Below are 115,343 nucleotides of genomic sequence, written 5' to 3' on the forward strand. Positions count from 1 at the left end.
TCGAGAACGCCCGTCAGCCTCTCGGTGCTGAAGCCTTTCGCTTGCTCCGCCGTCACTTTCGCCGCATAAGGATGCAGGCCGAGCTGCCCGGCCATCTGCTGCGGGGTATAGCCCTGCTTGCCCAACTCCTTGACGAACAGCATGTTGCGGAATTGCCGAACGAGCAAGGCAATCAGCTTGATCGGCTCCTCGCGCTGCTTCAGCAGGTCGTAATAAAGCGCCAAGGCGCGATCGGTGCGAAGCGCCGCGATCTCTTCGGTCAGCTTGAAGACGCTTTGCTCCGTGCTGACGGGCACGAGCGAGGCGACGGCGTCCGGCGTGATCGTCCCCGCTTCGCCCGCGTGCAGAATCAGCTTGTCCATCTCGGAGGCGAGCGTCCCCATCTCGCTGCCGACCCGCTTGAGCAGTTCCTCGACGGCTTGCGGTTCGATCCGGCGCTTCCGGCTTTCCGCCCGGCGGACGAGCCAGTGCGCGAGCTCCTCCGCCGGCAGTGCCGTAAAGCCGACGACGGCGTCTTTGTCTTTGGCGTATTTGACGAGTTTCTTGCGCTCGTCCAGCTTCTCGTGCGGCACGACGAATACGAGCACGGTGCTGTCCAGCGGCCCGCTCATATATTCCAGCAGCCGTTCGGGCCGGTGCTCGATCTTCGCCGAATCCCGTCCGGCGGCGAACAGCACGCTGTCGCGCACGAGAACGAGCTTGCTGGGCACGAGGAAGGGCATCGTTTGCGCCTCGTCCACGATCTCGTCCGTCGTATGCTCGGACGTGCTGAAGCGGACGACGGCCATCTCCCGATGCTCCGGTTCGACCAAGGCGTCGGTCAGCCTCTCGATAAATTCGTTCAATAAATACGTTTCCGTCCCGAAGCAAATATAGAACGGTTTAATGCGCCCCTCGCGCACTTCGCGCAGTGCTTTGCGGTATTCCATAACGAGCCCCCGTTTTCCCCGATGCGGAACATGATCCGATATTCAAAGTCTAACAGAAATGCACCCGTTTGTCCTTCTTCCGCCGTCCAGGGTGGCCGCAGGGCCTTCCAAGCGCGGCAAAGGGATCACGCCTTCGCAGGTCGTGATCCCTTCGTCCTTGGACATCTATGTCAACGTCCGCCGGCCGGCCCATGGAACCGTGCGCGAACGACCGTGACCATCGTCCGTATCGTCCCTCCGAGGGGACAAATCAATTTCATCCCTACACTATACGCAGCGGGGGACCAAAACGTGCCAACACTTCTTCGGTTTATGGTCCCGTGTTCTCGTCGGCCACCTCTGTCTCTTGCCCCGTTGCGGCATCCCATTGAAGACGGACCGTCTTGCCGTCCGCATCCGTCCACGCGTACTGGAGGATGGCGGATTGATCGTCCCAACGGACGCCCCCGATCGTGCTGCCGGCATGAACGTCCGATTGGAACACAAGCACAAGCTCGCCGTCCTTCAACTCGTACACCTTCATCCGTTCGTCTTCCACCGTCGCCTTGTACTTTCCGTCCGGCGAAACCCAGACGAACGCAGGCGCGATCGACGTAAACGCATGGCTCTTATCGTTTCCTTCCGGCTCCGGCGACAACGGCGCAATTGCGGAAGGAGTTGCGGCGGGCGCCGCTTCGTCGCCCGTCTGCCGGGCGATGTCGAACGTCGTCTCGGGCTCGCTCGATTCCGGCGGCTCCGTCTCTTGGGCGGCGGAACGATTGTCGGCCAGACCCTTGTCATCCTTCTTTTCGCTGTCCTTGGACGCAAGCCCCCGATCCGCGGGCTTGGCCGTCGTGAAGGAAGGAGCTTTCGACTCGGGAGCCGCCGGCGCTTCCGGACTCGGGGAAGCTTCCGCGGAGCCGGGAGCATCGTTCTTTAAAGCCTTCTCGTCCGATTGGGCGAACAGCTGCGCTTCGGCCGACGACTGCGCAGGCTCGGACGATGAAGCGGCCGAACCGGCGGAGGATGTGCCGGCCGTCTCCGGCATGGACATGGCGTCGTTGTCTTGCCCGGAGTGAGACAGCCAGGAGAACGGATTAACCGCGATGAGCAAGCCGACCACAATGCCGGCGGCAATCGCGCCGGTCAGGCGGCGATAAGACCTCCGGCCGGGCCGGGCGGATCTTGGCGGCAGCGGCTCGGCGGCGTCCTCGGCGCCGTTCTCGCTCACGGCCTCGGACGATTTCTCCGAAGAGGCAATTGGAATGAGCTCCAGCTGCGGCAAAATCGAATCGACGATGCTGAAGCGCGGCTCGACTCGCGGAAGCTGCGCCAAATTGTTGGACAGAAGCGTTAAACGGTCCAGCATAGCGGCGCAATCCGGGCATGATCGGATATGTTCCATCATGCGCGACGTTTCCCGCGAATCCAAGTCGCCGTCAAGCGAACGCTGCATGAGTTCCATCACCTCTTGGCAATTCATCCCCGGACACCACCTTTCTGATAATCGTGAAGCAGCGTTTGCAGTTGCTGCCGGGCTCGAAACAAATAAGACTTGACCGTATTCAGCGGCAAGTTCAGCGATTCGGCAATCTCGTTGTAGGAGAAATCCTGCAGATAGCGAAGAACGACGACCGTCCGGTGATGCTCGGGCAGCTTGCCGATCGCTTCGCGGATTTCCTCCGATGCGTAAGCCGACATCACTTCCGCCTCCACGTTGTCCCCCGCATGGAACACCAGCTCGTGTTCGTCGATCGACAAGGACGGACGGCTGCGGCGAAACTTGTCGATGCAGATGTTCGTGACGATACGCTGCACCCACGTTCTGAATTGGGCTTTCTCTTCATAAGTATGGATCTTCGTATAAATGCGTAGAAGCGCTTCCTGGGAAGCATCGAGCGCATCCTGCTCGTTGCCGAGCAAATAGTACGCCGTACGGTAAACCTGGTTCTCTATCGCGCGGAGCAGCTCGACAAGGGCGTCGCGATCGCCGGTTTGTGCGGCTTTGATCAAATCCGGCTCCACCACAGAAGATCCTCCTCTCCTGCACCCCCTCTGACGCATTCGTTCGCCAAAAGGTTGCATCAACGTCCTTTTAACATCGAAGGGTTTTTCACCCATTCCGTTACTTATCGCTTATTTTTGTGCCAAGGCCATTCCCAGTCTAACAAAAATCGTTCCGTTTGTCGTTGCTTTGCCGATCCTTCGGCGATTTCCAGAGCGTCCATCTCTTGATACGCAGCGTAGGCCGGAATGTTCCGTTCGCTCGGCTAACCGGATTAGACGATTCGCGGTCCGGTCGGGTTTAAAAGGTAGCGATCTTATACGCTACCAGCATGGTTTTTCAAGCTCTGAAAGACGCCCTAGGTCAATGTGATCGTTGAAAATATTCTTTGCTCCAGCCGTGGTATTTGACCGATTGCATGGCAAAGTTTTGCATGGTGTTTCGGAACGGTTTCTTGCAGGCTCGCCGGAAGTAAACGAACCTTCGTTTACCGCTTTTTCTGGTAACCGGAGCCGTACCGGCCTCGCATTGCAAGGCATTGGCATGGAGTTCATCGAAATGGACGAAACGTATTTCTTGTTCTCCGAAAAAGGCAAAAAGAATATCACCGAACGAAAGCCACGTAAACGCGGTGGCAAAGCCAAGTATCGTGGCAGTAGTAATGACCAGGTTTGCGTTCTGGTCGCACGTGACCGTCAGAAGATGACTTTCTCTGGCGTTCTTGGGCGTGGTCGAATTCGAACGACTAAGTTGGATGAGGCGATTGGCGGAAAGTTATCCGATTCGAACGTACTATGCACCGATTCGTGGAGAGCATTCAGTTCTTATGCGAATACGAAAGGCTTGCCGCATTACAGTTTTAAATCCGATGGGAAACAGCGGGTTAAAGGCGTTTACTATATACAAAACGTGAACAGCTACCATAGTCGTCTGAAAAAATGGATGGACCGTTTTAACGGTGTAGCAACGAAGTATCTACAACATTATCTTGCGTGGTTTCGCTATTTAGACAGCAAGGAATATGAGAATACGGTGTCAAATAAGAAACACATGTTGGTCAATTCATGCCTGTTTACAGTGACGGATACGAATACAAAGATTCGACTTGCAGTCTTCTCTTGCTGAAATGACGGGTAGAACAACGCAACTGCTACAATTTTTCAACGTATTATAATTACATAAAATTTCCAAGTTAAGGAGGGAAGCAATGGTTAACAAAAACAAACTGTCTGTTGCTATACTTTTGGGAATTGTAACATTTGGACTGTTATTGTTATTTTTATACAACCGCGAAAAGCCGATTGAAGGACCTGCAATTCTTAATAAAGAAATAGCAAGTAACGAAGTGGTAAAGGTAAACATGACAAAGTGGATTCTTGATGGTGTAACATGGAAACAAGAGGATGTGAATTTAAGCCAAGAAGAAATTAATCAAATTCGTTCTTGGATTAATTCAGTGCCAACAAACAGGATTAGAGAAGTACAAGTCGTCAATCCAAACATCAGTGCGGGGATTGTGTTTGAATTAAAATCTAACGCTGAAATACGAATTCAGTATGACAAAAAGGATATATACATCACAAGAAATGATTTAAACTCAGACTACAAACAAACGAAGTATGTAGTTGAGGGGACGCAATTAAATGATTTCTTTGAAAACAAAATGAATCGTAGCTTTTAAGCGTTTGTTAAGTAACCGCCCCTTTTCAGTGGGCGGTTTTCCTTTGGTCAAAATCCTGCTGCTAGACTGAATAGAAGACACAGATTACACTGATGAAATCAAGCTGAATCGGAGGACTGTGTCGAAATGAAAAAGCCCTTGTATGATGAGACGTACAAGAGAAAGACGGTTCAATACGTCAAGGAAAGCGGAAAGGCGGTGGCGGAAGTCGCCCGCGAACTGAAGATCAAGGACAACACGCTATACGGCTGGATGAAGAAGTATAGGTGGTGAGCCGGAGATCGTTGCGGCGCAAGCGTTTAAGTCCGAAGACCATCAGCTCAGGGAGTTGCAAAAGCAAATACGAGATCTGCAAGAGGAGAACGAAATCTTAAAAAAAGCAATGCACTTCTTCGCGAAAGACCGTCGGTGAAATATACGTTCATCCACGAACACCGCTCCGAGTACCGACTGGAGAAGATGTGCAGCGTATTGAAAGTATCTCGCAGCGGCTACTACAAATGGAAGGAGCGCCCGGAAAGCGAACGGGAGCGTCAGCACAAGGAATGGACCGAGCAGGTCAAAGAAATCTACGATCAGTCCCGCAAGCTTTACGGCAGTCCGAAGATCACCCGTAAACTCCTGCAGCAAGGAGTGACGATCTCCGAGCGAACGGTGACGCGGATCATGAACGAGCAGCAGTGGCGGTCCCGGACAGTCAAGAAGTACAAAGCGACCACCAACTCCAAACTGTACCTCTGTCAATAGAATGGACAAGAAGAATCGAGAAAATTAAGTCATGGAACAGCACATACGTTCGTATTGATTGGGCGACTGAAACCCCAGCGTAGAGTGGAGTCGAACGCCGTTGTAAAAGCAAACGATATATTCGAAAATCCGTTTCCGTGCCTGTTCACGCGTCTTGAATTTCTCTTGGTAGATAAGCTCCTTCTTCAAGACGCTGTGGAATGCCTCAATGCATGCGTTGTCGTAGCAGTTTCCTTTGCGACTCATGCTGCCTAGCATCTGGTATTGCTTCAGCCGCTCTTGGTAGTCATGGGAAGCATACTGACTGCCGCGGTCGGAATGATGGATCAAGCCTGGCTCCGGCCGGCGCTGGTTGTAGGCCTTCCTTTGGTCATCCGCTCTCCCATCTGGAAGCCCACGACCTTGCGGCTACACAAATCCATGACGCTGGCCAGATACAACCAGCCCTCGTCCGTAGGACAATACGTGATGTCGGTCACCCAAGCTTTATTGAGCGATTGCGGTCGGAACTGTCGGTTCAGCAGGTTCTCGTGAACGGGCAGGCTATGCTTGGAGTTGGTCGTCGCTTTGGTTTTCTTCACCGTGCGAGAGCGAAGTCCCATTTCCTTCATCCGCCGTGCAACCGTCTTTTCCGATACCTGAACGCCTTCTTGCTTGAGTGCCGCTGTGATCTTCGGGCTTCCATAGAGACGGCGCGAGTGGATGAAGATCCGGTTGATTTGCTGCTTCAGCTTCTCGCGCTTCTGGACTCGCATCTTACGTTGTTCTTTATTTTTCAGCCATGCGTAATAACCGCTTCGGGCAACCTTAAATACTTGGCACATCTTCGCGACACGGAGCTTGAAGCGGTGATTGTGGATAAAAGCAAAGATCAGCGCCGGTCTTTTGCGAAGTAGTGCATCGCCTTTTTTAGGATTTCGTTCTCCTCTTTCAGATCCCGTATTTGCTTTTGCAAATCCCGCAGCATCTTGTCATCCGCTTTTAACTGGCCGCTGCCGGGAAAGGCCTGAGCACCGTCCTGTTTGAATTCCGAGATCCACCGATAGAGGGTATTCTCGTGGAGCCCGAGTTCCCGGGCCGCCTGCGCTACCGTTTTCCCCTCCTCCTGGATCATCTGGGCCGTATTCAGCTTAAACTCCCTGTCGTACTTGGGCTTCATGTTCGGACACCTCGAATGGAAATGATTTTATTCTCGCATTCTCGGTTCACTCTGTCCACTTTCTAGTCTAGACGCATTCAACCTCTCAATTCATAAGCGACTTCTTCACCCGTCTGCTCAATGCCCCGTCCGGGGATACCCGGTACTGGATTTCGCCGTCCAGATCGGTCCGGAACACGTCGACGCCCATCGATGCCAGCCGTTCCAGCACGTCCCGATGCGGGTGTCCGTATAGATTGTTCCGTCCCGCGGAGATGACGGCGTCGTGCGGCTCCCAGCGCCGCAGCCATTCGGCCGTCGTGGACGAACGGCTGCCGTGATGGCCCGCCTTCAGAACGTCGACGGGGCCATGCGTCTGCAGCCGGCTCATCAGTTCATTCTCGCCCCGCGCCTCCAAATCGCCCGGCAGCAGGAACGTTCTGCCGTACAGCCGAAGCAGCAGCACGACGCTGCGGTCGTTCTGTTCCTCGACGATCGGAATGTCTCCGGAACGTTCCCCTTCCGGATACAAAATCCGCAGGGAGGCGGAACGGTCCCATATCCAGTCCATCCCTTCATACGCAGCGTAGATCGGAATGTTCCGCCGCTCGGCTAATCGGAATAGACGATCCACGGTCCGGTCGGGTTTAATCGATCCGTTGAAAACGAGCCTGCGCACGGGAAAAGCCTCGAGCACGGCCTCCGCTCCCCCGATGTGATCCTGGTCCAGATGCGTCAGCACGAGCACGTCGAGCGAACGCACGCCCCGCTGCTTGAGCAGCGGAACGATCGTTTTTTTGCCGACTTCGTACGGATCCCGCCGGGTCCGCCAAGCTTCGTCCGCTTTGCGGAACGACACCGTCCCGCCCGCGTCCACCAGACCGTACTTGCCTCCGCCGGTGCGAATGAGGATGCTGTCGCCCTGTCCGACGTCGAGGAACATCACCTTGGCGTCCGGGTCGGACCAGGACGGCTGCAGCCCCCACAGCCACCAGACGATCCAGCATACGGAGATCGAGGCAGCAGCGGCTAGGCGAAGCCGCCTCCCCTCTTGCGCGTACGGAACGTCGGCCGGCTCCTCCTCGTGCAGCGGTCGGGTCTCGTCCCCGCTCGGCTGCGACCGGACCGACACGCTTCCTTCGGCAATCGGCGCGACGTCGCTTCCGGCCCGCTCGGCCAGGCGCTCCCGCTCCTTGCGGGATTGAAGCCGCCGCTTCTGCCAGCCGATCGTAGCGCCAAGCAGCGCATAAGCGGCCAGCACCCATCCGAGGGAAGGCTGGGGCCAATACGTTTGCATGCCGGGTACGGAACCCAAGACATCCGTTGCCGCGTCCGTAAGCCGGTTGCACCAGGAGGCCGCCTCCGCCGCGAACATCCCGAGCGGACGCCAGAGCGCGCCTAGCGCCAGCGACGCCATGCCGAGCGGCATGACAACGAAGCTGATGAACGGCACGAGCACGAGATTGGCGGGCAAGGACAGCAGATGAAACTGGTGAAAATAATAAGCCGACACCGGAAACGAGACGGCTTGCGCGGTAATGGCGACGGCGACCGCCCCGCGCAGCCCGCGGCGGCGGATCGGCAGCGACTCCGTCACGGTCGGCACGAACAGAATGAGCCCCGCCGTCACTGCGAACGAGAGCTGGAAGCTGACATTCTCAATGACGAGCGGGTCCCACGCCATCATGACGAGCGCGGACGCCGCCAGAAGATGAAGGCCGTCCTTCAGCCTGTCGATCCGCGCCAAATAAAGCGCGATCATGGTCATGAGGCACGCCCGGACCGCCGAGGGCGAAGCGCCGGTGAGGAGCATGTAGACGGGCATCGCGGCGATCGTCAGCTCGATGGAACGCTCCCGCGTCAAGCGAAGCAGCGCCCCGAGACGGAGCAGGATGAACACGACGACGCCGACATGCAATCCGGAGATCGCCAGCACATGGGTAAGCCCGAGCTTGGAGAAGGCGTCGTATTGCTGCGGATCGAGATCGTCCTCGATGCCGGCGACCAGCCCTTTCATAAACCCGGCGTCCGTTCCGTCGTAGAGGCTGTCCGTCAGGGCGCCGATCCGGGCTCTGGCCTCGTCTACCCAACGCATGGGCCGCTCGCGCCACGGCAGCTCGCTCGCTTCCCTCTCGACCGCCTTCGCCCCTTTGGCGCTAATGACCCAATGAATGTGCTGGCGCTGCAAGTAAGCACGGTAATCGAAACCGCCGAAATTGCCCGCGGTGGCGGGCCGTTCCAGCTCGCCGGCGATGCGGACGGCGTCGCCCCGTTGCCAGGCCTTAGCCGTCGCCTGCTCTTCCTCGGCCGCCAGGCGAAGCCGAACCCAGAACCGTTCGTGCAGTTTTTGCCCTTCGGAGCCGGTCCCGCCCTCTTCGGAGCCCTCCTCGACCAGGCGGGTCGCCTTCAGCTCGAACGTGACGGTATCCCCGTCCACCGTAACCGGCGAAGCCAGCCGGCCGTACGCTTCGACTCGCTTGCCTTCCGGATCGGCGATCCCCGCCTCCACCTCCGATACGTTGCGGGAGTCGGTCCATGCCCGCTCGCCCGCGGCAAGCGCCAGCGCCAGCGCGCACGCGGCTGCCGCTGCCGGGGAAGCCCGCGAGACCAGCGCATAGGCGGCGATGACGAGCAGGGCGCCGGCGAACGCCAGCAGCGCTGCGCGGCCTTGCCACAGGCCGCAAATCGAATCTCCCGCCGCCCAGCATGCGACGAAGGCTACCAGCGGTCTACGTTGCACGATTGCGCCCCCTCTCGGAAAATAAAAAAGAACCTCCCCGCGATCGCGCGTTGAGGTTCTTCCTCCGCTAAACCGGTTATTTGTCGTCCTGCACTTCCGTATCCGCCGGAGGCGCGTAGCCTTCGAGGCGGCGGAACAGAATGCCCCTCTGCTCCATCAGCGAGACGACTTTCTCGTAATCCTTCGGGTAGTTGCGATGGTAGACGATCTCCGATATGCCGCTGTTCGCGAGCATGTTCGCGCACGTCCAGCAGGGCTGGTCGGTCACGTACACGGTTGAGCCTTCCCGGTCGATGCGGTCGGTGAACAGCAGCAAGTTCTGCTCGGCATGAATCGTCCGGATGCATCGCTGCTTCTTTACCACCGAAGACGGATCGCCCGCGGCGGGCTCGTATTCCTCCACGATCATGCAGCCCGCCTCCGAGCAGTCCGGCACGCCCATGGGCGCCCCGTTGTAGGCCGTACCCAGCAGTTTCTTGCCCTGCACAAGAACGGCGCCGACATGACGTCTCGGACAACGGGAGCGGGTCGATACCATGAAGGCGATGTCCATAAAATAAGTGTCCCAGTCTTTGCGCAGGGCCTGTGTCATCTTGTATCGCTACCTCCGTATGCCATATCGGACGGCCGCCGGCGAGAGGCCGCCCATTTCGTATTACGCCTGGCTTGCGGCCAGGGCTTGCTCCAAATCGTAAAAGATGTCGCCTACGCCTTCGGTGCCGATCGACAGCCGGATCATGCCCGGCTGGACGCCTGCCGAAGCCTGCTCTTCCTCGCTAAGCTGCCGGTGCGTCGTGCTCGCGGGATGAATAAGGAGCGACTGGAAATCGCCGACGTTCGCCGGATGCGAGAACAGCTTGACCGCGTGGATGACCTTCTTGCCGGCTTCGACGCCGCCCTTGATGCCGAAGGTCGGGGTCGCGCCCTGGCCTTTGGCCAAATAGGTTTTCGCAAGCTCGTAAGAAGGGGGGGCTCGAGACCCGGGTAGTTAACCCCTCGACGGCTGCTCGGTGTCGCGGAATCCGTAGGAGCTGATCTGATAAAAATCGGCACCGCTCGCGACAGCGTAGTCGCCCGGCGTGAACGGCAAGCGTCTCCAGCAAGCGCGCGCGTTCGTTGGAATCGGTAAATTCCTCCCGTTTCCGGATGAAAGGTCAATTCTTCCTTATTGTCGCATATTTTCCGAACGGAAGAAAGACTGGACGTCAGACCGTTACCGCGTCCCGGATGCCGTCCAGCAGCTTCTCGCCGATGCCCTTGACGTTAAGAAGGTCGTCGACGCTTCGGAAAGGTCCGTGAAGCTCCCGGTACTCGACGATCGCCTTGGCTTTCGACGGGCCGATCCCCTTCAGCTCGTCCAACTGCTCCGCCGTTGCGGCGTTCAAGTTCAGCCGTCCCGAACCGGCCGAATCGGCCGCAGCGGGCGCGGAATCGGGAGAGGGCGACGCCGGAACCGGAGCGTCCGGCTCGGACTCGCCTGCGGGCGACGTTGCCTGACCGGAGCCGGGGGCCGCTGCCAGCCCGCTTGCCGTTCCCGCTGCCGCTTCGCCCGCCGCAGGCTTTCCGGCCGATCCCGCGCTTTGCCCGTCGGCTCCTTTCGCAGCTTGCCCGTCGGCTTCGCCCGCACCATGCCCGCCTTCCGCTCCCGCACCCATCCCGGCGCCGGGCGGGGCCGCGGCCGCTGCCGGCTGTGCGGACGGCTTCGGCGCGGCTTCGTCCAGCGCTTCCATCACCTGCGAATTGACCGGCTCCCAGCCGGGAACTTCAGCCTGTCCCGCCGGCTGCATCGCGACATATCCGAGAAGAGCCGCCCCCGCGAGCGCCAGCACGCCCGCCGCCTTCCCCCTCGTTCCCGCAGCCCGGATTTTCTCTTTAACCATCGCTATCCGCTCCTTCATTCGCACATTTTTAGTCCATATTGTCATGTCGGCGAGCCGCCGCTCATATGATGGGGTGTGACAATAGCGTCAAAGGGGGGACGGTAATGAAGGTCGGATTGATCGGCGTCGGCAGTATGGGCGGCTTGCTCGCGGGATCGTTCCTTCGCGCCGGAGCACTGTCGCCCGCGGAGGTGACGATTGCGAGCCGTACCCTATCCAAAGCGGAAGCGCTGGCTGGCCGCTATCCCGGACTTGCCGTCGCCCCGTCCAACGCGGTTGCGGCCCAAAATGCCGATCTGGTCTTTCTGTGCGTCAAACCTCTCGACTTCCGGGCGGTGCTTGACGATATCCTGCCGGTGCTTACGCCGGAGCAGATCGTCGTCTCCATTACCAGTCCCGTGAAAATAGCGTTGCTGGAAGAGCTCGTCCCCAGCAAAGTGGCGAAAATCATTCCGAGCGTCGTCAACGAGGCGGGCATCGGCGCCACCTTGTTCATGTTCGGCACCCGACTGGACGAGCGGGACCGCGAACGGCTGCTCCGCTTGTTCTCCGCCATCAGCCGTCCGGTCGAAATTCCCGAAGAGGACATCCGCGTCGCTTCCGACCTGTCCAGTTGCGGTCCGGCCTTCTTTGCCTACCTGCTGGAGCAGTTCATCGAAGCGGCCGTCGATACGACGGGCATCGCCCGGGAGCTTGCCACCGTCCTCGCTTGCGAGATGCTCGCCGGCACTTCCCGGCTGCTCCGGGAAGGCGGCTGTTCGCCCGCTGAGCTGCAGCGGCGCGTAAGCGTACCCGGCGGAATTACCGCCATCGCGCTCGAGGAGCTGGGCAAAGCGACGGAAGGGGCGTTCAGCCGCGTCCTGCAGAAAACCCACGAGAAATTCGCGGAGGATTTGAGCAAGGTCGAAGCGTCCCTGCGACGATCCTGATTCCCTCGCCTTCCGGCACGAACGGTAAAGGGGCGGCCTCTCCCTGGAGAGAGGCCGCCCCTTCTTCGTTAGTTGGCTACAATGTTGACGAGCTTGCCCTTGACTGCGATCACTTTGCGAATCGTCTTGCCTTCGATCAGCGCCTTGACCTTCTCGAGGCCGAGCGCCTTCTCCTGCATGCCGGCTTCGTCGAGGTCGGACGCCACCGACACGCGGTCGGCGATTTTGCCGTTCACCTGAACGACGATCTCGACTTCGGCGTCAACCGTCAGCGCCGGATCGTATTCCGGCCACGGCACGTACGTAATGGAGCCTTCGTGCCCGAGCCGCTCCCACAGCTCTTCGGCGATATGCGGCGCGGACGGCGACAGCATTTGCACGAAATGCTCCATCGCCTGCTTCGGCAGCACTTCGGCCTTGTACGCTTCGTTGACGAAAATCATCATCTGGCTGATCGCCGTGTTGAAGCGCAGCGCCTCGTAATCTTCCGTAACCTTCTTGATCGTCCGGTGCCAGGTGCGGCGGAACGCGTCGTCGCCCGGCACGTCCCGGATCTTCTCGTTCAAACGGCCGTTCTCGTCGACGAACAGCCGCCAGACGCGGCCGAGGAAGCGGTACATGCCTTCGACGCCGTTCGTGTTCCACGGCTTCGTCGCCTCCAGCGGCCCCATGAACATCTCGTACAGCCGCAGCGTATCGGCGCCGAATTCGTTCACGATGTCATCCGGGTTGATGACGTTGCCGCGGGACTTGGACATCTTCTCGTTGTTCGTGCCAAGAATCATCCCCTGGTTGACCAGCTTCTGGAACGGCTCCTTCGTCGACACTACGCCGATGTCGTACAGCACCTTGTGCCAGAACCGCGCGTACAGCAAGTGAAGCACCGCGTGCTCCGCCCCGCCGATGTACAGGTCGACGGGCAGCCACTCCTTCTGCTTCTCGAAGGAGACGAGCTCCTTGTCGTTGTGCGGATCGATGAACCGCAGGAAATACCAGGAGCTGCCGGCCCATTGCGGCATCGTGTTCGTCTCGCGGCGGGCTTTGCGGCCTTGCTTGTCGACGACGTTCACCCATTCCGTCGCGTTCGCAAGCGGCGATTCGCCCGTTCCGGACGGCTTGATCTCTTCCATCTCCGGCAGCAGGAGCGGCAGCTCGTCTTCCGGCACCGTCTCCATCGTGCCGTCCTCGTAGTGCAGCACCGGAATCGGCTCGCCCCAGTAGCGCTGGCGGCTGAACAGCCAGTCGCGCAGCCGGTACGTGACTTTGCCCGCGCCTTTGCCGTTCTCCTCGAGCCACGCGATCATGCGGGCGATCGCGTCCTTCATCAACAGGCCGTTCAGGAAGCCCGAGTTGACGTGCTCGCCGTCGCCGGTGTAAGCCGCTTCCTGCACGTTGCCCCCGCTGACCACTTCCACGATCGGGAGGCCGAACTTCGTCGCGAACTCCCAGTCGCGCTCGTCGTGGGCCGGGACGGCCATGATCGCGCCCGTGCCGTAACCGCCCAGCACGTAGTCGGCGATCCAGATCGGCACCTTCACCCCGTTCACCGGATTGATCGCGTACGCACCCGTGAACACGCCCGTCTTCTCCTTCGCCAGCTCGGTCCGCTCCATATCGCTCTTGCGGGCCGCCTGCTCGACGTATGCTTCGACGGCCGCTCGCTGCTCTGCGGTCGTAATCTTCTTCACCAGCTCATGCTCGGGTGCGAGCACGCAGTACGTGGCGCCGAACAGCGTGTCGGGACGAGTCGTAAACACGGTCAGCGTCGCGTCGTGGCCGTCGACGGCGAACGTCACTTCCGCGCCCGTCGACTTGCCGATCCAGTTGCGCTGCATCTCCTTGATGCTCTCCGGCCAGTCGAGCTCCTCCAGGTCTTCGAGCAGACGCTCGGCGTAAGCCGTAATTTTCAGCATCCATTGGCGCATCGGCATGCGGATGACCGGGTGGCCGCCCCGTTCGCTCACGCCGTTTATCACTTCTTCGTTCGCCAGCGTCGTGCCGAGCGCGGGACACCAGTTCACGGGCACTTCGGCGACATAAGCGAGACCCCTCTTGTACAGCTGGATGAAAATCCACTGCGTCCATTTGTAATACGCCGGATCCGTCGTGCTGATCTCGCGGTCCCAATCGTACGAGAAGCCGAGCGACTTGATCTGCCGGCGGAAGTTGTCGATGTTGAGCTGCGTGAAGTCTCGCGGGTGCTTGCCCGTCTGGATCGCGTACTGCTCGGCCGGCAGGCCGAACGCGTCCCAGCCCATCGGGTGGAGCACGTTATAACCGCGCATCCGCTTGTAGCGGCTGACGATGTCCGTCGCCGTATACCCTTCGGGGTGGCCGACGTGCAGCCCCGCCCCGGACGGGTAAGGGAACATGTCGAGCGCGTAAAATTTGGGCTTGCCTTCGTCGTCTCTCGTGCGGAACGTCTTGTTCTCTTCCCAGTACTTTTGCCATTTCGGCTCCAGTGTCTGCGGCTTGTAGCCATGTTCGTTGTCTTGCGCCATATTCGTCGAAAGCTCCTCTCTTCTAAGGAGGAACCGCGCCGGGCGCGGCCCTCGCTGCAACCAAAAAACCTCCCGCCCGAGCGCCGATTCACGCTAGGGACGAGAGGATTGTTCCCGTGGTACCACCCTAGTTGACGATAGCCCTGCTTGGGCTTACGTCCACTCTTCTCCTTAACGCGGAGGCGACGCCGCGCTTGCCGTATCCCGATGCAGAAGGGCGGGAATGGATTATGCGCGAAGGCTCCAAGGCGAGTTCGAGGCTAACGTCGACCGGCTCGCACCTTCCGCCGGTTCTCTGAGCGACGCCGAGCGTCTACTGCTCCTTTTCACAGCCGATAAATATGCCCTGATTATAGCGGGACGCGGCGAGCCGTGTCAAGGGCTGCCGAAGAACGCGCGTTCTCCCGCCCGTTCGGTCGCTGTAACCCGACATTAGCGGCTTGCAGCGCCCCCAGGCGCCCGCGTCTCTGCCGCTTACTCGGCCTTCGGCGGCCTCCGGTCGATGACGTGGAACGTCGCCGTCCCGAACGCGCTAAGCTCGCCGTTGTCCTTGTAAATGCGCCCCTGCATCGTGATCAGCTTGCGGGAGGAGTGAACCAGCTCCGCTTCGACCTTCACTTCCCCATCCTTCACCTGCGACAGAAAATGCATGTTCAGATTCGTCGTCACGACCGTGTCGTCCGGCCGGGCCGCCGCCGCCAGCACCCCCATGGCCGAATCGAGCAGCGTCGCGCTGACGCCGCCGTGGAGAATGCCGATCAAATTCATGTGGTGCGGCTTCACCTGCAGCGTGAGGACGACCCGGTCGTCCGCAAACGATGCGAGCTCGGCTCCGATGTGCTCCCAGAACGTGCCCCGGGCCGCACGCGCCAGCTGCGCTTTAAACTCGGCAAGTTGTTGCTCGTTCATCGGCTTCTCTCCCTCCATCCATGCCGCTGTCGGAACCGCCAGTCGCCGGAATCGCGGAACCGCGCCTCCGAGGCCGCCTTAACGAGCCCGAACCGGCCCGGAGCGAACGAGCCCCGAACAAAATTCAGCCTGCACGGGTCCGTTACGGGAGTCCGGGCGAAAAGGCGCGCCCCGGCTATTCCGCCTCCTCCTCGAGAAGCTTGCGGCGCAGCACCTTGCCGACGATCGTCTTCGGCAGACTGTCGCGGAATTCGTAGATTTTCGGAACTTTGTACGCCGCCAGCCGTTCCTTGCACCAGGATTTGATCGCCTCCGCGTCGGCCGCAGATCCCGGCCTCAGCACGATGAAGGCTTTGACCGTCTCGCCCCGGTACGGATCGGCGACGCCCGCGACAACCGCCTCCGCCACGTCGGGGTGCTCGAACAGCACCTCTTCCACTTCCCGCGGGTAAATGTTGTAGCCTCCGGCGATGATCAGATCCTTGCGGCGGTCCAAAATATAAAAATATCCTTCTTCGTCCATTTTACCCATATCGCCGGTGTATAGCCAGCCGTCCTTCAGCGCCTTCCCGGTTTCCTCCGGCCGGTTCCAATACCCTTTCATCACTTGCGGACCGCGCACCGCCAACTCGCCGACCGAGCCCGGGGGCAGCTCCTCGCCCGTCTCGGCGTCGACGATCTTGCATTCCGTGTCCGGAAACGGGATGCCGATCGATCCGTTCTTGCGCTTCTCCCAAATGTTGTTCGCATGCGTGACGGGCGACGCCTCGGTCAAGCCGTAGCCCTCGATCAGCTTGCCGCCGGTCAGCCTTTCAAACTCCTCCTGCACTTCGAGCGGCAGCGGCGCCGCCCCGCTGATGCAGAAGTCGATCGAAGACAAGTCGTAGCGCTTGACGTCCGGATGATGGATGAGGGCAATATACATCGTCGGAGCGCCCGGGAAAACGTTCGGCTTCAGCTTGTGGATCATCTTCAGCACCTGGCCGGCTTCGAAGCGGGGCAGCAGCAGGAGCGTTCCTCCCAGGTACACCGATTGGTTCATCAGCACGGTCATCCCGAAGACGTGGAAAAAAGGCAGCGCGGCCAAGTACTTGACCTTGCTGCGCTCGCATCGGTACGCCCACAGCCGCGCCTGGATCGTGTTGGCGATCAAATTGGCGTGCGTCAGCATGACGCCTTTGGCGACGCCGGTCGTGCCGCCCGTATATTGAAGGAGGGCGAGATCGTTGTCGGCGTCGATCGGCGTATCGCAAGGCGAAGCGGAAGAGGAACGGAGCAGCTGGCGGAGCGGGACGACGCCGTCGCCGAACGCGACGGCGCGCTTCACCCCGTCTTTCTTGGCTTTGAGCGGGTACAGAAGATTTTTCGGAAACGGCAGGTCATCCTGGATCGAAGCGACCAGCACATGCCGGAGGCCGGTGCGCGGCGCGACTTGCCGGACGCGCCCCATCAGCAGGTCGAGCGCGACGAGAATGCGCGCCCCGGAATCGTTCAGCTGGTATTCCAGCTCCCGGGGCGTATACATCGGATTGGTCATGACGGCGACGCCGCCCGCCAGCAGCGTGCCGTAATAAGCGACGACGGCGCTCGGGCAGTTCGGCAGCATGACCGCCACCCGGTCTCCTTTGACCAGGCCCAGTCCGGCGAGCGCGTTCGCAAACCGGTAAGCCCCGTCCAGCAGCTCGCGGTACGTCGTCTTTTTCCCCTGAAAATGCAGGGCGGTATGATTCGGATACGATTCCGAAGATTGCACGAGGAAATGGGCCAAATTCTGCTTCGGGTATTCGTAGGTCGGGGGGACTTCGGCCGGATAGCTGCCTAACCAAGGTTTCGTTGACCTCAAGTCGATCACCCTCACTGAAAGGAAGTCAAATCACGTAGCGCTCGGCCTGAATGACGCGGGAAGCGATGCGGCGCTTCAGCTCCACGGCGTTGACGGACGTTCTGCGGGTCAGCTTCTTGAGAACGGACAGCTGGGCGCGGAGCATGTCGCCCGTCTCCAATGCGGCAAGCGACTCCTTCGCCGCGGCCTCGATGCCGGCGAACGCGTCATGCACGAACGCGACGGTCATGTCCACGGCGCCCTTCGACTTCTCTTCCCCGGAGCGCGCGATCATCTTCTTCGTCCGCAGCAGCGCGCTTTCCATCGCGTACACCAGGATCATCATGTCCGCCAGATGGCTCAGCAGCTCCTGCTCCTCCTCCAGCTTCGTCTGATACTTCTGCGCCGCTTGCGCGCCGACCATCAGGGCGATTTTTTTGGCCATCGACACGAGATGCGTTTCTTCCTCCAGCGTTCCGTCGAACGTCTGCCCCGGCACAAGCGACAGCAGCTCGGATTGCAGGGCCATCGCCTTCTGCATGAGCGGCAGCTCGCCTTTGAGCGCCCGCTTGAACAGCGTTCCCGGAATGAGCAGCCGGTTAATCTCATTCGTTCCTTCGAAAATCCGGTTGATCCGCGAATCGCGGTAGATGCGTTCGATCGGATATTCCTGAATGAAGCCGTAGCCGCCGTGAATTTGCACGCCTTCGTCCGACGTGAAATCGAGCGTCTCCGAGCCGAACACCTTGTTGATCGAGCATTCGAGCGCATATTCGGCAATCGCCTTCGCCGAAGCGTAGCCGACGTTGCCGCTGCCCGGATCGACCTCCGCCAACCCTTCGTCGAACAGCCCCGCCGTCCGGTACACCATGCTCTCCAGCGCGAACGTGCGGATGTTCATGTCCGCCAGCTTGCGGCCGACGAGCGGGAAGGACGAGATGCGACGACCGAACTGCGAGCGTTCGTTCGCATACTTGGAAGCGTATTCAATCGCAATCTTGGATGCTCCCAGACAGCCCGCGGCCAGCTTGAACCGTCCGATGTTCAGGATGTTGAAGGCGATCAGATGCCCTTTGCCGGCTTCCCAGAGCAAGTTTTCCGCCGGCACCTTCACATCTTCCAAAATAAGCGGGCAAGTGGACGAGCCTTTGATGCCCATCTTCTTCTCTTCCGGCCCGACGCTTACGCCTTCCATCGTCCGCTCGACGATAAACGTGCTGAAGGCGGTGCCGTTCACTTTGGCGTAGACGATGAACAGATCGGCGAACCCGGCATTCGTTATGAACTGCTTCGTTCCGTTCAGCACGTAATGCGTGCCGTCTTCCGACAACACCGCCGTCGTCTTGGCTCCGAGCGCGTCCGAGCCGGAGGACGGCTCGGTCAGGCAATAGGCCGCGACCTTCTCCCCCGTCGCCAGCAGCGGCAAGTATTTGCGCTTCTGCGCTTCGTTGCCGAAGTAGACGATCGGCAGCGTCCCGATGCCGACGTGCGCTCCGAGCGTCAGCGCGAAGGAGGACGCTCCGGCCAGCTTCTCGCTGATCAGCGTCGAGCTGATCTTGTCGAGGCCGAGGCCGCCGTACGCTTCCGGAATGTCCGCGCCGAGGAGGCCGAGCTCGCCCGCTTTGCGCAGCAGGCTGACGGACAGTCCGTAGTTCAGCTTCTCGATCTCCTCGTCGCGGGGGGCGACTTCCCCGGCGACGAAATCCTCCGTCGTCTGGCCGATCAGGCGATGCTCCTCGGTGAAATCCTCCGGCGTCACCACACGATTGTAATCCGCTTCGTCGATGATGAAGCTCCCTCCGACCGTTTTGCCCATGAATCCATCGCTCCCTCTTCCATAATAGGTGATCGCTCCGATTCCGGTTACGCTCCGTATACCTCGAACACGCCCGCCGCGCCCATCCCGCCGCCGATGCACATCGACACGACGCCGATGCCGCCGCCGCGGCGGCGCAGCTCGTGCAGCAGCGTCGCGGTCAGCTTCGTGCCGGTGCAGCCGAGCGGATGGCCGAGCGCGATCGCTCCCCCGTTCACGTTCACTTTCTCCTCGTCCAGCCCGAGCTGCCGGATGACGTGCACGCATTGCGAGGCGAACGCTTCGTTGATCTCGAACAGATCGACGTCGGCTATCGACATTCCCGCCATCTTCAGCGCCTTCGGGATCGCCTCCACCGGTCCGACCCCCATAATCTCCGGCTCCACGCCGGCGAGGGCGAACGAGCGGAACGCCGCCAGCGGCTTCAGGCCCAGCGCCTCGGCCCGCTCCCGGCTCATGACGACCGCAGCCGCGGCGCCGTCGTTCATCTGCGACGAATTGCCCGCCGTCACCGTGCCGCCCAGCTTGAACGCCGGCCGCAAGGCGGCGAGCGCTTCCATCGACGTCTCCGGCCGGACGCCTTCGTCCTGGTCGAACACATACGAAGACGTCTTCACGCTGCCGCTGTCGTCCACCGTCTTCCACTGCGTCTCAACCGGGACGATCTCCTCCCGGAATTTCCCTTCGCGAATGGCGGCCGCCGCCTTGCGGTGGGAGCGGACGGCGAAGCGGTCCTGCTCCTCGCGGCTGACGCCGAACCGTTCGGCCACCCGCTCTGCCGTATGCCCCATGCTGATGTAAACTTGCGGCATCTCGGCCACGATTCCCGGATGGGGCGACACTTTGAACCCGGTCATCGGCACATGGCTCATGCTCTCCACGCCGCCCGCGATCAGAACGTCCGCTCCTCCGGCCCGGATGCGCTCGGCGGCGAGCGCGATCGACTGCAGGCCGGACGAGCAGAACCGGTTGATCGTCATGGCCGGCACCGTCACCGAGAACCCCGCATACAGCGATATAATCCGGGCGACGTTGAGTCCCTGCTCGCCTTCCGGCATGGCGCAGCCGAGAATGATATCTTCGACGTCGCCCTTCTCCAGCCCCGGCGCCCGCTCCAGGGCGGCTCCAAGAGCCGCCCGGCCCAGGTCTTCGGCCCGCGTCTGGGCGAGGCGCCCTTTCTTCGCCTTGCCGACGGCGGTGCGGGCGATCGATACGATAACCGCTTCTCTCATTTGGCTTTCTCCTCCCGCATCGGTTAATTGCGCAGCGCTTTGCCTTTGGCCAGCATATGCTGCATCCGGGCCTGCGTCTTCGGCTCTCCGCACAGGCTGAGGAACGCTTCGCGCTCCAGATCGAGCAAATACCGCTCCGTCACGAGCGAGCCGGCCGGCACGTCGCCTCCTGAGAGCACATGCGCCAGCTTGCCCGCGATCAAGTAATCGTGGTCGCTGATATGCCCCCCTTCCTTCATGCCGTAAGCCGCGAGCTTCAGCGCCGCCTTGCCTTCGGCTCCCGCGACGCGGATCCGGGCCTCGGGAACCGGCTCGTAGCCGCCTTGCGCGAGGCCTAGCGCGGTCTTCTTCGCTTCGTGAATCAGGTAGTCCTGATTCACGACCACGCGGTCGCCCGGGCGGAACAGCCCCAGCTTGAAGGCGTCGTGCGCGCTGGAAGACACCTTCGCCATGCCGATCGTCTCGAACGCCTGCGCCAGGTAAGGCAGCAAGTCCGCTTCCGGGTGGTCCGCCAGCTTGCTTGCGCGCAGCGCCATCTCCTTGCACCCGCCTCCCGCCGGAATGAGGCCGACGCCGACCTCGACGAGCCCGAAATACGTCTCCGCCGAAGCGACGATCCGGTCCGCCGGCAGGCAGGCCTCGACGCCGCCGCCCAGCGTCATCCGGTGCGGCGCGGCCACGACCGGCTTCTCGAACCGCTTCAGCCGGTACATCGTGTCCTGGAACAGCCGGATGATGCCGTCGATTTCGTCCCACTCCTCGTCCTGCGCTTCCATGAGCAGAATCATGAGATTGGCGCCGACGCAGAAGTTGCGCGCCTGGTTGGCGATGACGAGGCCGTCGTAGTTGCGCCGGACCTCTTCAAGACTTTGCCCGATCATCGTCAGAATGTCGGCTCCGATGGCGTTGTTCGGCGAATGGAACTCGAGGCAGGCAATGCCGTCGCCGATGTCGACCAGGCTGGCGCCCGCATTGGACCTCACGGTCTTGCCTTCCTCCTTGAGCGCCGCGAGAGAGATCGCCTCGGGGAGCGCCTCAAGCCGCTTGTAGTCTCCTTGGCTCGCGTAGAACAAAGCGCCGTCCCGCTTCCGGTAGAACGACGTATGCCCGGCGGCGATCCACGCCTTCACCCATTCGGGGACGGCCGTCCCCTCGGCTTCCATCCGCTGCACGGACGGGACGAGGCCGATCGCGTCCCACGTCTCGAACGGGCCGAGCTCCCAGTTGAAGCCCCAGCGCATCGCATCGTCGATCTCCCGGATCGAATCCGCAATTTCGCCCAGTTTCTCGGCCGAGTACACGAGCACCTGCTTGAGCAGCCGCCACGTGAAGGCGGAATAGCGGTCGCCCGCGCCGAGCAGCGCCTTCGTCTTCTCCCGCGCCCCTTTGGCCAGCTTCGCCGCCTCGAGCGCGCCCGAAGCCGGTTTCTTCTGCGGACGGTACTCCAGCGACGCCAAATCGAGCGACCAAATCTCGCTGCCGGTTGCCCCTTTGATTTTCCGATAAAAGCCCTGCCCGGCCTTCTCGCCGATCCATCCCCTCTCCACCATCGTCCGCACGAGCTCGGGGACGTCGAAAACCGCTTTCTCCGCTTCGTCCGTCACGCGGTCGTAAACGTTGCGCGCCACGTGCGCGAACGTGTCGAGCCCGACGAGATCGAGCGTGCGGAACGTGGCGCTCTTCGGCCTCCCCAGCGCGGGGCCGGTCACCGCGTCGACTTCCTCGACGGTGAAGCCGTGCTCCTGCATCTCGCGAAGCGTGACGAGCAGCCCGTACGTGCCGATCCGGTTGGCGATGAAGTTCGGCGTATCCTTCGCCAGCACGACGCCTTTGCCGAGGCGGTTCTCGCCGAACCGCTTCAGACTGCGGACGATGTCCGGGTCCGTATCCGCACCGGGCACGATCTCCAGCAGCTTCATATAGCGGGGCGGGTTGAAAAAATGGGTGCCGAGAAAATGCTTCCTGAACTCCGGCCCGCAGTCCGCCGCCATGGCGTCGATCGAGATGCCCGACGTATTCGAGCTGACGACGGCGTCCGGCTTGCGGAACGGCTCGATCCGGGCGAACAGCGCTTTCTTCGCCTCGAGATTTTCCACGACCGCTTCGACGATCCAGTCCGCTTCCGCAAGCTGCGGCAAGTGGTCCTCCAGGTTGCCCGGCCGAATCCGGGCGGCGAACGCTTCGTCGTAAAGCGGCGGCGGATTCGTCCGCTTCAGCCGCTCCACCGCCTGGACGGCCAGCCGGTTGCGGAAGGCGGGATGGTCCGTCCCGAGCCCCCGGGCGGCCTCTTCCTCGGTAAGCCGGGCCGGAACGAGGTCGAGCAGCAAGCACTCGATGCCGGCGTTCGCCAGATGGGCGGCGATGGCGGAACCCATGACGCCCGAACCGATGACGGCCGCTTTGCGAATGTCCTTGATCATGACTTCAATGACCTCCATTTATGAAATGATTGCGGAAAACCAACGTTACAGGGCGGCGGGCGGCACGCTCAGGGCTCGCCGAATATTGACTGCGCCAGCAGCTCCGCGACGTCCCTGGCCTTGACGCGGGAATCGGACTCCGTCAGCTTCGTCCCGTCCTCCATCATCGTCAGACAATACGGACACGCGCTGCCGATGACCGTCGGATTCGTCCGCAGCGCCTGCGCCACCCGGGCTTCGTTCACCCGTTTGCCGGCCGTCTCCTCCATCCACATCCGGCCGCCGCCGGCGCCGCAGCACATCCCGTTCGCCCGCGTCCGCTCCATCTCGACGAGCTCGACGCCCGGAATCGCCCTCAGCACGTCGCGCGGCGGATCGTAAACGCCGTTGTAGCGGCCGAGATAGCACGAATCGTGGAACGTCACCCGCTCCTTCACTTCACGCGCCGGCTTCAGCCTGCCGCTTCGGACGAGCCGAGCCAGCAGCTCCGTATGGTGAAGCACTTCCACGCCTTCCAGCCCGAAGTCCGGATATTCGTTCTTGAGCGTGTTGTACGTGTGCGGACAAGCGGTGACGATTTTGCGGACGCCGTACTTCCGGAACGTAGCGATGTTGTCGGAGCATAGCTGCTGGAACAGCATTTCGTTCCCGAGCCGCCGCGGCGTGTCGCCCGAATTCTTCTCCTCGTTGCCGAGAATGGCGAAGCTGACGCCCGCTTCGTGCAGCAGCCGGACGAAGGCGCGCGACACTTTGCGGCTGCGCAAGTCGTAGGAGCCCATGGAGCCGACGAAAAACAAATATTCGAAGCCGGGATTGTCCTTGACGGTGGGCACCGCGATGCCCTCGATTTCGCCCGTCCACGCGGCGCGGTCGTTGCGGCTCAGTCCCCACGGATTGCCCTGGCGCTCGATGTTCTGCATCGCCCGCTGGCCTTCGTACGGCATGCTCCCTTCCATCAGGACGAGGTGGCGGCGCAGATCGACGATTTTGTCCACGTGCTCGTTGCCGACCGGGCATTGATCCTCGCAATTGCGGCACGTCGTGCACGCCCATATTTCCTCTTCGGTGATGACGTCGCCGATCAGGTTCAGGTCCGCGGCGGGAAGCTTCTGCTGCGCGGTCCAGGACGACTTCTGCCAATCGAGCGTCGGGCGAATGTCGGTGACGGCTGCGGACGCCGGTTCGCTCCAGTCCGGCCCCGCGCTCCCGGGCGCCATCCTGAGGGCCGAAGGCGGCCGGCCGGCGAAGGCGAATTCCGGCACCCAGGGCGATTTGGACGTGACGGCCGCGCCTTTCTCCATCAGATGGTCGCGCAGCTTCGTAATGAGATGCATCGGCGAGAGCGCTTTGCCGGTGTTCGACGCCGGACAGACGTTCGTGCACCGTCCGCACTCGACGCAGGCGTAGAAATCGAGCATTTGCTTGCGCGTGAAATCTTCGATGCGGCCGGCGCCGAACGACTCCGCCGTCTCGTCTTCGAGATCGAGCTTGCGCAGGCGGCCGGCCGGCTCCCGCCGGCGGAACCAGAGGTTGACGGGCGCGGCGAGAATGTGAAAGTGCTTCGATTGGGGCACATAGACGAGGAAAGCGAGCAAAATGAACAGATGCGCCCACCAGCAAACGTAAAAAGCCGCATGAGCCGCTCCGGCGGGCATCCCCGCGAAGGCGGAGGCGATTAGCGAGGAGATTGGGGCGGAAGCGCTTGCAGCTTGTTCGTGCCATAAGCGCTCGAAGGCAAGCGACAGCAAGACGGACAGCATGAGGAAGAAAATGAAGAAGATGACGAGGCTCGGCTTCCAGCCCCGCTTCAGCCGGGGCAGCCGCTCGACGTAGCGGCGGAACGCGGCGTAGCCCATGGCGATCAGGACGAGCGCGGCCGTCGTCTCCTGGATCAGCCCGAACGCGTCGTAGCCGGGAATCGGAAGCGGCACGCCCCCGCTGAGCCCCTTGAAGATCAGGTCCAGCGCGCCGAACTGCAGCACGATGAAGCCGTAGAAGACGACCAGGTGCATGACGCCGCTTTTCCAATCCTTCAGCAGCTTGCGCTGTCCGAACACCTCCGCCAGGAAAACGCCGAGCCGGTCCCGGCTTTGCCGCTTGAAGTCGAACGGCTGCCCGAGCCGCAAATACGAATATCTGCGGTAGACGGCTTTGCCGAACTGAAGAATGCCGTATCCGGCGACGGCAATGAACAAGAGGGCGTTGACGAATTGCCAGGCCATTTCGCTTCGTCCTTTCCTTGTCGTGGGATGGACTTCATTCGCTTTGTTTCTTCCGGCGGTGCAAGCGCTCGCGAGTCGGATACATCAAAAGCATATGAGCGAAATACGTTGACAATAAGCGTTGTTTCCCCTAAGATGAAGAAAAATGAATGAGTATTCATTCAGTTACCTTGAATATTAGCACCGAGGTGATCGGATGGCAAGTAGGAAAAAAGAAAAATTCGACGCGATTCTGGACGCCGCGCAGAAGGTCATCGCCGAGAGCGGGTACCACAACGCGCAGGTGTCGCGGATCGCCAAGGAAGCCGGTGTCGCCGACGGAACGATCTATTTATATTTTAAAAATAAAGAAGACATTCTGATTTCGCTGTTCCGGGAACGGCTCGGCGATCTGGTCGAGCGGTTCCACGCCAGCGTGCGGGAGACCGGCTCTGCGGGCGAAGCGCTGCGCGCCATCTGCGAAATCCACTTTACGGCACTGGAGAACAACGTGGAGCTGGCGTACGTCACCCAGATCGAGCTGCGGCAGAGCTCCCTCGAGCTGCGCAAGGCGATCGGCGAAGTGGTCAAAACCTACATCAAGCTGATTGAAGACGTGCTCGCGCAGGGCATCGCGGCGGGCGAATTCCGGGCCGATCTCGACGTCAAGCTGACGCGCTTGCTCGTGTTCGGAGCGATGGACGAAGTGGTGACCTCCTGGTTGATCGCGGGACGCAAATATTCGCTGGCAGCCCAGGTCGAGAAAATCGTGGAGTTTTTCCTAAAAGGGTTGAAGGCTTAATCCTTAATCCGCTCGAAAAGCGAAGGAGGATGGTTGGGCATGAACCTGTTCGTATTGATGAAGCAAACGTTCGACACCGAGGAGAAAATCGTCGTCCAAGGCGGAGCCGTCGCCGAGGACGGGGTCAAGTTCGTCGTCAATCCGTACGACGAATACGCGGTGGAGGAAGCGATCCGCCAGAAGGAACGCCACGGCGGCACGGTGACGGTCGTCTCGGTCGGCCCGGAACGCGCGGCGGAAGCGCTGCGCACCGCCCTGGCGATGGGCGCCGACGAGGCCGTGCTCATCGCGGACGACCGGATCGCCGACGAATACGGCGTCTCCCGGGCCTTGGCCGCGTACTTGGGCGCGCAGGCGTGCGATGTCGTTCTCGGCGGCAACTTCTCCGTCGATAGCGGCGCGGGGCAGGTAGCGGTCCGGGTGGCGCATTTGCTCGGCTTGCCGCACGTCGCCTCCGTCACCAAGCTGGAGATCCAGGGCGGCCGGGCGGTCGCGGAACGCGACGCCGAAGGGGACACCGAGACGCTCGAGGTGGCGCTGCCGGCTTTGTTTACCGCGCAGCAGGGATTGAACGAGCCGCGCTATCCTTCGCTTCCGGGCATCATGAAGGCGAAGAAGAAGCCGTTCCGGCAGCTCGGGCTGGACGATCTCGGCCTGACCGAGGACGACGTTGCCGCGAGGACGGCGCGCGACTCGCTGTCGCTGCCGCCGGAGCGCAAGGCGGGACGGCTGCTGGCGGGCGATCCGGCCGGGCAGGCGGCGGAGTTGGTGCGGCTGCTTCGGGACGAGGCGAAAGCGCTTTAATTTAGGGCGGGGAGGAATCGGACCTATGGGAGACACGTTTCTTGTGGTAGCGGAAGGGCGGGACGGCAAGCTCCGCCAGGTGTCGTTCGAGACGATCCGGGCGGCGAAGCAGGCGATGCGGGACGGCGACCGGATCGCGGCGGCGCTGATCGGCGACGGGGTGTCGGCTTTCGCCGGGGAGATCGGCCGTTGCGGCGTCGACCGGGTGTATGTCGTCGATCATGCGGAGCTGTCCCGCTACAATCCGGAAGCTTATTTTCCGGCGCTGGCCGCTATCGTCGACCGGGCGTCGCCGGACGCGATCTTCTTCGGCCATACCGCGGTCGGCCGCGATCTCGCGCCGAAGCTGGCCGCGCAGCTGGGCGCCGGGCAAATCTCCGACGTCGTCTCGCTGGAGAAGGACGGCGGCGGAGAATGGCTGCTGACGCGACCGCTGTACGCCGGCAAAGCGTTCGAGACGAGGCGGTTTGCGCAGCGGCCGGCGGTCGTGACCGTACGGCCGAACAACTTTGCGGCGGCGGAAGTCGCGGAAGGCGCCGCGGCGGAGGTTGAAGCGGTTCCTTATGCGCCGCCGGCGTCTCCCGGTTTGCGCACGATTGTGAAGGAGGTCGTCCGCAAAGCTTCGGGCAAGATCGATCTGACCGAAGCGAAAATCGTCGTCTCCGGCGGCCGGGGCGTGAAGAGCGCGGAAGGCTTCCAGGTGCTGGAGCGGCTCGCCGACGTGCTCGGCGCCGCCGTCGGCGCTTCCCGCGGCGCCTGCGACGCCGGCTATTGCGACTACGCGCTGCAGATCGGCCAGACCGGCAAAGTCGTCACGCCGGAAATTTATATCGCCTGCGGCATTAGCGGCGCGATCCAGCATCTGGCCGGCATGAGCCGCTCGCGCATCATCATCGCCATTAACAAGGACCCGGAGGCGCCGATTTTCAAAGTGGCCGACTATGGCATCGTCGGCGATCTGTTCGAGGTCGTGCCGCTGCTGACCGAGGAGTTCAAGAAGGCGCTCGCGTAGCGGGCGTGTGCGCAAGGCAACAAAAATCGGGCCCTCCGCTTCCTCTCGGAAGCCGAAAGGGCCCGATTTTTGCTGCGGCTGCAAGGCGCTGCGCCCTTTCGCCTGCTGTAAGCCGCTTTCGTCGGCTTACAGCGGGCCTCAAACTCAAGCCGGCTTGCGCGCGACGAAAAACAGCCGTTCGGAATCCTCGTCCGGCTCCGTCCACGCAAAATCCGCGCAGCGATGGAGCAATTCGAAGCCGGCCGCCCGCAGCTGCTCGGCAAGCCAATCCGGCTCGTAAGCCCGCTGCGTGTGGAATTCCTCGAAGCGGCGGTACAAGCCGGAGCCGCCTCCGCCGCTTTCCCCGTCCGCGTCCTCCCGCACGAAAAACGTCAGGTCGTGCCCGATCTCCCGGCGCACCGGGTCGTATTCGCACGTCCACAAATAGGCAACGTCCTTCTCGTCGAGCACGAACGGCTGCTCCTCCGCGTACCTCTCCAATTGCCTCGGCGCATGGACGTCGAACACGAACAGCCCTCCGGGCGCAAGACCCTCGAACGTCCGGCGGAATGCGGCCGTCACGTCCTCATGCTCCGTCAAGTAATTCAAGCTGTCGCAGAAGCAGATCGCCGCGTCCACCGCTTCCGGCAGCTCCCAATCGCGCATGTCCTGCTGAAGCCAGCGAATAGAGCCGGGCTCGCCGGCATTGCGGGCGCTTCGTCCCCCGGCTTCCCACTTGCTGCGTGCGATGGCCAGCATGTCCGCCGACAAGTCGATGCCGAACACGGTGAAGCCGGCTTTGGCGAGCGGAATGGCGACATTGCCGGTGCCGCAGCCGAGATCGACGACCGACCGGGGCATTCCGTAACGCTCCCAGCAGCGCCGGGCAAAGTTCATCCATTCCGCGTACGGCATCTCTTCCATCAGCCGGTCGTATACCGACGCGAATTGCCGGTAAGAACGCATCCGTCTCCCCCTCTCGCACATCGTTGATGTTCAAAAAACGAGCCGCCCGGAGGACGACCCGTTCATACGTCCTTATCCTGTTCAATCTTTCGACCCGTGCACTGCGAGGCGTTGCCGCAACCAAGCTCACGCGTTCCGCGTGCTCCGTTCACGTGCCTTCCTCAACCTGCCCGAGCACTCGACGAGGCCCCGAGACTTCGACTGCGAGGCTCAACAGCAACGGCTCACCCGTATTCCGCCTGCTCGGTTCAGGCCTCTCTCCCCGTCCTAGCGCCCCTCTGCCCGCCCGGCGCCGGGCTTCGCGGCTTCGGCGGCGGGCGCATCTGCAGCCGAGCCCGCTGCCGTCAGCTTCGTCCAGTTGCCCTCCTGCGTCACGAGGCCATCCTTCATCAGCTTGCCGATCGCCCGCTTGAACGCCGACTTGCTCAAGTTGAAGCGGCGCTGAATGACGTCGGCGGGCGTCTCGTCGCTGTACGGCATCGCCCCGCCCGGGCGCTCGCGCAAAAAGGCGAGCAGCCGGTCCGCGTCCTCCAGCCGCCCCTTCTCCTTCGCCGGACGCATGGACAGCGTCACGCGCCCGTCCTCGCGCACCTGCGTCACGCGGGCCCGCACCTTCTCGCCCAGCCGGAGCGGACGGGTCATCGAAGCGTTCGGGATGTAGCCGAGCGCGCCGATGCCGAGAATGCCGCCGTCCACGAGCACGAAGACGCCGTCGCGGAACGTATCCGTCACCCACGCCTCCTTCTCCTCGTGATGCCAGGAGCTCGGCGCGCGGAAGACGGCCCGCTCGAAATCCTCAATCCCTGCGAGACGCGCCAGCATCCGCCCTTCCTTGTCGTGCTTCATGACGACGTGAAGCTCGTCGCCCGGCTGCGGCCACAGTTCCCGGCGCGGGCCCAGCTCCTTGATCGGCAGCAGCAATTGGCGGCCGATGCCGATCTCGAGGAAGCAGCCGAAACGGGGGTGGAAATCGGCCATGCGCAGCCGTCCCAGCTGTCCCAGCGTGAGAAGCGGCTTCCGCATCGTGGCTGTCAGCCGCCCTTTGTCGTCATGGAACAGAAACACCTCGACGTCTTGCCCGATGTCGGGACGCGCGTCCCTCGACGTCTCGCCATACGGCAGCAGCACCTCAGGCCCTTCCTCTTCTCCGGCCATGCCGAGAAACCACCCGTAAGGGGCCTTCTCTCTGCGCACCCGCAGCTTCCCGATCGTTCCGGCTTCGAGCGTCATGCGAACGTCACGGCCTTCGCGTCGGACCACAGCCGCTCCAGTTGATAATACTCCCGCTCATCGCGGTGGAACACATGCGCGACGACGTCGCCCATGTCGATCAGCACCCAGCGGGCCGTATCCATGCCTTCCAGGCGCACCCGGTAACCGAGCTCTTCCGCGCGCTTGCGGATTTCCGTGGCGATCGCCTGCACCTGCGTGTCCGAATTCCCGTGGCAAATGAGGAAATAATCGGCCACGAGCGAGATGCCCTGCAGGTTGAGCGCGACAAGCTCGTGCGCTTTTTTCTCTTCCGCCGCGTCTACGACGGCATGCAGCAACGTTTCGGATGTTTTGGCCATATCCCAGCCTCCCCTGATTTTCAAATGGATTTGTTCTCCCGGATGATCCGAAGCAAATCATTGCGGGCCAGCACCGTCAACGGAAAAATCGTCTTCCCCTTCTCCACCAGAAATTGAATCGTCGAATCGAATCCGGCGAGCAGGGCTTCATCCAAATTATGTTGGGCCCGTTCGCGGATCTTATTCACGCCTGGAAAATCCCGGCCCGGCTCCATATAATCCGCCAGGCAGACGATTTTGTCCAGCAGCGTCATCCGTTCCCGCCCGGAGGTGTGGTAGCGGATCGCGTCCAGCACCTCTTCGTCGTCGATGCCGTGCTCCTGGCGGACGACCCAGGCGCCGACGTGGGCGTGCCACAGCTCTTTGTCGTGCTCGAGCAGCTCTTGGGGAAGATGCTGCTCGCGAATGATCGTCTCCATCTTGTCCGTGGGCCAAGCTTTCGTATAATCGTGCAGCAAAGCCGCCAGCCACGCCTTGTCGCGGTCGCCGCCGAACCGGTCGGCCAGCTCCACCGCCGTCTCCACGACCCCGAGCACGTGCCGCCACCGTTTGTCCGGCATTTGGCTCCGGGTCGCTTCCATCAACGCTTCACGATTCATATAAGCCATTCCCTTCGATAAATTCGCGGACGGCTTCCGGCACCTGATAGCGGATCGAACGTCCCTCCCTGCGGCGGGCGCGGATGTCGGTCGACGATATCCCGATCGGCGGCATCGAAGCGTGGAGAAGGCGTCCGCGCAGGAATACCGGCAGCGAGTCCTCCTCGCTCTCCTCCCCTTCGCGGCGCAGGCAGACGAAGAGCACCCGCTCCGCCAATTCCTCGATCCGGCGCCAGTTCGGCAGGTCGTTCATCATATCCGTTCCGACGATCCAGTAGAAGCTTCGATCGGGATAGCGCTCCCGCAGCAGGTTGACCGTATCGATCGTATAGGAGACGCCGCCCCGCTCCAGCTCCAAATCTTCCACCCGGAAGCAAGGATGGCCGGCAACCGCGCGTTCGACCATCGTTCGCCTGGCCGCACCGTCCGCGCCGGGTTGGGGTTTGTGGGGCGGCACCGCCGTCGGAATGAACCAGACCTCGTCCAAATCCGCCGCCTCCCGCGCCGCCTCCGCGGCCAGCAGGTGGCCCAGATGAATCGGGTCGAACGTGCCGCCCATCAGTCCCGTTCGTATCATGACCATCGTCCTCTCCGTCGCAAGGACGGCCGGCCGGCAACCGCCGCCGGCCGTCCCCGAATCCCGTCAGCGGGGAAGCTCGATCTGCTTATGGTCGGTCGATTCCTTGTACAGCACGATCGTCTTCCCGATCACCTGCACGAGCTCGCAGCCGGACTTCGCCGCGATCTCTTCCGCGATCTCGTAGCGGTCGTCGTCGTTGTTGTTCAGAATGTTGACCTTGATCAGCTCGCGCACCTCGATCGCCTCTTCGATGTGGCGGATGAGCTGGTCGTTCACGCCCCCTTTGCCGACCTGGAAGATCGGATCGAGATGGTGGGCGAGCGAACGAAGATACCTTTTTTGTTTGCCGGTTAGCATGGGGTTTGACCTGCTTTCATCGCTGTAATGGGGACGGCTCGGCCGCGCCGAACGATTCGAGCACCGCTTGCCGCATCGCCTCGGCCGGAGCCGGCCGTCCCGTCCAATATTCGAAGGCGTAAGCGCCTTGGTAAACGAACATGCCGAGGCCGCCGTGAATGCGGCAGCCGCGTTCCGCGGCTCCCTTCAGGAAGGCGGTCGTCAGCGGATTGTAGATCAAGTCGCTGGCGACGGCTCCGGGCCGCAGCCAGGCGGGATCGAGCGGCGTCGCGTCCACGTTCGGCGACATTCCGACGGACGTCGTGTTGATGACGACGTCGGCGTCCCCGCACGCTTCCCGCAGGCTCTCCCACGGCACGGCGGACACTTCCGCGGACGCGAACGACGCGGCCAGCTCACGGGCCCGCTCGGCCGTCCGGTTCGCAAGGACGATCGCCCCGGGATTCTCGCGCGTCAGCGCCCAGACGATCCCCCTCGCCGCGCCGCCGCAGCCGACGACGACGATTTTTTTGCCGGCCAGTTCCGGCTCCGCTTCTTCCTTCAAGGAACGGACGTAACCGATTCCGTCGGTGTTGTAGCCGACAAGGCGGCCGTCCTCGTTCACGATCGTGTTCACCGCCCCGATCGCCCGCGCGCTCTCGTCGATGTCGTCCAGATGCGCCATCACTTCGATCTTGTGCGGAATCGTAACGTTCAGCCCGCGGAAGCCGAGCGCGCGAATGCCCGCGATCGCCTCCCCGAGCCGCTTCGGTTCGACGTGGAAGGCGCCGTACGCGCCGTTGATTCCCGACTCCCGGAACGCGCGGTTGAGCATGACCGGCGATTTGGAATGGCGGATCGGATCGCCGATGACGCCGTAAAGCACCGTATGACTGTCCATGTGCGAATGTTCCCCTCTCCCGTCGCAGACTCGCGTTACAGCATCGCGTCGCGAAGCAACACCTTCACGCCTTTAGGGGCATAGACGTCCAGCAACGCGCCGGACTTCCCGTTCACCTGGATCCAGCCGAGACCGGAGACGAACACGTCCAGGTTGTCCCCCGGCCGCACCCGCAAGCTGTGGCGGGTCCACGGCGGAACTTCGTCCAGCTGGTCCCGCGACGGCGGCGACAGCATCTCGCCCTTATGCTTCTCGTACAGCTCATCCGCCCGCTCCAGCTTCGTCCGGTGGATCGGAAGCGCGCTCGACACATAGGCCGTAAACGACTGATGCTCGCCTTCGACAAAGTCGAAACGGACGAGACCGCCGAAGAAGAGCGTCTGTCTCGCGTTCAACTGATACGTCGCCGGCTTGAGCGGTTTATCCGGAAGCACGGCCTGCAGGCTGCTGCGCGGGATCACTTCGGTCAGCCGGAACGGGTAGACGATTCCCGGCGTGTCGATGATGCTTCGGCCGTCCTCCAGCGGAATATGGACGGCGTCGAGCGTCGTACCCGGATACCGGGAGACGGTGAGCTCCCGATGAAGATCGCTATAATCGGAAATAAGCCGGTTGACGAGCGTGCTCTTCCCTACGTTCGTCGCGCCGACGACGTAAACGTCCCGGTCGCCGCGCAGCTCGGCGATCGTGCCGACGACGCGGTCGAACCCGATGTTGCGCCTTGCGCTGCAGAGGACGACATCCGCCGCCTTCAGGCCGTTCGCGCGGGCTTGCTTCTGCACCCAATTGCGAAGGCGGTTCCAGTTGGTGACGCGCGGCAGCAGATCGATCTTGTTGACGACGAGCAGCACCGGATTGCTGCCCACGAAGCGTTGCAAGCCGGAGATCAGACTGCCTTCGAAGTCGAACAGGTCGACGATATGCACGACGAGACTGTTCGTCGAAGCGATGCCGCCCAGCAAACGCAAGAAATCGTCTTGGTCGATGGCGACCGAAGACGCGTCGTTGTAATTTTTAATTCGGAAGCACCGCTGGCAAATGACCGGGTCGCGCCCGAGGGCGTTCTCCGGGACGAAGCCCGGCCGGGTCTTGTCGCTCGTCTGCAGGGCGATGCCGCAGCCGGCGCAGCGGTTAATCGTCGCTTGTGCATCAGGCAAGTTCAGCGTTCCTCCTTCTGCGGCCACAAGCCTTGCTTGCGAAGCCGCGACAGGGCGATTTTCTCGATTCGGCGGTTGATTTGCGTTCCCAAGCCTTCCTCGCCGGGCGCGATCGGCGTCACCAGAATCGTATGCAGCCCCATTCGGCGTCCTCCGAGCATATCGGTCAGCAGTTGGTCGCCTACGACGACGACCTCGGGCGCCTCCAGCTTCAGCAAGCCGAGCGCCCGGCGGAACGCGCCGCCCAACGGCTTGCGGGCTGCCGGTATGAACGGAATGCCAAGCGGAACGGCGAATCTGGATACGCGGGTCTCGCTGTTGTTGGAGAGAATGACGACCTGGAAGTCCTCGTGCTTCACCTTCTCCAGCCACGCCTTCAGCTCCGGCGTCGCGACCGGCGTCTTGACGCTCACGAGCGTATTGTCCAGATCGGTGATGATCCCACGGACGCCGCGGGCTCTCAGAGCGTTCAAATCAATATCAAAAACGGTGTTCACGATTTGATCCGGCAGCAACCGTTGGAACATTTCCCGGCTAATCCCCTGTCTCTAACGAAATGATGAACAAAATATACCACACCCCGCGATTCCATGCAAAAAGCGGGAAAGCTCGGCCAGCCGCGAGCTTTCCCGCCTGATCGTCGTTCGCGGAGCGGGCGGGGCCGCCCGAACGGGCTTTAGAAGACCGGTGAAAAACAGGCGCTTGGAGAGCGGATCGTTCTTCCGATCCCTGTTGTCCCCGGATTTCTCGGATTGGATAACGCGCTTGTTATTCACCACGCCTTTACAGCGCTTTGCGGATTCGCTCCGCCGTCTGAGAGAACCGCCGGTACGCCTCCTCGTCCACGTTCCCGCCCCCGTAACGCGCCGCTTCGAACTGCTTAAGCGCCCCTTCCAGATCGGGCTTCAGCGTTTGGGCGCGTCCGCCCCAGCTCTCCACCGTCTCCCGCAGCGTCTCGTGCGGATGGCGCTTGAAGCCTTTGCGCTGCATGAAGCGGACGAGGCTCTCCATCTCGCGGACGATCCGTTGATTGGGCGTATCGCCGCGATGCCTGAACGTTCTCCAGGAGGCAAGCAGCTTCCGGCGCTTCAAGACGGCGAACGCGGAGAGCGCGAGCAGAGCGATCGCGCCCGCTGAGGCGGCCGCGATCGCCGCCGTCTTCCGCCAGTCGCCTGCCGCCGCTCGCGGAGCCTCTTCCTCCGGCGTCTCCGCGGTGTCTGCCGGCGCAACGGAAGGCGCGACCGCCTCCTTCGGCTTCGGCACCGGAATGCTGAAGCCGGCGGTCGGCTCGAACGGCACCCAGCCATAGCCTTCGAAGTACGCTTCCGCCCACGAGTGGGCGTCGGCGTTGCGCACGGTGTACGTGCCGGCTCCGTCCGGATCGACGTTGCCGACGCCCCCGTACCGGGCCCGCTCTTCGTCGGCCGGGTTGGAGCCCGACGTATAGCCTTTCACCCAGCGGGTCGGAATGCCGAGCGAACGGGCCATCACGACGAAAGCCGTGGAGTAGTAATCGCAATAGCCTTCCTTGATTTCGAACAGAAAGGCGTCCACGACGTCCGAGCTTCGCTGCTTGCTCGTATCCGGCGTGTTCGTGTACGGATAAGTTGTCTGCAGATAGCTTTCCAGCAGCTTGAGCCGGTCGTAATCGTTGGTCGCTTGCTTCGTCGTCTGGCGGGCCAAATCACGCACGCGCTGCGGCAGCGAATCCGGAAGCTGCAAGTAAGGATCGAGATCGATCGACGCTTGGCCGTCCTTCGGAACGGCGGGCGTCTCCCGCAGGCGGTTCTCGTCCAGCTCCTGCACCTCGGAGACGACCGTGTAGGACTCCAGCGGCGTCGGCCTTTGGAACCGCAGCTCCCATTCTTCCGGATTCCAGAACAGCTTCGGATTGTTCCCGCCGTTGATCTCTTCGACCTCGCTGGCCGGTCCGGCCGCGAACAACACAGGATAGCGGTCCTTGCGCAGCATCGTCATCGTCTGGACGACCTCGCGCACGCCTTCCTTCTGCGTCCTCGGCGGATCGAGGGGCAAATTTTTCGAGCCGGGTTCGACGGGCTCCGTCTGCATGCCCTTGCGGTCGGCCCAGCCTTTGCCGGTGTAGACCGCTTTGGTCTCCCCCCGCCAATACGACTTCTGCGACGTCGTCACCTGCATGACGGGGGAATAATCGAATTGGAAGCCCCCGCCGATCTGCGAGTCGTTGCGCCCGTAGCCGGACTTGGAGGAGCCGCTTCCCCCGGAGGACGACGAGGAACCGTTGATCAGGTAGCCGCCTTCGCCCGCCATGCCCGGAACGCTCTTGTTCTGGGCTTCCATCCACAGCGTATATGGGTCTTCCAGCAGCACAGGGGCCCGCGGCATCAGAACGCCGAGCAGAATGAGGATGCCGATGACGAGCGCGGCCGGCAGCGCCAGTTCGAACGGCCGTTCCGCGAGCGCGGCCCAGCTGTCGTAATGCCGTTCGCGCAAGCCCTGCAAGTGAATGACGACGAGCCAGCCCAAACCGGCCAGCACGGCCAACGCGATGTGCGGCCAGAGCTCGTAAGGGAAATAGGAGTCCACGGCCGCCATCGTAACCACGGAAGCCAGAAGGACCGCGATCGCCCTGTTGCGGGTCGCCGCCCACGCCGCCAGAACGTGCGTCACGAGAAGAACGCCCACGGCAAGCTCGGCGAAGGGGTGGAATTGCTCCCCGTGCCAGACGATAAACCGCCTGACTTCCTCCAACTGGCGCCAAGACACCGGCCAGCCGTGCCACTGCATGGGCGCGAACGCGACGACGGAGAGGAAGACGCCGGCCAGTTGGATCGCCAGCCTCCCGGCGATCGCCCGCGAAATGAGCAGCTCCGTCGCCGCATAAACGGCCAAGGAGCCGTAAATGACGTGATACGTCTCGCTCCACCAATACCCTTTGAAGCATTGAATCCATTGTAGAACGAGAAGGAGGGCGAACAGCCGATGGAGCCGCTCCAGCACGAATCTTCTCCAACGGGCGGATTCCCTGCCGCGGCGCGCGGTCGCGACGATTGAATTCATAGGGCCCCCACCTCCAGCGCTTGGGGCAGCTCTTCCAGCCGGGAGATCGAGCAGCAATCCCAGCCTTTGAAATGGAACATGCGCTGCCACTGGCGAATTCGGTTCGCGTCCTCCGGCTCGGGAGCCCGCTCGGCAATGTGGACGTGCCCGGCGACCTGCCGCCTCGCCTCCAGCGTCTCCAGCGCCCGGGCGATTTCATCGTCGGCCTTGGGGCTGACGATGATGAGGAAGGCGCCGGTCTCGAACCGCTCGGAAGCTTGGGCGACCGCATCCCCCAAGGCGCCGCTTCCGTCCGCCTCGGCGTCGATCAGATGCTCGAACACCTCTTCGCGGACCGCCGCGGACGAACCCGTACCGAACCAAAGCCGCTCCGCTCCGGCGGAGACGAAGCCCGCAGGCATCATCATCTTCAGCGCCAGATCGAACAGCGAAGCCGCCGCGGACACCGCCAGCTCGAAGCCTTCCGAGGTCCGGTAGGAGGAGGCCCGGCGGTCGAGGAGGACGACGAGCCGCGGCAGCGCCTCCCGCTCGTATTCCTTCGACTTCCATTCGCCCGTCCGCGCGGTGGCGTTCCAGTGGATGCGCGACATCCGGTCTCCGTGGATGTATTCCCGGACCCCGTCGATCTGCGTCGTCTCGCGCGACCGGCTGGAGGCGACCTTCTTCTGGATGACGCCCGACTTCGACCTTCGCAGCATGCGCCAATCGCGCAAGGCGATCGTGCGCGGCGTCACCTTGATTTCGAGCGGCTGCTCGAAAGTCCCCTTATGCTCGAACAGGCCGAAAATGTCGCGCGTCGAGCAATGCGTCTTCTGGAACCGGTACCGGCCTCTTCGCAAAGGAGCAGTCTCGTAGACGAGCGTTCCTCTGCGGCGGTAGTCGGGAACGACAGACAGCTCGTAATCCTGTGATTCCGAGCCCGAGACGCGGGTCAGCTTCTCCCGCACGATCACGTACGGAATCGGCCAGTAGCCCGGAATTTGAATGGACAGCTTGATGCGCAGCCGCGCTCCGGCCGGAACGGTCGAAGAGGCGAACGCCCCGTCCTCCAGCGACCGGACGCCCCGAACTTGTCCGATCCCGCTCCATCTGCCGAGCAGCAAATAGAGACCAAGAGCGTTCAGCATGACGAACAGCATGAGCGACGTCTTGCCGCCCTGGAAGACGAGAAAAAAAAGGGAAGCCAAATAAAGGGCGGCGCTCCACCACCCGATTCGGGCAACCAAAAGCTTGCTCATCGTCAGCGCTCCATCCCGACCGGAACCGGAATTTGCCGCAGAACCTCCTGAAGGACACTGGCCGTCGTGGCGCCCTGCATGCGCGCTTCGGACCGCAAATAAAGCCGGTGGCTCAGCACATGCGGCGCTACGGCCTTGACGTCGTCCGGCAATACGAAGGCTCTCCGGCCAAGCAGGGCGAACGCCTTGGCGCACGAAGCGAGCGCAATGCCCGCGCGGGGGCTCGCGCCGAGCAGGACGGCCGGATGCTTCCGGGTGCCGCGGATGAGCGCGATCAAATAATCGGCGACGCTGCTCTCCAGATGGACGGCTTCGGTCGCTTTCTGCACGTCCAGAATGTCTTCGACGGACGCGACAGGCGTCAGAGCGTCCGCCGACCGGCTTGCGCCCGGCTCGGTGATGAGCCGCTTCTCGGACGCCTCGTCCGGATAGCCCAGCGATATTTTCATGAGAAAACGGTCGAGCTGCGCTTCCGGCAAGCTGTACGTGCCGTCGAATTCGATCGGATTCTGCGTCGCGAACAGGACGAACGGCCGGGGCAGCGGATAGGTTACGCCGTCCACCGACACATGCCGCTCCTCCATCGCTTCCAGCAGGGCGGATTGCGTCTTCGTCGTCGCCCGGTTAATCTCGTCCGCCAGCAGCACGTTCGCCATGATGGGACCCGGACGGAACACGAACTGCTCCTGCTTCGGGTGATAAATCGACACGCCCGTTATATCGGTAGGCAGAAGGTCGGGATTGCACTGAATGCGATGGAACGCGCCCCCGATGGAGCGGGCCAGCGCCTTGACCATCTGCGTCTTGCCGGTGCCGGGCACGTCTTCGATCAGCACGTGGCCCCCTGCCGCAAGCGCGGCGAGCATCCACGTAATTTCGTCCTTTTTGCCGAAAATGCAAGATTCCATATTCCGTCGTATGAGATCCAACAAATGTATCGCTTGCTGTTGTTCCATGCCCGAATCCTCCTATGGAATCTTGAGATATCCCTTATAAAACCTCCTTTATTATACCTGATTTTGGAGGGTACCGTAAATTTTGCAATTCTCCAAATCTGCATAGAAAAAAAGCCAAACCGCGTCGCGGCAGGCTTTGACTAAGTTGAGGTAAGTTCTGGAGACAAGCCGAACGCTTGCGTTCAGCCCTTCGGCTTGACGACGAGAGCGGCGAGGAACGAGAAGATGATCGCGGCTGATATACCCGCGCTCGTCACCTCGAAGATGCCGGTGATGACGCCGATCCAGCCGTCCCGCTTCAGTTCGGTCAACGCCCCGTGCACGAGCGAATTGCCGAAGCTTGTAATCGGCACGGTCGCCCCGGCGCCGGCGAAGCTGATGAGCGGCTCGTACCAGCCGATGCCGTCGACGACCGCGCCCGCCACCACGAGCAGAGCCATCGTGTGCGCCGGAGTCAGCTTGGCGATGTCGAACAGCAGCTGGCCGATGACGCAAATGCCTCCGCCGACGAGAAATGCCCACAAATATTGCATAGCTTAACGTCCAACCTCCTTGTTCAATGAGTCGATGATTCGGCTTCGATCGCGACGGCGTGGGCGATGCACGGAATCGTCTCGCCCTGCTGGTAGGACAGCGGGCTAAGCAGCGCTCCGGTCGCGACGACCAGAATGCGCTTCAGCTCTCCCTTGGCCATCCGCTTCAGCAGGTGGCCGTAGGTGACGACGGCGGAACAGGCGCAGCCGCTGCCCCCCGCCTGGACCTTCTGCTTCGCGACGTCGTAGACCATCAGCCCGCAATCGCGGAACGTCGTCTGCTCGATCGGAACGCCGTTGCGGCCCAAAATTTCCTTGGCGATGGGATGCCCCACGCCGGCCAAATCCCCGGTGACGATCAGGTCGTAGTAACCCGGCTCCCGCCCCGTATCCTGCAGATGCCCCTGGATCGTATCGACCGCGGCGGGGGCCATGGCGGCTCCCATGTTGAACGGGTCCTTGATGCCGAGATCGACGACTTTGCCGATCGTCGCCGCAGTGACGCGGGGCCCGGAGCCCGTCCGCCCCACGACGGCCGCTCCCGCTCCGGTCACCGTGTACTGCGCCGTCGGCGGCTTCTGCGAGCCGTATTCGGTCGGATAGCGGAATTGCTTTTCCACCGTGCAATTGTGGCTGCTCGTTCCGGCCATCGCGTACTCCGCAGCGCCGGAGGCGACCAGGAGCGAAGCGATCGCCAGCGTCTCCATCGAGGTGGAGCAGGCGCCGAAGACGCCGATATACGGCGCGCCGAACGTGCGGGCCGCGAAGGTGCTGCTGATGATCTGGTTGAGCAAATCCCCGCCTACGTAGAACTGAATCTGGTCTTTCTTCAGCTTCGATTTGCTGACCGCAATGTCCGAAGCCTGCTCCAGCAGGAGCCGCTCCGCCTTTTCCCATGACGGCTGCTGCAATTCCATATCCGGATGCACCAGATCGAAGTCGGAAGCCAGCGGCCCTTCGCCTTCGTCCGGCCCGACGACGGTGCCCGTCGACAAAATGACGGGGGGATTCGGATACAGCCACGTTCTTTGGCCGCTCAGCATGGCTTTACCCTCTCAGGCCGAGCAGCCAGTGAATGATGCCGATGAAAAAGGCGGCGACGACCCCGAACACGATGACGCAACCGGCGAGCTTGAACATGTTGGCCCCGACGCCAAGCACCAGCCCTTCGCTGCGATGCTCGATCGCGGCCGAGCTCATCGAGTTCGCGAAGCCGGTGACCGGAACCGCCGACCCGGCTCCCGCCCACTGCGCGATTTTGTCGTACACCCCGAGGCAAGTCAAAATGACGGACAGCAAAATCATGACGGCAACGGTCGGATTGGCCGCCTGCTTCTCGGTCATCTGGAACGCCGCCATGAAAAATTGCTGCACGCCTTGGCCGATCAAGCAGATGATGCCGCCCGACACGAACGCCTTCACGCAGTTTTTGAACACGGAACGCGCGGGTTCGCGGTTTTTGGCGAACGCCTTGTACTCCTTGGCGGACATGGATAACGGTTTGTAGGCGCCTGCGCCGCGCCCGGCTTCTTTGGTAGCCACGGTTCATTCCCCTTCCCTTCGCCATTCGTGCGGTGTCCGGTTCATTATTTGCCAAACAAGGACGAAGTATGACACCCGGGAGGTTATGCCCGTCTGCATCGGGCAATGCTGGTAAGGAAGGAGGGAATGCGCACATGTTGGATGCGGAAGGGTTGAAGGCGGAGAGCCGGAAGTTTTTTATCGGGGATATGAAAATGGAGTTGGCCGGGCTGCGGGAGCGATTCCAGTTGACCGACCAGCAGGTGGGCCAGATCGAGACGATGCTGCAATGGTCGTACAACAGCGGCTTCAACAGCGGCATGAGCCTCGGGCGGCAGTTGAACGTCCACGAGCTGATGACGCCCGACGTTCCGTCTTGGCGCTGAGAGATTCGATGACTTGGGAGGGGCCGGCGGCCCTTCATTTTTTTTGCCTGCCTCCGTACAGGCACGCATGGGCGTTCACCCACATACAATGGTAATGTTTCCCCGAGCGCTCCCGACCAATCTGCCGGAGGTGGACATTACCGTGCCCGGATTTTTTACCGCTATCGCGTTGTTCATCAAGCAATTGTCGTTACTCGTCTCCTACGTCAAAAACAACGCGTTCCCGCAGCCCCTGACCGAAGAAGAGGAGGCGTTGCACCTTCAGCGCATGGCGGAAGGGAATCCCCGATCCCGCAACCTTCTCATTGAGCACAACCTTCGCCTGGTCGCCCACATCGTCAAGAAGTTCGACAATACGGGAGAAGATTTGGAGGACCTGATCTCGATCGGCACGATCGGTCTGATCAAAGCGATCGAGAGCTACCAGCCGAACAAAGGCACGAAATTGGCCACGTTCGCCGCGAGATGCATCGAGAACGAGATTCTCATGCATTTGCGTTCCTTGAAAAAAACGCGCAAGGACGTCTCCTTGCACGATCCGATCGGAACGGATAAGGAAGGCAACGAAATTACGCTTCAGGATATTCTGGGCACCGAGCCCGACGAAGTCGTCGACAAGGTGCAGCTTAAAATCGAGAAAAGCAAAATTTACCGCAATCTCGACATTCTCGACGAGCGCGAGCAGGAGGTCATCCGCGGCCGCTTCGGCCTCGACGGCGGCGGCGACGAGCGGACGCAGCGGGAAATCGCGCGCGAGCTCGGCATCAGCCGCTCGTACGTGTCGCGCATCGAGAAGCGGGCGTTGATGAAGCTTTATCACGAGTTTTATAAGACGAAGCTGTGAAAGGTTTTGATAGCGCCGCAGCCCAAAATCCCGCCTTGGCATCAGCGGGATTTTGGGCGTTTTTGTTCCAAAACGTGCTGTCACGATTCGCTTATCAAGGCATGAAGCACCTTTCCGACGCTGTCGGAAAGGACATAATTCGCGATTAAAGAACGACATCCGGTTTTATGATTCCTCCGCAACTTTGGCAACGAGGCACAGGATCGGCCGACTCCAAGAGATAGGCTAGCGGATAGCTCGTCCGACAGCTTACACCGCTCCATACAATCAAGCATCGCTGGCGCTGGACGCCGGTCCGAACCTGCTGTACAGCTGCGGCGTTCGCGTTCCATCTCGCCGCCATTGTCCGGCAAAGCGCCTTGATAGGCAGCCATTGCGCAAGGCCTCCGGTTGATGGGATACTAGGAGATAAGTTTGGAACCGAATGGAGTGGATTTGTCGTGAAGTTCGCAAGACCCCCTTTATCCGAATGTTTCGCCGACCTTGTCGCCACCGCGAGAGGAGACCGCAAGGCTTCGCTGGTTGTGCTGAACGGCACGCTCGTGAACGTCGTCTCGGGCGAAATTTTGCGCGGCATGTCCATCGGCGTGCAGGGCTCGCGCATCGCTTACGTCGGCAAGGACGTGTCGCACCTGATCGGCCCGGAGACGAGAATCGTCGACGCCCAGGGCAAATATATGGCGCCCGGGCTGCTGGACGGCCATGCCCATATCGAGAGCACCCAGCTTACGGTGACGGAATTCGCGAGAGCGGTGCTGCCGCTGGGCACGACCGGCGGCTTCTTCGATCCGCACGAGATGGCGAACGTGTTCGGCATCGAAGGCATTCGCCTCATGCTCGAGGAAGGACGGCAGACGCCGCTCGCTTCCTATATGCAGGTTGCCTCCTGCGTTCCCGCGGCCGGTCCCGAATTCGAGACGACCGGGTCTTCCGTCGGACCCGCGGAGGTCGCGGAGGCGTTCCGATGGGGACCGGACGTGATCGGCCTGGGAGAGGTCATGAACTTCCCGGGCGTCGTCTACGGCGACGAGAAAATGACGGGGATTCTGAAGGAGACGCTCGCTGCGGGACGCATTGCGGACGGCCACTTCACCTGGAGCGCCGACGATTGGCGATTGCCGGTATATGCGGCCAGCGGCATTAGCGGGGATCACGAATGCGTGACGCCGGAGGATGTCATCGAACGGGTCCGTCTGGGGATGTATGCGAAAATGCGCAGAGGCTCCGCCTGGCACGACGTGGCAAGCACGATCAAAGCCCACACCGAATTCGGTCTCGATCCCCGCCGGATGATGCTCGTGACGGACGACCGAAGCTCCGAATCGATCCGCGACGAGGGCCATATGAACTTCGTCGTTCGCGACGCGATCGCCCAGGGCGTGAAGCCGATTACGGCGTTCCAGATGGCGACGATCAATACGGCCGAACGGTTCGGCGTCGCGCGCGACGTCGGATCGCTGACGCCCGGCAGCTTCGCGGACATCATTTTGCTGGACGGGAATTTGGCCGACGTCAACGTCGTGCTCACGATCGCGGCGGGCGTCGTCGTCGCCGAGAACGGGCGCATGTGCGTGGAGCTGCCGAAATACGAATACCCGGAGAAGGTGCTGAACTCGGTGCGCCTTCAGCCGAACGTGAAGCCGGAAGACTTCGCGATCCGGGCGCCGATCGTGGCGGGCGAAGCGACAGTTCGCGTCATTCAGGTGGTGGAAAACCACGTCGAAACGCCCGAGCTGAAGCTCCGGCTGCCGGTGGCGGACTCCCTTCTGACCGTCGGGGCGGACAGCGGGTTGTGCAAAATCGCCGTGCTCGAGCGGCACAAGGAGACCGGCAACCGCTCGGTCGGCCTCGTCGCGAACGTCGGCTTCGTCAAGCCCGCCGCCATCGCGATGACCGTCGCGCACGACAGCCATAACGTGCTCGTCATCGGCAATTCCGACGCGCTGATGGCCGAGGCTGCGAACGAAATCATTCGCCTGCAGGGCGGCGCCGCCGTCGTGACCGAAGACGGGACGACGTCCTTCCCGCTGCGGATCGCAGGGCTCATGTCCGCCGAGCCGTTCGAGGTCGCGGCCGAGCAGTCGGCTGCCATCAGCCGGGCGCTGGCCGATGCCGGGTGCACGCTGAACTATGCTTTTATGACGTTGTCCTTGCTGGCGCTCGTCGTCATTCCGACGCTCCGGTTGTCGGACAAGGGCCTCGTCCGCATCTCGGAGGAGGGCATCCGGCTGGTGCCGCTGTTCTGCGAGGACGAGTAACTGGAGGGCAAAAGCAGGCAGCCTCGAAAGGTCGCGGACCTTGGAGGCTGCCTGTTTTTGCTTTAGGACGGAGCTGTAACCGGATTTTTTGCACTAGCTTTGCATAAAAACTTCAGATCCTTGTCCAGGAGACTTAATGGGGATGTTTATTCAAATCCAAAGTCCCCTAAAGATGCCGAAGACGTTCAGACGGTCGGGAAAGTCTCGGCCGTCAGCCTGTGGGAAAATAGCTTGACAAATTGCGGCGCTTGGCGGCTTGTTAACCCGATTTTTTCAGGTGCAGCATTCCAATCGGCTCTTCGCTTCAAAGCCGAGTTTTACGGGTTAGAGATCGCCGTTCGGCGCCTTCCCTGCCGTCTTCCGCTTAACTCCCGACGGCGAGAGGTTCCGTCTCCCGGGGAGACACGTCGAGATCGTCCTGTTCCAGCCAGGCGAAGCCTTGCTCCTCCGGCAGCCGGTTTGCGGCCTCCGGCCCGTTCGAGCCGGCGGGGTACAGGTGCAGCGGAACCAAGTTCGACGCGAACGCCTCCTGCAGCGGCTGCACCCATTTCCAGGCCAGCTCGATCTCGTCCCAATGCGCGAAATACGTCGGATCGCCGGCCAGCGCGTCGTACAGCAGCCGCTCGTAAGCTTCCGGCACTTCTTCGGTTTTCGTGGAGAAACGAAGCGGAACCGGCTGCAGCTCTCCGTCCATGCCGAGAAGGTTCAATTGGAAGTCCACGCTCTCGTCGGGCTGAACGCGAATCGTCAAATAATTGCGCACCGGCTTGTCCGGCATATGCGCTTCGAGCGGATCCTTGAACACGAACACGATCCGCGTCGACTTCTCGCTCAGGCGCTTGCCCGTCCGAATGTAGAACGGTACGCCGCGCCAGATCGGATCGTCCAGCCAAACACGGGCCGCCACATACGTCTCCGTCTCCGAATCGGGCGCGACGCCCGGCTCGTCGCGGTAAGCGGCGAGCGCTTTGCCGTTCGCGACTCCGGCCGCGTATTGTCCGCGCACTACGTGCAAAGCCGCTTCGTCCTTGGAAATCGGATACGCCGACTCCATTATTTTCCGCTTATCGAAAATTTCCGAGTGCCTGGCCGTCATCATCAACAGCTGCAGCATGTGATTCTGGAACATATCGCGCAAAGCGCCGGCCCCGTCGTAATAGCCTGCGCGCGTCTCTACGCCCACCGTCTCGCTCGCCGTAATCTGCACGTTGGCGACGTATTTGTTGCTGAGCACGGCTCTCAGGACGGGATTGGCCGCGATCAGCGACTGCAGGTTTTGGACCATCGGCTTGCCCAGGTAATGGTCGATAAAATAAATGTCTTCCGCCGGAAACGATTCGTTCAACGATGCGTTCAGCGCCCGGGCGGATTCCAGGTCGCGGCCGAACGGCTTCTCGATGACCAGCCGGGTCGCCGCTCCCTCCTTCGCCAGCCCCGCGGACCGGATGTGCGCGGCGATCGGCCCGAAATGCTCCGGTGCGACGGACAGATAAAACAGCCGGTCGCCCGGAAGTCCGAGCTCGCGTTCGCGCTGCTCCACGGCTCTTTTCAGGCTTGCGTAGCTTTGGGCGTCGGTCGCGTCCACGATCTGATAATGAATCCGTTCCGCGAATCGCGCGATCCGCCCCGCATCCGCCTGCCCGCGCCTAGAGAAGCGCTTGATCGATTCCGCTGCGTGCTCCCGGAACAGCCCGTCGTCGTACGGTTTGCGCCCGAGCGCGAAAATGGCGAACGGCTCCGGAAGCTTGCCGTCGAGATGCAAATTGTATAATGCGGGGAACAGCTTGCGTTTCGCCAAATCCCCGGTAGCCCCAAATAAAACGAAAGTGGATGCCAGCATGATCGTCTCCTCCAATCCGAACCTCTATAGACGTTAACTGTAATAGGAATGATAACACTTTTGGAGGCGTTCATCATGAAGATCTCATGAAAATTGGAAACGAATTTTCATCTGGACTCTGGGGCGCGCAGCGACAGCGAGCGTCAAAGAACAAAAACAAGCGAACCCCGGAAGCCGCCATGACAAAAAACGAGCGGAAGACTATAATAACGAAGTACGGGTTTTACGGACCGATGAAATCATGAGGTGTTTTCTTTGACTTATATCGTATACGATCTAGAAATGACGGTGCGCCGCAAAAAAGGACAGGTGGCCGAAATCATCGAGATCGGAGCCGCCAAGGTCCGGGTCGCGGACGGGGTTCCGAGCATCGTGGATTCGTTCCAGGCTTTCGTCAAGCCGGTCGTCGTCCCCCAACTGTCGGAGGACACGATCTCCTTCACGGGCATTACGCAGGAGGACGTCAAAGGAGCGGAGACGCTCCCGCATGTCGTTCGCCGCTTTGTGGAATGGATCGGGCCGGAAGAGTATTACCTGTGCGCGTGGGGGCCGGACGATCACCGGCAGCTCGTGCAGGAGTGCCGGGAGCAGAAGATCGACACCGGCTGGATTCTCAACCATAACAATTTGCAGAAAATGTTGTCCAAGACGTTCAAGCTGGAGAAGCATCAGCAGATGGGCCTGAAGAACGCGCTCGAAATGCTGGAAATTCCGTTCGTCGGCTCGCATCACCGCGCGCTCGACGACGCGATGAACACCGCGAAAATACTCGTCAAGCTGTACGACAAGCTCCAGTTCCGCCGCAACAAGCTGTCGGACGAAGCGAAGCTGGAATCCGAGGTCGTGTACAAAACCGACCATTACGAGAACTTGCCGTTCGCTTCCCTCGCGCAGCTCATGCCGAACAAGCCCTCCTCGCCCTGACGACGCGGGCGCTCGCGCCCGCGTCGCCCGATCGCCGCCGGCGTGCGTCTAGCGACGCCCACGCCTCGGCGCCGGAAGGGTTGGAGGGTTTGTTCGTGCCATCAGCCGCGCAGCCACCGATGGGGCGGCGCACCGAGCAGGGCGGCGCGAACCGCGTCCCACGCCGTCAGTACCGCGCGCTGCAGCTGCCGCGTTCGCGTGCCCGCCGCCAGCCCGTCCGCAATCCGGTCGGCGAGCGACCCGTCCGCCCGGTCGGAGAAGACGGACAAAGTCGCCAGATGCGTGAAGCTTCCGAAGCATCCGGGCGCCCCGAGAAGCAGCTCGGCCGGATTCCAGCGCAGGAAGCGAAGTCGAACGCCTCCCCCCGCGCGGCCCTGCCGGGACAGATCAGATCGGCGGCGATGCAGACCGCCCCCGGCTCCAGCTCGATCTCCGTCGAGGACGCATACCTCGCTTCCCGAAACAACATGACCGGCTCCGGCATCCACTCCAGCACGGCATCCCGCGCCAGCCGGAACCGCATCTCCGCGCGCGCGTCCGACCGGGGGCAAGGGTGCACCCGCGTATACGCTTGATTCGTGACGTACAGCCGCGTCTTCTCCCCTATGCTCCAATCGAAGCCGTACCGGTCGCCGTTCAGCATGCCCGGCGAGGCATCCATTTGCACGACCGCCAATTGCGGGCCCGACGCGTCGTTCAAACCGAACGCCTTGGCGATCTTGAGCGGCGCCGTATGATAGCGCTTCGTCAGTTGCGGCTTGCCGCCGATCAGCGCAGCTTCGGCCTTCAGCACCGCCTGCGCGGACAAAAGCGGCACAGGCGGGGATGCCTCAGCGGGCGAATCCGCTGCAGCTTCAATCGGCCGCCGCATGATGGGCCGCTTGCTCCTCCACCCAGCGGACGACCTCGTCCAGCCCTTCGCCGCCGAACAGATTGGTGAACAGGAACGGCTTGTCGCCCCGCATGCGGCGGGAATCGTCCTCCATCACCTGCAAGCTCGCGCCGACGAACGGCGCCAAATCGATCTTGTTAATGCGCTCGATCGGCAGGCACCCCGAATCGGCCAGAATGCGGGCGTCTTCCTTCGTATAAATATCGTTCGTAATGACCGCCAGATTCAGCCGCTCCTTGAGCGCGGCCGAGATGCGCTCGACCAGCTTCGTCTTGCCCGAGCCGACCGGCCTGCCGATGCCGATGCGCAGCGGCCGTCCGCCCTCGAACGCGGGCGCTTCCCATTCCGGATGCTCGTGGTCGTGGTCGAGCCGGTGGTACCGAACGCCCTCGCGTTCGATATGATAATGCCGATGATGGGCGTGCCCGTGTGCTCTGTTCATCAGCCGCTCGTGCCGAATCATCGCCATCTCCGCGAGCGGCATCGCCCCGTACGCGTCCTCCGGGTCCATGTCCTTGACCGCGCTCCATGCTTCCTCCATGACCGGGAACGATCCCGCAACCAGCCGCTGCGCCTCGTTCTGACCGACGGACATGAGCCGCAGCGCGGCATTCACACAGGTGGAAGCGCAAGCGTACAAGTATCCTTCCGCCGCGCGGTCCAGCGGAACGTTCAGCCGGCGGCAGATCGTTCCGAACACGAGCGGATGGGTGCCGAGCGCCCGGCCTTCGCGAATGTCCGCCGACAAATCGGCGAGCGGCAAGTCCGGGAACAGCGAAGGGGCCACCCGAAGCAGGCGGCGGCCCGTCTTCTCCATGCCGTCGCGCGTCTCGGCTCCGAGCCGCTGGAAGTGGACCATGCGCTCGATGCGGTAAAAAAACGGCAAATCCCGACAACAAAACGGGCAACCCGCCTTCCCGGCCCATCGTCTAATAGGTAACTTCCGGGAGAGGGGAACCCGAATCCATGATCGATCCGAAAAAACGCCTTCCCATGCTTTCAGCCTCGCTTGCGCTCGTTCTGATGTCCGGCTGCGCCGGGAACGGAGCGGCCTCGCCCGGCCGGTCCGCCATTCCGTCCGGCCCTTCCGCGCCGCCCGCCGCATCCGCCGCCGCTTCGTCGCCGTCTTCGCCTTCGCCGTACGCGACGGCTCCGGGCGGCACCGCGCCGCCCGCCGCGTCTTCCGCACCGCCTTCGGCCGAAGTCCCGTCGCCATCGCCATCGCCGACCCCGCAAGCCGTCGAATACAAAGGGCCGGTGGAGCATCTCTTTTTCCACCCGCTCGTCGCCTTCCCCGAATTGGCGTTCGACGGGGACCGCATCTCCCAAGGCTACGACGACTGGTTCGTCACCGTGCCGGAATTCAAGAAGATGCTGGACGAATTGTATAAACGCAATTACATTCTCGTAAACTTGACCTCGCTCTACCGGACGGAGACCGAGAACGGCAAAACCGTCGCCAAGCCGCAGAAGCTGATGCTTCCCCCGGGCAAGAAGCCGTTCGTCCTGTCCGTGGACGACATCAACTACTACGATTACATGCGCGAGAACGGCAACGCCTGGCGCCTCGTCCCCGACACGGACGGCAGCGTCACCGCCTGGGCGCGCACGCCGGACGGCGAGGAGAAGACGTCGCGCGACTGGGAGCTCGTGCCGATCGTCGACGATTTCGTCAAGGCGCATCCCGACTTCTCCTGGGAGGGAGCGAAAGGCGTGCTGGCGCTCACCGGCTACCAGGGCGTGCTCGGCTACCGGACCCGGCCGGACAGTCCGACTTACGAAGCCGACAAGAAGGCGGCGTTGGATGTAATCGCCAGACTCAAGAAGGACGGCTGGCTGTTCGCTTCCCACAGCTGGGGGCATGTGGACGTCCGGGAGGTGTCGCTCGCGCGGCTCAAGCAAGATACGGAGAAGTGGGAGCGCGAAGTCGAGCCGCTGACCGGGCCGACCGACATTTTCATCTATCCGTACGGCAGCCGCGTCCCGGACAACGACCCCAAGTTCGCCTATTTGCGCTCGCAAGGGTTCGACGTCTTCTGCTCGGTCGGGCCGAGTCCCTATAAAATATTCAAGGACGGCACGCTCCAGATGGACCGGCGCCATATCGACGGCGTCGCCCTGCGCACGCAGCGCGGACGGCTTGATCCGCTGTTCGGCGATACGCCGCTGCTCGATCCGGCCCGGGACGGCAAGGCAGGGTGATTTCTAGGAAGAGGCAACAACTTTATAGCGGAAAAGCCTCCGTTTATGATAGACTTGTTCTTATATGAGCAAGCGTAACACCACGAATGGAGGGTCTATCCATGGCCGCGAAGAGAATGCGATCCGATATGATCAAGAGAGGGTTCGACCGCGCTCCGCACCGCAGTCTGCTGCGCGCGGCGGGCGTTAAAGAGGAGGATTTCGACAAACCGTTTATCGCCGTTTGCAACTCGTACCTGGACATCGTTCCGGGCCACGTTCACCTGCAGGAATTCGGCAAGCTCGTCAAAGAAGCGATCCGCGAAGCGGGCGGCGTCCCGTTCGAGTTCAATACGATCGGCGTCGACGACGGCATCGCGATGGGCCACATCGGCATGCGGTACTCGCTCGCCAGCCGCGAGATCATCGCCGACTCCGTCGAGACGATGGTGAACGCCCACTGGTTCGACGGCATGGTGTGCATCCCGAACTGCGACAAGATCACCCCGGGCATGATGATGGCCGCGCTGCGCATCAACATCCCGACGATTTTCGTCAGCGGGGGCCCGATGAAGGCCGGACGCACGAAGGACGGCCGCGCCATCTCGCTGACGTCCGTCTTCGAAGGCGTCGGCGCCTACATGAGCGGCAAGATCGACGAGCAAAGCCTGACCGAGCTCGAGCAGTACGGCTGCCCGACGTGCGGCTCCTGCTCCGGCATGTTCACCGCCAACTCGATGAACTGCCTCGCCGAAGTGCTCGGCCTCGCGCTGCCCGGCAACGGCACGATTCTCGCCGTCGATCCCGCGCGCCGCGAATTCGTCAAGCAATCCGCCCGCCAGCTTATGGAGCTGATCAAGCTGGATCTGAAGCCGCGCGACATCGTAACGAGAGATTCGATCGACAACGCGTTCGCGCTCGACATGGCGATGGGCGGCTCCACGAATACCGTGCTGCATACGCTCGCGCTTGCGAACGAAGCGGGCATCGACTACCCGATCGAGCGCATCAACGAAGTCGCGAAGCGCGTGCCTTACCTGGCGAAGCTCGCCCCGGCATCCGATCACCATATCGAGGATTTGCACGCGGCGGGCGGCGTCAGCGCCATCATTCATGAATTGTTCAAGAAGGAAGGCGCCCTGAAGGGCGACGTCATGACCGTCACGGGCAAGACGCTCCGCGAGAACGTGGAAGGCTGCGAAATTTTGAACAAGGAAGTCATCCGTCCGATCGACAACCCGCATTCCCCGGAAGGCGGCCTGTCCGTTCTGTTCGGCAACCTGGCGCCGGGCGGCTCCATCATCAAGGTCGGCGCGGTCGACAAGTCCGTCGGCGGCTACCACCGCGGTCCGGCCATCTGCTTCGACTCGCAGGACGAAGCGCTGAAGGGCCTTGCGGAAGGCAAAGTAAAGGAAGGCCACGTCGTCGTCATCCGCTACGAAGGGCCGAAGGGCGGCCCCGGCATGCCGGAGATGCTCGCCCCGACGTCGCAAATCGTCGGCATGGGCCTCGGCACCAAGGTCGGCCTGATCACCGACGGCCGGTTCTCCGGCGCGTCTCGCGGCATCTCGATCGGCCATATCTCGCCGGAAGCGGCGGAGGGCGGCCCGATCGCGTTCGTCCGGGACGGCGACATGATCGAGCTGGACATGAACAATCGCACGATCACGCTCGAAGTGAGCGACGAGGAGCTGGAACGCCGCCGCGCCGAATGGAAAGGCTTCGAGCCGAAAATCAAACGCGGCTATCTCGCTCGTTACTCCGCGCTCGTCACGAACGCGAGCAAGGGCGGCGTCATGAAAATCTAAGCTTTCCGAGCATGCCAAGACCGGAGCGCTTCAAGCGTCCGGTCTTTGTTGCATCCGGCGAGCGGAAGGAGGCCGTTATGCCGCACGACGAATCGTATACGACGGAAGAAGTCGCATCGCTGCTGAAAATATCCAAGCTGAAGGTGTACGACCTGATCAAGAAGGGCGAGCTTCCCTCCTATCGCGTCGGCAAGCAAATGCGCGTCGACGCTTCGGACCTGGAAGCCTACAAGCGCATGTCGCGGGGAGGCGCCGGCTTGGCCGCGCCCGCGCCCGCAGCGTCCGCTACCGCAGCGTCCGCTACCGCAGCGTCCGCTCCCGCTGCGGCAGCGCTCACGCCCGCGCCGCGGCCCTCCGCCGAAGCGCCGGCTCCGGATCGCCGCCTCGTCATCACCGGCCAGGACAGCTGCCTCGACCTGCTCGCGAAGCATCTGGACCGTCCGGGCGGCGGCTTGCGGCCGCTTCGCTCGTACGCGGGCAGCCTGGACAGCCTGATCGCGATGTACCGGGGCGAAGCCGACATCGTCAGCACCCATCTGCTCGACGGAGACAGCGGGGAATATAACCTTCCCTACATTCGCAAAATATTGTCGGGATTTCCTTATATCGTCGTTCATCTCGTGGCCCGCACGGCGGGACTTTACGTGGCCAAGGGAAATCCGAAGCGGATTCGGGGCTGGGCGGATCTCCGCCGGGACGACCTGCGGATCGTCAACCGGGAGATCGGCTCGGGAGCGCGCGTGCTGCTGGACGAGCAGCTGCGGCGGCACGGCATTCGGCCGGGCCGGGTGCGCGGCTACGATCAGGTGCAGACGAATCATCTGGCGGTCGCGGGGAAAGTCGCAGGCGGGGAAGCCGACGTCGGCGTCGGCATCGAGAAGGCGGCCAACTTCGTCGGAACGGTCGAGTTTATCCCGCTCATTCAGGAGAGCCTGGACCTGGTCATGCTGAGGAAGCCGGAGAACGAGAGCTGGATCGCGGCCGTGCTGAACATTTTAAAATCGGACGCGTACCAAAGCGAGCTCCGCTCGCTTCACGGCTACGATTTGTCCCGCACCGGAACCGTCTTGTACGAAAACGAAGGTTAAAACGCCGCGGCGTCCCGACCTCCTCATCCCCGGCTCGAAAAGCGGTTCGCGAGCAGCAGCATGCCGAACGCGATTGCCGTCATCACCGCCGCCCAGGCCCAGGCGAGCGCCATATTCCCGCCGTCCGTCGCCACGTAGATGGCCGTGGGGATCGTCTGGGTCCGGCCGGGAATGTTGCCGGCGATCATAATCGTCGCGCCGAATTCGCCCAGCCCTCTCGCGTAGCCGAGAATAAACCCGGCGATAAGCGAGCGGCTCGCGAGCGGAGCCGTGACGAAGCGGAACACTTGCCATTCGCTTGCGCCGGACACTCTCGCGGCGTCCTCCAATTGCCGGTCCACTTCCTCGAAGCCGGTCTTCATCGTCCGATACGCGAGCGGAAACGCGACGACGACCGCCGCGACGACCGCCGCGATCCACGAGAAGACGATCGGGCCCCCGGCCAGCTTCTCGTACGCGTAGCCGATCCAGCTCCGGCGCCCGAGCGCCGTCAGCAGCGCGAAGCCGACGACGGTCGGCGGCAGCACGAGCGGCAGCAGCAGAACGACCTCGACGGCGCTATGCCCCGGAAACCGCCGGCGGGCCATCCACCGGGCGGCGGCGGTTGCCAGCGCGAAGACCGCGACGCCCGCGACGGCGGATACTTTGATCGACAGCCATACCGGCGTCCAGAAATCGTTCCAATCCACGTTAAGGCCCATGCGCCCTCTCCTTCACTCTGTCCGTTACGGAAGCTGAAAGCCGTATTTTTGGAACACGCCGGCCGCTTCCTGCCCCTTCAAGTAATCGTAAAAAGCTTCGGCTTCCTTGGCATGCTTCGACCCGCTCAGAACGCCTGCCGGATACACAATCGGCTCGTGCAGATCGTCCGGAACGGCCAGGGCCACCCGCACCTTGTCCGACGTATTCGCGTCGGTCCGGTAGACAAAGCCCGCTTCGGCGTTGCCGGTCTCCACGTAGGAGAGCACCTGCCGCACGTCCTTGGCGAACACCAGCTTGCTTCCGAGCTCGTCCGCCAAAGCGCTCTTGTCCAGCGCTTCCTGGGCATAAGCGCCCGCCGGCACGCTTTCGGGTTGGCCGATCGCGATTTTGCTTATCGAATCGCTCGCCAGATCCTGCAGCGACTCCGCCTTGAGCCCGGAATCGGCCGGCACGACGACGACCAGCTCGTTCCGCAGCAGCGTTGCGGAATCCGCGACAAGCCCTTCCTTCTTGAGCGCGTCCATCTGCTTCGCTCCCGCGGAGAAGAACAGATCGGCCGGCGCGCCCTGCTCGATCTGCTTCTGCAGCGTTCCCGAAGAGCCGTAATTGAAGACAAGGTCGACGTCCGAATGGTTGCGCTCGTAATCGGCCGCAATTTCCTCCAGGCTGTCCTTCAAGCTCGCGGCGGCCGATACCAATATTTCCGTTTTGGCTTTCGCCGGTTCGTTCCCGCCCGACCCGCAAGCCGCGAGCGACACAACTGCCGCAAGAGCCGCCGGCAGCGCCCACGCCATCCGGAACGCGCGCCCTCCGGGAGGCCGTTTCCCTTTCTTCGTTCTCTCCATCTGCAGCTCCAACTCCATCTCCTCACCCCATCATTTATAATGAATTTTATTTATTTTAGCATAAACAGCAAATATTCAACCATTAATTTCATCTATTTCATTCTATTTTGTTATATTTAATTATATTTAGTTCTAAATTTCGTTCGAAGGCAAGTCACCCTTGGAAAATAAAAAGCCCCCCGTCCGATCGGACGAGGGGAGGAGTGCCTAACTTATTCAGGACAGCGACTCGAACGCCATTTCTTCGCGCATGCCGGCATCCGCCGCATCGTCCGCTTCGCGCGCGGCTGCCGCCGCCGACTCCTGCTTGGCCTCCGCCTCCTGGGCTTCGGCTTCGGCTTCGGCTGCGGAAGGCTTCGCCCAGCCGTTCAACGTCTCGCGGCCCATCACGATGATTCGCGGCTCCAGCTTGTCGCTGTGCTTGCTGATTTTCCGGCTGCCGTCGGGATGAATGATGCGCATGAGCAGCTTAAGATACCAATTGGTCGCCTTCGCGAACAGGCCCTTCGGAAGCGCGAACGTGTCGAAGCCGAGATTTTCCGCGCCTTGGTTGACCATCGAGACGCCGTATATCGCTTTAACCTCGCCGGATTGCGGAATCGCATTTAATTCCCGCGCCACATCGGGGAGCGTCGCCTTCACTTCGCGGATCAGCCTAATGGCGATCTGAATGGCGGATTTGGAGCGCGTGCCGATGGCCATCATCGTGGCGTTGTCGAAATGCAACTCTGCCACCCGGTCGCCGCGGCGCAGGCGGCTCCCGTCCCTTAACGTCAGCTCGGGGCCGGAATACTTGACGATGCGGTAATACATGAAGGAGCCGTCGCCGATCGGACGAAGGCGAAACGTCACATGGAACAGCTTCTCCCACAGCATCCAGAGCGAGACGACGAGCCGTTTGAACGGCCCCGCCCTCCGGGGTGCGGAACGGGCTCCGGATGCCTCGCCACCGGCGGCCGCAGCGCCTTGCTTCTTGGCTTTGCGAAGCGCCCGGTTCTCCTCGGTAATCGCCATGAGCTCGCCGATGCCGACGAACGCCAGCTTCCGTTCCCGCGCTTCCCGCAAAAGGCGCTCCAGAGCCTGGATCGTATGGGCCGGAGCCTCGGGGTCCGCGCCAAACGTGTCGCCTCGGTCGTGCAGCAGGAACACTTGCCCCGGCGCGAGCCGGTCCCGCATTTTCCGGTACAGCTTGTCGACGCCGACCTTCTCCTTCCAATCGCCGAACATCGACGTCCACAGCACGATCTGCATATGCCGCAATTGCGCGAAGTCGAACACGTTGACGATGCCCCACGGAGGTCGGTAGTAGATCGGACGAACGCCCGTAATCCCTTCTATAATGTCCGAAGTCCGCTGAACCTGCCGTTTGACCGTCCGCGGACTCATCATCCAGTTGCTGCGATGAACGTAATTATGAATGCCTATCGTATGGCCTTCCTCGTGCATGCGAAGGATGATCTCCGGATGCTTCTCCGCATGGGCGCCGACGACGAAGAAAGTCGCCTTGGCTTCATACTTCCGCAGAAGATCGAGCAGTTGCGGCGTATACACCGGGTCGGGCCCGTCGTCGAACGTTAGCGCAATCTCCCGTTTGGCAAGGCCGCGCCGAAAAGCGCGAAACCCGAACGCCCGGCTGACGAATCCCGGAATAAACGCGTAAAAAGTCAAAAAATAAAAAAGCCACCAGAGGATTCTGTCCATGCCTTCCCCACCATTTAACATGCTGTATTAGAATTTCGCACAGTCTATTCTTGTATTATTTTATCATACGCTCCGGAAAAAAAGGCAGGTTTGCGGGCATTCTTTTTTGGGATCGTGTACAATAAGGGAAATATGGGCAAGTCTACTATTTGCGCAGGAGTGAATTTCCGGAACATGATCACCTTGTATAAAAAGTATTGGCGGACCGCGTTCGACATCGGCGTCATCGCGCTGACCGTATGGCTCGTCATGTTCATCATCAGTTATTTATACAAAATCGCCACGCCGGTTTTTCTGTCGTTTGTCATCTTTCTGTGCATCGAGCCGCTCGCCAAAAGACTGAACAAAATCGGGCTGCGCAAATCGATCGCTTCCGGCATCAGCGTGCTTCTGTTCGTCATCGTCGTGCTGGCCATTCTGACCGGCCTTGGATTTATATTTTATTCGCAGATCGAGCAATTATCCCACAAGCTTCCGGATTATCAGAAATCGTTGACCGACCAGGTGGCGGCGGTGACCGAAGAATGGAAGAAGCATTCCGACAAGCTGCCCGCCAACCTGACCGAGAAGACGAAGGAAGCCGTCGATTGGATCACCCAAAAAGGAACCGCACTGGCGACTTCGTTCCTGAATTGGCTCATCTCGTTCATCACGTCGTTCTCGTCCTTCGTCGTCAACTTCTCGATCGCGCTCATTCTCGCCTACTTTCTGAGCGTAGAGTTCGACATGTGGCAGAGGCTTGCGAACGAGCGGTCGCCGAAGACGATCAAAGCCGCCTTCGAATTTCTGCGGACGAACGTGTTCAAAGGAATCGGCGCTTATTTCAAAGCGCAGGCGAAGCTCGTCAGCGTGACGTTCGCGGTCATCTTCGTCGCGCTGCTGCTGCTGGGCGTCAACAACGCCTTCGCGATCGCGCTGCTCGCCGGCGTCTTCGACGTGCTTCCGCTGCTCGGCGTCAGCACGCTGTTCATCCCGTGGATCATTTACCTGTTCATCTTCGGCAATACCGCGCTGGCGCTATGGCTGACGGGTCTGCTGCTGTTCGTGACGCTGACGAGACAATTTCTGGAGCCGCGCATTACCGGCCAAACCGTCGGCGTCTCCGCGTTTACGATGCTTGCCTTTATGATGGTGTCTCTCTCCCTGTTCGGCGTTGTCGGCTTGATTTTGGCGCCGATTCTGATGATCCTGCTCAAGGCGTTGTACGACCAGGGCTATCTGCAGCAATGGATCCGGCTCCCGAAGGAGGAGTTCGCCGTCTCGCCCCTCGCCCCTCAGCAGGCGGAAGGCCCCTCGTTTATCGAGTCGCTGGAACGGATGAAGCCCGATCCCGCTTCTCCCGGCGAAGCGGACAAGCCGCAAGCCTAAAACATAAGCAAAGCCCGCCTTCATTTTCCCGAGGCGGGCTTTGCTTGTTTTTGCTTCTCCAGCAGGCGAAGCGAATCCATAATATCGCCGAACACGGCGGCGGCGCGGTTGCGCAAGCCGGCCGGCTGGTTCTCGATGAGCACGGCGACGGCGTACCGGGCCGGCTCCTCCTTGCCCGCCGGGCCGTAACCGACGAACCAGTGATCGTTGCGCTTCGGCGCGCCGTCGCCGAGCTCGGCCGTGCCGGATTTGCCGGCGAGCGGCCATTTCGCGTCCTCCAGCGCACGGGCGGCGGTTCCTTCGGCGACAACCGCCTTCATCGCTTTGCGCAACGCGCCGGCCGTCTCCGGGCGGATGCTTCCGAACACCGATGGCGACGCCTGCGTCGGCAGCTTCGCCATCAGCCCCCCGTCCGCGTAGCGGATTTCGCTGGCGATCCGGGGGGCGAGCACGCGGCCGCCGTGCAGCAGCGTAACGGCCAGGTTGGCCGCCTGCAGCGGCGTCATCCGGACGTCTCGCTGCCCGATGCCGGTGCCGGTCCGAACGCCGCCGTCCCCCCCTTTCTTCACGTCCTTGAACACCGTTCCCGCCTCTTCCTCGAGGAACAGCCTAAGCGGCTTCCCGTCGAAGAAGGAATCGGCGTGCCAGCCGATCTGACGGCCGATGCCGAGCTTGTCCGCCGTCTGCTGCAGCGCTTGCGGGTGAAGCCGCTCGGCCAGGGCGGCGAACACGACGTTGCACGACTCCGCATAGGCCTGTGTAAGCGTCAGGACGCCATGGCCGCCGTCAAGCCAGCAATGAAGGCCGTAGCGCCCGTATTCCCCTTGGCAGTGGAACCGCTCGTCCGCATCCGTTACGCCCGCTTCCAGCGCGGCGGCCAGCGTCACCGTTTTGAACACGGAGCCGGGCGGAACGGCGACCAGCGCATGGTTGCGCTCGTCCGTCGCCGGAGCGCCGATCCGATCGGGCCGGAAGGCGGGGAGCGAGGCCATCGCGAGGATGTCGGCGTTGGCCGCATCGAGGACGACGACGGCGCCTTCCTTCACCCCGTGCTTGGCAAGCGTTTGCTCGACGGCACGCTGGACGTCCAAGTCCAGCGTCGTTTTCACCTGCAGCGGATAATGCGGGTTATCCGGAGCCGTCACGCGGAGACCGAGGCCTTGCAACGGCCGCCGGGCGGCATCCGTCAGCTGGATCGCCTCCGTCCGGCCGATCCCTTTGAGAAGCCGGTCCAGCGAGAGCTCGAGGCCCGCGCCGCCAGTTTTGTCCGTCACGGCCATCGCATGCGACGCCAACTCTTTCCCGTACACTTGGCGCAGCCGCTCGGGATTTTCGGAGACGAACCCGAGCGCATGGAGAGGGGCGACCGGCATCCCCTCCGGATACCGGTTCCGGTACGGCAGCACTGCGATCCCGCTCAGATTCAGCCCGCGCACCTCTTCCGCTTCCTCGTCGGTCAGGCTTCGCGCTTGCTCCTTGCCGGCGTCCCGCCAGACGTCCGCCGTCCGGAGCTCCTTCAGCCACTTCTCCAAGCCGGCAGGGTCGGCGCGCAAAATTTCGGCCAACCGGGCGATCGACCGCTCCGTTCCCCGCGGCATCCCCGGCTCGGGAAAAACCGCCAGCGCCCACACCGTCTCCCCGGTCAGCTTGCGCCCGTTCCGGTCGACAAACTGGCCCCTTCCGCTATCCAGCACCAGGTTGTCCGAGCGCTGCAGAACGGCCCGCTGCCCGACCGCCGCCTCCTTGTCCGGGTGCCCGGCGCCGAGAAGTTGCACCCACGCCATCCGCAAGAGCAAAATGCCGAACGCGATCCCCAGCGTGAACGCAACGCGGAACAGGCGCCTCCTTTTCTCGAAACCCACGACCAGCCCTCTTTTCGTTTCATCCGTTACTGGTCATTTTATCCAATGCCGCCGCCTTCAAACGCTTCTCGAAAAAGACGAAAAAAGCCTGCCATTCTCCCGAATGACAAGCCTCTTCCGCGTGCCGGATCAACCGGCGAAGTGGCGCTGGTACCAGTTCGCCGCCGCCTGAACTTCTCCGCCGGACAACCGATGCCCGAACGACTCCCAGTGGACGGTCACGGAGGCGCCGGCGCCTTCCAGCAGCGATTGCAGCTCCTCCGTCTCCGCCCGGGAGCAGAGCGGATCGTTCGTTCCCGCGCCGATAAAAACGGGGGTGCTCGCAAGATCCGGCAGCGCGATGCCCCGGCGCGGCACCATCGGATGGTGCAAAATCGCTCCGCAGAGCGCGTCCTTGCAATGGAACAGCAAGCTGGCGGCGATGTTCGCCCCGTTGGAGAAGCCGACGGCGACAAGCCGGCTCCGGTCGAAGCCATATTGCTCCGCGGCCGTGTCGAGGAATCGGTTCAGCTCCCCGGTGCGAAGCACCAAGTCTTCCTCGTCGAAGACGCCTTCCGCGAGCCTCCGAAAAAACCGGGGCATGCCGTTCTCCAGTACGTTCCCTCGAACGCCCAGATAGGAGGCGTCCGGCGCAATCGCTTCGGCAAGCGGGATCAAGTCCCGCTCGTTGCCCCCCGTCCCGTGCAGCAGCAGCAGCGTCGGCGCGGAAACGTTCGTTCCTTGGCGGAAAACATGTTTCATTTCCGTTCCCCCTCCAGACTGCGGACTTCGATCGGCAGCAGATTCCGCTCGATCAGCTCGCGATGCTTCTCGTACCATTCGGGCAGCATCAGCTTTTCGCCCAGCGACTCGAAGGGCTCGTCGACGTCGAATCCCGGCGTGTCGGTCGCGATCTCGAACAGAATGCCGCCTTGTTCCCTGAAGTAAACGGCGTGGAAATATTGGCGGTCCACAATCGGCGTCGGCTGCAGCCCGCTCCGCGCCACGAGCTCGCGCCAGCGTTCGTGATCCTCGTCGTCCTTGGCGCGCCAGGCGATATGGTGCACCGTTCCCGCTCCTCCGGCCCCCCACGGAACAGGCTGGGCGTTGATATCGATCACGTTCCCGATGTCCCCCGCCGCGCGGAACCGGACGAGACCGTCTTCCTCGGCGATTGGCTCCAGACCGAGCACGTGCCGCAGCACGTTCATCGTTTTGTCGGGCGCAATGCTGTAAAGCAGCGCTCCTCCGAATCCTTTGATCGCCTTGTCCGCGGGAACGCCTCCGAACGACCATTCGCTCTTTGGCCCTTCTTCGCGCTCGACGATCTCAAGCTGCAGTCCATCCGGGTCCTTGAACCGCAGGAACGTCTCGCCGAACCTCGACGAGCGCTCGGTCGGGACGCCGAATTTTGCCAGCCGGCTCTCCCAGAACGAGAGCGTGCCGGCCGGCACGGCGTAAACCGTGTACCCGACCTGCCCGCCGCCCACTTTGCCGACCCGGCTGCCGGGCGCCGGGAAGAAAGTGACGGCCGTTCCCGGGCTGCCGATTTGATTGCCGAAGTAGAGATGGTACACTTCAGGTGCGTCGAAGTTGATCGTCTTCTTTACCAACCGCAAGCCAAGCACGCCCGCATAAAAGTCGACATTGCCCTGCGGATCCCGAACGAACGAAGTAATATGATGAATGCCCGCCGTCTTTTGAGTCATTTGCGCCGCCTCCGATACCATTATCTTTAATTTAAGATATTATGGCCGGCAAAGTTCAAGTTAAGCCAGCCGATTCGGACAATTAATTTGAATTTTAATATCTTAAATATGAGATAATTATATACCTTGATCTCCATTTAAGCAATTCTTGTCGCTCCCCTCGCCGGGCAGTTTCGCCTTCATTACGAGGCCCGTGCCACTATCCCTTTTCATCAGGCTTGGCTTCGCTGTCCGCAATCGTTCCGCCGCTTCCGCCTTCCTTTCGGGCCTCCTCCCACTATCCCTTCCACTCAGTCGCGGCAAATCCTCCATCGCCATTCGCCGGTTCAATATCGATCCCTTTTTCTCGACCCATCCCACTATCCCCTTCCATCAGGCCTCACTTCCCGCAACCGTTCCATCGCTTTCGCCTTCCTTTCGCACCTCATCCGCTATGCCGATGTTCGCCGGTTCGGCATCCATCATTTTTCCCGGCCCCTGCCGCTATCCCTTTTATCCATTCGCCTTTTCGAAGTTCATCTTCTTCCAAATGTCTTGCCGAATTGTTGACGCTATCCCTCTTTATCAGGTGCGGCTTCATCCTCCCGGTCCTGATTCGGAGGGATAATGGGATGCGTCGCCAGAACGCGCAACTATCGCTTCTGAAGCAAGGGGATAGTGGGATCATCCCCGTAAGAAAGTAAAGTCTTACCGCCACCCTGCGGTTAAAATCAATCTGGTCCTGATCCGGGGGGATAATGGGATGCGCCGCCAGAACGCGCAACTATCGCATTCTGAAGCAACGGGATAGTGGGACGGTCTGCAGCAAGCGCGCAAAGGTCTGCTATGAGGCCGAACCTCACCAACGGCTTCACGGCGAAAAAAATACGCCCTCTCCGGCGTGTAGACGCCGGAAAGAGCGCAGCGGCTTGATATCGCGGCTTTCTAGTTCAGCCGCCCTCTGTGTTAGCCTACCGTGAAACGAGACAGCGACTCGCGAAGCTGGTTGGACACCGCCTCCAGACGGTTCGACAGCTCGACTAGCCCTTCGCTTACGCTAAGCTGCTCGTTGCTGAGCGAAGCGACTTGCTCGGAGGTAGCCGAAGCTTCCTGGGCGACCGCGCTGACGTTCGTCATCGCAAGCGAGAGCGTCGCTTGGGCTTCCTCGAGCTGGTTGACCGCTCCCGTCGCGGATTCGAGCCGCTCCGCGAAGCTGGTCATATGGTTTTGAACGTTGTGGAAAATTTGATTCGCGTCGCGAACGGATTCGATCTGCTCCCGGAAGAGCGGATAGGCGTCGGACAGCACCGATACCGTCTCGTCGATTTCGCGATGGATCGTCGTGACGACTTCCCCGACCACGCCGATGGAATGCCTCGATTGGTCCGCGAGCTTCCGGATCTCGTCGGCGACGACCATAAATCCTTTGCCCGCCGCTCCGGCGCGCGCCGCTTCGATCGTCGCGTTCAGCGACAGAATGTTCGTCTGCTTCGTCAGATTGCCCAGAACGTCGAGAATTTTGCGGATCGAGCCTGTGCTTTCCTTCAGCTTGTCGACCTTCTCGACCATGGAGCGGGTCATCTCTTCGGTCTGTCCCGTCTTGTCCATCAGGCCGGCCATGTATTCGGTCCCTTTGCGGCTCGCGTCCTGAACTTCCGCTGCGGAATTGCCCATCTCGATGTTGGCCGAGATGACCGATTGCACCTGAAGGCCGATATGGTTCGTCATTTCGCTTCCGCGTTCGGACTCGACGGCCAGATTGGTCGCCCCGCTCGCAATCTCCTCGGTCGCAACGGCGATTTCCTTGGCGGCCGTCGCCGTCTTGCGCGATGCATCGGACAAGGAAGACGCGGTAGCCAGCACCTCCGCCGCCGATTCGGTCGTCTTCATGACGAGTCCCGTAATTTGCTCCATCATCCGGTTGAAGCTCTCGGCGACCTGCCCGATCTCGTCCTTGCGCTTGATCGTGGAACGAACGGTCAGATTGCCCTTCTCGCCCTCGTTCATCAGCGTCCGCAATTGGCCGAGCGGCCGTCCGATCGAGAGCAGAACGACCAGACCGATCAACGCGGCGATCAGCGCGGAAATGATGACCATCACCCACGTCAGCAAGCTGATCGATTTGGCTCCGTCAACGAGAATCGACACCGGTATATTACCGATCACGGACCAGTTGCCGGCGCTCGTCGTCGCACCGACGGACAGCGTCTTCGTTCCGCCCACGGAGATCGTCGTCGATCCGTCTTCTCCTGGCAGCTTATAACCGTAAGACGCGCCGAGCTCCTTCTCGTCTGAGGAATAAACGACCGTGCCATCGGGCGACACGATATACGCCTCGCTGCCTTTGCCGAAGTTGACCGTACTGAGCACATCTTGAATGGCCTTCAAATTGATCTCGATGACGAGCAAATAGGGATGCTCGTCGCGCCCGACGTTAAGCAAAGCGCGGCCGACGGCGATCGTCGGATAGGTCATTTGACCCGAAATGCCGGTCTTCATCGTCGGAACCCAGACGACTTTCCCGGCCGCATCGACCATCGTCTTCACGAACGCCGGCGTATTGTCCTTCAAGTTCGGCAGTCCTCCGGAGCTCGAAGCGCCGATGGCGTCTTGCGACGGATCGGACGGCAGCAAGTAGATGCCCGCAATCATGCTGTCGGACAGCATGATCGACGAAAGCTTCGTATTGATGCTGCGCTGGCTGTCGAACTTCTCGTAATCGTCCGTCGTCGTCAAACTCGTGTTCAGCAGCGACATGAATTCCTGATCCGACAAAAACTCCATCGTCTTCCGCTCGTAGCTGCTGAGCATCAGATCGATCCGGCCCGCGGTTTGAATCGCCGTCTCGCGGCTCGAATCCGTTACTTTCTGCTGAATGACGGATTTCGATTTGCTATATGAAAATAGTCCCAGCGAGACGACGCAAACCAAGATCCCGCAGAAAATGAGAATGAACAGCTTCATTCCTACAGACCTAATCGGGTTCTCCAGTTTCGTCTGTTTCAGCTGCCCGCTGACCCGCCTGGCGAATCCGCCTACGCCTTCAGTCCCTTTCTTCCAGTTTACGGCATTCATCCGATCACGCCACGTTGTTTTCTTCATCTGGTGCTACCCCTCCGGCTCGTAGTGACGAATTAAAGCATAAAAAAGACTTGTCGGACGCGACTCCGAAGCAAGATCATTGCCTTCTTTTGGCAATGTCTTACTTTATCAGAGTAAATTCGACAAGTCGAGAAAGAATCCTTTTTATCGAGTACCTTTTTTCTTTTTTGGAATATGTTCCAAATTTATTTGGAAAGTTCTACAATATCTTTTTGCGCATAAGGTCCCACTGGACTACGGGACGTTCGGTCCGGATCCGGATCGTTTGAAGAGGATGCCGGGCCGCATCGAGACGATTGCCCTGTTCGTCAAACAAGTCCCCGAGCCGCTGCCGGAAGCTCCTGCCGCCCGGGCCGAAAAACTCCACTTCCATGCCGGGCTTGAAAGGGCTTCTCTGCTGCACGACGGCCATCCCCGAAGCTTCGTCGTAGCCGGTGACGACGGCGGCGAAATCATACGGAGCCGGCTTCTCCTCGGGTTCGTAAATATGCTCGGCCGCTCCGGGAACGGTATAGAAAAAGCCGGTACTCAGCGGGCGGTTCGCCGCTTTGCCGATCTCGTCGATCCATTCCTGCCGCAGCTCGTATCCGTCCGGATCGGCCATGTAGGCGTCGATCGCCTGGCGGTAGGCGTTCACGACGGAGGCGACGTAATGGACGCTTTTCATCCGTCCTTCGATTTTGAAGCTGTCCACGCCGGCCTCGATCAGGTCCGGAATATGGCGGATCATGCTCAAGTCCTTGCTGCCCATCGTGAACGGATGATCCCCCGGACCCATGACGGAGCGGCCTTCCTGATGGAGATCGTACTTCCAGCGGCACGACTGGCAGCAGCCGCCGCGGTTCGAATCCCGGTCGGTAAAATGGTTGGACAGAACGCAGCGCCCCGACACGGAAGAGCACATCGCGCCATGGATGAACGCTTCGAGCTCGATGTCCACCTTCGACTTGATCTCGACGATCTCCTCCATCGACGTCTCCCTCGCCAGGACGACGCGCGGAAGCCCTTCTTCCTTCCAGAACTTCACGGCCTGCCAGTTCATCGCGGATTGCTGCGTGCTGAGATGAACCTCAAGCCCCGGCGCCACCCGCTGCGCCACCTCGATGACGGCCGGATCGGCGGCGATAATGGCGGCGATCCCCGCCCCCTCCAGCTCGCGAAGATAGTCCGCAAGTCCGGGCAAATCCTCCTGATGCGCGTAAATGTTCGTGGCGACGAACACCTTCGCCCCGTATCGGGAAGCGAATTCGACGCCTTCACGCATCTCCTCGATGCTGAAATTGTCCGCGTTCGAACGCAGACCGTATTTCTGGCCGCCGATGTAGACGGCGTCCGCGCCGTAATGAACGGCGATTTTCAACTTCTCCAGGCTTCCCGCCGGAGCCAACAGCTCCGGCTTGTCCAGCCGGAATCGCTTCCCGGCGCCCCGCCGGACGGGTGCATCCGCTACGGCATGGCTCACGCCGATCCCTCCTTTGAACTCGATGCGCTTGTCCATTAATAGACTTGTTCTTTATAAAGAAAGCCGAAGCTGAGCTCCCGGTCCGGATCCTGCAGCGCCCGAATGTCGTCCAGCCACCGCTCTTCGAACCGGTACGCTTCCGGATTCGCCGCCCACGCGTCCAGGGCGCTTCTGTAGCTGCTAAGCACCGTGATGTTGTAGGCTTCCGGCTTGAGCAGCGGCTCGATATAGAAGCTGTCCACACCGGCGGCGAGCAGATCCGGCAGCGCCTCCAGCAGGCAAATGTCGTCGGCGCTCATGACGTGCGTGCCGTTCCGGTCCTCGAAGATCGGCAGCTTCTCCTCCGGACGCTCCGCTTCGGCGAGATATCGGCCCCGGTCGGCTCCCAAATCGACGATATGGGCTTCCCTGCCGATATGCTCCATATAGCTTTGCAGCAAGTTGCGCTGCGAATAGTAGATATTCGTCATGCCATGCGCCTGCACTTGCACCTCAAGCGTCGTTTGCCGCTTGATATCGGCAATTTCGGCTTCGTTCAGCTCGCGCGCAAGCACCGCGCGAACGGCTCCCTTGCGCCCCCAGAAAGCGGCGGCCGCCGAGTTCGTGCCCGTCATCTCCGCGTTCCAATGCAGCTTGAGCCCGGGAGCGGCTTCCCTTGCGTTCAGGAGAACCGCGGGATCGCCGAAAACGGCCGCATCCGCGCCCGCGTCCGCAATCAGCTTCAAATAGCCGGGCAAATCCGGCAGCTCGGCATTGCGGAACAGCTTGTTCACCGAGACGTAAGCCTTCGCCCCCTTCGCATGCGCGCGGGCAATCGCTTCCCGCATTTCGCCCGCTTCGATATCTCCCGGCAACCGCGCGCCGAATCGGGATTCCCCGATCAGCACGGCGCTTGCCCCTGCTTCGATATAACGTTCCATCTGACCGATCGAGCCTGCCGCAATGAGCAGCTCCGCAGCTTTGTTCACGATTGTCCTTCACCTCCGGAATAACATAACCCGGCGTCGGCCGTCGGGCCGCTCGGCGCGGTCCGGGCGCTCACGCCGGGTCGGATAGGCGGCTTCAGGCGCCTGAGGCGCCCGAAACCGGTTATTGCTTCGCGTTCTTCTCGCTTGCTTGAATGTTTTTCTGATGCTGCTTGTACGTGATGGCGAACAGATGCTGATTGCTTCCGTCCTTCTTTGTCACGTAATACAAGTATTCCGTGTCGGCCGGATAGAGCGCCGCCTCGATCGATTTGAGGCTCGGGCTCGCGATCGGCCCCGGCGGCAAGCCGGTGTGCAAATACGTGTTGTACGGGCTGTCGATCTTCGTATCTTCGGTCGTCAGCTTTTCCTTCTGTTTGCCAAGCACGTATTGGATCGTGGCGTCGATTTGCAGCGGCATTTTCTTGTTCAGCCGATTCTCGATGACGCTCGCGACGATCGGGCGCTCTTCGTCGAGAACGACTTCCCTCTCCACGAGCGACGCGATCGTAAGCAGCTGATGCAAAGTCAGATGCCGCTCCTGCATCGTCGTCTGCCAATCGTCCGGCAGTTGGCTCAGCTTACGGTCCAGCTCGGACACCATCCGATTGATAATATCCTGCTCCGTCGCTCCCTTCCTCAGCTCGTACGTTTCCGGGAACATATAGCCTTCCAGCGGGTAGCGCATATCGGCCGTGTTCGGGATTTGCTTCGTCCAGACGGAGTCCGACACCTGATCCGGCTTCCCGGCGGCTTGCAGGAACTTCTCCTTGTTCACGAAGCCTTCCTTGGCCAGACGGTCCGCGATTTGCTCGACGGTAAAGCCTTCGGGAATCGTGAAGCGGATCGTCGCTGCGGCGACCGTAGCGCCGGCGTTCAGCTTGGCGACGATCTCGTCGCGGGTGATGCCGGGCAGCATGTCGTATTCGCCGGCCTGGAATCTCGAGCCTTCGTTTTTTAGCTTCAGCCACATGCTGAAAAGAAAAGCGTTACGTATAAGGCCCTTTTGCTCCAGCTCTTCCGCCACGCTGTTGGCGCGCATGCCCTTCTCGATCGTGACGCGAACGGGCGTGTCGGAAGCCGGCGTCGGCCGAAGCCCGTTCCATAGGTAGAAAAGGGCGGATGCCGCCGCGATGACGACCAGTCCGAGTGCGATAAAAAACGACCACAAGAGCGGCCTGGGCTTCCTTCGCCGGTAAGAGGCCGAAGGCTCGGCCGGCTCCGCTTGCTCCTCTTCCGCTGCGGAAGATTGGCGCTTGCGGGACGCTTCTTCCGAAGCGGCGGAACGGAATTCCCTCGGGTAGCCGACGTCCGGCGCCCCTTGGCGCGGCGGTACCCGCGGAGGGACCGCTTCGTCCGCTGTCGCCGCGGGCTCCTCGGCGGCAGCGGATTCGGCGCCGGAAGCCCGCTCGCCGGCGCTCCGCTCCCGTTCCGCCTCCGTCTCGCCGTTCCTTCGCTTATGGTCGCCGCCGGCGGCATCCCGATCGTCCGAGTAAATCGATCTCCACCCGATCGGACTGTCGTCGTTCTCTCTGTCCATGCCCTACCTCCTAAGCGCCGCTTCTCGCACAAAAGAGCGGTCTCCCGCTCTTTTGGCCTTAATATCCGTATCCTTGGGCCTGCCTTCGAAGCCGGCAAGCTTAAGGCCTTTCATCGCTTCCGAACAGAAGATCGTCGTAAGCTTCCGCGACGTTCTCCCACTCTTCGTCGTCCTCCACCGTCTCGAGCTGCGGCGAACCCGCTTCGCCGGCGGCGACGCGGAACACCTCGATGTCGCCTTCCTTGCGCATCGCGTCCGATTGCAGCACCGCGTAGCTTCGTCCGTCTACTTCGAGCTCGGCCATAATTTTGTACCGCTGCGGCGCACCGCCGGCTCCGTCCAGCTCCACATAGTCGCCGAACAGGCTTCTCAACGGGCTTCCGGCGCGGCCTGCCTTCTTGGATGCTTCGGTCATCGCTTTCCTCCGTCGCGTGAGACGATTTATTTGCCGATATCCTCGGCTTCATCGATGCCGGCCGCCAGCGTGTTGAACGTCTCTTCGACCATGTCCCACTCTTCCTGATCCTCGATCGGGAACAGCTTGATCTCGTCGTTCTCCTCCTCATAACGGAAGGCGAACACTTCCTGCATTTCGTCCTCGTCTTCAGCCGACACGAGCATCATGTATTTGCGGCCCGTGCCGTCGTCCGGCTCGAATCGCATAATCACCTCGAACGCTTCGTCGTTGCCTTCGTCGTCGGGGATGTATATAATTTCCGCTTCTTCTCCGAGGTTGTTCTCGTCCGTCATCGTCTGTCCCTCATTTCTGGCGGGAATCCAAATAATTTTGCAGCAAAATGGCCGCCGCCATCTTGTCCACAACCTGCTTGCGCTTGCGCCGGCTGACGTCGGCCTCGAGCAGCGTCCGCTGGGCCGACACCGTCGTCAGCCTCTCGTCCCATAAATGGACGGGCAGACCTAGTGTCTGTCTAAGTTCTTCCGCGAATGCCATGCAAATTTCGCCACGCGGGCCGATCGTCCCGTTCATATTCTTCGGCAAGCCGACTACGACGGCTTCCACGCCGTTGTCGCGAACGAGCTCGCGGATTCGCTCCAGGTGGCCGTTCTCCGTCTTCCGCTCGATCACTTCCAAGCCCTGTGCGGTCCAGCCGAAGGCGTCGCTCAGGGCGACGCCGATCCGCTTGTCCCCGTAATCCAGTCCCATTATCCTCATGCTATCGATGTTGGTGAAGATAAAACCGGACGAGCTCTTCGATCAGTTCGTCGCGTTCCTTCTTCCGTATCAGGCTTCGCGCGTTGTTGTGCCGAGGAATATAGGCGGGATCGCCGGATAGCAGGTAACCGACGATCTGGTTGATCGGGTGGTATTCCTTCTCCACTAAGGCGTCGTGTACGGACAACAGGATATCCTTGGCCGATATCTGCTCGGGATCCGGAACCACGTCGAATTTGACCGTCTTGTCCATTTGATTCTTGTCCGACGAGCTCATCTCCAGCACCTCGCTTTCTCATTCCTATCCATCATATCATATTCCGCGACGGACAGGAAATGGAAACGGCGCCGGAAAGCGCGCCGTGTCGACAATTTTTAGGCTCGGATTAGGCCCGGAGCTGAGCGAGCACGAGCGAGCGAGCCGCCGCCAGCGCCTCGGGGAGCTTGGACGGGTCCTTGCCGCCGGCCTGCGCCAGCTCCGGCTTGCCGCCGCCGCCGCCGCCGCAAATGGCGGCCAGTTCCTTGATCAGCTTGCCGGCGTGCAGCCCTTTGGCGGTCAAATCCGGCGTCACCGCGACAACGAGCTGCACCTTGTCGCCGTCCACGGCGCCCAGCGCCAGCACGGCGGAGCCGAGCTTCGCCTTCAGCTCGTCGGCGACGCCGCGCAGCGCGTCCATGCCGCTGGCGTTCACTTGCGCCGCCAGCAGTGTCACGCCGCCCGCATCGACGGCCCGGCCGGCGAGATCGGCCGCTTCCAGGCGGCTCAGCTTGCCCTGCAGCGACTCGTTGTCGCGCTGCAGCTGGCGCAGCTCGCCTTGCAGCGCCTCGACGCGCTTCGGCACGTCGGCGACGCCCGTCTTCAGCAGCGCGGCCGCTCCGCGCAGCAGCTGGAGCTGGTCGTCCAGGTACGCGTAAGCGTGACGACCGGTAACGGCTTCGATCCGGCGGACGCCGGAGCCGATGCCGCTCTCGCTGACGAGCTTGAACAGGCCGATCTGCGACGTGTTGCGCACGTGGCAGCCGCCGCACAGCTCGAGGCTGTAGTCGCCGACGCGCACGACGCGGACGATGTCGCCGTATTTCTCCCCGAACAGCGCCATCGCGCCCATCGCCTTCGCCTCGGCGATCGGCATGTAGCTGATGTCCAGCTCGGTGCCGAGCCAAATTTGCTCGTTGACGCGGCGCTCCACGTCCGCGAGCTCTTCGGGGCTGATCGCGCCGAAGTGGGAGAAGTCGAAGCGCAGCCGCTCCGGCTCGACGAGCGATCCCGCCTGGTTGACGTGCTCGCCGAGCACTTCCTTGAGCGCTTTGTGCAGCAGGTGCGTCGCCGTATGATTGCGCACGATGTCGCTGCGGTCGGCCGCGTTGACGCTGGCGGTGACGGTGTCGCCGACCTTGAGCGCGCCGGACGTAATCGTGACGTGGTGCACGTGTTGGCCGAACGGCGCCTTGCTCATGCCGTTCACCGAGGCGGCAACGCCTCCGGCGCCGGCCAGCGTGCCGGTATCGCTCACTTGTCCGCCGCTCTCCGCGTAGAACGGCGTCCGGTCGAGGACGACCGCCACGTTCTCGTCCACGCCGGCGGCGTCGACCAGCCGATCGCCCGACACGATGGCGACGACGCGCGCTTCCGCCGTCAGGCTGTCGTAGCCGACGAATTCGCTCTTCGCCTTCAGCTCCGAGAGCGGACCGCCTTGCACCTTCATGCTGTCCGTCTCCTGGCGCGCGGCGCGGGCGCGCTCGCGCTGTTCCTCCATCGCCGCGTCGAAGCCCGCGCGGTCGACGGTCATCCCTTGCTCGGCCGCGTAGTCTTCCGTCAGGTCGAACGGGAACCCGTACGTATCGTACAGCTTGAACGCGTCCGGACCCGAAATTTCGCTGACGCCCTCGCTGCGCGCCTTGGCGCACAGCTCGGCGAGAATGGCCAGACCGTCGCTCAGCGTCTCGTGGAACCGTTCTTCCTCGGTGCGAATGACCTTCTCGATAAATTCGCGCTTCTCCACGATTTCGGGGTAGTAACTTCCCATAATTTCGCCGACGGTGGCCGTCAGCTCCCACAGGAACGGCCGGTCGATGCCGATCACCTTGCCGTAGCGGACGGCGCGGCGCAGCAGGCGGCGGATAATGTATCCGCGGCCTTCGTTGGACGGAAGGACGCCGTCGCCGACGGCGAACGTCACCGTGCGGATATGGTCGGCGATGACCTTGAGCGCGACGTCGTGGTCGGCGTTCGCCTTGTACGCGACGCCCGCGATTTGCGCGGCGCGCGCGATAATCGGCTGGAACAGGTCGGTGTCGAAGTTGGAATCGACGTCCTGGACGATCGAAGCGAAGCGCTCGAGACCGGCGCCCGTATCGATGTTCTTGTTCGGAAGCGGCGTGTAGCTGCCGTCCTTGTTATGGTTGAACTGCGAGAAGACGAGGTTCCACACCTCGAGGAAGCGCTCGTTCTCGCCGCCCGGGTAGCATTCCGGATCGGACAGGTCGCCGTATTTTTCTCCGCGGTCGTAGAAAATCTCGGTGCAAGGTCCGCAAGGCCCTTCGCCGATGTCCCAGAAGTTGTCGGTCAGCTTGACGATGCGTTCGGCGGGAATGCCGATCTTCTCGTTCCAGTAGCGGAACGCTTCCTCGTCTTCCGGGTGGATCGTCACCGACAGCCGGTCCGGATCGAAGCCGATCCATTCCGGGCCCGTCAGAAACTCCCACGCCCAGGTGATCGCTTCCTCCTTGAAGTAATCGCCGATGGAGAAGTTGCCCAGCATCTCGAAAAACGTATGGTGGCGGCGCGTCTTGCCAACGTTCTCGATGTCGTTCGTGCGGATGCACTTCTGCGAATTGGCGATGCGCGGGTTCTCCGGCTTCACGCGGCCGTCAAAGTACGGCTTGAGCGGCGCCATGCCTGCGTTGATCCAGAGCAGCGACGGGTCGTTGTGCGGCACGAGCGAGGCGCTCGGCTCGACGTGATGCCCTTTGCTGGCGAAGAAGCGGAGCCATTTGTCGCGGATTTCCGCGGCTTTCATCGGTTGCATGGGGGATTTCCTCCTCAAATGAAATAAAAACGCCCCTGAAAAGTCAGGGACGAAAGATTCGCGGTACCACCCTGGTTATTGCGCCGGATGGGGGCGCAATCGCCTTAGACGGGCGTTAACGGGCCCTTCCGTCGGTTTTGAGCCGAGCTCCAAGACCGGCTTCTCCCGTCCTTCGCTGGCGAGGATTCTCTCAGCCACGTTTTCTCCCGGTCTGGAGACGGCCTCCTGAATGGACGAAGGGAAAATAACGAGGAATCCTCTCTCTGGCAAGCGGACTACGGGGTACTCTTGTCTCGTCGACGCTTTGCGTAAAATGAACAATCATAATGATTATAGACAACCCGTTTCCGCGCTGTCAAACGGTTTTTCGCCGAATATAATAAGCGAACAGATGCTGGGCGATCACCTTCAGCGCCGCGTAGAACGGGACCGCGAGCAGCAGGCCGACGACGCCCGCCAGCTCTCCCCCGACAAGCAGGACGAAGATGATCGTCAGCGGATGAATGTTCATCGACTTGCCGACGACCTGCGGGCTGATGACGTTGCTCTCCAGGAACTGGCACAGCGTATTGACGACGATGACGAGCAGCACCATTTTCCACGAGATGGTCAAGGCCATGATCAAGGCGGGAAGCGCGCCGAAGAACGGTCCCAAATAAGGGATGATGTCGAACAGGGCGACGAATCCGGCCATCAGCATCGGATACGGCATGCCGATGATCAGGTAACCGACGTAAGCCGACACCCCGACGCACACCGACACGAGCAGCTGGCCCCGGATGTAGCTGCCGAGCGCGCCGTCGATTTCTTTGAGCAGCCGGATGGTTCCCTGCCGCTTGGCGCGGGGGACGTACTTGAACACCGCCCGTTCAATCACTTCCATGTCCTTTAAAATATAGAACGCGAGAAAAGGAACGACCATCGCCAGGAAAAACACGTTGACGAGCGCCCCGATATTGTTCATAAATCCCGCGATCCGTTCGGAAATTACCTTCTCCAGCCCGGTGATCGACCGGTTGATGCCATTGCGGACGCTCTCCGGCAGCGAGTCGTTGTTGTTAAAATGGTCCATCATGTTTTGCGCCTTGATCGTCAGCTCGGGCATATGCTCGTTCAGCTCCTGCACCTGGCTGACGAACATCGGCGTGATGTTCACGAACAGAACGACGCAGCTGCAAATGAACACCGCGTAGATGAGCAGCACGGCGGCCGTTCGCGGCACCTTCCGGTCGTGCAGCAGCCCGACGACGGGGTTGAGCACGTAGGCGATGATCATCGCGACAAAAAAAGGAGCCGACACCGCTTTGACGAACCGGTAGATGGACAGCAGCATCGGTTGGACCAGAATAAGCAAATATAACGCCACGAGGCCGAGGATGACGAACACCAGCACGGCAAAGAGTCGACTTTGGAGAAAACGGATCAGACGCCCCACCCCCGCTTCGTTCGGCCTCCGAATGCGGCCATCTGCTTCCAGTATATGTACTTGTCCCTTGCCGTAAACCTCCGGCAACACGAATTAGCCCCGGCCTTTCGCGCATGGCGAAACAGACCGGGGCTCCGGAACTCGTCTTACGTATACGTGTTAACGCGTAAAAATTACATTCCGTTGGCGTGAACTTGCGGCGGAATTTGCTCGCCGAAGAACAAGTCGTCCAGAGAGCTGAGCGTTCCGTCTTCTTCGACCTGATAGACGGACATTTTGTCCCCGTTCACCGTCAGTTCGATAAAGCAGCTCCAGCAATAAAACTGATGGGAACCGATCTTCCCGATATCCTTCGAGTTGCAGTTGGGGCATCTCATCATCGCTTATCACCTATCACTTTCCGCGTAAGGTTCTCTCTCCAGCACCCGTTCGCATGAAGCGGGAACCAAGATGGCATCTTCGCCCAACGTGACGCCCTCAGGCCCTTGCGGCAATAAAAGCCGACGTCTGCCCTCGAACACATCCGCGAGAAAACCGTCCGTCAATTCGTATCCTACTATTTGTGTACCCTGTGACTTGCCGAAATAAACGTCGGAGACGCGGCCGAGTTCTTGTCCATCGACCGTGTAAACCGGAAGCTCCTTCAACCGGATCAGACCGGTATGGAAGGAGCGGAGCAAATGCTTGCGCTCGATCGTGGACACCGCGCTGCGGTCCCGGATGAACAAGGCATCGTCGCCGATGACCGTAACATCCGACCATTTCACGATTCGCACCGCCTGGCGGAACCAGACCTTCGTGTCGAGCACGACGCAAGCCACTTGCCAAAATTCATCGAATCCGAAATCCTGAATGCGGCCGACAAGCTTGCCATCCTTTAAATAGACGGGCAAACCGATCATTTGTTGCACATTTCGCACGACTATGGCACCTCGAGCGCGAGGCGCTTGTTATCTATTACGCAAACGCGTCGCAATGGTTGCAATGATTTTTGCGGTTTTTTCCGCTTCAGCTTCATTATTCCCCAAACCGAAGCTAAATCGTATCGCGGAGCCGCAAATTTGATTCGAAAGTCCCATGGCCGTCAGGACGTGGGACGGCTGCAGCGATCCGGCCGTGCAGGCCGAACCGGCGGACGCCGCCACGCCGGACAAATCGAGATTCATGAGCATCGTCTCGTTCGAAATGCCGGGAAAGCTGACGTTCAAAATGTGCGGAATGCGCGCATCCTCGTCCGCCGCGCCGTTCACGCGGAAGCCGTCCGGGCCGAGCCGCTCGGCCAGCCCTTCCAGCAGCGCCGCTCGCACGGCGGCCGCATGGGCGCGCCGCTCTTCTCGCTGTGCAGCGGCGAGCTCGGCCGCCTTGGCGAACGCCGCGATGCCCGCGACGTTCTCCGTCCCGGCGCGGCGGTTGCGCTCTTGCGAGCCTCCGCGAGCGGTCGGCTCGAATGGCGTGCCTTTGCGGATGTACAGCGCGCCGACGCCTTGCGGCCCGTTGATCTTGTGGGCGGACAAGCTGAGCAGATCGACCGGCAGCGCGCCGAGATCGATCGCCTCGTAGCCGAATGCCTGAACGGCGTCGACGTGCATGACCGCGCCGCGCTCCCTGGCGAGGCGTCCGATCTCCGCCACCGGCTGAAGCGTGCCCACTTCGTTGTTGGCCCACATGACGCTGACGACTGCCGTCGTCTCGCCGATGGCGGCTTCCGCGCTCGCCGTCGACACGCGCCCGGTCTCGTCGACGGGCAGCACGACGAGTTCGAAGCCTTCGGCTTCCAGCTTGCGGCAAGCGTTCAGCACGGCGTGATGCTCGACCGCCGTCGTAACGATGCCGACGCGCCGGGGATCGCGCCTGCGCTGTGCCCAGGCCGCTCCGTACAACGCGGCGTTGTCGCTCTCCGTGCCGCCGCCGGTAAACACCAGCTCCGCCGGATCGCAGCGAAGAATGCCGGCCAGCCGGTCCCTCGCCGCGGTCAGGCGGCTGCGCGCCGCGCGGCCTTGCGCGTGGAGGCTGGACGGGTTGCCCGGCCCTTGAGCCGCCGCTTCGGCGTACGCCGCAATCGCTTCCGGATGCATCGGCGTCGTCGCCGCATGGTCGAAATAGATCCGTTCCATGATGCTCGCCCCCCGCTAGATGTAAAACATGTAGCTGTCGGGCGCCCCTTCTTCCTTGAAATTGATCAGATCGGACAAAGATGTGGAATCGAGCACGTTCGCGATGCTGTCCCGGATGCGCAGCCACAGGTCGCGCTTCGCCGGATCGTCTTCCTCGGTGAAGTCCACCGGGCTGATCGGCCCTTCCAGAATGCGAATGACGTCGCCCGCCGTAATCGCCTCCGGTTCCTTGGACAGAATATAACCGCCGTAGGCTCCCCGGATGCTCTTCACCATCCCGGCGTTGCGCAGCGGCGCGATGAGTTGCTCGAGGTAATGCTCGGAAAGTCCGTTTTTCTCCGCGATGCTCTTCAAGGAAATCGGGCCTTCGCCAAATCGGGCCGCCAGCTCCATCATAATTGTCAAACCGTAACGGCCTTTTGTGGAAATTTTCAAAAACCGCACCTCTTTTCAACGGAAAAAACTTTTCTGTATTTACGCTTCTGCGGAATCATCGGGTAAATAGAGGAGTATCCCCATATCAGATATATGTTATCACAACAATTCTCTTTGTGGACAAAAAAAACGTAACATATTCATGTCATTTCGTTTACAAAGTTCCGATGTTCGCGATTGCGTGAGAAAAAGGCCCATTTATGCTACAATGGGGGGTACCCGCGAGTCAAGAGCCGAAAGCGGGTTCAAGGAGATGATCGAACATGAAAAATCACCCAGCCGATCCCGCTTCGACGCGCGTCGTCGTCGGCATGTCGGGCGGCGTGGATTCCTCCGTGACGGCGCTGCTGCTGAAGCGGCAAGGCTACGATGTCATCGGAGTCTTTATGAAAAACTGGGACGATACCGACGAGTTCGGGGTGTGCACCGCCGATGCCGACGCCGAAGACGTCCGCCGCGTGTGCGACCAAATCGGGATCCCTTATTATACGGTAAACTTCGAAGAGGAGTACCGCGACAAAGTGTTCGCCTACTTCCTGGACGAATACCGCCGGGGCCGCACGCCGAACCCGGACGTCATGTGCAACCGGGAGATCAAGTTCGGCGAATTTCTGCAAAAAGCGCTCGACCTGGGCGCCGACTTGATCGCCACCGGCCATTACGCGCGCGTAGAGAACGCGGGCGGGCAATATCGGCTGCTGCGGGGCGTCGACGGCAACAAGGATCAGTCGTACTTCCTGCACGCGCTCGACCAGGAGCAGCTCTCCCGCGCCATGTTCCCGATCGGCCATCTGCCGAAGCCCGAGGTGCGCCGCATCGCCGAAGAAGCGGGGCTGGCCACCGCGAAGAAGAAGGACAGCACGGGTGTCTGCTTCATCGGAGAGCGCAACTTCAAAGCGTTTCTCAGCCAGTACCTTCCCGCCAAGCCCGGTGACATGGTGGACATCCGCACAGGCGAGGTCAAAGGACGGCACGACGGCTTGATGTACTACACGCTCGGCCAGCGCCAGGGGCTCGGCATCGGCGGCTCGGGCACCGGCGAACCGTGGTTCGTCGCCGACAAGGATCTGGAGCGCAACGTGCTGTACGTCGTGCAGGGCGACCGGCACCCGAGCCTCTATTCGACCGGTTTGACCGCGGAAGCGGTCCATTGGATCAGCCCGGACAAGCCGGCCGGCCCGCTGCGCTGCACGGCGAAGTTCCGCTATCGCCAACCGGACCAGGGCGTCACGATAACGCCGCTTCCCGACGGCTCGGTCCGCGTCGACTTCGACGAGCCGCAGAAGGCCATCACCCCCGGCCAGGCCGTCGTCTTCTACGACGGCGACGTCTGCCTCGGCGGCGGCACGATCGAGCGGGTGCATCGCAGCGTTCCCGCCGAGAGCGCCTAAGCGCGCCGGCCGTACAAACGCCTCGCCTTCGGGCGGGGCGTTTGCGTTTGCGCAATCCCAGCCCACTATCCCTTTCCTTCAGGGTTGGGCTGCCCCCCGTAGGCTCCCCCTCACTCGGCTTGAAGCTGTTTCCGCGGAATCCTCCCATTATCCCTTTCATTCAGAAAGAGGGCTATTCCCGTCCGGTTCCTGGGTCCGTTTCCGACGAGGAACCTTCATCGGAACCGTTCCTTCTGACGGAAAGGGATAATGGGACGGGGTCGGGAAAAGGGGATGTCCGTGCCGATCGATCCATTATTTTCCAAATTCCGGATACAGGAAAAAACCCCCGGCCGAAACCGGAGGCTTTGTTCGTTAGCGCTCGTTCGTGATATGCGATAAGCCTTCGCCTAGGCGAGACTTACAGTTTCACCACGTTGGATGCTTGCGGTCCACGGTTGCCTTGCGTAATTTCGAATTCAACCGCTTGACCTTCTTCCAAGGTCTTGAAGCCTTCGCCTTGGATCGCAGAGAAGTGAACGAATACGTCGTTGCCGTTCTCTACGGAGATGAAGCCGTAGCCTTTCTCTGCGTTAAACCACTTAACTGTTCCTCTCAAATGAAAAACCTCCTAAAATCTCGCCGTCAATCGGCGAATAAGACAATTATAACCGATTCATTGTCAAGACGCAATATGTGAACTTTTTGTTCCGAGTTGTCCGTTTCAGCGCTTCCGAAGCAGCAAAACCTCGCTAGCAACGGGGATAAAAGGCAATTTGCCCGGAACAAGGAAAGGCTCCGCCCGATCCCGAACATATTCCATAATATTCTGAATAATTGGGGATATGTCCCACTTTAGCGTCACCAGCGGATAAATTCGGATTTCTCCCCCGCTCGCGGTCACCCTCAACATTTCGTCCAGCGCCTCTTGATGGAACCGTTCGTCGAAACGGTCGCCGTACAGAAACAGGAAATGGCTGCATAGCACCGTCCGGAACGCCCCGTCCGCAAACGGAAGCTCGGGGAGCGCAGCGGCCACATACCGGCTGCCCCCTATGTCCTTGCGAAAATCGGCGGCAAATCGCGCCAGCGCCTTCTCCCGCATCGTTCTGTGCCGCTCCGGCGTGCCGTAATAGCTCCAATCGTAAACGTCCCGCAACGCCTCCACTTTTAATGAAGAAACGGATAGCTCTTCGGCGGCTGCGGCGATGACCGCCTCCCGGTCTCCTTCGTAGAACGGGTCCGCGGCTGTCGCGTCCAGTCCCATGCCGTGCAGCTCCGCCGTGAACGACGACGCTCCCCCGGCGACGTCAAGCACCGGTCCACCGCGCAAGTCCGCCTCATTCAAGCCGAACATGTCCATATACTCCCGGTAAGACCGGCAAGTGGACGCCACGCCGATTTGCGGGTAGGCGGGCAAATTTTGACTTTCGAATGCGTTCATTCTTCTCTTCTCCTCTCGTCTCATCTCTTCTCGGCTCGTCTCGCAGGTAATCCGCTGCCGGATTCCAATTCCATCATGAACGCCGCCGGGTCTTCCTGTCAAGCGGCCGATTCCGGGCGGGCACGTTGATTTCTGCGTCCATCTCTTCTATGATTAAGAAAATATCGCCAACAGGCGGCTTATTGGAGACTTAAGGATGTTCGCCAAACACGTCATTTACAAGCACGACAATTACAACATGCTGACCGTCGAAGTGCAGGGCAAGACGCTCGTCGTCCGCGAAATCTCCGACCAATGGGGCGAGGAATGCCACAGGTTTCTCAGCCGGGCGGAGATGATGCACTGGGCGGAAAATCATTTCCAGGCTAAAGATTTTCCCGGCGGCGAAGACCAGCTGCGCGAGACGCTGAACAACCTTCGCTCGATTTGACGATTTACGTTTTTTGACTAGGAGGTTGCCGGCATCTTGGACCACAACGCCACGCTTATTTTCGCCGTCGCTTCGTTCGGGCTGGCGGCCGTCATCATCTGGCAGCGGCAGTCGATCCCCCCGCAATTGCGGCGAGGGCTTGCCATCACCGCGCTCGTACTGGTCGTTTTCGCCTTTTTCCTGATCGCGTACGCCCTCTTCACCGCCGGCACCTGAGCCCAGGGGAGAAGAAGGGCCGGAAGCCGAAGCTTCCCATCCGATCGTAAAAAGCAACAAGGCTGGACATACTAGGAACGGCAACTCTACCCGCAAGTTCGGAGGTCCGTTCATGAAATCGTATGTTCTGCCGTCCGCCGCCGCTCTGGCGGCGTTGTCTTTGTTGTGTTCCGCCGCGGCCCCCGCCCCGAACCCGCAAGCTTCAAAGGGAACGGCGGCCGAACAAAGGGACAGCCGCGATATCATATCCAAGAGGAGGTATTCCAAGTCCATGAACCAAGTACCGAAACGCAGCGAGACGCCGGCGGAATTCCGCTGGAAGCTGGAGGACTTATTCCCGAATGAAGCGCAATGGGATGCCGAATACGGCAAAGTGCGCAAACAAATCGGCGAGATCGCGGGCTACCAGGGCAAGCTGAACAACGCCGCCGCGATCGCCGAATGCTTCGATCTGGAAGACGACTTGTCCATGACGCTGGAACGCCTCTATGCCTATGCCAACATGCGCCACCACGAAGATATGGCGGAAGGCAAATATCAGGCTTTGTCGGAGAAAGCCAAGAAGCTGAGCGTCGAAGTGAACGAGGCGCTGTCGTTCATCACGCCCGAAATTTTGTCGCTCTCCGAAAAGCAGCTGCAAACGTTCATTCAGGACCCGGCGCTGAAGCCTACATACAAACGGACGCTTCGCGAGATGCTTCGCCAGAAGCCCCACGTCCTGTCCAAAGCGGAAGAATCGCTGCTCGCCCAGGTCGGCAACGTGTCCCAGGCGCCGAGCACGATCTTCGGCATGATGAACAACGCCGACATGAAGTTCCCGAAGATCAAGAACGAAAAAGGCGAGGAAGTCGAGCTGACGCACGGCCGATACATCCAGTTCCTCGAGAGCCGCAACCGCAACGTGCGCAAGGACGCCTTCAAAGCCGTGTACGAGACGTACGGCAAATGGCGCAACACGCTGGCTGCGACGCTTAACGCCAACGTGACCAAGAACATTTTCTACGCGAACGCCCGCCATTATCCTTCGGCGCTGGAAATGTCGCTGTTCGGAGACAACATTCCCGTGAGCGTATACGACAACCTGATCGCCACCGTACACGAGCATCTCCCTCTGATGCACCGCTACATGGCGCTGCGCAAAAAGCTGCTGAAGGTCGACGAATTGCACATGTACGATTTGTTCGCGCCGCTCGTCGACGAATTCGATATGGACATCACGTACGAAGAAGCCAAAAAGACCGTCTACGCCAGCCTGGCTCCGCTCGGGGACGATTACCGCAAAGTGCTGCAAAGCGGCTTCGACAACGGCTGGATCGACGTTTACGAGAACGAAGGCAAACGCAGCGGCGCTTACAGCTGGGGCGCTTACGGCACGCATCCGTACGTGCTGCTCAACCATAAGGACAATCTGAACAGCATGTTCACGTTGGCGCACGAGATGGGCCATGCGCTGCATTCCTACTATTCGGACGAGAGCAACGAATACCGGGACGCGCAGTACACGATCTTCCTGGCGGAAGTCGCCTCCACCTTGAACGAGGCGCTGCTGATGAACTACCTGCTGAACAAATCCGACGATCCGAAGGAAAAAATGTACCTGCTCACCTATTACGCGGACCAGTTCCGGACGACCGTCTTCCGCCAGACGATGTTCGCGGAATTCGAGAAGATCGTACACGCCAAGGCGGAGAACGGCGAGGCGCTCACGCCGCAAGAGCTTTGCGACATCTACTACGATTTGAACGTCAAGTACTACGGGAACGACATGGCCGTCGACAAGGACATCGAGATGGAATGGGCGCGCATCCCCCATTTCTACACGAGCTTCTACGTGTACAAATACGCAACCGGCTTCTCGGCGGCGACGAGCTTCGCGAAGCAAATTCTCGACGAGGGACAGCCGGCTGTGGACCGTTACCTCGGCTTCCTGAAGAGCGGCGGCAGCGACTATTCGATCAATATCCTGAAAAAAGCCGGCGTCGACATGTCTACGCCGGAGCCGATCGCCCAGGCGATGAGCGTCTTCGAAGGGCTGATCGAAGAGATGGAGAAGCTGACGGAAGGCCGTTAAAGCATACAAGCCACCCCGGCGCCGGGCAATCTTCGGATTCCCGATGCCGGGCGCTTTTTTTATCGTAAAGCCGCTCGCAGCGCAATTGGGAACCCGCATGAACCGTATGCTATAGTTAGAGAGAACAATCGGGAGCCAAGCTTCCCTACGCTAGGAGGATCTTTGCCCATGACCACCCATCAGGAGAAACTCGACCGCTACGCGGATCTGATCGTCAACATAGGCCTTCGTGTCCAGAAAGGCCAGAAGCTGGTCGTCAACGCGACGACCGACGCCGTGGAGCTCGTACGCGCCGTCGCGCGCAAAGGCTATGAAGCCGGCGCCTTCCTCGTCAAAGTGAACTGGAGCGACGACACGATCGCCCGTCTGCGCTACGATCATGCCGACGACGGCGCCTTCCTCGAGGAGCCGAAATGGTACGCCGGGGAAATGAACGAGCTGATCGAGAACAATGCGGCGGTCGTCAGCATCGTCTCCTCCGACCCGGACTTGCTCAAGGGCGTGCCGCAGGAGCGAATCGTCAATCATCAAAAAACGTACAGCAAAGCGATGAAGAAATACCGGGAATATGCGCAGGCGAACAAATTCAGCTGGTGCGTCGTCTCCGCCCCTTCCGCCGCCTGGGCGGCCAAAGTGTTCCCCGGCTTGCCCCGGGAAGAGCAGATCGCGAAGCTGTGGGACGCCATCTTCAGCGCCACCCGGGTCGACGCGGGCGATCCGGTCGCCGCTTGGCAGGAGCACATCCGGACGCTGAACGAGAAGGCCGATTATTTGAACGCCAAGCAATACAAGCGGCTTCACTACGTCGCTCCCGGAACCGACCTGTTCGTCGGCCTTCCGCAGGATCATATCTGGGTGGCGGCCGACAGTGTCAACGAGGCCGGAACGCCGTTCGTCGCAAACTTGCCGACGGAGGAAGTGTTCACCGCCCCGCTCGCTTCGGACGTGAACGGCCGCGTCTCCAGCACGAAGCCGCTCAGCTACGGCGGCAACCTGATCGACAACTTCACGCTGACGTTCGAGAACGGCCGCATCGTCGGCGTGAAGGCGGAGAAAGGCGAAGAGGCGTTGAAGAACCTCGTCGAGATGGACGAAGGCTCGCACTATCTTGGCGAAGTGGCGCTCGTCCCCCATTATTCGCCGATCTCGCAATCCGGCATTTTGTACTATAACACGCTGTTCGACGAGAACGCCTCCAACCATTTCGCGATCGGCAGCGCCTACGCGTTCTGCGTGAAGAACGGCACGGGGCTGTCGCAGGAGGAGCTGAAGGCCAGAGGATTGAATACGAGCCTCACCCACGTCGACTTCATGGTCGGCTCGGCGGAGATGGATATTTACGGCATGACCGCGGACGGCAAGGAAGAGCCCATTTTCCGCAAAGGCAACTGGGCGATTTAAGCGGAGTTTGGCCGGTCTGGCCGCTGCACGCTCACGGCAAGTAAGGCGCGAGCGCGGTTCGCCAGGCGGCGAGCCGGTCTTCCAGGCCGCGATAGTGCGGCGTCGGCACCGGGCTCGTCGACGGCAGGCGGAGAACGGTCCGCTTCCGCAGCTCCGGGTCGCTGCCGAACCGTTTGAGCAGCGCGGCGTGCGACGTGCCGCCGTTGCAGGCGACGACCGAGAGGCTCGGGCAGCGGCGCAGCAGGCCGGGAATGTCGTTCGGCACCGCATCCCGGATGTCGCTGTCCAGGCTGCCTTTGCGCACGCAGGATGCGTACACGTCCCAGAGGGCGAAGCCGTGCCGCAGCGCGAAGGCGAGCCGATCCTCGTAGCGTTCGTCCGGAACGCCGTCCGCCAGCAGGGCGTAGAGAATCCGCCACAAGTAATTGCGCGGGTTGCCGTAATATTGATGGGCCTCCAGCGAGGCGACGCCGGGCATGCTGCCCAGAATCAAGATGCGGGAACGCTCGTCCGCGACGGGCGGGAACGAGTGCACTCTTGGAGCGGTATTCATCGGGTGCGCGACCTCCTTGCATGGTCTCTCCATTGTCCCATTGCAGAGGCGCCGGCGCAAATGGTAAAAATAACATGGCGGTGCAGGAGTTGATCCCTGCGCCGCCATTTTTTTGCCCGCGGCCCGCGGCTCAGCCTTTGACGCTGCCCGCCGTAAGCCCTTCGATGATTTTCCGTTGCAGGAACGTGTACATCACGAGCACCGGCAGGACGCTGAACACGATGCCCGTGCAGACGAGCGCGTAATTCGTCTGGAACGCGTCGCGGAACTGGACCATGCCGGAAGGCAGCGTGCGCAGCGCGTCCTTGCTGATGAAGAAGAACGACAGCAAATATTCGTTCCAGTTGCCGAGGAAGTTGACGATAAACACGGTGACGAGCGCTGGAACGGTGAGCGGCAGGACGATCTGGAAAAACATCCGGAAGACGCTCATCCCGTCCACGACGGCGGCTTCCTCCAGCTCGTGCGGAATCGACCGCATGAACGCCGCGATCAGCAGCACGCTGAACGGCAGCGCGCCCGCCGTATACGGCAGAAACAGCGACCAGTGCGTATCGAGGATGCCAAGCTTCTGCACCAGAAGGTACTGCGCGATAAACAGCACGTTGCCCGGAATGAGCATTCCGATCAGAACGAATTGATAAACCCAGGAGCTGATCCTATTAAACCGCATGCGGGTAATCGCGAAGGAAGTCGCGGCGGCCAGAAGCACGCCGACGACCGCGGAACTGAGCGCCAAATAGAGGCTGTTGAAAAAGTAAACGTTGATTTTCGCCTTGACCCAGGCTTCCTTGTAGTTTTCGAACACCCACTTCTTGGGCAAGCCGAACGGATGCGTTGCGATCTCGGTGTTGTTCGCCTTGAACGAAGAGAACAAAATGAACAGGAAGGGCGCAAGAATGACGACGATGTAGGCGATCATGACCATGTGCGGAATGGATTTGCGTACGGTTGCCGTCATCAATATTCCACCTTTTCCTGTCTTCTGACGATCAAGATTTGATAAAGGGCGGTCAGCACGAGCGCGAACGCGAAAATGATGATGGACAGCGCCGTGCCGTATCCGTAATCGCCGTATTTGATCGCTTTATTCACCATGTACGAAGCCATGACGTCCGTCGCTCCCGCGGGACCGCCGCCCGTCATGACGAGCACGATGTCGACGACGCGCAGAGCGCCCGCGATCGACAGCATGATGACGACGTTGATAATCGGCTTGATGAGCGGCACCGTCAAATACCAGGCCCGCTGGACGCCGGTCGCTCCGTCGATCATGGCGGCTTCGTCGATATCCTTCGGAATGGCCAGAATCGCGGCCAGAATAAGCACGATATAGAACCCCATCCATTGCCAGGCGTTCGTGATCAGGATGGATACGAGAGCCCACTTCATGTCGGCCAGGAAATAAATCGGCTCCAGACCGAACGCTTGCAAAATACTGTTGATCAGGCCGACGTCAGGATCGTAAATGTATCCCCACAGAATCCCGATGACCGAGGTCGACAGAATGGACGGCATGAACACCGTCGTCTTGTAGAAGCCCTGGAACCGCTTCACGCTGCTGATCAGAAGCGAGAAGACGACGATCAGGGGCACTTGCACGCAGCAGGAGAAAAGCAAAATGTAAAGGTTGTTGACGATGGAATTGCGGAAGTCGGCGTCCTTGAATGCGTTGACAAAGTTGTCGAACCCGACGAAGTCCTTCGTGTCCAGCCCGTTCCAATTCGTAAATCCGTAGTAGACGGAGGTCAGCATCGGATAAATAAAGAAAAGGAAATAAAGCGCGATCGTAGGAAGGACGAATAAGAGATAAACATAGGGATTTCTGAGTGTGGTTTTCATAGTCTCTCCCCCCGCCGTCGCCGGAGATGCCTGCATCCCCGGAAAGTCGGGAGGCGCCAACCACGCGCGGGCGGGAGGCGCCTCTTCGTACGGCTAGCTTACTTGGCTGCGGCGGCGTTCTCGGCGTCTTGCACCTTCTGGATTGCGTCGCCGACTTGCTGCGGCGTTGCCTTGTTCGCGATCAGCTTTTGCAGCTGCGTTTCGGTCTCTGTGTATACTTTCGATTGCACGACGGAGTCGAAGTGCGGGAACGTCGTGCCGGCGTTCTTGAGCACATCGAGCACCTGCTTCACGATCGGGTCCGTCACCTTGGCGATCGATTCGTCCGACAGCTGCATGGAAGGCAGCACGCCGTCTTCCAGCAGGCCGCGGAGCTGCATTTCGTCGCTGTACATGTTTTTGATGAACGCTTTGACCGCTTTGAGCTCGTTGTCGTTCAGATCGGCGGAGAAGCCGTAGCCCTCGCCGTAGTTGGCGTTGACGGACGTCTGGTCGCCTTTGCCGTTCGGGATGGCCGGCAGGCTGACGAATGCGACCTTGCCCGCGATCGCGGCGCCGACGGCGTCGTTCTTGAACGCCGACGAGCGCCAGGAGCCGTCGAACATCATGCCGGCTTTGCCCGCCACGAAGTCGTTGAGCATGTCGCCGTATTCTTTGCCTAGCTCGCCTTTGGTGAAGTACCCTTTCTTCTCCCAATCGGCGAACAGCTGGTAAGCGGCGACGACGTCCGGGGAATTCCACTTGGAAGCGCCGGTGATGAAGCCCGCGTTCGTGTTCTCGCCGGCGATGCGGCCGATGAACGTGTTGACGAGCATGTTGGGCACCCACGCCCCTTTGGAGCCCACCGCGAACGGCGTAACGCCTTTTTGCTTGAGCGTGTCGGCCGCCTTGATCAGATCGTCCCACGTGGTCGGAGGATTCAGATTGTACTTCGCAAACAGATCCGTATTGTAGAAAATGCCTTCCGTGTTGCCGCCGATCGGCAAGCCGTACACTTTGCCGTCCACGGAGAACGGATCGAGAACCCCGTTGAGGAATTTGTCCTTCAGTCCGAGCTCGTCGAGAATCGGGGTCAGGTCGAGCATGCGTCCCGCTTTGGCGTACTTCTGCGTATCGCCGGCGCCGCCGAAGACGTCGAATATTTTGGGAGGGTTGCCTGCGGCCATCTCGGCCGGAAGCTTCGTGAAGCGGTTGACGTTGTCCTCGATGCCGTCCAGCTCGATTTTGAGCCCCGGAACGTCGGCTTCCGTCTGTTTGACGACGTCGTCAAGAATCGCTTTGCGGAACTTCTGCGCGTCGCCGATTTGGATGTGGCGTAGCGACACGGTGAAGTTCTCGACTTTCTCCGGAGACGCCGATTCCGATGCCGGCGCGGACGCCGACGGCGATGCGCTCGGACTCTCGCTGGCGGATGGGGAAGCGGAGCTGCCTTCGTTGTCGTTGCCGTTGCCGCACGCGGCGAGGAACGCCGTCATGGCGACCGATACGGCCAGTACCGAAACAAGTTTCTTTTCCACTCGTGAGACCCTCCCATAAGTTATGTGTCGCTGCTTACCTCCTTATTGTAAGTCGGATTGGACTGCTCGTAAGGGCCTCAAACGCTTAATAGAGGGATAAGATCGTCTTGAAAAGCGGGTTTTCGACAGCGAAGGAGAGTTTATCCGATAAAAAATGCGATTGGCCGATGCACGCATGTTCTTCTACCGCACCGGGTTACAGCTCCAGCGGAGTTGCGGATGCCTTGCCTCATTCACTCCATCCGATCGTAGAGAGGCCAAATCGCCTGCGGCTTCCCTAGGGAGGCAAGAAGCTTTGGAAGCCGCCGAGGGAAAGCTTCCTCCGTCGGTTCCCCCCTTCCGCCGGAGCCGATCATATCGGTGTATGCATCGTCAGGATGGCGTTCGTCTCAACGCGGGGAACGAGTTGCCGCCCGGGCTCCCCGAGGCTGCCTTCCTAACGAATCGTATAGTTCTTAAAAGAATCTGTATTGTCTTTTTGTTGTTCTAACGAACTTCAGCCACGCTATTGAAGCAAAAAATCGAGAGAATGCCGCGCATAACCCGTAATAGCGACGCTGGAGTTCGTTACCATTTTTAAACAAGCTTTTTTGCCCAAATAAGGTGCACAGGGTTCGTAAGGCGCAGGTCCGATAGCGCGGGGTGCCGTTGACAACGGCCGATCGGTGAAGTTCGAACGACAGGTGAAAGATTCGCTCGCAAGTTGATTGCAACAGCACTCTATTTTTTAAAAAAACGGCCCGGCCGAGTTCATCCCGGCCGGGCTCAAACTTGCTTCGCCTGCTACACCTTCGCGCCCAGCGCTTGCCGCAGCAGCTCTACCGCCCGCCGGTTCTCGTCGGGCTTGCCGATCGAGATCCGCAGCCAGGTCGGCATGCCGAAGTCGCTGCCCGGCCGCACGAGAACGCCTCTCTGCGCCATTTCCGCATATACCGGATCGCTCTCCGTTCCGAGGTCGACCATGATGAAGTTCGTGGCCGTCGGCAAATATGCCAGCCCGAGCTCACGGAACGAATCGTAGTAGAAGCGCTTCTGTTCGCGGTTGTTGGCGAGCACGGCCGCGACGAAGTCGGTATCTTCGAGGCTGGCAACGGCCGCCGCTTCCGCCAGCGCATTCACGTTCAGCGGCGGGCGAATCCGGTTCAGCGTCTCGATCGTCCCGGGCGAAGCGATGCCATAGCCGATGCGAAGACCGGCCAGCCCGTACGCCTTGGAGAAGGTGCGAACCGCGATCAGGTTCGGGTAACGCTCCAGAAGGCGGACGGTATCGGGATAATCTTCGCCGTCCGCATACTCGTAATAGGCTTCGTCGACGACGATCGCGACCGAATCCGGCACTTCCGCGAGGAAAGCTTCCAGCTCTCCGGCGCTGAAGTAAGTGCCGGTCGGATTGTTCGGGTTGCACAGCCAAATCAGACGCGTACGGGGCGTCAGCCTCTCCCGGATCGCGGACAAGTCGATCTTGTGATCGGTCAGGGGCACGACGACTGGAACGCTTCCGGCGCCCAGCGTCGCCACATTGTACCAGCCGAACGAGGGCGAGGGAACGATCGCCTCCTCCCCCGGATTCAAATAAGCCTGCGCGGCGAGCGACAGCAATTCGAACGAGCCGTTCCCGAAAATAAGCTGCTCCGGAAGGAAGCCCCTCTTCTCGGCCAGCTTGGCACGCAGCCGCGACGAATGGGGGTCCGGGTACCAATTCATCCGGGCGGCGGCCCGGCGAACGGCCTCTTCCGCCAGCGGCGAGAAGCCGAGCGTGTTCTCGTTCGCGGCCAGCCGAACGATTCGGGTCAGGTCCCGACCGGAGTCCTCCGAGGATTTGGCCGGTTTATACACCGGAATGGCGTTCAGCGATTCGCGGATCGGCAGCGCGCACATCGGTCATCTCTCCTTCAGGGCGCGGGATTGAGCGGGCGACAAGTCTTTCTGAAACGCCAACACCTGATCCCAATCCCCATCGTAACGGGGAATGCGATAATAGCCGACGCGTTCGTAAAGCGCGATCGCTTCCGGCTGCAGCGGTCCGGTCTGCAGCTTGACGCTGCGGTAGCCGAATTCGCCCGCCAGACGCTCGATTTCGGCGAGAATCGCCCGCGCCACCCCTTTGCGCCGGTACTCGGCGCGGGTATACATCCGTTTGACTTCGGCGGAGCCGTCGGTAAGCGGCCGAAGCGCCCCGCATCCGGCGGGCCGGCCGTCCAGACGAGCCACGACGAACGCGGCCCGCGGCTTCTCGACGTCTTCCGGCCGGAAGCCCGCGCTTCCGTCGCCGACGCCGTACAGTTTCGCGAGCTCGTCGCTCAGCTCGCGAATGAGCTGCTGCGCGTCGGGGCTGCGGACGTCTTCGGCTGCAGCGGTGATACGAGCCATCGTAAAATCCCCCTTCTAGGTTCATTTTGCCGTACAGTCAGATGGAATAGCTTACTCTCCGCTCGGCCGCCACATGCGCCGATCCTTCCCTGCGTCCCAGCACGCGGTTCAAAATGAGCTGCTCGTAATGGCGGCCGACAGCAGCCATAGGAAAATAAAATGCCATGCCGTGCATTGCGTGCTTTGCGGTTCATCTCGTTTTCCACCTCTCAGGATCGAACGGTTGCTCGAACGGCCGCCCCGATGCGGTCCGCTTCCGCGATCGCCGCCGCCAACCGGGGGCCGTCGGCCGGGACGGGAAGCGCCTGGAGCACATCATCCGAAAGCTTGACGCCGGATGCGATCGCTTCCGGCACGTTCGGCCGGTCCTCCGGGAATCCGAGCTGCCGCAGCGTAACCGGCAACCCAAGCCGGTGCTGGAATTCGGCCCAGTAGCGGGCTTCTTCCGTTTGTCCCAGAAGCGCAAGCTGGGCGATCAGGCCGAAAGCCACTTTCTCGCCGTGCAGCGTCCCGTGCGTCTCCGGAAACCAGGTCAGGCTGTCGTGAATGGCGTGGGCGATCGGGGCTCTTGCCGCGCCGCTGCTGATGCTTCCGACCAAGCCGGCCAGCAGCACGATCGAATCGGTTACGTCCGCGAAAGCCGCCGTGACGTTGCCGCGATCCGCTTCCTCAAACACCCGCAAAGCGTGCTCGCGAAAAATATCGAGCGCCAGCCGCGACGTTTGCAACCCGATGCGGACGTCGAGCCGCCCGTGGCCGCCGGAAGCCTCCCCTGCTCCCGTCTCGTAGAACTTGACGATGGTGTCGCCGATCCCGGCCGCCAAATAGCGTCTCGGCGCGGCGGCCAGCACTTCCGAATCGGCCAGCACCCATTCGGGCGAACGGCTCAGCGGCAAATAGCCTGCCGAGCGGCCTTCCTCATCGTAGAGCACCGTCAGCGCCGACCATGCCGCGCAAGTGGCGGGCACCGTCGGGACGGCGACGACGGGAAGCGCCAGCTTGTCCCCTGCCGCCTTGGCCAAATCCAGCGCGCGCCCTCCGCCAATGCCGATCACGAGATCGGCTTCATACCGCTTCGCGCCGTCCGCCAATTCGTCGATTCGTTCGCGGGTGCACGGACCGGTAACTTCCCGGACCGTAAAATCGACGCCGGCCTGCCGCAGGCTGGCCGTAAGCTTGGCGGACGTCTTCTCCCATGCCGTCTTGCCTCCCGCGACGAAAGCTCTGCGGCCGAGCGCGGCGATCCAAGGCCCGCTTTTGTCCAGCACCCCCGGTTCGTTCGCGTATTTTCCAGGCGCCTTGATCGTAATCATCGTTGCTCCCTCCTGTAATTGGAAAAGGCCGGGAATCGCCGTCCCCATAGGGCAAACGGTCGTTTCCCGGCCTCCGGGTTGACCGGTGGGCCTTGCGCATCGAGATAATACTAAGTATTACAAGTTGATTAGTTGTATTTAATCCGAGTATAGGTTGCCGCCTGCCCCGGTGTCAACGGAAATTTTAATAGATAAAATCTATTGATACATCGGCGATATCGATCAATCGTCCTGCGGCTTCATCCGTCGGGCCATTCGTGTGCAATGTTTTGCTCTCCCGAAACACGAAAAAGGCCCCGGCAACAAGCCGAGACCGATGGAGACGATGGATAGAACGGTTCTATCGAAGGATGGCGACGCCGTTGCCCACTTCGTTGCCGTCCCACTCCAACACGAGCCGGTCGCCGGATTGCAGGGCGCCTACGCCTGCCGGCGTGCCCGTGTAGAGCAAGTCGCCGGCGCCCAGCCCGAAGCGTTCGTTAACGAATTCCGCCAGCTCTCCGATGCTGAAGACCATGTCCTTCATGTTGCCGCGCTGCACTTCCCGTCCGTTCAGGCGCAGCGTGAAATCGCGCTTAGCCAGCTCGTCGATGCCCGGATACGGCAGCCAGTTCCCGACGGCGGCCGAGTTGCGGAAGCCTTTGGCTTCCAGCCAGGGATAGCCTTTGGCCTTGATCTTGTCCTGCACGTCGCGCAGCGTAAAATCAAGCCCGACCGTGAAATGCGATATCTGTTCGTCGAGGGGGCGGTCCGGCCGGTACGGCTCGCTGACGAACAAGACAAGCTCGGCTTCGTAATGGACGGAGCCGAACGTTCCGGGCAGGGCGACTTCTCCTTGCCAGGGAACGAGAGCATGCGTCGGCTTCGTGAAGATCATCGGAGCTTCGGGCACGGCGTTGCCCAATTCGGCGGCATGAAGCCGATAGTTGCGTCCTACGCAATAAATGTTCCGGATATCCTGTCGTTTGATCGTCGTCATCGCCGCTTATCCTTCCTTTACGGCCGCCAGCCAGCGGTCCGGGTAATTGGTGCAAATTTGGAACGGCTCCGGCATGGCCGCCAGCCTCGCCAAGTCGCTCGGCTGATTGACGGTCCAGGCCATCACCTGAATGCCCGCTTCGGCGGTCTCCCGAAGCAAGGACGGACCGACTTGCTTATAATCGATCGATAAGAACGACGCCTGCAGCTTCTGCAGCTGCCGGACGACATCTTTGGGCTTGCGGTCGGTAATGAGGCCGGTTCTAATGCCAGGCGCATATTGCTTGGCCTGAGCGATCAATTGGGGATCGAAAGAAGTAATGACGACCTCCCTGTCCATGCGGTAAGCCCGGACGAGCTCGACCACCCGGCGCACGAGCAGCCGCGTGTCGGGCGTGCCTTCCTTCAGCTCGATATTCAGCCGGCTTCGGCCGACGATGAGCGCCAGCACTTGCTCCAACGTCGGAACCGGCTCGCCCGAGTAAATCGGGTGGAACCATCCGCCCGCATCCAGCTGCGCCAGCTCGCATGCCAATTTGTCCCTTACTTTGCCTTTGCCGTTCGTCGTCCGGTTCAGCGTTGCGTCGTGGATGACGACCGGCACCTCGTCCTTGCTCAAATGCACATCAAGCTCGATCCAGTGAACGCATGGCTCGGACAGCGCCAGCCGGAACGCCGCCAGCGTGTTCTCCGGAGCGCCGCCCGACCATCCGCGATGCGCGACGCAGGGATGCAGCCGCATCCGATCCGTTCCAATCATCATGGAGTCTCCTTCCCGCTGACGGAGGATGACGGGACGATGTTGCCCAGCTCGTCGATCTTGGCTCCGAACGATCGCTCGGAGAGCTGCGACAGCAGCAACGCGCCGTCCGTCGGTTCCATCGGAGCCGGCTGTGAATTCGTCGAGTACATCGGCTCGAACGACAAGGCGCACGATCCGTTCTTCCCGCAGGAGGCCGTCAATACGCCCGTTTGTCGGGTAATGGAGTTGGTCGACGTCGTAAAAATAAAATTGCCCAGGCTGTACGCAATCCATTTGTTTTTGTAATATTCGAAGCCTTGCAGCACATGCGGATGGGAACCTACGACCAGATCGGCGCCGGCATCGATGAACGTATGCCCGACGCTCGTCTGAACCGGAATCGGATTCTGGCTTCGCTCCTTGCCCCAATGCACCATGACGACCACGATGTCCGCCAGTTGCTTGGCTTCCTTGATCGCGGCGACGGCCCGGGTCGTATCGTACGTCTCCGCGACGCCGGGATGGTTCTTGTCGGCCTTCCACGACGCCTCCGGTACGACGTTCGTGACGCCGATGTAGGCGACGCGTATTCCCTTGCTCTCGATGTACACCGGCGTGAACGCCTCCTTGTCGTCGGCGCCGGAGCCCATATGCTTGAGTCCCGCGTCGTCCAGGTAGTCCATCGTGTCGCTGAGCCCTTCCCAGCCTTGATCCAATGTATGATTGTTGGCCAGCGACAATACGTCGAAGCCCGCATTTTTAATGCCGGCCAAATATTCCGGCTTGCCGCGGAACACGTAGGTCTTGTTCTCGGCGGGCGTGCCCCGGTTCGTAATGGGCGTCTCCAGGTTGCCCGCCGTAATGTCCGCGGACTTGAGCGACTGCACCGATCCGGCAAAAGGATAATCGACGCCGTTCTTCTCGATCAGCTCTCCTACGCGAGCGGCCGGCAAAATGTCGCCCACGAAGGCGAGCTTCACCTTGCCGCCGCTATCCTGCGCCTCGTCGTCTCCGCCTCCGCCCGCCGGTGTCGGCCCGCCCCCCGCGGCCGGTTCGCCGGAGGCGGCGGGCTCGTCCGCGGGGGACGGCACGTCGGAGGCCGACGGCTCGGCCGAAGCGGACGCATCGGCCGAAGGGGACGGTTCGTCGGAAGGGGCAGCTTCTTCCCCCGATTGCGCCGAATCGGAAGGCGGCTCTCCCGGCGATGAATCCGCGCCGGTTGCGGGCGATGCCGATGCGCTGCCGGTTGGAAGCGCGTTCGCCAGCTTGCCGTCGTCCTTGTTGTTCCATTGGTAAACGAGCAGCCCTCCCGCCGCCACGACGGCAAGAAGCAGAGCCAAATTGACGTAGACCAGCTTGCGGAAGCGTCTCTTTCTCGTTTTCTGATGCGTGCGGGTACGGGAGTAGGGCATGTTTGCGATTCCTCCATAACCATTTCCTGCCCGTAATTATACCACACCCTCGCGCCTATGGGCTTCCATCCCGCCCGTTTTTGCGGCAACGCGGCGCGTCGTTAAATAACGGCCATTCGGACCGCTATCCCCGGCAACAGCTCCTCCTTGGAATGGATGTCGGATCGTACGCGTTATTTGTTCGTTTTCCGATCGCTGATATAATGTAAAAGACTTCATCCAGAAAGGAAGCGGAGCGATGCGCGCAAAGTCCAAAGCCTTTCCTTTTGTCTTAACGTTTACCGTCCTGAACCTGTTATCGCCCGAAAGCCGGGTTTGGTACAAGAAAAAGAGAACCCTTCTTCGTCTCGGGCTCGTGCTCGCTTGGCTTGCCGGCACGGTTGCCGTTTGGGCCGAATATTCCTCGGAAGAACGCAGCGTCTTATGGATGGCCATAACCGGAAACTGCGGAGCTCTGCTCATTTTAAGCTACATTATCGTTTACATCATGCGCAGAGCTCGGGAGACGAACGGCGGCAAGGAAAAATTTCTTTATTTTATTCAGTTCGTTCTGTCCGTCATTGCGTTATACCCGCTGTTTATGCTGGGCAACGCCGCTGCGGATATCGTTCAGGGCCCTGTCTTCGTCGAAGCGAAGGTTGTGGATGTATGGGATCCCAGACGGGGCGGGGATCAGGTCAAAACGGCCGGCGGCGCGCAATACGAAATCGCCGTGCAAGAAGTAAAACTTGAGCCGGGACGCAACTACCGCTTAAAGGTGCTGAAGCATTCGAGGCTCATCCTGAGCGCGGCCGAAGTTCGGTAATTCCGCAGCCGCCGCACCGTTCCGGCACACGGGCCATTTAACGGACACCACGGACGTCCGTTAGCGGTTTTGAACAAGCGGCTGCTCGGCGATAACCGCTCTGTCCGCCGTTACGGAATGTCTTCCTTTCACGGCGTAGTACAGGAAGGCAGCGGCATAAATCGCCGCGACGACCGCCCACAGCGGAACATTCACGCCGAGCACGGGCATCGTCTTTACGAGCATGCTGTAGCGGACCACGCAGAACAGGAACAGCAGGCCAAGCGCCAGGGCAACGGCCGGAACGACCGGGAACGCGACCCGGAACGGGCGTTCGAGCTTCGGTTCCTTGAAGCGCAGAATGAACAGGGAAATCATGCTCAGGCAGTACATGAGCACCGCCCCAAATACGGCAAGCTCGATAAGCGCGCTGGCAAAAGCGGCGGAACCGGCGCAGACGACGCCGATCGCTCCGGGAATGATCAACCCCCACACCGGGACGCCGCGGCGGTTCAGCCTGGACAGAAACTTCGGCAAGTACCCTGCGCGGGAGAGCGCGTAGGTTTGGCGGGAATAGCCGATGATGATGCCGTGCAGGCTGGCGATCAAGCCGACGAGGCCGATGACGGTCACCGCAACGACCGTCCAGTTGCCCTCGTCGTATACGTTGCTGAGAGCTTGCGGCAGCGGATAATCCGCCGGCGCGCCTTCGCCGCCGCCGAGCCCCGCGGTGACGAGCAGCGTCAGCACGGTAGCGGCCGCAAGAGTCACAATGCCGGAAATAAAGCCGCGCGGAATGTCGCGCTTCGGATTTTCCACCTCCTCGGCCGCCATCGCTCCGCCTTCGATCGCGAGGAAAAACCAGATCGCGAACGGAACGGCCGCGAGCACCCCGCCCATAGTCGTCGGAGACGCCTCTGCGGGAACGAGACGGTCGAGGCTCACATGGGGCAGACCTGCCGTATAGAACAGCGCCAGACCGACGAGGGCGATGACGGTGGCGACCAGTTCGATCAGCGCAGCCCCTTTCATGCCGACCATGTTGATGACAATGAACAGGACGAAAACGCCGGTCGTCACCCAGACCGGACTGACGGCCGGAACGAGGAAGTGAACGTAGGCTCCGGTCGAAACCGCAATCGCCGGCGGCGCGAACACGAACTCCAGCAGACAGGCGATTCCGGCCGCATAGCCGCCGAACGGCCCCATGGCTCTGGCCGCGTAGGCAGACGGGCCTCCCGCGTTCGGAATGGACGTGGACAGTTCGGCATAGCTGAAGATGAAACAAGCGAAAAAGACGGTCACCAGCAGCGAGGCGATCGTCATGCCGATGACGCCTCCTTCGGAAAATCCGTAGTTCCAGCCGAAATATTGCCCGGAAATGACCATGCCGACCGCGATCGACCACAGATGGATCGGCTTCAACGTTTTGCGCAATGTTTGATTTTCCATGACAAGCTCCGCTCCTTTTTGATCTAAAAATCGTCCTGCTCAAACCTCCAGCCTTACTCCGCTTACCTTCTGTTCGATCATTTTGCGCAGCAGCGCGCCGATATGCGCTCCGGCTTCCGTCGGCGGCGTTCCGCCCGCATGAATGTTGGAGACGACCATCCGGTCGGAGTCCTTCCGTCCCGGTCCGGGGCGGTAGCACATATACGCGCTCATGGACGAGGCGGTCGCCAGGCCCGGGCGCTCCCCGATCAGCAGCACGAGCGTTTCCGGCTCCAACAGCCGGCCGATGTCGTCCATAACGCCCACTCTTCCGCCCTTGACGAAAAAGGGCGTCCCTTCCGTCAGCCCGTTGGCGGCCAGGGAGTCGCGCAGCGCGGGCAAAACGTCCGCCAGGTTGTCGTCGATCGCTTTGGCGCTTAGGCCGTCGGATACGACGATCTGCACTTGCGGCCGGCGCATACAGCGCCGGACGATGTCCCGCGCGCCTTCTTCCGACAGGACGCGCCCGCTGTCGGGACGCTTAAGGTAAAACTCCTTGTCGCGGTACTGCGTCTCCACCGTAAACAGTCCGAACTCGGCCAGCGTCTCTTCCCGCACCTCCCCGTAGACGGCGTCCACCGCCGCCGCATGATCGAGGCGAAATTTCAGCATTTCTGTCGTCAGCGGCCGCGTTCCGGTCCGCCCGACATCGAGCCTGGCCGGCGTAAATTTCATCCACTCCCGGAACCGGTCGGCTCCCCGGTTCGTTCCGCTCGTTTCCATATTCCTCTCCCCTTTCCGTTACGGCCGGTTCAGAACAGAAATCTTCTGGCGTCTCCCGCCGCCGCCGTCAGCCGGCCTTCCGCCAGAATGCCCGACTTCTCGAGCCATCGCTCGAAAGCCGGCGCCGGCCGCTTGCCGAGCGTTTCGCGGATGGCGGCGATATCGTGGTAGCTCATCGATTGATAATTCAACATGCAGTCGTCCGCCATCGGCACGCCGATCATAAAGTTGACGCCGGCCGTCGCCAGCAAAATGCCGAGCAGCTCCATATCGTTCTGGTCGGCTTTCATATGGTTCGTATAGCAAATGTCGACCCCCATCGGCAGCCCGTGCATCTTGCCCATGAAATGGTCCTCCAGTCCGGCGCGGATGACCTGCTTGCTGTCGTACAAATACTCCGGTCCGATGAACCCGACGACCGTGTTCACGATGAACGGGTTGAACCTGCGGGCGAGTCCGTAGCAGCGCGCCTCAAGCGTAACCTGATCGATGCCGAAATGAGCGTCCGAGGACAGCTCCGAGCCTTGCCCCGTTTCGAAATACCAGCGGTTCGGCCCGTCGGCCGTTCCCATTTCCCGGATCAGGGCATCCGCCTCCTTCAGCAGCGCCACATCGACGCCGAACCCCCGGTTGCCTTCCTCCGTACCGGCGAGGCTTTGGAACAGCATATCCGCAGGGGCGCCTTCCTTTATCGCGCGCATCTGGGTGGTGACGTGGGCGAGTACGCAGTTTTGCGTCGGAATGTCCCAATGGGCTATGACCTCTTGCGTCGCATGCAGCAGCGCCTTTATCGCTTCGGTCGTATCGCTGACCGGATTGATGCCGATGACGGCATCTCCGATCCCGTAGGCGAGCGCTTCGAACAGCGAGGCTTTCATGCCGACGACATGGTCGGTCGGATGGTTCGGCTGCGCCCGCGAGGCCAGCGTGCCCCGGTAGCCGATCGACGCGCGGCAAGTCGTGATCACCTCGATTTTCGCGGCGGCCTGGATAAGATCGAGATTGGACATCAGCTTGCATAGCGCCGCGATCATCTCGCTCGTCATCCCCCTCCCCAGCCTTAGCAGCTCGTTGCCGTCCGTCTCCGTGCGCAGAACGTATTCCCGCAGCTCGGCAACCGACCACCCCTTGATGGAAGCATAAACTTCCTCGTCCACCCCTTCCTCGATCACCCGCGACACTTCGTCCTTCTCGGGCGGGAGCGGAGCGAAGTTGCGAATATCGGACAGCAAGCAGTCGGCCAGCAGCGACTTGGCCGCGATCCGCTCCGTCATATCCGCGGCGGCGATGCCGGCAAGGCCGTCGCCCGACCGCTCCTCGTTCGCCTTGGCGAGCAAATCCTTCAAATCGCGAAACCGGTACTCTTTGCCCCGAAGCGTCGTATGAAGCTTCATTTTCGATTCCTCCTCTTCATGCGTTCTGCCGTCTTTATCCGTTTTTCGGCCGCCTTCATGCCGTTCTTCCCCTCGCCTCATTCGCCGAACACCAGGCTTTTGACGACAACCGGCACCACCTCTTCCTTGATCGGCTCGCCGACGTCGATATAATCGCCTTCCCGCGGCGACAATTGATCGAGGCAGACCAGCCGGTTGCGCTGTCGTTCCCCGAGCTTGCCGAGCAGCGCATAGCCCAGCGACTTGGCCATGTCGCTCTCGCAGACGAGCAGCGGCGTTGTCGCGCGGAGCGCCTCCGAGCCGTATGCCGCTGCCAAGGCGTCCGCCAGCCGCTGCAGCCGGCGGTACGAGCAATAGCCGGCGACGCGCAGGGAAAGCGCAAACGGCGGATCGCCGCCGGCCCCGGCGTAAGCGGCGATGCCTTCGCGGACGGCGGCGGCGGCGGCTTCCCGGAGCAGCCGCGCGTCCTCCGCGGCATCGCCCGCCTCCGGCGGCGCTTCGCAGACGACGACGGGAACGTCGCGGAGCGGCAGCACCCCCGGACTGCAATACATCGTGGCGCCGCCGATTTCCGTCGTCTGCGTGCCCGCCCCGATGACCGTCGCCCGCGCCGCGGCCGGCGAGGGCCGAACCGTGATCGGGCAAGCGTCCGCAGCCTTCGCCAGCTCCGCCGCCAGCAGCGGGCCGATATCCCCGTGCCGGGCCGTGTCCCCGACCGTTTCCGGCGGAGACTTCTCCATCAGGGCGCCGACCCCGCCGGACACCCAAATTTCGTCCGGCGCCGGCAGGGCGTTCGCCGGCACGCCGACAAACAGCGGCCTGGCGGCGAGCAGCGCCGCCGGTTCCCCGCTCACGCACCGGAGCAGAATATCCGCCATCGCCCGGCATAATTGCCGCAGCGTGTCGAAGGTCGTGCGCGTTCCCTCCTCCGGCAGGCGGACGCCACCGCCCGACTCGGCCGCCCACCTGCGGAGAGCTGCGGCGGCATACAGCACCCGTCCGCGTTCGTCAAGCCGGACCAGCCGTCCGCCGATATGCAACGTGACGGTGGCGATCAGGGCGCCGCGGCGAAAATACGCGGTATTGGCCGTCCCCCCGCCGATATCGACGTTGGCGACGACGCCGTCCGTCTCCAGCGAACGGCGAAAGGCGCCGGAGCCCTTGCCGGCCAGCATCGATTCCAGATCCGCGCCGGCGGTCGCCACCACGAATTGCCCGGCATGCCGGGCCAGCGCGCGTGTCAGCTCCTCGGCGTTGCGCTTGGTGGCCGTCTCGCCCGTTACGATGACCGCTCCCGTACGGACGTCTTCCGGCCGCAGCCCCGCTCTTGCGTACTCCGCTTCGAGCAGCGCGACGACCGAAGCGACGTCGATTCGATCCTCGCCGAGAAGCGGAGTCGGATAGACCGGACTGGCATATTCGATCTTCCTCTCGGTAATCTCGTATCTCGGCAAGGCAAAGCCGCCCGATGTTCGCGTCAGCCTTAATCTGGACAGCAGCCATTTGGTCGTGCTGGTACCCAGATCGATGCCGACACTGTTCATCCATTCGTCCATCCTTTCCGCTCCTTTCATCCGAGCCAAAGAACGCAAAAAGACGCGATGAACTGACAGCCCGCAGCTTTCGCGCATTCAGCGCGGTGCTTCGGCTTCTGTCCGATCAAAGCGTCTTTGCTTTGGCACTGCTATTCACTTGATAATCGGCGGCATCGGCTAACCGCCGATTTCCCGAATGACGGCTTCCGCCGTCTTGAGCAACGTTCTCCGCTCCTGCATGCTCCGGCTTCGGAGCGCGGCGTAAGCTTCTTCCTCACTCACGGAGTAGCGGTTCATAAGCAGCACCTTCGCCTTGTCGACGACTCTCCGCTCCTCCATCTTGCTCTTCAGCTTGCGCACATCCTCTTCCAGCGCGCGAAGTTTGCGCCTCTGCTCCAGTCCGATCTCCACGGTCATCAGCAAGCCGCCCTCGGTAAAAGGCTTCATCACATAACCGGAAGCCCCGGCTGCCGTCGCGCTTTCGCTCCATTCCCGGCGGTAATGGGACGTAAGCAGAATGATGACGGGATCGTACCATTTGCGCAATTGACGCGCCGCCTTGAGGCCGTCGAGCTTCGGCATGTGAACGTCCAGGATGACCAGCTCGGGCCGATGCTCATATGCAAGCCTCACAGCCGCTTCGCCGTTGCCCGCTTCGAGCTTCGCCTCGTACCCGGCCTTCAGCAATATCTCCTTGACATCCAAGCGGGTGATCGGCTCGTCGTCGGCAATCATGACCGTAACGCTCATGATCCGTCCCGCCGATCCAGGGGGAACGCGACCCGCATCCGCAGCAGGCCCGGCCGGATGTCGTGGCGGAAGCGGCCGCCGAGCGTGTCCTCGGCGAGCATCACGATCAGCGTCAGCCCGAGCGCTTCCCGGTCCGCAGTCCCGGCTCCGCCGAACTCGCCGCCGGCTGTCCGACCGGCAGGACGGGGATTGCCGGCCGCTGCGGTTAAAGCTTTCTCCGCCCGCTCAAGCGCGGCAGCCGTCCTCTCCTCCCAGATCAGTTCGGCTTCTCCGCCGGCTTCCCGCAGCGTAACCGAAACGGCCCCGTTGCCGTCCCGATTCGCCCCGTGCTTGACGGCGTTCTGGAGAAGCTCGTTTAAGATCAGGGCAAGCGGAGCGAACTGTTCCGCGCTCATCTTGACCGGATTCGTATGCATGCTGAGAGCGAACGGCCGCTCCGGTCCGGCCAGGGAAGCCGTCACCTCGTCCGCCAGCTCCTTCAGCAATCCGCCGGCTTCGACCGTTCCCGAGTCTTCCCGCGACAAGAAGCGGTGAATCCGGGCCACGCCTTCCACCCTGTGCAAGCTTTCCTCGAAGATCGCGGCGACCGACGGGTCTCGCTGCCTGCGCTGCTGAAGCCTCAAGAGACTGACGATCGTCTGCATCTGATTTTCGACGCGATGCCGGATCTCCCGCAGAATGACGGACTTGGCGCGAAGCTCCCGTTCCTTGTCCTTCATTTCCGTCCGGTCCCGAAGCAGCACGACTTTGCCGGCCAACCGGCCCTGGCGCTCGAGCGGCACAAGCCTTCGGGTGTAAATCCGGCCGCCGATCCGCAATTCGTCCTCCGGCGTGCCGGCGTTGGCCACCACCGCACCGCCGCTGTTCAGAAGCTCCCGGCCCCGCTTGTTGGCGTAACGGACCTCGCCGACGTTGTCCACGAGCACGATCGCTTCTTCGAACAGATCCGGAATGCCGCTGCGGGTCAGCGATTCCTCGAGCATCACTTCGACGAGATAAGCGTTGGACTGCTCCAACGACTCGATGCAGCGCTCCCGCTCCAACTCGTCCGTAATGTCCTGCTCGTGAATGAACACAGCGATGGTGCCGCCGGCAGCGCCCCGGATCGGAACGACCCGCTGACGGATGGGGACGTCCTCCTGCGACAAGCCCCGGGCGTCCGTCACCGGCCTTCCGGTCCGAAATGCCTCGAACACTCCGGGCTCTTTGCCCGGCAGGGCAAGCTCGCCGACAACATCCCTCCTGTACAGCGACGGAGTCCAGGAAGACTTGCCGTGAGCGACCACAATGGCCACGTCCCCGTCCTTGCCGAGACAGTCGATGAACACGTCCCCTTGCGATAAGTCCGCCATGACATTCAATTGCGAGGCGAGATCGGCTACAACCGCAATATCGTCCTGCGACAAATTCGTGAACCGCTCGCAAAGCGTCCACACGACAGACTGATTCGCGTTCATACAGCTCCGCCCTTGGTTTATGTTAGGATTTATGACTTGTAAAATTAATTGTTTTAAATTATAAGACGAGACCTTTAAATATGTCAATATAATTAACACAAACAATCCGTTTAGCAAACGCTGGAGAATAGAGCATGACCGAGAAAAGCGTCTTCGGCGTCTCTGGAGGGCGAAGAAACTTTACGGAGACGATTCGGACCGGAATAAACGCGAAACTTATAAAAAAACCGCCTGGGATTCGTTCCCTGACGGTTTTCTATCCATGCTCGCCTAGCGGACCGGTCTTATCGGCCGTCCGGACCGTACGAGATGAGCGTCAAGCCGCCGTCCACGCCGATGACCTGACCGGTGATGAAGCTGGCCGCGTCGCTGGCCAAGAACAGCGCCAGCCCCGCAACGTCCTCGGGCTGGGTCAGCCGCTTGATCGGCGTGCGGGAGATGACGTTCGCCTTGAACGTCTCGAATTCGTCCTTCGCGTAGAAGCGGACCGAATCCGTCTCGACAACGCCGGGGGAAATCGTATTGCACGTAATGCCATTAGGGCCGAACTCCGCCGCCATATAGCGCGTCAGCGATTCGAGCGCCGCTTTGGCGGACCCGATATTGGCGTACCGGGGAAGCGTGAAGCGGCTGCCCAGGCTGGATACGGTAATAATGCGCCCGTTCCTGCCTTCCATGAGCGGCACCGCACGTTGAACGGCGTGCAGCACGCTGTTGATGACGACTTCGTACGTCCGGCCGATATGGTGAGCCTTCGTCTCCATAATCGGCTTGAACGCCGTCGCGGCCGCATTGGCCATGAACACGTCCAGCGCACCCCATTCCTTCTCGACCGTGTCGAACATCACGTCGATCTCTTCCGGGGATTCCAGTTCGGCCCGGCAGACGAGCGCCTGAACGCCCAGCTTGCGCACTTCCTCGGCCGTCTCGAACGCGGCGCTCTCGTCCCGGCGGTAATGAATGACGACGTCCGCGCCTTCCCTCGCGAACGCCAAAGCCGTGGCGCGGCCGATGCCGCGCGAGCTGCCGGTGATCAGTACTTTTTTATCTTTGAACGATTGAGACAAATTAGATCATCCTTTCGCCAGTCATGCAATTGTCAAATTCGGGCGGCAACCTCGTGCGCTTGGCGAATCGCCCTCGCGGCGTTCAATTCCGCCGCTTCGCTCGCGCCGCCGACCGTATCGAAGCGGATGCGCTCCCTCAGCGCATCCGCCAAGTCCGTTCTCGATCGCTGTCCCGTGCAGAGCACGACCTGGTCGGCTTCCAGCAGCCGCTTGTCCGCATCGCTCTCCACCCAGACGCCTTCGGCGGTGATCGCCTGAACGCGATAGCCTTTCAGAATTTGAACCCCTCGGCGCTTCAGCTCGCCCAGCAGCACCCACCGCGAAGTGGGGCCGACGCCCTTGGCGACCCGCTCCGAACGGGAGACGAGCGTAATCCGAACGGCAGACGGCCGCTCGGCCGGGCTTCCCCGTTCTTCGAAGAACTCCCGCACGTCGGGCCGGAGCTTCAGCGATTCGGCGATATAATGGGCCACGTCGCAGCCGATGCCGCCGCCGCCGACGATGACGATATTCGTTCCGAACGGACGGGCGCCGGATAAAAGATCGGCATAAGTGCACACATGCGGCAAATCGGCGCCTTCGAGCGCATCGGCGACATAAGGCTGCACGCCGGTCGCCATCACGACCCGGTCGAACTTCCGCAGCTCGTCCTCGCCGGGCGAGGCGTTCAACCGGACGGTCACGCCGAGCCGCTGCAGCGATACCTGAAAATATCGGATCGTCTCGCTGAACACTTCCTTGCCGGGAATGCGCGAGGCGAGCCCGAACTGCCCGCCCAGCCGCCCCTCGGCTTCGAACAGCGTCACGCGGTGGCCGCGCTCCGCCGCCGTCTTGGCCGCCTGGAGCCCGGCGACGCCGCCGCCCACGACGGCGACGTCGAGCGGCTCGTCCGCCGGCCGGACGGGCTGCGATTCGTTGCCCGCGCGCGGATTGACCAGGCAGCCAACGGGCTTCGGAGGATGGCCCATCGAATGGTCCAGGCAGACTTGATTGCATGAGACGCACACGTTCAAGCCTTCCCGGTCGCCTTCGGCAATCTTGTTCGCGAACGAAGGATCGGCGAGCCACGGCCTGGCCGGGGCTATAAAGTCCATATCCCCCCGGGCGAGCAGCCGCTCTGCAACCTCGGGCGTATGGATTCGGTTCGCGCCGATGATGGGGATGGAGACGACTTCTCTGACCGCCGCGGCGATATGGGCGAACGCGCCCGACGGCACGATCGCGCCTACGGTCGGAATGGACGACTCGTGCCACCCGATCCCGACGTTCAGCGCGTCGACGCCGCTTCGCTCCAGCCTGTGAGCCAGCTCCAGCGTCTCTTCCCGGGTCGTGCTCCCTTCCATGCAATCGTCTCCGGACATCCGGAACACGATGGGAAAATCGGCTCCGACCCGTTCGCGGATGCATGCGACGACCTCCAGCGGCAGCCTCATCCGCGCCTTAGGATCGCCGCCGTATTCGTCGGTGCGCCGGTTCGTCAGCGGCGAGACGAATTCGTTCAGCAAGTAGCCCTCGGAGCCCATAATCTCGATGGCGTCAAAGCCCGCGGAGGCGGCGAACGCCGCTCCGTCCGCGAACGCCTCCTTCACCCGGGCGATGTCGGCGAGCGACATCTCCTCCGGCGTCTCCTTCGTCAGCCTGGAAGCGATCGGACTCGGCGCCAGCGGCGCGAGCCCCGTCTCCTTGCTGCTGGCATACCGCCCCCGGTGGGTCAGTTGAAGCGCCAGCCTGCCTCCGGCGCTGCGAACGGCGCCGGCCAGCTCCGCAAGCTGCTCGCGGTGGTCCGGTTCGGTCAGGCAAAACATGCCGTGGCCTCCCCCTTCGGGAAGAACGGCGACGTTGCCGGTAACGATCAGCGCCGCCCCCCCGCGCACCCGCTCTTCGTAGAACGCCTTAAGCTGCGGGAGCGACTCGCGCCGGCCTTCGATGCCCAGATGCATCGCGCCCATCAGAATGCGGTGCTTGAGCTCGAGCGTTCCGATTCGCCCCGGGCGAAGCAATAAACGGTGCCGCATCCTCCGTCACTCTCCCGCCAATATGTGCTTGGCGATCACCGCTTTTTGAATTTCGGCCGTGCCTTCCTCGAATTTTTGCGCGCGGGCGTCGCGGTAGATCCGTTCGATCTCATAGCCTTTGAAATAGCCGATGCCGCCCCAAATTTGCTGCGCTTTATCCGTTACCCGCTGCAGCATCTCGAGAGCGTACAGCTTCGCCATCGAAGCCGGCGGAGGCGTCAGAGCGCCTTCGTCCTTCAGGCGTCCGGCGTACAAGACAAGCTGGCGGGCCGCTTCGATGTCGGTCGCCATCTCGGCGATCCACGTTTGCACCACTTGGCGCTGGCTCAGCGGTTTGCCGAACGTCACCCGCTCGCGGGACCGCTCGACGGCCAGATCGAACGCGCGCTGCGCCAGGCCGACGCACGTCATGCCGACGCATACCCGGCTCGGATCGAGAAATCCGTTCAGCGCTCCGGCCAGACCTTGTCCCACTTCGCCGAGCAGATGGTCCGCCGGCACTCGGGCGTCCTTCAGCACGATATGGGCGTGTCCCGTCCCCGTCAGCCCGAGCGTCGGCGGCATGACGTTGATCTGCACGCCTTCGGCCTTGCGCGGAACGAGCAGCGCAAGCGTGCCTTCGTAGCCCTTCGTGCCTTCCATCCGCGCATACAGCATCAAATAATCCGCGGTATCGCCGAACGTGATAAGCCACTTCTCCCCGTTCAGGACGAATTCGTCGCCTTCCTTGCGCGCGGACGTCTTAATGTCGGCTCCCGATCCGGCGTCCGGTTCCGTTAGCGCGAAAGCGGCCGTAATCTCGCCGCGGACGATCGGCTTCACGAACCGTTCTCTCTGCTCTTCGTTGGCCAGGAAATCGATCGGCCGCCAGATGCCGTTCATGACGTGCACGATCATCCGAATCGAGCCGTGCGATTGGGAGAACAATTCGAGCAGCTGCAAATATTGAGTGAAGCTCAGGCCGTAACCGCCGTATTCCGTCGGCGCGGCAAGGCGAAGATAGCCGCGTTCCCGCAGCTCCTGCCACACGTCCGGACCGCACTCGCCCGTCTCTTCGATGCGCTCGGACCATTCTCTCAACCGGCCGTTCACGTAGGCGGTCACTTCATCTTTCAATTTCCGAAAGTCTGTGTCGTTCATCCCGGAATCTCCCTCTCGCATGAATTGAACGAAGCTTGTCCGCTACCCTTACCGGGATTCGGACTTGAGCTTGTCCGCAATCATTTGCCGCAGCACGTATTTCTGGATTTTGCCCGTCGTCGTGCGCGGCATTTCCCCGATAATCTCCAGCCGTTCCGGCCAATAAATTTTCGTCACGCCTTGCGCCTTCAAATAGTCGGTCACGTCCTCCAGACGAAGCGAATCGCCTTCGTTGATCAACGTGACATAGGCGCATATGCGCTCGTTCAAGCGCGGATCGGGCATGCCGACGACGGCAACGTCCTTGATCGGCTCGAACTGGTAAAGAAGGTTCTCGATCTCGGCTACCGGAATTTTCACTCCGCCGCGGTTGATGACGTCCTTGATCCGACCCGTGAGCCGCACGTTGCCCTGCTCGTCGATGACCGCCAGATCGCCGGTATTGAAGAAGCCGTCGGCATCGACCGCCGCCTCGTACCATTCCGGATGGTCCAAGTAAGCCGTGAACATCGCGGGCGTCTTCACTTTGAAGATGCCTTCCTGTCCGGGCGGCAGCGTCCGGCCGTCTTCGTCCGTCACCTTCATCTCGCGTCCCGCGATCACTTGTCCGTCGGAATTCCAGGAGGCGTCCGTATAATTCCGCACGGACCCGACGCTGATCATGCACGTCTCGGTCGAGCCCCAGCCCCCCGCGACTTTGCAGGACAGCCTCTCCTTCGCTTCCTGCGCCAGCTTGCGCGGCACCGGAGCGCCCGTCGCGATGAAAATGCGAAGCCCCTTGACCGGCTTCTCCTCGCGGGTCAAATCCGCCAGGAACGGCATCGCCGCCTGCACGAACGTCGCGCCGTGCTCCTCGATGGCGACGCGCGCCGTCTTGACGTCCCAATGCGCCTGGCAAACTTGCTTCGCTCCGAGATAGAGGGCAAGCGACATGCCGTAGAGAAATCCGGTCTGGTGCGCCATCGGCGACGGAATCCAGATCGTGTCTTCGTTCGTCAGGCCGAGCCCGTGGGCATGCGCGGAACAGCCGTGCGCCAGCGTGCCGTGCGTGTGGACGACCCCTTTGGGCTCGCCCGTCGTGCCCGAGGTGAACAGAAGCTGGGCCGGAGCGTCCGCATCCGGGCGCCGCTTCCGAATGGCGTCGAGATCCGGCTCTTCGGCGGCCAATCCGCCCAGGCAGCCCTTCAAGTCTCTAGGATCTCTCGATTCGATCTGGATGAGCGTCCGCAGTCCGGGCAATTCGGAACGAACGCTCTCGATCAAAGGCCGGTAGCGGAAATTGCGGTATTCGGTCGGAATGATGAGCAGCTTGCTTCGGGACCTGTTCATAATGAACGGAATTTCTCTCTCTCTTAAAGCGGGGAGCATCGGACAGGCCACGGCGCCGATCTTCCAGATGGCCAGCGTCAGCGCGACGAACTCCCAGCCGTTCGGCAGCAGGTAGGCGACGTTCTCTCCCTTTTCCACGCCCAGATCGATGAGCCCTTGCGCCGCCCGGTTCGCCAGCTCGTTCAGCTCGCCGAACGTAAGCGCGTAAGAGGCTGTCTCGCTAAGATCGACGACCGCGAGGCTGTTCGGATTCGCTTGATCGAACCGGCTCAAAAACAACAAGTCGTTGATCGTGCTGTTCGCCGTATTTATGGACATAGAGTCGTCTCCTCTTTCAATAAGTCTCCGCCAATTGCGTCGTTTCTTGTCCGATCCGGACGCCAAGCTGCGCCAAATGGTCGAAATATTCAGGATACGAGATTTGATAAGCGTTCGGGAACGTCAGCTCGCTCGCCTTGTCGGCCGCCTTTAAGGCGGCAAGCGTAAACGCCATTTGAACGCGGTGGTCGTTATACGTGGATATGGAAGCGCCGTTCAGTCTCTCGACGCCTTGGAAGAACAAATCGTCTCCGATCTCTTGAATTCGGGCTCCCATTTTGTTCAACTGAAGCATAGCTTTGACACGGTTGGACTCTTTCATACGACCGGGCCCGATATTTCGAAGAACCGTCGTCCCTTGAGAGAGCGCCGCCAGAACGGACAATGCGGGGATCAGGTCCGGAATATGCCGCATGTCGATCTCCTGTCCGCCTATCGGGCGGAAGCTGTTCGAGTGGCGGATGCGGACGCCGTCCGTCCGTTCGTCGTATTCGAGTTTGACTCCGAAGTCTTCTATTATATCCAAAATTCTGTTCTCCGGGTGCGTGCCGAGCCCGCTGATGCCTTGCAGCACGATATCGCAAGGATACAAGGCCGCGAGGACGAGAAGGAACGCCGCCGAAGACAAATCCGGTTCGATGCTGATTTCCGCGGGAACGTACTTCTGGCCGGCAGGCACGCGCCAGACGGTGCCGCTCGGGTCCTCTTCGATATGGATGCCGAATTTACGCTGCATGTCGATCGTCAAACGGACATATGTAAGTTCGTTATGCGGCGGCAGCGCTTCGATGATCGTATCGGATTCCGCGAAAGGCGCGAGAATGAGCAAGCCCGAAATCCATTGGCTCAGCGTGCCCGGAATTTGAACGCGGCCGCCTTTGGGCCGGCCGGGCCGAATCGTGACAGGCATCTTGTAATCGTTCGCCTGCCAGCCGACCCCCATCGTGCCCAGCGCTTCGAGCAGCGGGCCGATCGGCCTCTCCCGCAGCGCCTTGTGGCCGTTGTAGGTCGGGGCCAACCCTTGCGACAGGCTGCCCAGTCCGAGCATGAACTGCAGCGTCGAGCCGGAGCTTCCGACGCGAATGCGGCCGTTCCTCGGCCGGTAGCTGCCTCCGCGAACCGTGTAACCGTCCGGCGTCGGCTTGACGGAGATGCCGAAGTCCTTGAGCGAATTCAGCGTATCCCGGATGTGCAAGGCGCCCGATTTGCCGTGAATGACCGTCTCTCCTTCGGCGAGCGATCCGAAAATCAAAGCCCGATGGAGATGGTACTTGGAGGGCGGAATTCGAACCGATCCGCTTAACGACCCGCGATAAGGATAAACCGATAATTTCGCCAACTGCCCCACTCCGCTTCTATTTCATTTTCGTATCCAATATTCAAGTCTAGTCGACTGGAGTTCTATAAATATATCTATAGGGCTGCCGGTTGATTCATGATAAGTTTGTATATTTTAGAACGCGACAGGATGAAAAAAATACCCGGCATGCCGTCTTCCGGGTATTGGCATGCGGGGGCGAATGGTTGTGCGACAAAGCCCTAAACACGCAAAGCTGCACCGCTTCTATTGAAATGTTGAGGAAAATCGCATACCACCACCTTCACAATGGCGCCCATTCCATGATAAATCAGATAAATTTGTCCATCAACTTACCATTTTGTAAGTAACCCGATCCGCATACCATCCGGTTACCGATAAGATTCCTATGAGTAAGGGAACGGGTGCGCAGGGTGTCCGAAGGCGTGAAACGACAAAGAAGCAGCCCGAATCTCGATGGATGTCTGGCTGCTCTCGTGGAAAGAGTATAGCATCGATTGCGAAAAGATTAAATAAGACACTTAGGCTAACTCTTCTCTCGCTTAAGCTCCGATCGTCACCGGCAGGCGGCCCTTGGCCGGCAAACGGCCGGACAGGACGCCGGCCAGCGCGTTCATCATCGCCGGCTTGTTCTCGTAAGCGCACAGATAGACCGGTACGCCGGGCGCCGCCAGCAAATCGTACGGCGTCCGGGTGGCGGCGAGGACGAACCGCTTGCCTTCGAGCCGCGATAGCCGCTCGATCAGATCGGCCTGGCGCTTCGAGAAGCCGGCGTCGTACGAAGCGAACACGATCTTCTCCTTCAGTCCCAACTGCCGCCATGCTTGCCGTTCTGTCGTCATCATCCATTCTCCTTATCGGTCCATCCGGACAAGATCGGTTCCTCCGGCCGCTGATGCGCCTTCTCCCGGTATTCGGAAGGGAGCATGCCGGTATGCTTGCTGAATACGCGGGTGAAGTAGCGGCGTTCCGCGTACCCGACCATCTGGCCGACGACGGTTACGCTTTTGTCGCTGAGGGCGAGCAGCGATTTGGCCATCTCCATCCGCTGCTTCGTGACGTACTCGACGAACGTCTCGCCGAAATGCTGCTTGAACAGCAGACTGAAATAGCTGCCGCTGATGCCGAGGTAATCGGCCAGCATGTCGATGCTCAAATCCGAGGACAGGTTGCGCTCGATATAATCTTTGGCCGAGAGCATGAGCACGTCGCTCGTCTTCTTCTTCATGACGCTGTCGATCGATTGGTCCACGAGCCGGTTGATGAGCGCCAGCGTCTCCCGGATGCCCGGACTCCGGTCGATCTGGCTCCAGTAGCGCATCTCGTCTTCGCGCCCGATGACGTCCATCGCTCTCATCTCGCGCAGCAAGTGGAGGCAGACGTAGTGCAGAATCGGCTCGATCCGCTCGAAGGACGTCTCCGGAAGCCGGCGGAAGCTGTCGTTCAGCTCCTTGAGCGCCGACTCGATCTTCCTCCGGTCGCACCGCTTGAGGCCGGTCACCATCTCCTCGATCCGGTCCCACAGCCGCTGCGTCTCGTCCGGATGGCCCTTGGGCCGGTCGGGAACGAGCAGGCCGCCGTCCAGCCTTTCGCCCAGATGCAGCGAACGCTGCAGATGCTTGTAGGTTTTCGCGAGGCGCTCCATTGTGACCGGCGCCGGATGAAGGGCGACCCGGATGTTCATCTTGAGAAAGCTTCCGACCGCCTGCCGAAGCTTGGCCGCCCAGGAGAGGCATTGCTCCAGGTCGAACGTCTCGGGCGGAATCCGCTCGATGAGCACGCACCATTCGCCGCTGCGCACCTGCAGAACGGAATGGGGAACCTCGAACGCCTGCAAATTTTCCAGCAGCACGTTATGAATGGCGAAGTTCCAGAGCTTGCGCTCCTTCTCGTCCCACAGGCATTCCTTCCGGGAATACTCCTCGACGTCGGCCAGCAGCATGGCGAAGGCCAAATTGTCGCCCGACATTTCGTGCAGCTTGAGAAAAGGCCTCGAGCTCCCTCCGCCGACGTCGATCAGCAGGTCGTACAGCACCTTCTCGTAAGCGAGACGGAACACCTGGCGCCATTCCTTCTGGATCGACTGCCGCTCGGCCTGGCGCTCGCGGATGCCTTCCGCCAGCCGGCCGATCGTTCCGGCCAGCTCCTCGTAATCGATCGGCTTCAGAATATAGTCCCGCACCTCGTAGCGGATGACGGAGCGCACATAGCTGAAATCCTGGTAGCCGGTCATCATGATGACTTCCGCCTCGGTGTCGAATTCCCTTAACGCGCCCAGAAATTCGATGCCGTCCATGACCGGCATCCGGATGTCGCACAGAATGAGATCGGGCTTCATCTCCTTCGCCAGCTCCAGCGCGATCTCGCCGTTCTTGGCCGTTCCGGCGACCTCTATGCCGAGCTCTTCCCAAGGCACGACGGCTTGAAGGTTTTTCAGAATGTTGATCTCGTCATCGACGAGCAGAGCCTTCAGCTTCACGGTTCTCCCTCCCTGCCCCCTTCGGTATGAGACACTTGATGACGGTCCCCTGGCCGGGAGCGCTGCACAGCAGCAAGCCGTAGCCCGGCCCGTAATGGATGCGCAGGCGATCCGCCACGTTCCCTACGCCCAGCCCCCGGCGTTCCCCGGTCTCCGGAGATTCCTCGTACAACTCCTGCAACGTCGTGAACCCGCTCGTCGCGAACCGGCCCAGCGTCTCCTGCGGAATGCCGATGCCGTTGTCCTCCACGTAGAAGGCGAGGTTGTCGCCTTCTTCTCTGGCGCTGATCCGGATTTTCCCCAAATAACCGATCCCTTCGAAGCCGTGCTGGATGCTGTTCTCGACAAGCGGCTGCAGCGTCAGCTTTAAAATTTCGTAGCCGTGCAGCGATTCGGGAACGTCGATCTCGTACTCGAACAATTCCTCGAAGCGGAATTTCTGAATTTCCAGATAACTGCGCAGATGCTCCAGCTCCTGATCTACCCGGATCACTTCCTTCTGCTGGATGCTGATGCGGAAAATGTTCGCGAGCCGCTGCACCATTTTGCTCACTTTGCGCCCTTCGTTCTGAACGGCCAGAATGTTGATCGACTCCAGCGCGTTGAACAGGAAATGCGGCTTGATCTGCGCCTGCAGCAGCATCATCTCGGCTTTGCGCTTGCGCCTCTGCTCCTGCGTGACATCCTCCAGCAGCTCGGACACCCGCTCGACGAGACTGTTGAAGCCTTTCGCCAAAATGACGGTCTCGTCGTTGCCGACGATCGGCACCCGCGTCGTCAAATCTCCGCGTTCAACCCGCCTCATTGCGCCGACGACCCGCACGATGAAGCGGATCGTCCGCCGTACGAACATCAGGTTGAACAGCAGCGCGCAGGCGAGCGAAGCGGCCGTAATGCCCAGCACCCAACCGAGCAAGGCGGTCTGGTCCCCGGACAGGTACTTCCAGTCCGTCACGGTCACGAGCGTCCAGTCGCCGACCCCCAGCCGCTTGATGTCGCCGAGATTGTGAACGGATACGAGACTTTGCCGCCCGAGGAACTTCATCTTGGCGCTCTGGAAGTTTTGCGTCAGATCGAGCTTGCCGCTCGGGTCCGCGTTCAGGTAGAAATTCCGCCCTTCCAGGGAAGCTCCGCTGTCGTACACGACCGTTCCGCCTCTTCCGACGATCAGATAGCGCCGGTTCCCGTTCGCGCCGGTATTGTAAAAATCGAACGTGCGGTCCAATTCGTTCATCTGGAACCGGATGACCAGGATGCCCTTGCTGGTCAGCGTGTCGATATCCAGCAGCACCCGGATTTGGGTGAACAGATTGTTCTCGCCCGTCAGCTCCTTGTCCTCGTTCGGTCCGATCCACACCGGCGCGCCGTTCTTCTCCAGCACTTCCCTGTAGATCGGATTGCGCTGCAGAACGGCGAACGGAAAAGGATCGTCCTCGATGAACTTCACATTGACCACCCGGCCGTCGTTGCGGTACAGCGTCACGGACTTGATGCCGGGATACGTCAGCAGCACCCGCTGGCTCAGCTTCTCGTTCTCCAGCATCTCTTCGATGAACGGATCGTCCCCCGCGGGCGGAGCCGGCCCCCCTTGCCGGAACGAGTGGTCGACGCTCTCGACGCTGTCCTTGGTCGTCACCCAGAAGTCGGAGAAATAGTTGGCTTCGCGGATCATGTTGTTGATGTTGCGGCCGATCGCGTTCATGGCCAGTTCCATCTGCTCCGTATATTTCTCCTGGGTAATATGTTGGAAGACGAGATAGGATACGGTTCCGAGCACGAACAAAGGCAGGATGATGAAAATAAAAAAAGCCGTAAATACCCGTCTTCCCAGGCTCATCGGATTGCGTCCGTCCTTTCTTCTGTCCGCTCAACATGATTATACAGGAAGAACGCTCAAGATATCTTTCATTATAGAAGGAGTTTGCGGGAAGGAAGAAGGCCGAAATCGCCTAATCGGGGGATAAAAATGGCCACAGCGCGCTTTCCGCGGAGCGCCTCCCGACGTTTAAACGAACCGGTTAACGGAGAGGACTAGAAAAAAAGAACGGCCGCCGGGACCGGAAGGGGAGACTTTCGTGAAATTGGATTTTTTATGGGAAGCGCCGGCCGTCTTGACCGCCGGATTTTTCCTGCTTCGGATTATCGGTAAAAAAGCGGTCGGGCAGCTGACGGGGATCGAAGTCGTCACGCTGCTGGCGACCGCCTCCATGATCGGCCACGCCGTCGCCGGCGGCGGACTGTGGGAGACCGTGAGCGTGCTGTGCCTGTTCGCCGCGCTTCTCATAACCGTTCAATTCCTTGCCTTGAAATTCGACACGGTCGAACGCTGGATGATGGGCCGGGCGTGCGTCGTCGTGCAGGACGGCCAGATCATCCCCGGAAATTTAAAAAAAATGCGCATGACCGTCGATCAGCTGGAAGCGAAATTAAGGGAGAAAGGCATCTCCTCGTTCGCCGATCTGAAGACGGCGACGATCGAAATGAGCGGCGAGCTCGGCTACGAGCTGACCCGGGAGGCGAAGCCGGTGACTCTGCGCGAGCTGGAAAGCCTTCTTGCCGGGTTGACGAAACGGCAGGCCGAAGCGGCGTCCGGCGGGGCGCAAAGCAGCCTGTTTGAAGAAGTGGCCAATCGGGGGCACAAGCAAAACATTCCTACGAAGTTGAACTGATCTCTCCGACGATCAGACCGAGCGGCAAAGCGAGCGCGGCGATGGCGGTCGCGATCAGGAACACGTCGTTTACGCTGCTCGTATACGCTTGAAGCGCGACGGCTTGCGGCTTCCCGCCCGCCGCGGCCAGCTCGGCCGCATGCTTCGCAGCGCCCGAGATGAGCAGCGAAGTGAACAACGCGATGGCGAAGGAGCCGCCGACGTTGCGCACCCCGTTCGTCACCGAAGAAGCGTGGCCGCTCAGCGCCGGCGGAATCTACTCCATGCTGGCGGTGCTGGCCGCCGCCGCGAACGACACGCCGATGTAGTTCTAATGAACTCCAGCCACGCTAATGACGAAAAAATCGCGGGAATGCCGCCCATTGCCTAGAATAGCGACGCTGGAGTTCGTTAAAATTGCAAAACCCGTGATTCTGACCAAATAGAGTTTACTGGGTTCGTTAGGCACCGGTCCCATAGCGCCGGACGCGATTTGCAACGACCAATTTGATGTAATTCGAATAACTTGTGACGGATTGCCTCGCCTAATCGAAAGAGACTTTCCACGGCAAGCAGCCTATCGCTGTTGCCCGCGGAAAGTCTCTTTTCGCTTCTGTCCGTGCGGCCTCCGCCGCCCCTCCGGGTTACCGTGCCATTATTTCCCCGGCAATGTCCCGGGCCATCGCGACGCAATCCGGCA

General features: G+C 61.1%; 103 protein-coding genes, 4 pseudogenes and 1 other annotated feature (2 of these 108 only partly in view). Of the genes and pseudogenes, 23 read left to right on the forward strand and 84 right to left on the reverse strand.

Annotated elements, in window-relative coordinates; translation table 11 throughout:
• From holA to G485_RS31620, 4 genes are all read right to left on the reverse strand, one after another.
• A protein-coding gene (gene holA, locus G485_RS0102190) for a DNA polymerase III subunit delta (RefSeq protein WP_027091177.1) crosses the window boundary here: on the reverse strand, positions 1-929 show its 5' portion. 103 nt of this gene lie to the left of the window's left edge; 929 of the gene's 1,032 nt are visible here — the first part of the coding sequence; its start codon is at positions 927-929; the stop codon falls past the left edge of the window.
• A gap of 310 nt (positions 930-1,239) precedes the next feature.
• A complete protein-coding gene (locus G485_RS0102195) occupies positions 1,240-2,391 on the reverse strand; it encodes a zf-HC2 domain-containing protein (protein WP_027091178.1) in 1,152 nt (383 codons plus the stop codon).
• The gene (locus G485_RS0102200) at positions 2,388-2,936 is read right to left on the reverse strand and encodes an RNA polymerase sigma factor (RefSeq protein ID WP_027091179.1); all 549 of its coding nucleotides are present in this window, start codon (positions 2,934-2,936) and stop codon (positions 2,388-2,390) included. The genes G485_RS0102195 and G485_RS0102200 overlap by 4 nt, the downstream gene beginning before the upstream one ends.
• Positions 2,937-3,276: 340 nt before the next feature.
• A complete protein-coding gene (locus G485_RS31620) occupies positions 3,277-3,447 on the reverse strand; it encodes a transposase (RefSeq protein WP_476695848.1) in 171 nt (56 codons plus the stop codon).
• 18 nt (positions 3,448-3,465) lie between these two features.
• Between G485_RS31620 and G485_RS24795 the strand changes: the two are divergent.
• The 4 genes and pseudogenes from G485_RS24795 to G485_RS24805 all read left to right on the forward strand — a co-directional run.
• Positions 3,466-4,038: pseudogene (locus tag G485_RS24795) on the forward strand (IS1595 family transposase); the annotation flags it as partial.
• 82 nt (positions 4,039-4,120) lie between these two features.
• The gene (locus G485_RS0102210; protein WP_027091180.1) at positions 4,121-4,594 is read left to right on the forward strand and encodes a hypothetical protein; all 474 of its coding nucleotides are present in this window, start codon (positions 4,121-4,123) and stop codon (positions 4,592-4,594) included.
• Between the two features lie 126 nt (positions 4,595-4,720).
• Positions 4,721-4,867 (forward strand): transposase, encoded by a 147-nt coding sequence (locus G485_RS28715; protein ID WP_084423063.1) that lies wholly within the window; start codon positions 4,721-4,723, stop codon positions 4,865-4,867.
• Positions 4,868-5,002: 135 nt separating this feature from the next.
• Entirely contained in the window at positions 5,003-5,341 is a 339-nt protein-coding gene (locus G485_RS24805) for an IS3 family transposase (protein WP_027091181.1), read from the forward strand.
• A gap of 24 nt (positions 5,342-5,365) precedes the next feature.
• Here the strand turns inward: G485_RS24805 and G485_RS24810 are convergent.
• The 5 genes and pseudogenes from G485_RS24810 to G485_RS28175 form a co-directional block, all read right to left on the reverse strand.
• A pseudogene (locus G485_RS24810) lies at positions 5,366-6,500 on the reverse strand (IS3 family transposase).
• 85 nt (positions 6,501-6,585) lie between these two features.
• Entirely contained in the window at positions 6,586-9,219 is a 2,634-nt protein-coding gene (locus G485_RS24815) for a ComEC/Rec2 family competence protein (protein ID WP_035154363.1), read from the reverse strand.
• 76 nt (positions 9,220-9,295) lie between these two features.
• Positions 9,296-9,811 (reverse strand): deoxycytidylate deaminase, encoded by a 516-nt coding sequence (locus tag G485_RS0102240; protein ID WP_027091183.1) that lies wholly within the window; start codon positions 9,809-9,811, stop codon positions 9,296-9,298.
• A gap of 63 nt (positions 9,812-9,874) precedes the next feature.
• Positions 9,875-10,201 (reverse strand): annotated as a pseudogene (locus G485_RS0102245) (PLP-dependent transferase); the annotation flags it as partial.
• Between the two features lie 223 nt (positions 10,202-10,424).
• Positions 10,425-11,099, reverse strand: coding sequence for a ComEA family DNA-binding protein (locus G485_RS28175; protein ID WP_051317953.1), 675 nt, complete (start codon positions 11,097-11,099; stop codon positions 10,425-10,427).
• A 104-nt stretch (positions 11,100-11,203) separates the two neighbouring features.
• Here G485_RS28175 and comER point away from each other — a divergent pair, with 104 nt between their 5' ends.
• A complete protein-coding gene (comER, locus tag G485_RS0102255; RefSeq protein ID WP_027091185.1) occupies positions 11,204-12,028 on the forward strand; it encodes a late competence protein ComER in 825 nt (274 codons plus the stop codon).
• A 68-nt stretch (positions 12,029-12,096) separates the two neighbouring features.
• On the opposite strand, the gene leuS is transcribed toward comER, so the two are convergent.
• From leuS to G485_RS0102290, 7 genes are all read right to left on the reverse strand, one after another.
• Positions 12,097-14,529, reverse strand: coding sequence for a leucine--tRNA ligase (gene leuS, locus G485_RS0102260; protein ID WP_027091186.1), 2,433 nt, complete (start codon positions 14,527-14,529; stop codon positions 12,097-12,099).
• A gap of 92 nt (positions 14,530-14,621) precedes the next feature.
• Positions 14,622-14,868: a binding site (T-box leader), on the reverse strand.
• Between the two features lie 135 nt (positions 14,869-15,003).
• Positions 15,004-15,438 carry a PaaI family thioesterase gene (locus G485_RS0102265; RefSeq protein WP_051317954.1) on the reverse strand — a complete coding sequence of 145 codons (435 nt, stop codon included), beginning with the start codon at positions 15,436-15,438 and terminating at the stop codon, positions 15,004-15,006.
• A 175-nt stretch (positions 15,439-15,613) separates the two neighbouring features.
• On the reverse strand, positions 15,614-17,290 hold the full coding sequence (locus G485_RS0102270; protein WP_027091188.1) for an AMP-binding protein: 1,677 nt from the start codon (positions 17,288-17,290) through the stop codon (positions 15,614-15,616).
• 16 nt (positions 17,291-17,306) lie between these two features.
• The gene (locus G485_RS0102275) at positions 17,307-19,076 is read right to left on the reverse strand and encodes an acyl-CoA dehydrogenase family protein (RefSeq protein ID WP_027091189.1); all 1,770 of its coding nucleotides are present in this window, start codon (positions 19,074-19,076) and stop codon (positions 17,307-17,309) included.
• Between the two features lie 47 nt (positions 19,077-19,123).
• Entirely contained in the window at positions 19,124-20,308 is a 1,185-nt protein-coding gene (locus tag G485_RS0102280; RefSeq protein ID WP_027091190.1) for an acetyl-CoA C-acyltransferase, read from the reverse strand.
• A 23-nt stretch (positions 20,309-20,331) separates the two neighbouring features.
• Positions 20,332-22,728 carry a 3-hydroxyacyl-CoA dehydrogenase/enoyl-CoA hydratase family protein gene (locus G485_RS0102285; protein WP_027091191.1) on the reverse strand — a complete coding sequence of 799 codons (2,397 nt, stop codon included), beginning with the start codon at positions 22,726-22,728 and terminating at the stop codon, positions 20,332-20,334.
• 68 nt (positions 22,729-22,796) lie between these two features.
• The gene (locus G485_RS0102290; RefSeq protein WP_027091192.1) at positions 22,797-24,950 is read right to left on the reverse strand and encodes a (Fe-S)-binding protein; all 2,154 of its coding nucleotides are present in this window, start codon (positions 24,948-24,950) and stop codon (positions 22,797-22,799) included.
• Positions 24,951-25,146: 196 nt separating this feature from the next.
• Between G485_RS0102290 and G485_RS0102295 the strand changes: the two genes are divergently transcribed.
• From G485_RS0102295 to G485_RS0102305, 3 genes are read left to right on the forward strand one after another with little or no spacing between them, the layout of a single operon-like run.
• Positions 25,147-25,731, forward strand: coding sequence for a TetR/AcrR family transcriptional regulator (locus G485_RS0102295; RefSeq protein ID WP_027091193.1), 585 nt, complete (start codon positions 25,147-25,149; stop codon positions 25,729-25,731).
• 39 nt (positions 25,732-25,770) lie between these two features.
• Positions 25,771-26,535 carry an electron transfer flavoprotein subunit beta/FixA family protein gene (locus tag G485_RS0102300; protein ID WP_027091194.1) on the forward strand — a complete coding sequence of 255 codons (765 nt, stop codon included), beginning with the start codon at positions 25,771-25,773 and terminating at the stop codon, positions 26,533-26,535.
• A 25-nt stretch (positions 26,536-26,560) separates the two neighbouring features.
• Entirely contained in the window at positions 26,561-27,547 is a 987-nt protein-coding gene (locus G485_RS0102305) for an electron transfer flavoprotein subunit alpha/FixB family protein (protein WP_027091195.1), read from the forward strand.
• A gap of 144 nt (positions 27,548-27,691) precedes the next feature.
• Here the strand turns inward: G485_RS0102305 and G485_RS0102310 are convergent, their stop codons facing one another.
• The 15 genes from G485_RS0102310 to spoVAC form a co-directional block, all read right to left on the reverse strand.
• Positions 27,692-28,492: a class I SAM-dependent DNA methyltransferase gene (locus G485_RS0102310; RefSeq protein WP_027091196.1), complete on the reverse strand. Its 801-nt coding sequence runs from the start codon at positions 28,490-28,492 to the stop codon at positions 27,692-27,694.
• A gap of 267 nt (positions 28,493-28,759) precedes the next feature.
• Positions 28,760-29,722 carry a CvfB family protein gene (locus tag G485_RS0102315; protein WP_027091197.1) on the reverse strand — a complete coding sequence of 321 codons (963 nt, stop codon included), beginning with the start codon at positions 29,720-29,722 and terminating at the stop codon, positions 28,760-28,762.
• Positions 29,719-30,063, reverse strand: coding sequence for a ribosome silencing factor (rsfS, locus tag G485_RS0102320; protein WP_027091198.1), 345 nt, complete (start codon positions 30,061-30,063; stop codon positions 29,719-29,721). Before rsfS ends, G485_RS0102315 begins: the two co-directional genes overlap by 4 nt.
• Before the next feature lie 20 nt (positions 30,064-30,083).
• The gene (gene yqeK, locus G485_RS0102325) at positions 30,084-30,662 is read right to left on the reverse strand and encodes a bis(5'-nucleosyl)-tetraphosphatase (symmetrical) YqeK (RefSeq protein ID WP_027091199.1); all 579 of its coding nucleotides are present in this window, start codon (positions 30,660-30,662) and stop codon (positions 30,084-30,086) included.
• Positions 30,652-31,236, reverse strand: a complete 585-nt coding sequence (gene nadD / locus G485_RS0102330) for a nicotinate-nucleotide adenylyltransferase (protein WP_027091200.1) — start codon at positions 31,234-31,236, stop codon at positions 30,652-30,654. The genes yqeK and nadD overlap by 11 nt, the downstream gene beginning before the upstream one ends.
• Positions 31,237-31,305: 69 nt before the next feature.
• Positions 31,306-31,599, reverse strand: coding sequence for a ribosome assembly RNA-binding protein YhbY (gene yhbY / locus G485_RS0102335; RefSeq protein WP_027091201.1), 294 nt, complete (start codon positions 31,597-31,599; stop codon positions 31,306-31,308).
• A gap of 16 nt (positions 31,600-31,615) precedes the next feature.
• The gene (locus G485_RS0102340; RefSeq protein ID WP_027091202.1) at positions 31,616-32,479 is read right to left on the reverse strand and encodes a shikimate dehydrogenase; all 864 of its coding nucleotides are present in this window, start codon (positions 32,477-32,479) and stop codon (positions 31,616-31,618) included.
• 35 nt (positions 32,480-32,514) lie between these two features.
• The gene (gene yqeH, locus G485_RS0102345; RefSeq protein ID WP_084423077.1) at positions 32,515-33,642 is read right to left on the reverse strand and encodes a ribosome biogenesis GTPase YqeH; all 1,128 of its coding nucleotides are present in this window, start codon (positions 33,640-33,642) and stop codon (positions 32,515-32,517) included.
• A complete protein-coding gene (locus tag G485_RS0102350; RefSeq protein ID WP_027091204.1) occupies positions 33,639-34,163 on the reverse strand; it encodes a YqeG family HAD IIIA-type phosphatase in 525 nt (174 codons plus the stop codon). Before G485_RS0102350 ends, yqeH begins: the two co-directional genes overlap by 4 nt.
• Before the next feature lie 256 nt (positions 34,164-34,419).
• A complete protein-coding gene (locus tag G485_RS0102355; RefSeq protein WP_027091205.1) occupies positions 34,420-36,675 on the reverse strand; it encodes a transglutaminase TgpA family protein in 2,256 nt (751 codons plus the stop codon).
• The gene (locus tag G485_RS0102360) at positions 36,672-37,913 is read right to left on the reverse strand and encodes a DUF58 domain-containing protein (protein WP_051317955.1); all 1,242 of its coding nucleotides are present in this window, start codon (positions 37,911-37,913) and stop codon (positions 36,672-36,674) included. Before G485_RS0102360 ends, G485_RS0102355 begins: the two co-directional genes overlap by 4 nt.
• Before the next feature lie 2 nt (positions 37,914-37,915).
• Entirely contained in the window at positions 37,916-38,869 is a 954-nt protein-coding gene (locus G485_RS0102365; protein ID WP_027091207.1) for an AAA family ATPase, read from the reverse strand.
• Positions 38,870-39,051: 182 nt separating this feature from the next.
• The gene (spoVAE, locus tag G485_RS0102370) at positions 39,052-39,402 is read right to left on the reverse strand and encodes a stage V sporulation protein AE (RefSeq protein ID WP_027091208.1); all 351 of its coding nucleotides are present in this window, start codon (positions 39,400-39,402) and stop codon (positions 39,052-39,054) included.
• Between the two features lie 23 nt (positions 39,403-39,425).
• Complete coding sequence (gene spoVAD, locus G485_RS0102375; protein ID WP_027091209.1) at positions 39,426-40,445, reverse strand: stage V sporulation protein AD; 1,020 nt, start codon at positions 40,443-40,445, stop codon at positions 39,426-39,428.
• A 4-nt stretch (positions 40,446-40,449) separates the two neighbouring features.
• Positions 40,450-40,944, reverse strand: coding sequence for a stage V sporulation protein AC (gene spoVAC / locus G485_RS0102380; RefSeq protein WP_027091210.1), 495 nt, complete (start codon positions 40,942-40,944; stop codon positions 40,450-40,452).
• A 134-nt stretch (positions 40,945-41,078) separates the two neighbouring features.
• Between spoVAC and G485_RS0102385 the strand changes: the two genes are divergently transcribed.
• The 3 genes from G485_RS0102385 to G485_RS0102395 all read left to right on the forward strand — a co-directional run bounded on the left by G485_RS0102385 (position 41,079) and on the right by G485_RS0102395 (position 44,411).
• Positions 41,079-41,309, forward strand: a complete 231-nt coding sequence (locus G485_RS0102385) for a hypothetical protein (protein ID WP_027091211.1) — start codon at positions 41,079-41,081, stop codon at positions 41,307-41,309.
• Positions 41,310-41,451: 142 nt separating this feature from the next.
• On the forward strand, positions 41,452-42,153 hold the full coding sequence (gene sigK, locus G485_RS0102390) for an RNA polymerase sporulation sigma factor SigK (RefSeq protein WP_027091212.1): 702 nt from the start codon (positions 41,452-41,454) through the stop codon (positions 42,151-42,153).
• Positions 42,154-42,593: 440 nt separating this feature from the next.
• Complete coding sequence (locus tag G485_RS0102395; protein ID WP_027091213.1) at positions 42,594-44,411, forward strand: adenine deaminase; 1,818 nt, start codon at positions 42,594-42,596, stop codon at positions 44,409-44,411.
• A gap of 364 nt (positions 44,412-44,775) precedes the next feature.
• Here G485_RS0102395 and zwf read toward each other — a convergent pair whose 3' ends face one another.
• Positions 44,776-46,251, reverse strand: a complete 1,476-nt coding sequence (gene zwf / locus G485_RS0102400; protein WP_027091214.1) for a glucose-6-phosphate dehydrogenase — start codon at positions 46,249-46,251, stop codon at positions 44,776-44,778.
• Between the two features lie 246 nt (positions 46,252-46,497).
• Between zwf and G485_RS0102405 the strand changes: the two genes are divergently transcribed.
• On the forward strand, positions 46,498-47,175 hold the full coding sequence (locus G485_RS0102405; RefSeq protein WP_240489037.1) for a 3'-5' exonuclease: 678 nt from the start codon (positions 46,498-46,500) through the stop codon (positions 47,173-47,175).
• A gap of 166 nt (positions 47,176-47,341) precedes the next feature.
• On the opposite strand, the gene G485_RS28180 is transcribed toward G485_RS0102405, so the two are convergent.
• From G485_RS28180 to G485_RS30760, 3 genes and pseudogenes are all read right to left on the reverse strand, one after another.
• Positions 47,342-47,992, reverse strand: coding sequence for an urease accessory protein UreD (locus G485_RS28180; RefSeq protein WP_169732282.1), 651 nt, complete (start codon positions 47,990-47,992; stop codon positions 47,342-47,344).
• 37 nt (positions 47,993-48,029) lie between these two features.
• Positions 48,030-48,377: a GTP-binding protein gene (locus G485_RS30755; protein ID WP_240489046.1), complete on the reverse strand. Its 348-nt coding sequence runs from the start codon at positions 48,375-48,377 to the stop codon at positions 48,030-48,032.
• A 258-nt stretch (positions 48,378-48,635) separates the two neighbouring features.
• A pseudogene (locus G485_RS30760) lies at positions 48,636-48,953 on the reverse strand (urease accessory protein UreF); the annotation flags it as partial.
• 80 nt (positions 48,954-49,033) lie between these two features.
• Here G485_RS30760 and G485_RS24835 point away from each other — a divergent pair.
• The 3 genes from G485_RS24835 to G485_RS0102430 all read left to right on the forward strand — a co-directional run bounded on the left by G485_RS24835 (position 49,034) and on the right by G485_RS0102430 (position 53,144).
• Positions 49,034-50,269 carry a polysaccharide deacetylase family protein gene (locus G485_RS24835; protein WP_051317958.1) on the forward strand — a complete coding sequence of 412 codons (1,236 nt, stop codon included), beginning with the start codon at positions 49,034-49,036 and terminating at the stop codon, positions 50,267-50,269.
• A gap of 101 nt (positions 50,270-50,370) precedes the next feature.
• Positions 50,371-52,056: a dihydroxy-acid dehydratase gene (ilvD, locus tag G485_RS0102425; protein WP_027091216.1), complete on the forward strand. Its 1,686-nt coding sequence runs from the start codon at positions 50,371-50,373 to the stop codon at positions 52,054-52,056.
• A 77-nt stretch (positions 52,057-52,133) separates the two neighbouring features.
• Positions 52,134-53,144, forward strand: a complete 1,011-nt coding sequence (locus G485_RS0102430; protein ID WP_027091217.1) for a substrate-binding domain-containing protein — start codon at positions 52,134-52,136, stop codon at positions 53,142-53,144.
• Between the two features lie 23 nt (positions 53,145-53,167).
• On the opposite strand, the gene modB is transcribed toward G485_RS0102430, so the two are convergent.
• The 3 genes from modB to G485_RS24840 form a co-directional block, all read right to left on the reverse strand.
• Positions 53,168-53,845, reverse strand: coding sequence for a molybdate ABC transporter permease subunit (modB, locus tag G485_RS0102435; protein ID WP_027091218.1), 678 nt, complete (start codon positions 53,843-53,845; stop codon positions 53,168-53,170).
• A gap of 24 nt (positions 53,846-53,869) precedes the next feature.
• Complete coding sequence (modA, locus tag G485_RS0102440) at positions 53,870-54,709, reverse strand: molybdate ABC transporter substrate-binding protein (protein WP_240489038.1); 840 nt, start codon at positions 54,707-54,709, stop codon at positions 53,870-53,872.
• Between the two features lie 198 nt (positions 54,710-54,907).
• Entirely contained in the window at positions 54,908-56,392 is a 1,485-nt protein-coding gene (locus G485_RS24840; RefSeq protein ID WP_051317959.1) for a polysaccharide deacetylase family protein, read from the reverse strand.
• 174 nt (positions 56,393-56,566) lie between these two features.
• On the opposite strand from G485_RS24840, the gene ytvI reads away from it, so the two are divergent.
• Entirely contained in the window at positions 56,567-57,760 is a 1,194-nt protein-coding gene (gene ytvI / locus G485_RS24845; protein ID WP_084423064.1) for a sporulation integral membrane protein YtvI, read from the forward strand.
• Positions 57,761-57,780: 20 nt separating this feature from the next.
• Here ytvI and G485_RS0102455 read toward each other — a convergent pair whose 3' ends face one another.
• The 17 genes from G485_RS0102455 to cymR all read right to left on the reverse strand — a co-directional run bounded on the left by G485_RS0102455 (position 57,781) and on the right by cymR (position 76,536).
• Positions 57,781-59,622, reverse strand: a complete 1,842-nt coding sequence (locus tag G485_RS0102455; protein WP_035154372.1) for a peptidoglycan D,D-transpeptidase FtsI family protein — start codon at positions 59,620-59,622, stop codon at positions 57,781-57,783.
• Positions 59,623-59,751: 129 nt separating this feature from the next.
• On the reverse strand, positions 59,752-60,363 hold the full coding sequence (locus G485_RS0102460; protein ID WP_027091221.1) for an alpha/beta hydrolase: 612 nt from the start codon (positions 60,361-60,363) through the stop codon (positions 59,752-59,754).
• The gene (locus G485_RS0102465; protein WP_027091222.1) at positions 60,360-61,310 is read right to left on the reverse strand and encodes a ring-cleaving dioxygenase; all 951 of its coding nucleotides are present in this window, start codon (positions 61,308-61,310) and stop codon (positions 60,360-60,362) included. Before G485_RS0102465 ends, G485_RS0102460 begins: the two co-directional genes overlap by 4 nt.
• A 945-nt stretch (positions 61,311-62,255) precedes the next feature.
• Positions 62,256-64,391: a methyl-accepting chemotaxis protein gene (locus G485_RS0102480; protein WP_240489039.1), complete on the reverse strand. Its 2,136-nt coding sequence runs from the start codon at positions 64,389-64,391 to the stop codon at positions 62,256-62,258.
• A 199-nt stretch (positions 64,392-64,590) separates the two neighbouring features.
• Positions 64,591-65,853 carry a peptidase U32 family protein gene (locus tag G485_RS0102485; RefSeq protein WP_027091225.1) on the reverse strand — a complete coding sequence of 421 codons (1,263 nt, stop codon included), beginning with the start codon at positions 65,851-65,853 and terminating at the stop codon, positions 64,591-64,593.
• A gap of 35 nt (positions 65,854-65,888) precedes the next feature.
• Positions 65,889-66,821 carry a peptidase U32 family protein gene (locus G485_RS0102490; RefSeq protein ID WP_027091226.1) on the reverse strand — a complete coding sequence of 311 codons (933 nt, stop codon included), beginning with the start codon at positions 66,819-66,821 and terminating at the stop codon, positions 65,889-65,891.
• Between the two features lie 121 nt (positions 66,822-66,942).
• The gene (mltG, locus tag G485_RS0102495; RefSeq protein WP_084423066.1) at positions 66,943-68,358 is read right to left on the reverse strand and encodes an endolytic transglycosylase MltG; all 1,416 of its coding nucleotides are present in this window, start codon (positions 68,356-68,358) and stop codon (positions 66,943-66,945) included.
• A gap of 100 nt (positions 68,359-68,458) precedes the next feature.
• Positions 68,459-68,773 carry a DUF1292 domain-containing protein gene (locus G485_RS0102500; protein WP_027091228.1) on the reverse strand — a complete coding sequence of 105 codons (315 nt, stop codon included), beginning with the start codon at positions 68,771-68,773 and terminating at the stop codon, positions 68,459-68,461.
• A 26-nt stretch (positions 68,774-68,799) separates the two neighbouring features.
• Positions 68,800-69,108, reverse strand: a complete 309-nt coding sequence (locus G485_RS0102505; RefSeq protein WP_027091229.1) for a DUF1292 domain-containing protein — start codon at positions 69,106-69,108, stop codon at positions 68,800-68,802.
• A 10-nt stretch (positions 69,109-69,118) separates the two neighbouring features.
• On the reverse strand, positions 69,119-69,532 hold the full coding sequence (gene ruvX / locus G485_RS0102510) for a Holliday junction resolvase RuvX (RefSeq protein ID WP_027091230.1): 414 nt from the start codon (positions 69,530-69,532) through the stop codon (positions 69,119-69,121).
• 1 nt (position 69,533) lies between these two features.
• Positions 69,534-69,809, reverse strand: coding sequence for an IreB family regulatory phosphoprotein (locus G485_RS0102515; RefSeq protein ID WP_027091231.1), 276 nt, complete (start codon positions 69,807-69,809; stop codon positions 69,534-69,536).
• A 109-nt stretch (positions 69,810-69,918) separates the two neighbouring features.
• Positions 69,919-72,552 (reverse strand): alanine--tRNA ligase, encoded by a 2,634-nt coding sequence (gene alaS / locus G485_RS0102520; RefSeq protein ID WP_027091232.1) that lies wholly within the window; start codon positions 72,550-72,552, stop codon positions 69,919-69,921.
• Between the two features lie 364 nt (positions 72,553-72,916).
• Complete coding sequence (locus tag G485_RS0102525; RefSeq protein WP_027091233.1) at positions 72,917-73,987, reverse strand: AI-2E family transporter; 1,071 nt, start codon at positions 73,985-73,987, stop codon at positions 72,917-72,919.
• Between the two features lie 173 nt (positions 73,988-74,160).
• On the reverse strand, positions 74,161-74,367 hold the full coding sequence (locus G485_RS0102530; RefSeq protein WP_027091234.1) for a hypothetical protein: 207 nt from the start codon (positions 74,365-74,367) through the stop codon (positions 74,161-74,163).
• A gap of 6 nt (positions 74,368-74,373) precedes the next feature.
• A complete protein-coding gene (locus tag G485_RS0102535) occupies positions 74,374-74,907 on the reverse strand; it encodes a PRC-barrel domain-containing protein (protein WP_027091235.1) in 534 nt (177 codons plus the stop codon).
• Positions 74,908-74,937: 30 nt separating this feature from the next.
• A complete protein-coding gene (locus tag G485_RS0102540; protein ID WP_027091236.1) occupies positions 74,938-76,101 on the reverse strand; it encodes a cysteine desulfurase family protein in 1,164 nt (387 codons plus the stop codon).
• Positions 76,102-76,116: 15 nt separating this feature from the next.
• Positions 76,117-76,536, reverse strand: coding sequence for a cysteine metabolism transcriptional regulator CymR (gene cymR / locus G485_RS0102545; RefSeq protein ID WP_027091237.1), 420 nt, complete (start codon positions 76,534-76,536; stop codon positions 76,117-76,119).
• A gap of 263 nt (positions 76,537-76,799) precedes the next feature.
• Between cymR and mnmA the strand changes: the two genes are divergently transcribed.
• On the forward strand, positions 76,800-77,927 hold the full coding sequence (gene mnmA, locus G485_RS0102550; protein WP_027091238.1) for a tRNA 2-thiouridine(34) synthase MnmA: 1,128 nt from the start codon (positions 76,800-76,802) through the stop codon (positions 77,925-77,927).
• 400 nt (positions 77,928-78,327) lie between these two features.
• Here mnmA and G485_RS0102555 read toward each other — a convergent pair whose 3' ends face one another.
• Both G485_RS0102555 and G485_RS0102560 read right to left on the reverse strand, forming a co-directional pair.
• Positions 78,328-78,525: a cold shock domain-containing protein gene (locus tag G485_RS0102555; protein ID WP_027091239.1), complete on the reverse strand. Its 198-nt coding sequence runs from the start codon at positions 78,523-78,525 to the stop codon at positions 78,328-78,330.
• Positions 78,526-78,630: 105 nt separating this feature from the next.
• Positions 78,631-79,350 (reverse strand): class I SAM-dependent methyltransferase, encoded by a 720-nt coding sequence (locus tag G485_RS0102560; protein ID WP_027091240.1) that lies wholly within the window; start codon positions 79,348-79,350, stop codon positions 78,631-78,633.
• Positions 79,351-79,546: 196 nt separating this feature from the next.
• Between G485_RS0102560 and G485_RS0102565 the strand changes: the two genes are divergently transcribed.
• The 4 genes from G485_RS0102565 (at position 79,547) to G485_RS0102580 (ending at position 83,468) form a co-directional block, all read left to right on the forward strand.
• A complete protein-coding gene (locus G485_RS0102565; protein WP_027091241.1) occupies positions 79,547-79,780 on the forward strand; it encodes a hypothetical protein in 234 nt (77 codons plus the stop codon).
• A gap of 36 nt (positions 79,781-79,816) precedes the next feature.
• Positions 79,817-79,996: a hypothetical protein gene (locus G485_RS0102570; RefSeq protein WP_027091242.1), complete on the forward strand. Its 180-nt coding sequence runs from the start codon at positions 79,817-79,819 to the stop codon at positions 79,994-79,996.
• A 271-nt stretch (positions 79,997-80,267) separates the two neighbouring features.
• On the forward strand, positions 80,268-82,067 hold the full coding sequence (gene pepF / locus G485_RS0102575; RefSeq protein ID WP_027091243.1) for an oligoendopeptidase F: 1,800 nt from the start codon (positions 80,268-80,270) through the stop codon (positions 82,065-82,067).
• Positions 82,068-82,235: 168 nt separating this feature from the next.
• Positions 82,236-83,468, forward strand: a complete 1,233-nt coding sequence (locus G485_RS0102580) for an aminopeptidase (RefSeq protein ID WP_027091244.1) — start codon at positions 82,236-82,238, stop codon at positions 83,466-83,468.
• Between the two features lie 31 nt (positions 83,469-83,499).
• Here G485_RS0102580 and G485_RS0102585 read toward each other — a convergent pair whose 3' ends face one another.
• The 11 genes from G485_RS0102585 to G485_RS0102635 form a co-directional block, all read right to left on the reverse strand.
• Positions 83,500-84,021, reverse strand: coding sequence for a DNA-deoxyinosine glycosylase (locus tag G485_RS0102585; protein WP_027091245.1), 522 nt, complete (start codon positions 84,019-84,021; stop codon positions 83,500-83,502).
• A 130-nt stretch (positions 84,022-84,151) separates the two neighbouring features.
• On the reverse strand, positions 84,152-84,982 hold the full coding sequence (locus tag G485_RS0102590; RefSeq protein WP_027091246.1) for a carbohydrate ABC transporter permease: 831 nt from the start codon (positions 84,980-84,982) through the stop codon (positions 84,152-84,154).
• The gene (locus G485_RS0102595) at positions 84,982-85,863 is read right to left on the reverse strand and encodes a carbohydrate ABC transporter permease (RefSeq protein ID WP_027091247.1); all 882 of its coding nucleotides are present in this window, start codon (positions 85,861-85,863) and stop codon (positions 84,982-84,984) included. The genes G485_RS0102590 and G485_RS0102595 overlap by 1 nt, the downstream gene beginning before the upstream one ends.
• Positions 85,864-85,961: 98 nt before the next feature.
• Positions 85,962-87,380 carry an extracellular solute-binding protein gene (locus G485_RS0102600; protein ID WP_027091248.1) on the reverse strand — a complete coding sequence of 473 codons (1,419 nt, stop codon included), beginning with the start codon at positions 87,378-87,380 and terminating at the stop codon, positions 85,962-85,964.
• 783 nt (positions 87,381-88,163) lie between these two features.
• A complete protein-coding gene (gene hisC / locus G485_RS0102605; RefSeq protein WP_027091249.1) occupies positions 88,164-89,258 on the reverse strand; it encodes a histidinol-phosphate transaminase in 1,095 nt (364 codons plus the stop codon).
• A 3-nt stretch (positions 89,259-89,261) separates the two neighbouring features.
• A complete protein-coding gene (locus tag G485_RS0102610) occupies positions 89,262-89,750 on the reverse strand; it encodes a GNAT family N-acetyltransferase (RefSeq protein WP_027091250.1) in 489 nt (162 codons plus the stop codon).
• Positions 89,751-89,787: 37 nt separating this feature from the next.
• Positions 89,788-89,916: a hypothetical protein gene (locus tag G485_RS31185; protein WP_276203327.1), complete on the reverse strand. Its 129-nt coding sequence runs from the start codon at positions 89,914-89,916 to the stop codon at positions 89,788-89,790.
• Positions 89,917-89,959: 43 nt separating this feature from the next.
• On the reverse strand, positions 89,960-91,063 hold the full coding sequence (locus G485_RS24850) for an iron-containing alcohol dehydrogenase family protein (RefSeq protein WP_035154379.1): 1,104 nt from the start codon (positions 91,061-91,063) through the stop codon (positions 89,960-89,962).
• A gap of 340 nt (positions 91,064-91,403) precedes the next feature.
• The gene (locus G485_RS0102625; protein WP_027091251.1) at positions 91,404-92,042 is read right to left on the reverse strand and encodes a fumarylacetoacetate hydrolase family protein; all 639 of its coding nucleotides are present in this window, start codon (positions 92,040-92,042) and stop codon (positions 91,404-91,406) included.
• A 6-nt stretch (positions 92,043-92,048) separates the two neighbouring features.
• Positions 92,049-92,801 (reverse strand): glycerophosphodiester phosphodiesterase, encoded by a 753-nt coding sequence (locus tag G485_RS0102630; RefSeq protein WP_051317960.1) that lies wholly within the window; start codon positions 92,799-92,801, stop codon positions 92,049-92,051.
• A complete protein-coding gene (locus G485_RS0102635; protein WP_027091253.1) occupies positions 92,801-94,195 on the reverse strand; it encodes a CapA family protein in 1,395 nt (464 codons plus the stop codon). The genes G485_RS0102630 and G485_RS0102635 overlap by 1 nt, the downstream gene beginning before the upstream one ends.
• Before the next feature lie 238 nt (positions 94,196-94,433).
• On the opposite strand from G485_RS0102635, the gene G485_RS0102640 reads away from it, so the two are divergent.
• Positions 94,434-95,000 carry a hypothetical protein gene (locus G485_RS0102640; RefSeq protein WP_027091254.1) on the forward strand — a complete coding sequence of 189 codons (567 nt, stop codon included), beginning with the start codon at positions 94,434-94,436 and terminating at the stop codon, positions 94,998-95,000.
• Between the two features lie 60 nt (positions 95,001-95,060).
• Here G485_RS0102640 and eat read toward each other — a convergent pair whose 3' ends face one another.
• The 14 genes from eat to G485_RS0102710 all read right to left on the reverse strand — a co-directional run bounded on the left by eat (position 95,061) and on the right by G485_RS0102710 (position 113,832).
• Positions 95,061-96,431, reverse strand: coding sequence for an ethanolamine permease (gene eat, locus G485_RS0102645; RefSeq protein WP_027091255.1), 1,371 nt, complete (start codon positions 96,429-96,431; stop codon positions 95,061-95,063).
• Positions 96,432-96,470: 39 nt separating this feature from the next.
• The gene (gene eutC, locus G485_RS0102650) at positions 96,471-97,193 is read right to left on the reverse strand and encodes an ethanolamine ammonia-lyase subunit EutC (RefSeq protein WP_027091256.1); all 723 of its coding nucleotides are present in this window, start codon (positions 97,191-97,193) and stop codon (positions 96,471-96,473) included.
• Between the two features lie 29 nt (positions 97,194-97,222).
• Positions 97,223-98,587, reverse strand: coding sequence for an ethanolamine ammonia-lyase subunit EutB (locus G485_RS0102655; protein ID WP_027091257.1), 1,365 nt, complete (start codon positions 98,585-98,587; stop codon positions 97,223-97,225).
• 77 nt (positions 98,588-98,664) lie between these two features.
• Positions 98,665-100,143, reverse strand: a complete 1,479-nt coding sequence (locus G485_RS0102660) for an ethanolamine ammonia-lyase reactivating factor EutA (protein ID WP_027091258.1) — start codon at positions 100,141-100,143, stop codon at positions 98,665-98,667.
• 156 nt (positions 100,144-100,299) lie between these two features.
• Positions 100,300-100,872: an ANTAR domain-containing response regulator gene (locus G485_RS0102665; RefSeq protein WP_027091259.1), complete on the reverse strand. Its 573-nt coding sequence runs from the start codon at positions 100,870-100,872 to the stop codon at positions 100,300-100,302.
• Positions 100,869-102,329: a sensor histidine kinase gene (locus G485_RS0102670; protein ID WP_027091260.1), complete on the reverse strand. Its 1,461-nt coding sequence runs from the start codon at positions 102,327-102,329 to the stop codon at positions 100,869-100,871. Before G485_RS0102670 ends, G485_RS0102665 begins: the two co-directional genes overlap by 4 nt.
• Positions 102,330-102,613: 284 nt before the next feature.
• A complete protein-coding gene (locus G485_RS0102675; protein WP_027091261.1) occupies positions 102,614-103,396 on the reverse strand; it encodes an SDR family oxidoreductase in 783 nt (260 codons plus the stop codon).
• 32 nt (positions 103,397-103,428) lie between these two features.
• Positions 103,429-105,411, reverse strand: coding sequence for an FAD-dependent oxidoreductase (locus G485_RS0102680; protein WP_027091262.1), 1,983 nt, complete (start codon positions 105,409-105,411; stop codon positions 103,429-103,431).
• A gap of 6 nt (positions 105,412-105,417) precedes the next feature.
• Complete coding sequence (locus G485_RS0102685; protein ID WP_027091263.1) at positions 105,418-106,551, reverse strand: acyl-CoA dehydrogenase family protein; 1,134 nt, start codon at positions 106,549-106,551, stop codon at positions 105,418-105,420.
• 48 nt (positions 106,552-106,599) lie between these two features.
• A complete protein-coding gene (locus tag G485_RS0102690) occupies positions 106,600-108,198 on the reverse strand; it encodes an AMP-binding protein (RefSeq protein WP_240489040.1) in 1,599 nt (532 codons plus the stop codon).
• A 16-nt stretch (positions 108,199-108,214) separates the two neighbouring features.
• Complete coding sequence (gene aroA / locus G485_RS0102695) at positions 108,215-109,537, reverse strand: 3-phosphoshikimate 1-carboxyvinyltransferase (protein ID WP_027091265.1); 1,323 nt, start codon at positions 109,535-109,537, stop codon at positions 108,215-108,217.
• A 521-nt stretch (positions 109,538-110,058) separates the two neighbouring features.
• Positions 110,059-110,358 carry a glycoside hydrolase family 3 protein gene (locus G485_RS0102700; protein WP_027091266.1) on the reverse strand — a complete coding sequence of 100 codons (300 nt, stop codon included), beginning with the start codon at positions 110,356-110,358 and terminating at the stop codon, positions 110,059-110,061.
• On the reverse strand, positions 110,358-111,995 hold the full coding sequence (locus G485_RS24855) for a response regulator (RefSeq protein ID WP_051317961.1): 1,638 nt from the start codon (positions 111,993-111,995) through the stop codon (positions 110,358-110,360). The genes G485_RS0102700 and G485_RS24855 overlap by 1 nt, the downstream gene beginning before the upstream one ends.
• A complete protein-coding gene (locus G485_RS0102710) occupies positions 111,967-113,832 on the reverse strand; it encodes a cache domain-containing sensor histidine kinase (protein WP_027091267.1) in 1,866 nt (621 codons plus the stop codon). Before G485_RS0102710 ends, G485_RS24855 begins: the two co-directional genes overlap by 29 nt.
• A 238-nt stretch (positions 113,833-114,070) precedes the next feature.
• Here G485_RS0102710 and G485_RS0102715 point away from each other — a divergent pair, with 238 nt between their 5' ends.
• Complete coding sequence (locus G485_RS0102715; RefSeq protein ID WP_027091268.1) at positions 114,071-114,664, forward strand: DUF421 domain-containing protein; 594 nt, start codon at positions 114,071-114,073, stop codon at positions 114,662-114,664.
• Here the strand turns inward: G485_RS0102715 and G485_RS0102720 are convergent.
• Positions 114,648-114,875 carry a hypothetical protein gene (locus tag G485_RS0102720; RefSeq protein ID WP_027091269.1) on the reverse strand — a complete coding sequence of 76 codons (228 nt, stop codon included), beginning with the start codon at positions 114,873-114,875 and terminating at the stop codon, positions 114,648-114,650. The genes G485_RS0102715 and G485_RS0102720 overlap by 17 nt on opposite strands.
• 412 nt (positions 114,876-115,287) lie before the next feature.
• Positions 115,288-115,343, reverse strand: partial view of a protoporphyrinogen oxidase gene (gene hemG, locus G485_RS0102730; protein ID WP_027091270.1) — the 3' portion only. Its footprint extends 1,402 nt past the window's final position; only the last 56 of its 1,458 coding nucleotides appear in the window; its start codon lies off the right edge, out of view; its stop codon occupies positions 115,288-115,290.

Origin of the sequence: Cohnella thermotolerans DSM 17683 (genome assembly GCF_000429825.1) — a bacterium.
GTDB lineage: Bacteria > Bacillota > Bacilli > Paenibacillales > Paenibacillaceae > Cohnella > Cohnella thermotolerans.

What these genes read in the sequence shown, in the direction of transcription:
- eat (WP_027091255.1), bottom strand. Translation starts at nt 96,431, where the DNA reads ATGGAAAATCAAACATTGCGCAAAACGTTGAAGCCGATCCATCTGTGG.
- G485_RS0102710 (WP_027091267.1), bottom strand. Translation starts at nt 113,832, where the DNA reads ATGAGCCTGGGAAGACGGGTATTTACGGCTTTTTTTATTTTCATCATC.
- G485_RS0102285 (WP_027091191.1), bottom strand. Translation starts at nt 22,728, where the DNA reads ATGATCAAGGACATTCGCAAAGCGGCCGTCATCGGTTCGGGCGTCATG.
- G485_RS0102685 (WP_027091263.1), bottom strand. Translation starts at nt 106,551, where the DNA reads ATGAACGACACAGACTTTCGGAAATTGAAAGATGAAGTGACCGCCTAC.
- rsfS (WP_027091198.1), bottom strand. Translation starts at nt 30,063, where the DNA reads ATGGCCAAAACATCCGAAACGTTGCTGCATGCCGTCGTAGACGCGGCG.
- modB (WP_027091218.1), bottom strand. Translation starts at nt 53,845, where the DNA reads ATGGGCCTTAACGTGGATTGGAACGATTTCTGGACGCCGGTATGGCTG.
- G485_RS0102565 (WP_027091241.1), top strand. Translation starts at nt 79,547, where the DNA reads ATGTTCGCCAAACACGTCATTTACAAGCACGACAATTACAACATGCTG.
- G485_RS0102295 (WP_027091193.1), top strand. Translation starts at nt 25,147, where the DNA reads ATGGCAAGTAGGAAAAAAGAAAAATTCGACGCGATTCTGGACGCCGCG.
- G485_RS0102610 (WP_027091250.1), bottom strand. Translation starts at nt 89,750, where the DNA reads ATGGCTCGTATCACCGCTGCAGCCGAAGACGTCCGCAGCCCCGACGCG.
- G485_RS0102680 (WP_027091262.1), bottom strand. Translation starts at nt 105,411, where the DNA reads ATGCGGCACCGTTTATTGCTTCGCCCGGGGCGAATCGGAACGCTCGAG.
- G485_RS0102310 (WP_027091196.1), bottom strand. Translation starts at nt 28,492, where the DNA reads ATGCGTTCTTACCGGCAATTCGCGTCGGTATACGACCGGCTGATGGAA.
- mnmA (WP_027091238.1), top strand. Translation starts at nt 76,800, where the DNA reads ATGAAAAATCACCCAGCCGATCCCGCTTCGACGCGCGTCGTCGTCGGC.
- G485_RS0102305 (WP_027091195.1), top strand. Translation starts at nt 26,561, where the DNA reads ATGGGAGACACGTTTCTTGTGGTAGCGGAAGGGCGGGACGGCAAGCTC.
- G485_RS0102560 (WP_027091240.1), bottom strand. Translation starts at nt 79,350, where the DNA reads ATGAACGCATTCGAAAGTCAAAATTTGCCCGCCTACCCGCAAATCGGC.
- pepF (WP_027091243.1), top strand. Translation starts at nt 80,268, where the DNA reads ATGAACCAAGTACCGAAACGCAGCGAGACGCCGGCGGAATTCCGCTGG.
- G485_RS24840 (WP_051317959.1), bottom strand. Translation starts at nt 56,392, where the DNA reads ATGGACAGAATCCTCTGGTGGCTTTTTTATTTTTTGACTTTTTACGCG.
- G485_RS0102240 (WP_027091183.1), bottom strand. Translation starts at nt 9,811, where the DNA reads ATGACACAGGCCCTGCGCAAAGACTGGGACACTTATTTTATGGACATC.
- G485_RS0102640 (WP_027091254.1), top strand. Translation starts at nt 94,434, where the DNA reads ATGCGCGCAAAGTCCAAAGCCTTTCCTTTTGTCTTAACGTTTACCGTC.
- G485_RS0102480 (WP_240489039.1), bottom strand. Translation starts at nt 64,391, where the DNA reads ATGAAGAAAACAACGTGGCGTGATCGGATGAATGCCGTAAACTGGAAG.
- G485_RS0102350 (WP_027091204.1), bottom strand. Translation starts at nt 34,163, where the DNA reads ATGTTCCAACGGTTGCTGCCGGATCAAATCGTGAACACCGTTTTTGAT.
- G485_RS0102265 (WP_051317954.1), bottom strand. Translation starts at nt 15,438, where the DNA reads ATGAACGAGCAACAACTTGCCGAGTTTAAAGCGCAGCTGGCGCGTGCG.
- G485_RS0102340 (WP_027091202.1), bottom strand. Translation starts at nt 32,479, where the DNA reads ATGGACAGTCATACGGTGCTTTACGGCGTCATCGGCGATCCGATCCGC.
- G485_RS0102315 (WP_027091197.1), bottom strand. Translation starts at nt 29,722, where the DNA reads ATGACGCTCGAAGCCGGAACGATCGGGAAGCTGCGGGTGCGCAGAGAG.
- alaS (WP_027091232.1), bottom strand. Translation starts at nt 72,552, where the DNA reads ATGAAAGCCGCGGAAATCCGCGACAAATGGCTCCGCTTCTTCGCCAGC.
- G485_RS0102580 (WP_027091244.1), top strand. Translation starts at nt 82,236, where the DNA reads ATGACCACCCATCAGGAGAAACTCGACCGCTACGCGGATCTGATCGTC.
- yhbY (WP_027091201.1), bottom strand. Translation starts at nt 31,599, where the DNA reads ATGCTAACCGGCAAACAAAAAAGGTATCTTCGTTCGCTCGCCCACCAT.
- G485_RS0102280 (WP_027091190.1), bottom strand. Translation starts at nt 20,308, where the DNA reads ATGAGAGAAGCGGTTATCGTATCGATCGCCCGCACCGCCGTCGGCAAG.
- G485_RS0102625 (WP_027091251.1), bottom strand. Translation starts at nt 92,042, where the DNA reads ATGACGACGATCAAACGACAGGATATCCGGAACATTTATTGCGTAGGA.
- G485_RS0102385 (WP_027091211.1), top strand. Translation starts at nt 41,079, where the DNA reads ATGTTGGATGCGGAAGGGTTGAAGGCGGAGAGCCGGAAGTTTTTTATC.
- ilvD (WP_027091216.1), top strand. Translation starts at nt 50,371, where the DNA reads ATGGCCGCGAAGAGAATGCGATCCGATATGATCAAGAGAGGGTTCGAC.
- mltG (WP_084423066.1), bottom strand. Translation starts at nt 68,358, where the DNA reads ATGGACAGAGAGAACGACGACAGTCCGATCGGGTGGAGATCGATTTAC.
- G485_RS0102460 (WP_027091221.1), bottom strand. Translation starts at nt 60,363, where the DNA reads ATGAAACATGTTTTCCGCCAAGGAACGAACGTTTCCGCGCCGACGCTG.
- G485_RS0102430 (WP_027091217.1), top strand. Translation starts at nt 52,134, where the DNA reads ATGCCGCACGACGAATCGTATACGACGGAAGAAGTCGCATCGCTGCTG.
- modA (WP_240489038.1), bottom strand. Translation starts at nt 54,709, where the DNA reads ATGGAGTTGGAGCTGCAGATGGAGAGAACGAAGAAAGGGAAACGGCCT.
- G485_RS0102665 (WP_027091259.1), bottom strand. Translation starts at nt 100,872, where the DNA reads ATGAGCGTTACGGTCATGATTGCCGACGACGAGCCGATCACCCGCTTG.
- G485_RS0102595 (WP_027091247.1), bottom strand. Translation starts at nt 85,863, where the DNA reads ATGAAAACCACACTCAGAAATCCCTATGTTTATCTCTTATTCGTCCTT.
- G485_RS28175 (WP_051317953.1), bottom strand. Translation starts at nt 11,099, where the DNA reads ATGGTTAAAGAGAAAATCCGGGCTGCGGGAACGAGGGGGAAGGCGGCG.
- leuS (WP_027091186.1), bottom strand. Translation starts at nt 14,529, where the DNA reads ATGGCGCAAGACAACGAACATGGCTACAAGCCGCAGACACTGGAGCCG.
- G485_RS0102290 (WP_027091192.1), bottom strand. Translation starts at nt 24,950, where the DNA reads ATGGCCTGGCAATTCGTCAACGCCCTCTTGTTCATTGCCGTCGCCGGA.
- ruvX (WP_027091230.1), bottom strand. Translation starts at nt 69,532, where the DNA reads ATGAGGATAATGGGACTGGATTACGGGGACAAGCGGATCGGCGTCGCC.
- G485_RS0102700 (WP_027091266.1), bottom strand. Translation starts at nt 110,358, where the DNA reads ATGACGACAGAACGGCAAGCATGGCGGCAGTTGGGACTGAAGGAGAAG.
- G485_RS0102465 (WP_027091222.1), bottom strand. Translation starts at nt 61,310, where the DNA reads ATGACTCAAAAGACGGCGGGCATTCATCATATTACTTCGTTCGTTCGG.
- G485_RS0102630 (WP_051317960.1), bottom strand. Translation starts at nt 92,801, where the DNA reads ATGATTGGAACGGATCGGATGCGGCTGCATCCCTGCGTCGCGCATCGC.
- yqeK (WP_027091199.1), bottom strand. Translation starts at nt 30,662, where the DNA reads ATGAATCGTGAAGCGTTGATGGAAGCGACCCGGAGCCAAATGCCGGAC.
- G485_RS31185 (WP_276203327.1), bottom strand. Translation starts at nt 89,916, where the DNA reads ATGGCATTTTATTTTCCTATGGCTGCTGTCGGCCGCCATTACGAGCAG.
- G485_RS0102355 (WP_027091205.1), bottom strand. Translation starts at nt 36,675, where the DNA reads ATGAATTCAATCGTCGCGACCGCGCGCCGCGGCAGGGAATCCGCCCGT.
- G485_RS0102540 (WP_027091236.1), bottom strand. Translation starts at nt 76,101, where the DNA reads ATGGAACGGATCTATTTCGACCATGCGGCGACGACGCCGATGCATCCG.
- G485_RS0102690 (WP_240489040.1), bottom strand. Translation starts at nt 108,198, where the DNA reads ATGTCCATAAATACGGCGAACAGCACGATCAACGACTTGTTGTTTTTG.
- G485_RS0102635 (WP_027091253.1), bottom strand. Translation starts at nt 94,195, where the DNA reads ATGCCCTACTCCCGTACCCGCACGCATCAGAAAACGAGAAAGAGACGC.
- eutC (WP_027091256.1), bottom strand. Translation starts at nt 97,193, where the DNA reads ATGGAAACGAGCGGAACGAACCGGGGAGCCGACCGGTTCCGGGAGTGG.
- G485_RS0102670 (WP_027091260.1), bottom strand. Translation starts at nt 102,329, where the DNA reads ATGAACGCGAATCAGTCTGTCGTGTGGACGCTTTGCGAGCGGTTCACG.
- G485_RS0102530 (WP_027091234.1), bottom strand. Translation starts at nt 74,367, where the DNA reads ATGATGAGATGCCCCAACTGCAACTCGAAGGATATCGGGAAGATCGGT.
- hisC (WP_027091249.1), bottom strand. Translation starts at nt 89,258, where the DNA reads ATGTGCGCGCTGCCGATCCGCGAATCGCTGAACGCCATTCCGGTGTAT.
- G485_RS0102365 (WP_027091207.1), bottom strand. Translation starts at nt 38,869, where the DNA reads ATGGAACAACAGCAAGCGATACATTTGTTGGATCTCATACGACGGAAT.
- ytvI (WP_084423064.1), top strand. Translation starts at nt 56,567, where the DNA reads ATGATCACCTTGTATAAAAAGTATTGGCGGACCGCGTTCGACATCGGC.
- G485_RS24850 (WP_035154379.1), bottom strand. Translation starts at nt 91,063, where the DNA reads ATGATTACGATCAAGGCGCCTGGAAAATACGCGAACGAACCGGGGGTG.
- G485_RS0102500 (WP_027091228.1), bottom strand. Translation starts at nt 68,773, where the DNA reads ATGACCGAAGCATCCAAGAAGGCAGGCCGCGCCGGAAGCCCGTTGAGA.
- G485_RS0102360 (WP_051317955.1), bottom strand. Translation starts at nt 37,913, where the DNA reads ATGAGCAAGCTTTTGGTTGCCCGAATCGGGTGGTGGAGCGCCGCCCTT.
- G485_RS0102655 (WP_027091257.1), bottom strand. Translation starts at nt 98,587, where the DNA reads ATGAAGCTTCATACGACGCTTCGGGGCAAAGAGTACCGGTTTCGCGAT.
- G485_RS0102660 (WP_027091258.1), bottom strand. Translation starts at nt 100,143, where the DNA reads ATGGACGAATGGATGAACAGTGTCGGCATCGATCTGGGTACCAGCACG.
- G485_RS28715 (WP_084423063.1), top strand. Translation starts at nt 4,721, where the DNA reads ATGAAAAAGCCCTTGTATGATGAGACGTACAAGAGAAAGACGGTTCAA.
- G485_RS0102505 (WP_027091229.1), bottom strand. Translation starts at nt 69,108, where the DNA reads ATGACGGACGAGAACAACCTCGGAGAAGAAGCGGAAATTATATACATC.
- spoVAE (WP_027091208.1), bottom strand. Translation starts at nt 39,402, where the DNA reads ATGCAATATTTGTGGGCATTTCTCGTCGGCGGAGGCATTTGCGTCATC.
- comER (WP_027091185.1), top strand. Translation starts at nt 11,204, where the DNA reads ATGAAGGTCGGATTGATCGGCGTCGGCAGTATGGGCGGCTTGCTCGCG.
- G485_RS0102275 (WP_027091189.1), bottom strand. Translation starts at nt 19,076, where the DNA reads ATGGGCAAAACGGTCGGAGGGAGCTTCATCATCGACGAAGCGGATTAC.
- G485_RS0102195 (WP_027091178.1), bottom strand. Translation starts at nt 2,391, where the DNA reads ATGAATTGCCAAGAGGTGATGGAACTCATGCAGCGTTCGCTTGACGGC.
- zwf (WP_027091214.1), bottom strand. Translation starts at nt 46,251, where the DNA reads ATGCTGGCATCCACTTTCGTTTTATTTGGGGCTACCGGGGATTTGGCG.
- G485_RS0102515 (WP_027091231.1), bottom strand. Translation starts at nt 69,809, where the DNA reads ATGAGCTCGTCGGACAAGAATCAAATGGACAAGACGGTCAAATTCGAC.
- G485_RS0102300 (WP_027091194.1), top strand. Translation starts at nt 25,771, where the DNA reads ATGAACCTGTTCGTATTGATGAAGCAAACGTTCGACACCGAGGAGAAA.
- G485_RS0102210 (WP_027091180.1), top strand. Translation starts at nt 4,121, where the DNA reads ATGGTTAACAAAAACAAACTGTCTGTTGCTATACTTTTGGGAATTGTA.
- G485_RS0102585 (WP_027091245.1), bottom strand. Translation starts at nt 84,021, where the DNA reads ATGAATACCGCTCCAAGAGTGCACTCGTTCCCGCCCGTCGCGGACGAG.
- G485_RS0102590 (WP_027091246.1), bottom strand. Translation starts at nt 84,982, where the DNA reads ATGACGGCAACCGTACGCAAATCCATTCCGCACATGGTCATGATCGCC.
- G485_RS24835 (WP_051317958.1), top strand. Translation starts at nt 49,034, where the DNA reads ATGATCGATCCGAAAAAACGCCTTCCCATGCTTTCAGCCTCGCTTGCG.
- spoVAD (WP_027091209.1), bottom strand. Translation starts at nt 40,445, where the DNA reads ATGCTGAGCGGCCAAAGAACGTGGCTGTATCCGAATCCCCCCGTCATT.